This window comes from Paenibacillus sp. SRL342 (genome assembly GCF_984798905.1).
The window spans coordinates 5,015,732-5,131,074 of sequence record NZ_OZ481790.1 but is presented as its reverse complement, the minus strand read 5'-3'; the positions used below and the strand labels follow the sequence as shown (position 1 = coordinate 5,131,074).

At 44.8% G+C, this 115,343-nt stretch carries 101 protein-coding genes, 3 pseudogenes and 1 other annotated feature (1 of these 105 cut by a window edge); of the genes and pseudogenes, 88 read left to right on the top strand and 16 right to left on the bottom strand.

Annotation, left to right across the window (positions count from 1 at the left end; translation table 11 throughout):
• The 6 genes from AC4E8D_RS22630 to AC4E8D_RS22605 form a co-directional block, all read left to right on the top strand.
• Window positions 1-990: the 3' portion of a pentapeptide repeat-containing protein gene (locus AC4E8D_RS22630; protein ID WP_339305168.1), read on the top strand. Its footprint begins 117 nt before the window's first position; 990 of the gene's 1,107 nt are visible here — the last part of the coding sequence; its start codon lies beyond the left edge, outside the window; it ends in the stop codon at window positions 988-990.
• Window positions 990-1,505, top strand: coding sequence for a hypothetical protein (locus AC4E8D_RS22625; protein ID WP_339305166.1), 516 nt, complete (start codon window positions 990-992; stop codon window positions 1,503-1,505). Before AC4E8D_RS22630 ends, AC4E8D_RS22625 begins: the two co-directional genes overlap by 1 nt.
• A gap of 15 nt (window positions 1,506-1,520) precedes the next feature.
• On the top strand, window positions 1,521-1,955 hold the full coding sequence (locus AC4E8D_RS22620) for a DUF4280 domain-containing protein (protein ID WP_307543034.1): 435 nt from the start codon (window positions 1,521-1,523) through the stop codon (window positions 1,953-1,955).
• A gap of 2 nt (window positions 1,956-1,957) precedes the next feature.
• Window positions 1,958-5,188, top strand: a complete 3,231-nt coding sequence (locus tag AC4E8D_RS22615; protein ID WP_339305164.1) for a hypothetical protein — start codon at window positions 1,958-1,960, stop codon at window positions 5,186-5,188.
• Between the two features lie 16 nt (window positions 5,189-5,204).
• Window positions 5,205-5,906, top strand: coding sequence for an SMI1/KNR4 family protein (locus tag AC4E8D_RS22610; protein WP_339305162.1), 702 nt, complete (start codon window positions 5,205-5,207; stop codon window positions 5,904-5,906).
• 312 nt (window positions 5,907-6,218) lie between these two features.
• Window positions 6,219-6,428 carry a hypothetical protein gene (locus AC4E8D_RS22605; protein WP_490205230.1) on the top strand — a complete coding sequence of 70 codons (210 nt, stop codon included), beginning with the start codon at window positions 6,219-6,221 and terminating at the stop codon, window positions 6,426-6,428.
• A 317-nt stretch (window positions 6,429-6,745) separates the two neighbouring features.
• Here AC4E8D_RS22605 and AC4E8D_RS22600 read toward each other — a convergent pair whose 3' ends face one another.
• Complete coding sequence (locus AC4E8D_RS22600; protein WP_339308752.1) at window positions 6,746-6,994, bottom strand: IS3 family transposase; 249 nt, start codon at window positions 6,992-6,994, stop codon at window positions 6,746-6,748.
• Window positions 6,995-7,596: 602 nt separating this feature from the next.
• Here AC4E8D_RS22600 and AC4E8D_RS22595 point away from each other — a divergent pair.
• From AC4E8D_RS22595 to AC4E8D_RS22400, 40 genes and pseudogenes are all read left to right on the top strand, one after another.
• The gene (locus tag AC4E8D_RS22595; protein WP_340399001.1) at window positions 7,597-7,980 is read left to right on the top strand and encodes a hypothetical protein; all 384 of its coding nucleotides are present in this window, start codon (window positions 7,597-7,599) and stop codon (window positions 7,978-7,980) included.
• Between the two features lie 31 nt (window positions 7,981-8,011).
• Entirely contained in the window at window positions 8,012-8,785 is a 774-nt protein-coding gene (locus AC4E8D_RS22590) for a DNA and RNA helicase (RefSeq protein ID WP_490205229.1), read from the top strand.
• Between the two features lie 35 nt (window positions 8,786-8,820).
• On the top strand, window positions 8,821-9,459 hold the full coding sequence (locus tag AC4E8D_RS22585) for a hypothetical protein (protein ID WP_490205228.1): 639 nt from the start codon (window positions 8,821-8,823) through the stop codon (window positions 9,457-9,459).
• 15 nt (window positions 9,460-9,474) lie between these two features.
• A complete protein-coding gene (locus tag AC4E8D_RS22580; protein WP_221824340.1) occupies window positions 9,475-10,890 on the top strand; it encodes a hypothetical protein in 1,416 nt (471 codons plus the stop codon).
• A 20-nt stretch (window positions 10,891-10,910) separates the two neighbouring features.
• Window positions 10,911-12,017, top strand: coding sequence for a pentapeptide repeat-containing protein (locus AC4E8D_RS22575; protein WP_221824338.1), 1,107 nt, complete (start codon window positions 10,911-10,913; stop codon window positions 12,015-12,017).
• Window positions 11,999-12,529, top strand: a complete 531-nt coding sequence (locus tag AC4E8D_RS22570; RefSeq protein WP_221824336.1) for a hypothetical protein — start codon at window positions 11,999-12,001, stop codon at window positions 12,527-12,529. The genes AC4E8D_RS22575 and AC4E8D_RS22570 overlap by 19 nt, the downstream gene beginning before the upstream one ends.
• Before the next feature lie 16 nt (window positions 12,530-12,545).
• Window positions 12,546-12,928 (top strand): annotated as a pseudogene (locus AC4E8D_RS22565) (DUF4280 domain-containing protein).
• A gap of 1 nt (window position 12,929) precedes the next feature.
• Window positions 12,930-16,778, top strand: coding sequence for a contractile injection system protein, VgrG/Pvc8 family (locus tag AC4E8D_RS22560; protein ID WP_490205227.1), 3,849 nt, complete (start codon window positions 12,930-12,932; stop codon window positions 16,776-16,778).
• A 15-nt stretch (window positions 16,779-16,793) separates the two neighbouring features.
• Window positions 16,794-17,729: a WG repeat-containing protein gene (locus tag AC4E8D_RS22555; protein WP_221821879.1), complete on the top strand. Its 936-nt coding sequence runs from the start codon at window positions 16,794-16,796 to the stop codon at window positions 17,727-17,729.
• Between the two features lie 18 nt (window positions 17,730-17,747).
• Window positions 17,748-18,698 (top strand): suppressor of fused domain protein, encoded by a 951-nt coding sequence (locus AC4E8D_RS22550; protein WP_221821880.1) that lies wholly within the window; start codon window positions 17,748-17,750, stop codon window positions 18,696-18,698.
• A 212-nt stretch (window positions 18,699-18,910) separates the two neighbouring features.
• Window positions 18,911-20,623, top strand: a complete 1,713-nt coding sequence (locus tag AC4E8D_RS22545) for a DNA/RNA non-specific endonuclease (RefSeq protein WP_260632820.1) — start codon at window positions 18,911-18,913, stop codon at window positions 20,621-20,623.
• Between the two features lie 4 nt (window positions 20,624-20,627).
• The gene (locus tag AC4E8D_RS22540; protein WP_154897029.1) at window positions 20,628-21,107 is read left to right on the top strand and encodes an immunity protein YezG family protein; all 480 of its coding nucleotides are present in this window, start codon (window positions 20,628-20,630) and stop codon (window positions 21,105-21,107) included.
• A 193-nt stretch (window positions 21,108-21,300) separates the two neighbouring features.
• Complete coding sequence (locus tag AC4E8D_RS22535) at window positions 21,301-21,897, top strand: hypothetical protein (protein ID WP_221821881.1); 597 nt, start codon at window positions 21,301-21,303, stop codon at window positions 21,895-21,897.
• Between the two features lie 17 nt (window positions 21,898-21,914).
• The gene (locus tag AC4E8D_RS22530; protein ID WP_221821883.1) at window positions 21,915-22,880 is read left to right on the top strand and encodes a hypothetical protein; all 966 of its coding nucleotides are present in this window, start codon (window positions 21,915-21,917) and stop codon (window positions 22,878-22,880) included.
• A gap of 17 nt (window positions 22,881-22,897) precedes the next feature.
• Complete coding sequence (locus AC4E8D_RS22525) at window positions 22,898-23,353, top strand: DUF6630 family protein (protein WP_221821884.1); 456 nt, start codon at window positions 22,898-22,900, stop codon at window positions 23,351-23,353.
• A gap of 161 nt (window positions 23,354-23,514) precedes the next feature.
• Window positions 23,515-24,510, top strand: coding sequence for a hypothetical protein (locus tag AC4E8D_RS22520; protein ID WP_221821886.1), 996 nt, complete (start codon window positions 23,515-23,517; stop codon window positions 24,508-24,510).
• A 12-nt stretch (window positions 24,511-24,522) separates the two neighbouring features.
• Window positions 24,523-24,909: a hypothetical protein gene (locus AC4E8D_RS22515; protein WP_221821888.1), complete on the top strand. Its 387-nt coding sequence runs from the start codon at window positions 24,523-24,525 to the stop codon at window positions 24,907-24,909.
• Window positions 24,854-26,278, top strand: coding sequence for a hypothetical protein (locus AC4E8D_RS22510; protein ID WP_490205226.1), 1,425 nt, complete (start codon window positions 24,854-24,856; stop codon window positions 26,276-26,278). Before AC4E8D_RS22515 ends, AC4E8D_RS22510 begins: the two co-directional genes overlap by 56 nt.
• A complete protein-coding gene (locus AC4E8D_RS22505) occupies window positions 26,256-26,786 on the top strand; it encodes a hypothetical protein (protein WP_339305140.1) in 531 nt (176 codons plus the stop codon). The genes AC4E8D_RS22510 and AC4E8D_RS22505 overlap by 23 nt, the downstream gene beginning before the upstream one ends.
• Before the next feature lie 410 nt (window positions 26,787-27,196).
• The gene (locus tag AC4E8D_RS22500; protein ID WP_490206503.1) at window positions 27,197-27,313 is read left to right on the top strand and encodes a hypothetical protein; all 117 of its coding nucleotides are present in this window, start codon (window positions 27,197-27,199) and stop codon (window positions 27,311-27,313) included.
• Window positions 27,314-27,490: 177 nt separating this feature from the next.
• Window positions 27,491-27,778: pseudogene (locus AC4E8D_RS22495) on the top strand (Imm3 family immunity protein); the annotation flags it as partial.
• A complete protein-coding gene (locus AC4E8D_RS22490) occupies window positions 27,779-28,078 on the top strand; it encodes an Imm3 family immunity protein (protein ID WP_221821893.1) in 300 nt (99 codons plus the stop codon).
• A gap of 174 nt (window positions 28,079-28,252) precedes the next feature.
• Complete coding sequence (locus tag AC4E8D_RS22485) at window positions 28,253-28,777, top strand: hypothetical protein (protein WP_221821894.1); 525 nt, start codon at window positions 28,253-28,255, stop codon at window positions 28,775-28,777.
• A 463-nt stretch (window positions 28,778-29,240) separates the two neighbouring features.
• Window positions 29,241-29,366 (top strand): HNH endonuclease, encoded by a 126-nt coding sequence (locus tag AC4E8D_RS22480; protein WP_339283613.1) that lies wholly within the window; start codon window positions 29,241-29,243, stop codon window positions 29,364-29,366.
• A gap of 15 nt (window positions 29,367-29,381) precedes the next feature.
• Window positions 29,382-29,828, top strand: coding sequence for an SMI1/KNR4 family protein (locus AC4E8D_RS22475; protein ID WP_221821896.1), 447 nt, complete (start codon window positions 29,382-29,384; stop codon window positions 29,826-29,828).
• A 160-nt stretch (window positions 29,829-29,988) separates the two neighbouring features.
• On the top strand, window positions 29,989-30,528 hold the full coding sequence (locus AC4E8D_RS22470; protein ID WP_221821897.1) for a T6SS immunity protein Tdi1 domain-containing protein: 540 nt from the start codon (window positions 29,989-29,991) through the stop codon (window positions 30,526-30,528).
• A gap of 100 nt (window positions 30,529-30,628) precedes the next feature.
• Window positions 30,629-31,069, top strand: coding sequence for an SMI1/KNR4 family protein (locus tag AC4E8D_RS22465; protein WP_253502147.1), 441 nt, complete (start codon window positions 30,629-30,631; stop codon window positions 31,067-31,069).
• A gap of 26 nt (window positions 31,070-31,095) precedes the next feature.
• On the top strand, window positions 31,096-31,590 hold the full coding sequence (locus AC4E8D_RS22460; RefSeq protein WP_221821899.1) for an SMI1/KNR4 family protein: 495 nt from the start codon (window positions 31,096-31,098) through the stop codon (window positions 31,588-31,590).
• 447 nt (window positions 31,591-32,037) lie between these two features.
• Window positions 32,038-32,457, top strand: coding sequence for an HNH endonuclease (locus AC4E8D_RS22455; protein WP_339308748.1), 420 nt, complete (start codon window positions 32,038-32,040; stop codon window positions 32,455-32,457).
• Window positions 32,418-32,858, top strand: a complete 441-nt coding sequence (locus AC4E8D_RS22450) for an SMI1/KNR4 family protein (RefSeq protein ID WP_221821900.1) — start codon at window positions 32,418-32,420, stop codon at window positions 32,856-32,858. Before AC4E8D_RS22455 ends, AC4E8D_RS22450 begins: the two co-directional genes overlap by 40 nt.
• 77 nt (window positions 32,859-32,935) lie before the next feature.
• Window positions 32,936-33,316 (top strand): annotated as a pseudogene (locus AC4E8D_RS22445) (HNH endonuclease); the annotation flags it as partial.
• The gene (locus AC4E8D_RS22440) at window positions 33,313-33,780 is read left to right on the top strand and encodes a DUF6985 domain-containing protein (RefSeq protein ID WP_133385600.1); all 468 of its coding nucleotides are present in this window, start codon (window positions 33,313-33,315) and stop codon (window positions 33,778-33,780) included. The pseudogene AC4E8D_RS22445 and the gene AC4E8D_RS22440, both read left to right, overlap by 4 nt.
• 140 nt (window positions 33,781-33,920) lie before the next feature.
• Window positions 33,921-34,130 (top strand): hypothetical protein, encoded by a 210-nt coding sequence (locus AC4E8D_RS22435; RefSeq protein WP_221821901.1) that lies wholly within the window; start codon window positions 33,921-33,923, stop codon window positions 34,128-34,130.
• A 112-nt stretch (window positions 34,131-34,242) separates the two neighbouring features.
• On the top strand, window positions 34,243-34,341 hold the full coding sequence (locus AC4E8D_RS22430; protein WP_397376266.1) for an HNH endonuclease: 99 nt from the start codon (window positions 34,243-34,245) through the stop codon (window positions 34,339-34,341).
• Window positions 34,342-34,377: 36 nt separating this feature from the next.
• Window positions 34,378-34,845 carry an SMI1/KNR4 family protein gene (locus AC4E8D_RS22425; RefSeq protein WP_490205225.1) on the top strand — a complete coding sequence of 156 codons (468 nt, stop codon included), beginning with the start codon at window positions 34,378-34,380 and terminating at the stop codon, window positions 34,843-34,845.
• A 386-nt stretch (window positions 34,846-35,231) separates the two neighbouring features.
• Window positions 35,232-35,705, top strand: a complete 474-nt coding sequence (locus tag AC4E8D_RS22420) for an SMI1/KNR4 family protein (protein ID WP_100528557.1) — start codon at window positions 35,232-35,234, stop codon at window positions 35,703-35,705.
• A 203-nt stretch (window positions 35,706-35,908) separates the two neighbouring features.
• Window positions 35,909-36,490 carry a hypothetical protein gene (locus AC4E8D_RS22415; RefSeq protein WP_221821904.1) on the top strand — a complete coding sequence of 194 codons (582 nt, stop codon included), beginning with the start codon at window positions 35,909-35,911 and terminating at the stop codon, window positions 36,488-36,490.
• Window positions 36,491-36,527: 37 nt separating this feature from the next.
• On the top strand, window positions 36,528-37,424 hold the full coding sequence (locus AC4E8D_RS22410; protein WP_313771467.1) for a nucleotidyl transferase AbiEii/AbiGii toxin family protein: 897 nt from the start codon (window positions 36,528-36,530) through the stop codon (window positions 37,422-37,424).
• Window positions 37,425-37,603: 179 nt separating this feature from the next.
• Complete coding sequence (gene imm48 / locus AC4E8D_RS22405; RefSeq protein WP_221822061.1) at window positions 37,604-38,044, top strand: Imm48 family immunity protein; 441 nt, start codon at window positions 37,604-37,606, stop codon at window positions 38,042-38,044.
• A gap of 31 nt (window positions 38,045-38,075) precedes the next feature.
• Entirely contained in the window at window positions 38,076-38,615 is a 540-nt protein-coding gene (locus AC4E8D_RS22400) for an RNA 2'-phosphotransferase (protein WP_076214213.1), read from the top strand.
• Window positions 38,616-38,787: 172 nt separating this feature from the next.
• Here the strand turns inward: AC4E8D_RS22400 and AC4E8D_RS22395 are convergent, their stop codons facing one another.
• Together AC4E8D_RS22395 and AC4E8D_RS22390 are read right to left on the bottom strand one after the other, a co-directional pair.
• On the bottom strand, window positions 38,788-39,642 hold the full coding sequence (locus AC4E8D_RS22395) for an SDR family oxidoreductase (RefSeq protein ID WP_221821908.1): 855 nt from the start codon (window positions 39,640-39,642) through the stop codon (window positions 38,788-38,790).
• A 111-nt stretch (window positions 39,643-39,753) separates the two neighbouring features.
• Window positions 39,754-40,179 carry an Rrf2 family transcriptional regulator gene (locus tag AC4E8D_RS22390; protein WP_150364426.1) on the bottom strand — a complete coding sequence of 142 codons (426 nt, stop codon included), beginning with the start codon at window positions 40,177-40,179 and terminating at the stop codon, window positions 39,754-39,756.
• A 423-nt stretch (window positions 40,180-40,602) separates the two neighbouring features.
• On the opposite strand from AC4E8D_RS22390, the gene AC4E8D_RS22385 reads away from it, so the two are divergent.
• The 16 genes from AC4E8D_RS22385 (at window position 40,603) to AC4E8D_RS22310 (ending at window position 74,871) form a co-directional block, all read left to right on the top strand.
• A complete protein-coding gene (locus AC4E8D_RS22385) occupies window positions 40,603-41,079 on the top strand; it encodes a DUF6790 family protein (protein WP_026080959.1) in 477 nt (158 codons plus the stop codon).
• Between the two features lie 63 nt (window positions 41,080-41,142).
• Window positions 41,143-57,918: an amino acid adenylation domain-containing protein gene (locus AC4E8D_RS22380; RefSeq protein WP_490206502.1), complete on the top strand. Its 16,776-nt coding sequence runs from the start codon at window positions 41,143-41,145 to the stop codon at window positions 57,916-57,918.
• Window positions 57,908-62,107: a non-ribosomal peptide synthetase gene (locus tag AC4E8D_RS22375; RefSeq protein WP_490205224.1), complete on the top strand. Its 4,200-nt coding sequence runs from the start codon at window positions 57,908-57,910 to the stop codon at window positions 62,105-62,107. Before AC4E8D_RS22380 ends, AC4E8D_RS22375 begins: the two co-directional genes overlap by 11 nt.
• Window positions 62,104-62,361, top strand: a complete 258-nt coding sequence (locus AC4E8D_RS22370; protein ID WP_036668520.1) for an acyl carrier protein — start codon at window positions 62,104-62,106, stop codon at window positions 62,359-62,361. Before AC4E8D_RS22375 ends, AC4E8D_RS22370 begins: the two co-directional genes overlap by 4 nt.
• On the top strand, window positions 62,358-63,509 hold the full coding sequence (locus AC4E8D_RS22365; RefSeq protein ID WP_339305128.1) for an acyl-CoA dehydrogenase family protein: 1,152 nt from the start codon (window positions 62,358-62,360) through the stop codon (window positions 63,507-63,509). The genes AC4E8D_RS22370 and AC4E8D_RS22365 overlap by 4 nt, the downstream gene beginning before the upstream one ends.
• The gene (locus AC4E8D_RS22360) at window positions 63,506-64,486 is read left to right on the top strand and encodes an ACP S-malonyltransferase (protein WP_490205223.1); all 981 of its coding nucleotides are present in this window, start codon (window positions 63,506-63,508) and stop codon (window positions 64,484-64,486) included. Before AC4E8D_RS22365 ends, AC4E8D_RS22360 begins: the two co-directional genes overlap by 4 nt.
• Window positions 64,483-65,802: an aspartate aminotransferase family protein gene (locus AC4E8D_RS22355; protein ID WP_339305124.1), complete on the top strand. Its 1,320-nt coding sequence runs from the start codon at window positions 64,483-64,485 to the stop codon at window positions 65,800-65,802. Before AC4E8D_RS22360 ends, AC4E8D_RS22355 begins: the two co-directional genes overlap by 4 nt.
• Window positions 65,803-65,830: 28 nt before the next feature.
• A complete protein-coding gene (locus AC4E8D_RS22350; RefSeq protein WP_100526999.1) occupies window positions 65,831-66,682 on the top strand; it encodes a 3-hydroxyacyl-CoA dehydrogenase family protein in 852 nt (283 codons plus the stop codon).
• Window positions 66,683-66,701: 19 nt separating this feature from the next.
• The gene (locus tag AC4E8D_RS22345; RefSeq protein WP_237174322.1) at window positions 66,702-67,751 is read left to right on the top strand and encodes an HAD-IIIC family phosphatase; all 1,050 of its coding nucleotides are present in this window, start codon (window positions 66,702-66,704) and stop codon (window positions 67,749-67,751) included.
• 15 nt (window positions 67,752-67,766) lie between these two features.
• Window positions 67,767-68,030, top strand: a complete 264-nt coding sequence (locus AC4E8D_RS22340; protein ID WP_017687156.1) for an acyl carrier protein — start codon at window positions 67,767-67,769, stop codon at window positions 68,028-68,030.
• Window positions 68,027-68,911, top strand: a complete 885-nt coding sequence (locus tag AC4E8D_RS22335) for a hypothetical protein (RefSeq protein ID WP_339305121.1) — start codon at window positions 68,027-68,029, stop codon at window positions 68,909-68,911. Before AC4E8D_RS22340 ends, AC4E8D_RS22335 begins: the two co-directional genes overlap by 4 nt.
• Window positions 68,912-68,936: 25 nt before the next feature.
• Window positions 68,937-69,677 (top strand): thioesterase II family protein, encoded by a 741-nt coding sequence (locus AC4E8D_RS22330; protein ID WP_339305119.1) that lies wholly within the window; start codon window positions 68,937-68,939, stop codon window positions 69,675-69,677.
• 35 nt (window positions 69,678-69,712) lie between these two features.
• Window positions 69,713-72,046, top strand: a complete 2,334-nt coding sequence (locus AC4E8D_RS22325; protein WP_490205222.1) for an ABC transporter permease — start codon at window positions 69,713-69,715, stop codon at window positions 72,044-72,046.
• Between the two features lie 12 nt (window positions 72,047-72,058).
• Window positions 72,059-72,826, top strand: coding sequence for an ABC transporter ATP-binding protein (locus AC4E8D_RS22320; RefSeq protein ID WP_047843824.1), 768 nt, complete (start codon window positions 72,059-72,061; stop codon window positions 72,824-72,826).
• A gap of 60 nt (window positions 72,827-72,886) precedes the next feature.
• A complete protein-coding gene (locus AC4E8D_RS22315) occupies window positions 72,887-73,522 on the top strand; it encodes a TetR/AcrR family transcriptional regulator (protein WP_076214243.1) in 636 nt (211 codons plus the stop codon).
• Between the two features lie 20 nt (window positions 73,523-73,542).
• Entirely contained in the window at window positions 73,543-74,871 is a 1,329-nt protein-coding gene (locus tag AC4E8D_RS22310) for an MFS transporter (RefSeq protein ID WP_036668528.1), read from the top strand.
• Window positions 74,872-75,032: 161 nt separating this feature from the next.
• Here AC4E8D_RS22310 and AC4E8D_RS22305 read toward each other — a convergent pair whose 3' ends face one another.
• The 3 genes from AC4E8D_RS22305 to AC4E8D_RS22295 all read right to left on the bottom strand — a co-directional run bounded on the left by AC4E8D_RS22305 (window position 75,033) and on the right by AC4E8D_RS22295 (window position 78,136).
• Window positions 75,033-75,857 (bottom strand): carbohydrate ABC transporter permease, encoded by an 825-nt coding sequence (locus AC4E8D_RS22305; RefSeq protein ID WP_076214249.1) that lies wholly within the window; start codon window positions 75,855-75,857, stop codon window positions 75,033-75,035.
• A 1-nt stretch (window position 75,858) separates the two neighbouring features.
• Window positions 75,859-76,731 (bottom strand): carbohydrate ABC transporter permease, encoded by an 873-nt coding sequence (locus AC4E8D_RS22300; RefSeq protein ID WP_017687164.1) that lies wholly within the window; start codon window positions 76,729-76,731, stop codon window positions 75,859-75,861.
• A gap of 100 nt (window positions 76,732-76,831) precedes the next feature.
• Window positions 76,832-78,136, bottom strand: coding sequence for an ABC transporter substrate-binding protein (locus tag AC4E8D_RS22295; protein ID WP_339305114.1), 1,305 nt, complete (start codon window positions 78,134-78,136; stop codon window positions 76,832-76,834).
• A 93-nt stretch (window positions 78,137-78,229) separates the two neighbouring features.
• Here AC4E8D_RS22295 and AC4E8D_RS22290 point away from each other — a divergent pair, with 93 nt between their 5' ends.
• Together AC4E8D_RS22290 and AC4E8D_RS22285 are read left to right on the top strand one after the other, a co-directional pair.
• Window positions 78,230-80,191, top strand: a complete 1,962-nt coding sequence (locus tag AC4E8D_RS22290) for a cache domain-containing sensor histidine kinase (RefSeq protein ID WP_490205221.1) — start codon at window positions 78,230-78,232, stop codon at window positions 80,189-80,191.
• 4 nt (window positions 80,192-80,195) lie between these two features.
• Entirely contained in the window at window positions 80,196-81,005 is an 810-nt protein-coding gene (locus tag AC4E8D_RS22285; protein ID WP_036668535.1) for a response regulator transcription factor, read from the top strand.
• Here AC4E8D_RS22285 and AC4E8D_RS22280 read toward each other — a convergent pair whose 3' ends face one another.
• From AC4E8D_RS22280 to nirB, 4 genes are all read right to left on the bottom strand, one after another.
• The gene (locus AC4E8D_RS22280) at window positions 81,006-81,635 is read right to left on the bottom strand and encodes a YfbR-like 5'-deoxynucleotidase (RefSeq protein WP_221821926.1); all 630 of its coding nucleotides are present in this window, start codon (window positions 81,633-81,635) and stop codon (window positions 81,006-81,008) included.
• A 206-nt stretch (window positions 81,636-81,841) separates the two neighbouring features.
• Window positions 81,842-82,624, bottom strand: coding sequence for a formate/nitrite transporter family protein (locus AC4E8D_RS22275; RefSeq protein ID WP_339305110.1), 783 nt, complete (start codon window positions 82,622-82,624; stop codon window positions 81,842-81,844).
• Window positions 82,625-82,673: 49 nt separating this feature from the next.
• The gene (gene nirD / locus AC4E8D_RS22270; RefSeq protein WP_076214275.1) at window positions 82,674-83,000 is read right to left on the bottom strand and encodes a nitrite reductase small subunit NirD; all 327 of its coding nucleotides are present in this window, start codon (window positions 82,998-83,000) and stop codon (window positions 82,674-82,676) included.
• Between the two features lie 58 nt (window positions 83,001-83,058).
• Entirely contained in the window at window positions 83,059-85,488 is a 2,430-nt protein-coding gene (gene nirB / locus AC4E8D_RS22265) for a nitrite reductase large subunit NirB (RefSeq protein WP_490205220.1), read from the bottom strand.
• A gap of 275 nt (window positions 85,489-85,763) precedes the next feature.
• Between nirB and AC4E8D_RS22260 the strand changes: the two genes are divergently transcribed.
• Window positions 85,764-86,471, top strand: a complete 708-nt coding sequence (locus tag AC4E8D_RS22260) for a metal-dependent hydrolase (RefSeq protein WP_221821932.1) — start codon at window positions 85,764-85,766, stop codon at window positions 86,469-86,471.
• An 87-nt stretch (window positions 86,472-86,558) separates the two neighbouring features.
• On the opposite strand, the gene AC4E8D_RS22255 is transcribed toward AC4E8D_RS22260, so the two are convergent.
• The 3 genes from AC4E8D_RS22255 to AC4E8D_RS22245 all read right to left on the bottom strand — a co-directional run bounded on the left by AC4E8D_RS22255 (window position 86,559) and on the right by AC4E8D_RS22245 (window position 88,255).
• Entirely contained in the window at window positions 86,559-86,678 is a 120-nt protein-coding gene (locus AC4E8D_RS22255; RefSeq protein ID WP_483874440.1) for a twin-arginine translocase TatA/TatE family subunit, read from the bottom strand.
• 23 nt (window positions 86,679-86,701) lie between these two features.
• Window positions 86,702-87,022, bottom strand: coding sequence for a hypothetical protein (locus AC4E8D_RS22250; RefSeq protein ID WP_490205219.1), 321 nt, complete (start codon window positions 87,020-87,022; stop codon window positions 86,702-86,704).
• Window positions 87,023-87,181: 159 nt separating this feature from the next.
• Window positions 87,182-88,255 (bottom strand): M42 family metallopeptidase, encoded by a 1,074-nt coding sequence (locus AC4E8D_RS22245; protein WP_237174331.1) that lies wholly within the window; start codon window positions 88,253-88,255, stop codon window positions 87,182-87,184.
• 579 nt (window positions 88,256-88,834) lie between these two features.
• On the opposite strand from AC4E8D_RS22245, the gene spoVAC reads away from it, so the two are divergent.
• The 17 genes from spoVAC (at window position 88,835) to leuS (ending at window position 105,976) form a co-directional block, all read left to right on the top strand.
• Complete coding sequence (gene spoVAC, locus AC4E8D_RS22240; protein ID WP_036615164.1) at window positions 88,835-89,338, top strand: stage V sporulation protein AC; 504 nt, start codon at window positions 88,835-88,837, stop codon at window positions 89,336-89,338.
• Window positions 89,335-90,351, top strand: coding sequence for a stage V sporulation protein AD (spoVAD, locus tag AC4E8D_RS22235; protein WP_076214289.1), 1,017 nt, complete (start codon window positions 89,335-89,337; stop codon window positions 90,349-90,351). Before spoVAC ends, spoVAD begins: the two co-directional genes overlap by 4 nt.
• A 5-nt stretch (window positions 90,352-90,356) precedes the next feature.
• Entirely contained in the window at window positions 90,357-90,707 is a 351-nt protein-coding gene (gene spoVAE, locus AC4E8D_RS22230) for a stage V sporulation protein AE (RefSeq protein ID WP_339297529.1), read from the top strand.
• Window positions 90,708-90,916: 209 nt separating this feature from the next.
• Entirely contained in the window at window positions 90,917-91,873 is a 957-nt protein-coding gene (locus tag AC4E8D_RS22225; protein ID WP_221821935.1) for an AAA family ATPase, read from the top strand.
• A gap of 66 nt (window positions 91,874-91,939) precedes the next feature.
• Window positions 91,940-93,124 (top strand): DUF58 domain-containing protein, encoded by a 1,185-nt coding sequence (locus AC4E8D_RS22220; protein ID WP_237175703.1) that lies wholly within the window; start codon window positions 91,940-91,942, stop codon window positions 93,122-93,124.
• Entirely contained in the window at window positions 93,121-95,334 is a 2,214-nt protein-coding gene (locus AC4E8D_RS22215; RefSeq protein ID WP_490205218.1) for a DUF4129 domain-containing transglutaminase family protein, read from the top strand. The genes AC4E8D_RS22220 and AC4E8D_RS22215 overlap by 4 nt, the downstream gene beginning before the upstream one ends.
• Before the next feature lie 110 nt (window positions 95,335-95,444).
• Entirely contained in the window at window positions 95,445-95,972 is a 528-nt protein-coding gene (locus tag AC4E8D_RS22210; RefSeq protein ID WP_221822062.1) for a YqeG family HAD IIIA-type phosphatase, read from the top strand.
• A complete protein-coding gene (yqeH, locus tag AC4E8D_RS22205; protein WP_017687184.1) occupies window positions 95,969-97,096 on the top strand; it encodes a ribosome biogenesis GTPase YqeH in 1,128 nt (375 codons plus the stop codon). Before AC4E8D_RS22210 ends, yqeH begins: the two co-directional genes overlap by 4 nt.
• Window positions 97,097-97,141: 45 nt before the next feature.
• The gene (gene aroE, locus AC4E8D_RS22200) at window positions 97,142-98,011 is read left to right on the top strand and encodes a shikimate dehydrogenase (RefSeq protein ID WP_449003551.1); all 870 of its coding nucleotides are present in this window, start codon (window positions 97,142-97,144) and stop codon (window positions 98,009-98,011) included.
• An 81-nt stretch (window positions 98,012-98,092) separates the two neighbouring features.
• Window positions 98,093-98,386, top strand: a complete 294-nt coding sequence (gene yhbY / locus AC4E8D_RS22195) for a ribosome assembly RNA-binding protein YhbY (protein WP_017687186.1) — start codon at window positions 98,093-98,095, stop codon at window positions 98,384-98,386.
• 15 nt (window positions 98,387-98,401) lie between these two features.
• The gene (locus AC4E8D_RS22190; protein WP_490205217.1) at window positions 98,402-98,992 is read left to right on the top strand and encodes a nicotinate-nucleotide adenylyltransferase; all 591 of its coding nucleotides are present in this window, start codon (window positions 98,402-98,404) and stop codon (window positions 98,990-98,992) included.
• Window positions 98,976-99,542 (top strand): bis(5'-nucleosyl)-tetraphosphatase (symmetrical) YqeK, encoded by a 567-nt coding sequence (yqeK, locus tag AC4E8D_RS22185; protein WP_490205216.1) that lies wholly within the window; start codon window positions 98,976-98,978, stop codon window positions 99,540-99,542. The genes AC4E8D_RS22190 and yqeK overlap by 17 nt, the downstream gene beginning before the upstream one ends.
• A gap of 200 nt (window positions 99,543-99,742) precedes the next feature.
• Entirely contained in the window at window positions 99,743-100,090 is a 348-nt protein-coding gene (gene rsfS, locus AC4E8D_RS22180) for a ribosome silencing factor (RefSeq protein ID WP_221821945.1), read from the top strand.
• Window positions 100,087-100,992 (top strand): CvfB family protein, encoded by a 906-nt coding sequence (locus tag AC4E8D_RS22175; protein WP_221821946.1) that lies wholly within the window; start codon window positions 100,087-100,089, stop codon window positions 100,990-100,992. Before rsfS ends, AC4E8D_RS22175 begins: the two co-directional genes overlap by 4 nt.
• Window positions 100,993-101,121: 129 nt before the next feature.
• On the top strand, window positions 101,122-101,892 hold the full coding sequence (locus AC4E8D_RS22170; RefSeq protein WP_221821947.1) for a class I SAM-dependent DNA methyltransferase: 771 nt from the start codon (window positions 101,122-101,124) through the stop codon (window positions 101,890-101,892).
• Between the two features lie 223 nt (window positions 101,893-102,115).
• Window positions 102,116-103,072, top strand: coding sequence for a phosphotransferase family protein (locus tag AC4E8D_RS22165; RefSeq protein WP_221821948.1), 957 nt, complete (start codon window positions 102,116-102,118; stop codon window positions 103,070-103,072).
• A gap of 111 nt (window positions 103,073-103,183) precedes the next feature.
• Window positions 103,184-103,453 (top strand) — a binding site (T-box leader).
• A gap of 78 nt (window positions 103,454-103,531) precedes the next feature.
• Entirely contained in the window at window positions 103,532-105,976 is a 2,445-nt protein-coding gene (leuS, locus tag AC4E8D_RS22160) for a leucine--tRNA ligase (protein WP_221821949.1), read from the top strand.
• On the opposite strand, the gene comER is transcribed toward leuS, so the two are convergent.
• A complete protein-coding gene (comER, locus tag AC4E8D_RS22155; RefSeq protein WP_036615122.1) occupies window positions 105,957-106,802 on the bottom strand; it encodes a late competence protein ComER in 846 nt (281 codons plus the stop codon). The two genes, leuS and comER, sit on opposite strands and share 20 nt — an antisense overlap.
• A 185-nt stretch (window positions 106,803-106,987) precedes the next feature.
• Between comER and AC4E8D_RS22150 the strand changes: the two genes are divergently transcribed.
• From AC4E8D_RS22150 to AC4E8D_RS22140, 3 genes are all read left to right on the top strand, one after another.
• Window positions 106,988-107,620, top strand: a complete 633-nt coding sequence (locus tag AC4E8D_RS22150) for a ComEA family DNA-binding protein (protein WP_221821950.1) — start codon at window positions 106,988-106,990, stop codon at window positions 107,618-107,620.
• Between the two features lie 39 nt (window positions 107,621-107,659).
• Window positions 107,660-108,178: a deoxycytidylate deaminase gene (locus tag AC4E8D_RS22145; protein WP_221821951.1), complete on the top strand. Its 519-nt coding sequence runs from the start codon at window positions 107,660-107,662 to the stop codon at window positions 108,176-108,178.
• Between the two features lie 102 nt (window positions 108,179-108,280).
• Window positions 108,281-111,154, top strand: coding sequence for a ComEC/Rec2 family competence protein (locus AC4E8D_RS22140; RefSeq protein WP_221821952.1), 2,874 nt, complete (start codon window positions 108,281-108,283; stop codon window positions 111,152-111,154).
• Between the two features lie 15 nt (window positions 111,155-111,169).
• On the opposite strand, the gene AC4E8D_RS22135 is transcribed toward AC4E8D_RS22140, so the two are convergent.
• Window positions 111,170-111,622: a hypothetical protein gene (locus tag AC4E8D_RS22135; RefSeq protein ID WP_221821953.1), complete on the bottom strand. Its 453-nt coding sequence runs from the start codon at window positions 111,620-111,622 to the stop codon at window positions 111,170-111,172.
• Window positions 111,623-112,303: 681 nt separating this feature from the next.
• Between AC4E8D_RS22135 and AC4E8D_RS22130 the strand changes: the two genes are divergently transcribed.
• Window positions 112,304-112,693 carry a hypothetical protein gene (locus AC4E8D_RS22130; RefSeq protein ID WP_339178092.1) on the top strand — a complete coding sequence of 130 codons (390 nt, stop codon included), beginning with the start codon at window positions 112,304-112,306 and terminating at the stop codon, window positions 112,691-112,693.
• A gap of 136 nt (window positions 112,694-112,829) precedes the next feature.
• Here AC4E8D_RS22130 and AC4E8D_RS22125 read toward each other — a convergent pair whose 3' ends face one another.
• Window positions 112,830-113,132, bottom strand: a complete 303-nt coding sequence (locus AC4E8D_RS22125) for a hypothetical protein (RefSeq protein WP_221821956.1) — start codon at window positions 113,130-113,132, stop codon at window positions 112,830-112,832.
• A gap of 351 nt (window positions 113,133-113,483) precedes the next feature.
• Between AC4E8D_RS22125 and AC4E8D_RS22120 the strand changes: the two genes are divergently transcribed.
• Window positions 113,484-114,032, top strand: coding sequence for an RNA polymerase sigma factor (locus tag AC4E8D_RS22120; protein WP_017687205.1), 549 nt, complete (start codon window positions 113,484-113,486; stop codon window positions 114,030-114,032).
• The gene (locus AC4E8D_RS22115) at window positions 114,029-115,312 is read left to right on the top strand and encodes a zf-HC2 domain-containing protein (RefSeq protein ID WP_221821957.1); all 1,284 of its coding nucleotides are present in this window, start codon (window positions 114,029-114,031) and stop codon (window positions 115,310-115,312) included. Before AC4E8D_RS22120 ends, AC4E8D_RS22115 begins: the two co-directional genes overlap by 4 nt.
• The last annotated feature ends 31 nt before the right edge of the window (window positions 115,313-115,343 follow it).

The following is a 115,343-nucleotide window of genomic DNA, read 5'->3' as shown; positions in this document are numbered from 1 at the left end:
GAGCTCCAAAGTCATTTCAGGTTTATGGTTCAGGAAGTCAGCGACGCCCAAAAGCGTGGGGCGAAAGGGCCGATCGCTTACATTCAATATTCTATGTTGCGAACAGAACTTCTTGGAGGGGCGATGAATGTCCTGGTCGAAGCATACGATGCTTCATGGTTGCTGGATCGAACACCCATCCGTTCATTCTATTCTTCCCACTGGGCCTATGAGTGTCTTGAGCGGATGCTCAATGGATTAAGAGAAGAACTTCCTCACTATCAAGGAACCGTTACAGTGGTAGAACTGGAACGAATCATGTTACAGGAAGCGGCGTTGGTGAATCGGTATCTTGTACATTTTATACGCCGTAGCTGTAGCGCGCTGGAGGACTTCGAATGGAACTCCCTTATGGATCTGGAACAGATATTCGAAGTACGTGTAGGAGAATACTTGGATGCTAGTGAGTGCGTATTTCGTTTTGATCAAAGGACTAGGAGCATTGAGGAGATTGGTGAAGCATTGGAAGAAAGTGATGGTCTGGAGGTCATGTACGCGCATTTTCAGGGACTAGATATGAGCAAAATGGAGTGCAACGATCTGGATTTTCGTTACAGCCGTTTTGATCGTATCGATATGCATTCTACCGATTTTCAACGCTGTATCTTGATAGGGACACGTTGGCGCGATTGTAGTCTGGAGAACACCGATTTCACCGGAAGCATTCTATATGGGGCAGATTTCAGCGGGTGTTCTCTGGAAAGAGCTGTTTTCAGGGAGATAATAGGGGAGGTGGGACATCCGGAAGGACTCGCTCAGGGTCCAGAATACGATGCACTTAACTTCGAGAATTCAAACCTTTCAGGTGCTGACTTCCGGGGGGCACACCTTCGTGGAGCCATATTCCGTGGAGCCAATCTAACAGATACGTTATGGGAGGGTGCTGATGTGGAGGGTGCGATTTTTGACGATGCCCAGAGGAGGCGAGGGTTATCCGATACTTTCGTCTAATGGCCGATCCCAGATGGATACACCGCGTAGAGACTGAGCCTGTCGGTGAACTGCAACGCAGGACCTGGAATCAGGCTTTTCATGATTCGGGCAGTGAGCATACAGCCATTAACCTTTATGTGCGAAGCGGATTCCATGTCGATTATACGGATTATTTGGAACAGCCGGTTCCCTTGGTTTCAGATCAATTGCTTGAAACACTTATTTTGTATTGTCCTCAGCTCAAGCGAAGGGCTACCGTATTAACGGACAAGGAGCGAATGACCCAAGAGACGTATTGGGCCATTCATCCTCCTGCACTGGCAAACGTATTATCTCCTCATACCCGTCGGCGCATGGATGGAAGTCTGGAGCGGATCGTACTGAAGCGAGATTTCCCGGATGTACCCCTGTTCCAATTGATGGAGCTGCACGAAACCGTGATCATTGTCAATCTGGCGTTGTCGGAGAGCATTCTGCGGCGAGATGTGGCAGGAGTACAATTCATTCCGTTGGACTTGGAACAAACGAATTAGAAGGGAGAGGTTATGATGGTGCGAAGTCAAGATCATGATGCCCAGATTCATACGGCTGGAGAAGCCTCTAAAAGCTATGTCGTTGCAGGAGCAATACTTAAATGCAATTGCGGGACGCAGCGTACACGATTGAAGATACCATTCAGTCATGGCGTATATATCAAGGGGAAGGCGAAGATGACTGTCGAGGATTATGTTCCAGGTATTCATATTGGATCATTCGGTAACTGTTCCAATCCAGCTAATCCAGCAGTAGCGGCAAGCACGATGGTTGACATCTATGGGGTTAAGAAAGCGCCTTGCGTTCCCGTGCTGACCATGCCTTGGCTTCATGGAAAGGGAGATACCAAGGTGGAAGGGAAAGCTGCACTGCTCAGTCACTGTACGCACAAGTGTCTGTATGGCGGAGATATCGTCATAGAGAATGACGGACAGCAATTGGACTTTTGACGATGAGTGAAATTACGGAGAAAAAACTCGACCAGATCGGCTATGAGCAAATACGTCTATATTGGCCTTATCGTGCACAGTGGTTAGAAGGCGTGCAAATTACCCGCCAAGTGAACGAGCATGCGAAACTCTACGTCAGCGGTATAATTCCGGAAGAGGATGGGCCGGGCGTTCTTCAAGTTCAGGCTGAAGGGGAATCTATCGTACTCAGACAAGTCGATGAAAATGGTAGATCAGTGAGGAGACTCTTCCATGGCGTAATGACATCGCTCTCGGTTCATTTGTCGGGAGGGGTCTATCGATTCGAACTTGAAGCCTTGTCCAACTCCTATCAAATGGATATGCGAATTGAGGAACGAGCCTTTCAAAACAGAGGGTGGACGTTCAAAGAACTCATTCAATTCATTATGAATTCTTACCGCTATTCGGATGTCATGGATCAGGTTACCGAAAATACCTCATTGAGCGGACTTGTATTACAATATAAAGAGACCGATTGGATGTTCCTACGCAGGCTTGCCTCGCGATTCGGTACAGTGCTGGTCCCCGAAATCACAGCGGCATCACCAAAACTGTATATCGGTTTGCCCGCAGGTAAGTTGTGGAAATGGCCAGAAGACCAACCTTATCAGGTTCGTAAGGAGCTGGCTGGAATCGACTGGCACGGCTCCGGAACGGAAGATCGATATATCATTCAGGGCCCCAAGGGATCGCAAGGCGTATTGCAATATACGGTGGAAAGTGTCGAGACCTATGCGTTGGGAGACAAGGTCGAACTTCCAGATGGCAGAGAGCTGACCGTGGTGTATGCCCATTCGCGACTGGAATCCGGGTTACTCATGACGACATACCGCATGGTACTCGAAGACCACATTCGTGTACCTAGATGCAACCTATCGGACCTGATTGGGTTATCGCTGTACGGCGAGGTGGTCCGCGTGATTCATGATCACATTCAGATCAAATTACCCATGGATGAGGGCCCGATGACGCAAGGCTCCGCTTGCCCCTATCCGGTCGCGCCAGTTTATGCTGCGGAAGGGCATAGCGGGTTATACATGATGCCGGAGATCGGGGATCAGGTGGAATTATATTTTCCAAGTAGTCTGGAATCCGGAGCGTACATTCGTCATTCTATCTCTGAGGGGAAACGTTCCACTAACGGAGGGACAGAGCATAAAGTCTGGGGGCATCCTGCCGGAAGCTCTATCGGGATGTCGCCTGAGGAGGTTACACTGCAATCTGGATCCGGGTTGACGATTACCTTAAATGATCAGGGGATCGTATTGAATAGTCCAGGCAATCTGTCCATTCAAGGCAGCAATATCCTGCTTGCGGCCGGACAGATCGAAGCCACAGCACCAGAAGCGATTTGGCTGCTTGGCGGGGGTGGTAGCTTCATTTTGGACGGGGAGGCCAACGTACGAGCAGGTCTATTGCAACAGGAGGGCAGCAACAAAGCGCCTGTTCATGTGGCGGATCTGCCTCCGGAGCCGGAGCCACCGCTGATGCCGATTGAGGAGTACGAAGCAGCTCAGGCCGCAGCAGCCGCAGAGGCTGCTGCAGTGACGCAGGCATCAACGACGAACCCGAAAGATGGATCGTTGGCTGGAGCTGCATTGGCCATCACTGCTATGATTCCGATCCTGGGAGCTCTAGGGGGGATTGCTGCTCAGACAGCCATCGGCGTAGGTATTGCTGCCGTTGCCACGGGTCTGATCGCGAGCGTGCCGAAGATAGGCTCCTTCAAGCCTTCGGCTCTGAATTTGCTAGACCGATTTACGAACAGATTTACCGAGCTCCAACAGCAGGAGAACGAAGCGAAATGGACGATGCTTGGTAAAATGCTGACGGCCGCCAAAGAGCTGACTACATCGACTTCGGTGACCGATTTCTTTAAGAAGTTGGAACAACAGAACAAGGAGATTAGCCTTGCTTATGAGCAGATTCCGAGTTACTTCCGTGAGAAATGGGCGCGTGAAAAATTCCAACGTGACCTGCAGAAGTCGCTGGAATTTTTCAAGAGTGTGGAGAAAGACGATGTTCAACATCAAACCTTCTTTTCGCCCTACTACCAAGAAATTTCATGGGCATTAGACAGTGCTGGCATATATCATAATATTACCGTCGAGGAATTAAGAGATTATGATTTTTGGTTGCGTCAGGACCTGACATTGGAACAGATGAAATATCTGACACAGTTGATTTACAATCCGATTAGCCATGAGAAATTCGTAGAGATGATCTACGATTATGAAATGCATCGCGATTTAATAGAGAACGGAACGATGATTGGTGGTAATCTAAGGGTAAGGACGCCAGACATTGAAGGAAAGGTCATGCAAGTTGTTGGTAAAGGATTAAAAACAGCAACGACATTTGTAAAGAAGAAATGGACAGATAGCCAGAAAATGAGGATCGTTTCTGGGGGAGGAAGCGATTGGAGCGGGGATAAGTCGAAAAAAACGGGACAAGCAGGTTCTGGTGGTAAAACAGAAGCTGAAGTTGGACCTGAAACTAAACCTAACCAAGCGGATAGTGACCAGAAGCCACCAAAACAGAAACCAAAAGATACCGAAACTAAGACGAATCCAGAAAAAGATGCTACTCCAAATGACGTGAACTCATGGAAGAAATCTCTGCCAAATAAGGTTGAGGATAATTCTGAAGCGGATACTAAACCACCTAAATCAACCGAACCGGAGAATCCGAAAACAAACAAACCGAAGGATGATTCGGAAGGCACTGAGGGAGCGGGAGATGTTGGGACACCGCCTCGTTATGGAGATAGACAAATTACTGATAAAGAATATAAAATATTGAGAGATGAAACGCCAACACCAGAGTTAAGAGACAAGGTTAATGAGGGACACAACAAAAATGTGGAGACAAAGGACGAAGCAATACCCGGAAAAACTTTTATAGGTTCTTTAGAAGCAGACCATATCGTACCAATGAATAATATAACTAAAATGGACGGTTTCGGGAAATTAACAAAATCACAACAGCTTGAAGTTCTTAATAATCCAGATAACTTTATTGGATTAAGCAAGTCAGCCAATACTTCAAAACAGTCAAAAACCTTTGAAGAATGGACTCATTATAAAAAAGGAAAGAAAGGTGAAATTGAAATCGATTCTGAATTCAGACAAAGAATGATGATTATTGAAAGAGAAATAGAAAGGAAGCTACAAAAGCAAATAGATGATTTGAATAATTTGAATAACAAGTAGGGAGTTGAAAATTTCAATGGATGATAAATTGAAGTATTTAAGAAAATATAACCAAGAGATAAGATTGCTTACTCATAAAGACATCAGTAGTATTGCAACTAACCAACTTCCAGATGATTGGTATGATATTTTTAAAGAACAAGATAGCACAGTCAGAATAAAAAGAATTCTAGGAATTTGGAAAGAATATCTACGGATAGAATTACGCAACACAATATCTTATTTAAGCGAATTTCTTGTAGATGTTGAATTAATGCAATCAGGGGAGGATTTTTCGGTTCTATATACAATCAAAAATTCTAAGGGAAACATATTATATTACGAGGGACGTAATCCACAGGATCAATTTAACAATAAGGAATTACGTGAAGTTTGGGAGAAAATGCCCAACTTAATTCAAAAATTCTATGAAGAAGTTCACAATGGTTTTTATTACTATGCTAGTGAATCTATGGGGCTAGTCCCTATCAAGTCTGTAACGTTTCTAGGAGACGAGGATTTAGAATGGGGGATAATTGATGAATTAGAAGAACCCATCGGAATTAATTTAGAATCATCTTTTGGTTTTTTCACAAATGGTATGGGAACGTATATTGTAATAGACTATCAAAATTGTAATAATAATAATGCGACTTTTTGGTCAGCAAAAAGACAACCGAATTATAATATAAATTTTTGGAGCTATGTAGATGAATGGATTGTAATTGGTTTTGAATAGTTGTTTAATATATATGAGCAGTTACAAAAACTTATTTTTGAAGTTACTATTCTGATTTATAAATTGCCGCAATGGGAGTTAACTGCTCAAGTCTGTAAAATAGATTGTGTACACTCTTTAACAGATTCAAGCTTGGAGCAGCTACCAAGTGCGGAATGACTCCATCATACAACCAATAACACATATAACCCATGTAATACCCGTATAAAAGATTTCGCTATTTTGTTTGTACGCAAAGAAATGCTAAAGTTTTGTAACCTAAATAACGCTATTCCATTACACGAAGCAGGTTGATTATGGTCAGATAATACCATGATTGATCTGTTTTTTGTTCTCTTCGCTTTCTCAAAATTTTTTTGGATCAATCGCAACTGTAAAATACGCCACTACGATAGAAAAGATGATAAGGTAGTTTTAAATATTCAACAAGCAAAAATGGTCATACCCCTGTCAAGTAGACAGATGAAAAAAAGCCAAACTCAAACAACGCGCATCGATATTCAATTGGTGCGCGTTGTCTGAGTTTGGCTTGAAAACGTCGATAGTTGTAACTGTACATGTACTCTTCCACCGCTTGTCGAATCTCGCTTCTGAATTACACTGGTTCTTGTACAGCTTCTTTGTTTTGAGATGTGAAAAGAAAGATTCGATGCATGCATTATCTAGGCAGGTTGCTTTGCGAGAGTGGCTGTCTTTGACGCCGAATGCTTCTAATCGTGAGTTGTACGCCTGAGACGTATACTGGAAGCCTTAATCCGAATGGAGCACGGCTTCCGAAACGTCTCTTTTTTTGTGTCCATTGTTCCACCGTATCCAATACGAGCTGTACATCGTTCCGTTTAGATAACTGCCAAGCTACAATTTCGTTGTTGAACAAGTCTTGAATCACAGACCGGGTAGATAACGGATGGCGTATAGCTGGACTTCTTCCGCTTCCTGCGAATGACAGATTGTATGGATAGTTCCCGCATGATTCGCCACACTTTCTTGTGATTGACGTTCAGACCAGCCTCCCAGAGCGCCGTTGTCATACGCGGGTAACCAAACTCTCTGTTGTTCATATGAATGGTCATCATACATTCTTTGATCTCACGATCGCGGTCTTGTCTTGCGTCTCGCTGCGGCTGTGTTGCTCGCCATTTGTAGTAACTGGATCGAGGGATTCCTGCTATCGTTAATAGGCGTGTAATGCCATGTGAGCAGCGTAGTTCATCTAGGATAGCGCCAGTTCTCTCGCTGGCTCAACGCTTCTCCTTTACTAGATTTGGATACCGCTTTTTTAAATAATCCACCTGCGCTTGAAGGTAATCTCTTTCTTCCTCTGCGCAGCCAAAGCTTGTACGGGGGCGTCCCTTCAGTGGGTTCGGGACACTATTTTTTCGCATCATCGAACGCTTCCCCGTTTTTCCACTTTTTCACCACACCTTTAGTTGTGAACAGTTTCGAATTCCCTCGCGCTCAGTAACCACCTTGTAGCTCGAAGAACCTTCGACAACCGATTGAACTGCATTCAATTCGAATTCTTCGGTATTGGTCTGAAATGTTTGTCTTTTTTTTTATAAAATTCCCCCTCCAAGTGTCACTTGAACCCTCATGATAACATGAAGTTTTTTTTTAGTGTCTACTTAAAGGGATAATACCAGTAATTCCGTATACCGTAAGTGCCTACACGCATAATGGACGTGAAAAAATGCTGATCAGCAGTCTGGATCGGAGTGATGGCATTCCGGGTAGCATTTCCCGTCCATTCGAGACGGCAGAAGTGGAGTTATACCTTAGCGGAAGTGATGGCCAGTTGAGACAGAAGTTCGTATATGCCAACCGTCCGGATTTCTATAAAGAGGTGCTTTATGAAGACATTCGGGATCGATACGGAGATAAAATTCCGCAGGATGATACGGATTCCATCGTGAATGGAGAGACGAAGTTTTTTGTCTTTCCGGATGATCGTCATTGGGGCTTCCATGTGTTGCCTGTAGCTCGTAGAAATGAACGGCTGTATCTGGGATCGCAGAAGCTGCTTCCTTTTGAAACAGACTTGTCGGAACTGGACTTCTTTGACGGAATGAAGTGAGGATCACGAGCAGAAAGGGGGAACAACGCTCATGTTCACGTATTCGTATCCGCATTTTAACAAGGGAAGAATTCTGAAAATATCCATGTTGGAGGGACTACGCGATTTCCCCAGAGACTTCATCGAACTGTACTATCGCGGTTATGCAGATGGCATTCTTGCAGGTGCAGAGGTAGAAGTGTTCCCGGACAAGCTGGTTGTTGCTCCTGGGATGGTGCTGCATAAAGGAAGGCTTTATATGCTGACAGAGCCTATGGAACAGGCATACCAAGCTACGGGCCGGGTCAATGTGTTGAAGCTTCGGTTTACCGCGGAGGAGACCGTGAGTGACATGACGATAAGCCATTCGGAACTGCTCCTGGATGAAGAGACAACGTGCACATCGAGAGAGTTGGAGCTGGCTCGATTCAAGCTGAAGGAAGGGGCCCGGCTACGGCGGGACTACCAGACATTTGCCGACTTGGCAACGGAGTTCAACACGCTGCATGTCATTCATGTTCCTTATGCAGCCGAGGGGGCGAGCACCTTATCCCCTGTTGTCATAAAGGATTATGCCGAGAGGTTGCTTCGAACGGGGACCTCTGATCCCCAGGATCTGGTCTTCGCCATGATGTGTCTCAATGAAGGAACGGTTGCACGTAGCGTCATTTTGCATCACATAGCCAGTCGATTGGGACTGGAGTACAGAGAATACGATAATGCGCAGACTCATCGATATCTGGATCGCATACTGGCGAATGCAGGTCGGGGAACGGGACGTTCGGGTATGCCGGTGGGTGGACCACATCGTATGATTGTGGATTAAAAATTTTCAAGTGAATGGGAGGATGGAATTCGTTTATGGAACATATGGATCGCAAAATCATCCCGATGTTATATGGCAAAACATTGAACGGTGAACCTCATCAGGGAACAGAGACCAGAGATGTTGAAGCCTCTCCTGAATCAAGAGAAGTTAAACCATTCGAGCCAATAACCATGATACACCTTGAACAGGAAACGATACATCTGAGAAGAACGGAGCTATACGAGGGCAAGGTTACGGTGTCTCTTCCCCGCACATTTCGTTTGGTGACAGAAAGAGAAGCTCAGTTAAAATATCCGTCGTCCCATCGTCCTGAATGGATCTATACCAATGATTCGGGAACGATCAACTTTACGTTCAAGACATTGGATCATCGTCTTGCTCCGGAAGAGCTGAATTCCTTTACGGAATCGATGGCTGATGTGATTCGTGCAACTCAACCTGTACGAGAATGGAAAAAACACGGCGTTCGAGTGACGGGTGCCGGTCTTTCCACGGGTTACTGCCAATTCGCTGTTCAGGGGTTGAATGATCAAATTTATAACCATATGGTGTTCACCATTTTAGATCAGAAAGTCCTTGTTTATGGCTTTAACTGTACGGACGATGAGAAGAAAAATTGGATGGAACCCGGTGGTACACTTCTGGATACACTCATTGTCGAAATGAATTAGAGAGGAGCTGAGTCCATGAGCCTGACGTATGAAAACCTGATTATTGAACCTTATGAACTAGTACATCTGCAAGAATTGACAATCCGCAAAAAGATGAATGAGCATACCCGTCTTGTTTTCAAAGGCATGGTATCCGAGGAATGGAAAGATCGTTATGTAGATGTTACGGATAAGAATACCCCGATTGAAGTGTGGCAAAAGGACGAGGAGGGGAACAAAAGTCCGCTATTCAAAGGCATTCCTTTATCTGTAGAAGTGCAGGTTGTGAGGGGCGTATATACGCTCCAAGTTGAAGCAATCTCACATACGTACCTGATGGATGTCAAAAAGCGAACACGTACGTTTCAAAACATCCAGATGACGCTCCCTGAATTGTTAAAGGAGCTGGATCAGGATTATCCGGGACTAGACGTGATCGATGAGGGGACCGGGGGAGCCAAGATTGGCAAGGTTGCCGTGCAATATCAGGAAACAGACTGGGCATTTCTCAGAAGGCTGGCTTCTAGATTTCATACGAGTCTGATGCCTGCGGCTCAATTCGACAGCCCCAAATTTTATTTCGGCGTATATGAGCATGGTAACTCGATCGAGCTGGATAATACACGTTATACCGTCCACAAAAATATGACTCCGTTCATGTACTTCACAGAGAACGAGACTGTAAATGTGAATGAAAGTGACTTCATTGTATACGAAGTGGAGACAGATCAAGTTATGGAACTGGGACACCATATCTCATTCCGTGGCAGAAGTCTGTATCTTACGGAAGCCTATACGGAACTAGCCGGAGGTATTCTAAAGCATAAATATGTGCTGAGTCTTCACAAAGGATTGCGGCAAAAGACGTACTACAATCCGCTGATTGCTGGAAGCTCATTAATGGGGCGTGTTATCGGTGTACATGGTGGACAGGTTCAGGTGCATCTTGATTGTGATGATAAACAAGGGACGGAAGATGCACTGTGGCTGTTGTATCAATCTCCGTATATTGCAGAGGGAGAGACCGGCTGGTATGTCATGCCCGAAATTGGTGACCCGATAGCTGTATATTTCCCAACGATGTATGAAGAAGATGCTTACGCCACAGGTGCTCCACGACTGGATAACAAGTCGACATCCACCAACAAGCTGAACAATCCAGATCATAAAATTTTTCGCACTCCTCATGGGAAAGAGATACGTCTTACTCCAGACGCTGTAATCATTAGCGGCAAAGAAGGAGAGGTCTATATTCGACTTAGTGGAAATGAAGGTATTCATATTGCAGGTAGTCAGCAAGTAAGTATGTCAGCAGGAGGGAGCATTTCGCTAAAAGCAGGAAAGAAAATTACATTATCTGCTGGATCAGAACTTCTTCTTGAAGGAGGAGTAGGGAAAATAAGGCTGGATGGTCAGGCTCAAATGAGCGGGACAGAAGTGAAATCTAATTAACGTTGGAAGGAGGAAAGTCAGTGAGCCGGAAGGAATCACTACTGCACTTTTATACGAATCAAGTGGAGCCTGAACGAATCAGGCTGATGGCTGACCTTCAATATACATTAAATAGCCAATCCCCAATGTTGACTACGGAGTTCCTAAGTTATTTCGAAGAATTAACTAGTAAAGTAAGGCACAGTCAACAGATTGGTGCCAAAGGGAATGTTGCTTACATCCAATATTCTTTGTTGCGGACAGAAGTCGCTACGGGAGCGATGCATTATCTTGCCGAAGCCAGTGATATGTCATGGCTTCTCGACAGAGAGCCTATACAGGCAATATATGATGCCCAGTGGGCCTTTGATTGTTTGGAACGGATGCTTGATCGTTTGAAGAAGACACTTCCTGATTATCAGGGGATGATCTCGATGGTTGAACTGGATCGAATACGACTTCAAGAGGTAACTTTGGTTCACCGCTATGTTATTTATTTTATTCGTCAATGTTTCCATCAGCTCCTTGATTCCCAACTGATATCGGATATGCAGGTGGAGCCCGAATTTGAGGTTCGTGTAGGGGAGTATTTGGATACCAGTGAATGTGTGTATCGACTTGACCAACGAGAACGGAACCTGGAAGACATCGGCAGGGAGCTTGAAGAGGGTGATGGTTTGGGTGGGATGTATGCGGACTATCACGATCTGGACATGGAAGAGATGATATGCAGTGATCTAGACTTCCGGTATAGCAGGTTTAATGACATCAGATTAAAATCAACAGATTTTGAACGTTGTGTCTTGGTAGGCACACGTTGGCATAACTGTGATATGAGAGATACCAATTTTGCTGACAGTCTACTATACGGTGCTGACTTCAATGGATGTTCACTGGAGAGGGCTATCTTCAGGGGCATTTCTGGGGAAGAAGGGCATCCTGATGGTCGAATACAGGGTCCTGGGTACTCAGGTATCAACTTCGAGAATGCCAACTTAACCGGAGCAGATTTCAGGGGAGCGCGACTCCGTGGAGCTATATTTCGTAGAGCAAACCTAACCAACGTGTTATGGGATGGGGCAGATCTGGAAGATGCGATATTTGAGGAGTCGGTGAAGGAGGAATCGCCATGCGATACTTTAGGCTGATGCAGGATACCAGATGGACAAATCGTGTAGAGACAGAAGCGGTTGGTGAGGTACAGCGTCGAGAGTGGAATGCTTCTTTTCAGGAGGGGAGTGGTAATCACACCGCAATTAACCTTTCAATCAAAAGCAGACCTAATGTAGATTACACCGATTATTTGGAGCGCCCTGTACCTCTGGTATCGGATCGAATGCTGGAAGTATTTACGTTGTACCATCCCGGCTTAATTCGCAGGGCGGCAGTGTTGACGGACAAAGCACGTATGTCCCAGGAGACCTATTGGGCTATTTATCCAACGGTAATGGATGTGCTCTCTCCCCAAACGGAACGTCATCTGGATGGAAGTCTGAAACAGATTGTTCTGGATCGAGGTAAGGCTGAACTTCCTTTGTTTCAATTAAAGGAACCTCGTGAATCTGTCATCATCGTTAATCTAGCTTTGGCAGAGAGTCTGCTGCGTCGGGATTTTTCCGGGATTCAGCTGGTCCGTCTGGAGCAGGAACAGACAATATAGAGAGGAGAGAGGCGAAATGACACAAGGTAATCAAGAGAGTGAGATCAGTCTTCAACCTGCTACAGGAGATTCCAAGAGTTATGTGGTTGCCGGAGCGATTCTGCATTGCAGTTGTGGTACACAGCGTACCCGATTGAAGATTATGTACCTGGAGTCCATATTGGATCATTTGGAAATTGCTCCAATATGGAGAATCCGGCTGTATCCAACAGTATGATGGTGGATATCTATGGGGTGAAGAAAGCACCGTGTGTACCTGTATTGACTATGCCTTGGCTACATGGCAAAGGAGATGCCAAGGTGGAAGGGAAAGCTGCTCTACTTGGTCACTGTACGCATAAGTGTCTGTATGGTGGAGATATCGTCATCGAGGATGACGGACAGCAGCTGGATTTTTGAGATGAACGAATCCATGAAAAAGGTACAGGAACGCATCGGATACGAACAACTCCGTTTATATTGGCCGTATAAAGTGCAATGGCTGGAAGAAATCCGAATTACCCGACAGATTAATGAGCATGCGAAGTTATATATTAGCGGCGTTATACCGGAGGAAGATGGACCAGGCATCCTTCATGTCCAGGCTGAAGGAGAACCGATTGTACTAAGACAGCTAGATCAAATGGGGAAATCTGTAAGGCGTCTGTTTCATGGCGTGATGACTTCATTAACTGTACATTTGGTTGGTGGCATATACAGGTTCGAGCTAGAGGCCATATCGAATACATATCAGATGGACATTGAAATATCCGAGCGAGCATTCCAGAACAGGGCGATGTCCTATGGCGAATTAGTTAAATACGTGATGAAGGCGTATACCTACTCGGATGTAATTGATAATGTCACAGAGAATACCCAATTGGGAGAACTTGTTTTACAATATAGAGAAACCGACTGGATGTTTCTGAGACGTTTGGCTTCCCGGTTTGGTACCGTACTGGTGCCTGAAGTGACAGCGGCTTCACCGAAATTGTTCTTCGGGTTGCCCATGGGCAAGTTGTGGAAATGGCCTCTGGATCGTCCATATCATGTCAAGAAAGAAATGGGCCATCTGAATTGGCATGGGGATGAACAGCATCGGTATATGATGCAGGATCCCAAAGGTACACAGGGGGCGCTCATCTATACGATGGAGTGTTATGAAACCTATGCTTTGGGTGATAAAGTCGAACTGCCTGACGGGAAAGAATTAACGGTAACTCAAGCGGAATCCCGATTGGAATCCGGGTTGCTCATGACTACATATCGTATGATGTTGGAAGACCATATTCGGGTTCCACGATCCGATCTTCTGGATCTCATTGGCCTCTCCTTATACGGTGAAGTAATCCGCATTATTGGTGATCGTGTACAGATGGAACTGTATATCGAAGATGGTCCGATTAAAGCAGAATCTTCCTGTCCATATCCTTTATCGACATCTTACGTCGCCGAAGGTCACAGCGGACTCTACCTGATGCCAGAAATTGGTGACACGGTGGAACTGTACATTCCTGGAACTCGCGAGTCCAAGGCTTATATTCGTCATGCAGTGCCCGAAAGCAAGCGTTCGGTTTCCGGTGGAACGCAACACAAACTGTGGGGCCATCCTGACGGACCATCTATTGGTATGTCATCGGATGAGGTGACCGTACAGGCTGGAGCTGGATTAGTCATCACACTGAATGACCAAGGTGTAATGATGCAGAGTGCAGGTAACATCTCGATTCAGGGTGGCAGTCTATCACTTAAAGCAGGTCAGATTAAAGCAACCGCCCCTGAAGCAATTTGGCTTCTTGGCGGAGGAAGCAGCTTTATATTGGATGGACAAGCTGATGTTCGTGCTGGACTGCTTCAACAGGAAGGCAGCCATAAGGCACCGGTCGTGGTAGCTGATTTGCCGCCAGAGCCGGAGCCGCCCCTTATTCCGCTTGAACAATATGAGGCAGCTCAAGCAGCAGCTGCAGCCGAAGCAGCTGCTATGCAGCCTTCCGTGGTTAACATGAAGGAGGTCTCCCTGTTTGGTGCAGCGGTCGCCATGGCGGGCATGATTCCCGTTTTGGGTATGCTTGGAGGTGCACCAGCCATTGCGGCACAGGCCGTTGTCGTTGGCGCTGCAGCAATCGGCTTGATCGGGAACATCCCAAGTGCAGGATCCTTTAAGCCTTCGGCCCTACAACTTCTGAATCATCTGAATGGTGATTTCGTGGGCAAGATGCAGCAAGAAGAGGCTTATAAGCACCAATTATTTGGTAAAGTTGTCTCAGCAGCACGAGAGTTAAGCACAGCTACTTCCTTTATGGATTTTGTGAAGAAACTGCATCAGCAGGAAAAGGAAATTAGCCAGATGTATTATCAGATTCCAGGCAATACGAGGGAGCATTGGGCTCATCAACAGGTTGACCAAGAGTTGAAGGAAGCACTCGTGTATTATGGGGATGTGAAGCAGAATGACATTAAATATGAACTCTTTTTTGGCCCTTATCATAACGGCATTGCTCGAGATATCGGAAGAATAGACATCACCGCCGAGGAAATGGGTGACTATAATTACTGGCAGAAACAGAATCTGACGGTCGAACAGAAGAAGTATCTTGCCCGGCGAATTATGGCTCCCATGAGCGAAGAAGAATTATCTACCCTGATGGGTGAATTCGAGCAACACGAGATGACTATGAAAGGATTGGACGGGGAGTTCAATGGATTTACGGGCAGAGTAAGCACGAAAAAGGGTTCTTCAGGTGTACCCGAACCCTCAGACCATCCAGGAACAACAGGTTCTCCAAGTGCTGCTTCTAAAGGAACAACGACGACAGACAAACCGGCTACAAGTAAAACAAAGACATTTGTGAAAAAGTCAAAAGATGTGATGGTTAAAGCCGTCAGCGATTATTATAAAGCGAACCAGGTCATCCGGTTTCAGCCTTGGGGCAACTTGGGAAAAAACAAGCCCAAAGAGTCGGGGACTGCCGGGGAAGTGGGTTCTGGAGGGAAAACAAGCTCGAACGCTGGGAATAAGTCAAGCGACGGGGCAGGAACAAGTTCCTCCAGCAATGGCAAGAAACCGAATCAGACCCCGAGCAGCAGTAAGAAGTCTTCATCGTCAGGTGAAACGGATGCTACTGCATCGAGTCCAGGTACAGGGAAGAAGTCTGGCGACGGTGAAGGCACAAACTCACCAAGCAGTGGCAAGAAAACGGATCAGACACCGAATAGTAGTAAGAAGTTCAAATCATCGGGTGAAACGGATAGTACGGGTTCAAGTTCAGGTACAGGGAAGAAGCCTGGCGATGGTGAAGGAACAGGATCATCAAGTAGTGGAAAGATAGAGGATCCAACTCCGAATACCAGTAAGAAGACCCAAACATCCGGAGAACCGGACACTTCAGGATCAAATACAGGTACAGGGAAAAAGTCGAGCGAGGGTGAAGGAACAAGCTCATCTAGCGCTAACAAGAAAGATAATCAGATTCCCAACAGTCATAATCAGTGGAAACAAGATTCATCGAAGAAAAAAGGAAAAGGTAAAAAGGGTGAAGAGGCTGCAAATAAGTCTAAGGATCTATTAAAGCCACAAGAATCACAAAAAGATAAGGATACGAACGAATCTAAGAAGAAAGATAGCCAGAAACCGAATGAGTCTGACGAGAGAAATAGATCAAATGATACTATAAAAAACAAGTTAACAGATGCAGAATTTGAAGATCTGGTTGTCGCATTGAAATCTCAAAATTTATCGCGTGTTATGATAAAAGAATTAAGAGAAGGTATAACAAATAACAAATTCTCAGTCGAAAAGATTACAGATGGAAGAGCTGTGTATAAGATTAGTGTATTAGATTTGAATGGTAAAGAAACAACAACGGTTCTTTTGGATAAATTCGGAAATACAGTTAAGATGATTTGGACAGTTGGTACTAAAGGGAAGCGTGGTTCTGGGTATAGTCGAACGAAAGTTAGTCCAGGAACTGAAAGAGGACATATTAAATCCATAAATGAAGGGGCTCTTGATAATGCAGTTGAAGATAGTCCTCTAAATATTGTACCTCAGACGCGTCAAGTAAACGATCCCAAAATTAAAGCATTCGAAACATATAGAGTAAAAGAAGGTCAGGGAAAGTTAGTGATAACAGATATCCTTGATAATCCGATAGGTTACGTAAGAGTGAGAATGCCTGATAAAAAAATAGATGTTGTATATAATCCATTGTCAACAAATGCAAAAACTTGGCCCAAAGAATGGTATAAGCAGCCAGGGCCGTTCCATTAGGAGGACAGAATAAAAATGAAGGATAATAATCTTTATAAAATTAAAATAAATGAGAAGTATGGTTTTATTAATAAACAAGGTGACATTATAATTGAGCCTTCTTATAAGGCTGTAAACAATTTTTGTGAAGGTTTAGCATATGTTTGGACGTTCGATGATAAGGAAGGATATATAAATACTGAAAACGAATGGGTAATTGAATTGAGTGCCGACTTTCTAGGGGACTTCGAACATGGCTTAGCATTGGTTTATTATAAAGGAAAGTATGGATGTATTAATAAGCAAGGAGAGTTTGTAATAGAACCAATCTTTGATAGAATACATGGAATAAATCCGGGGTTTTCAGTTATAGCGGAGAAAAACAAGAAAGTAGGTATTTTTGGGGTATCTGGTGAAATTATTATAGATCCAATTTTTGATGTTATGGGTACATTTTCAAATGGATTGGCTTTAGTAAAGCAAGGGACAAAATTTGGTTTTATAAATGATAGAGGTGAGCTGAAAATTGATTATCAATTTAATTCAGTATCCAATTTTTCAGAGGGATTAGCTGAAGCCTCAGTGGACGGTGAATTCTATGGCTTTATTAATCAACAAGGGGAGTTTCTTATACAACCTGAGTATTATCAAGTTTCAAGTTTTTCCGAAGGATTAGGAGGATTCAAATTAAAAGCAAATGGAAAATGGGGATTTATAGATCACTTGGGGAGTAGGGTCATCAAAGATAAATTTCAAAGTGTAGGTGAATTTCAAAATAATTTAGCACCAGTTGAAAGTAAGGATATGTATGGATACATTAACAAAAATGGAAATTATATTATTAAAAATATATTTACAACAGCTGATTCTTTTTACAATAACCTTGGCTGTGTTACATTTAATGGAGAATGGGGCTATGTGGATGAAGGAGGAAAATGGGTATTCAAACCCAGCAATTTTAATCTTTGGTAAACGGAGGTTTTGTTCAAAGTGGAAAATAGAAAACAAGTACTAGAATTGGTGTTAGAACGATCCCCATATTTTGAATATTTATGTAGATGTCTTGAATCAATAGGTTTCTGCTTTCCGAGTGGATGTGAACTTGTATTATTTGCTGGAAAACAAAAATCTCCATTAGTAGACTTGCTAGGATTATCTAGTATAGGTATTGTGGATATTAATACTTTATATTCCCGTGATGAAGCAAATCCGGATGTGTGGATAGAATTAGATGAAGAGGAGTTATTAAATCTTGCTTCATCTGAAGTTCCCTTATCGAAAATGAAAATCACAATAAATAAGGGACATTTTATTTATCCTCAAGTTGAAAACATTCTAAAAAGAATTTTCATTCCACCTTTAGAATTCCCCTTGTCAGATCGAATTGAAATAATATATTGGTCGATGTTTGATTGCATAGAACCTAGGATCGTGTGGAGAAGTGAGCAGAGTGATTTGTTAATCCTTAAATATGAAAATGCTTTTGATGGACTGGATGTATACATCACATCGGGGCTAACTAATCCTGAGAATAGTACCCCATCCCTTATTGAGTTTGAAAATGGAAAAACATCTGGATATGGGTATGAATTGATGATAACAGCAAAGCCTAACGAAAGTGTTTTTAGAGATGAATTGGTTAGTTGGACTAAATATATTGAAGAAACAAAAAATCATATTTATCCTGGCCAATTTATAGAATATCGCGAAGGTAGGCTTCCAAATACAGACTTAAGTGGTTTTATAATTACTCCACCAATAGATTTACCTGAAATTATACCTGTTTCTTCTGGGTACGGTAGAATAAATTTATTACTAGGTGTAACGGCTGAGGAACTGGAGATAGCAAAAAAAGAAGATGACATATATATTATAGCTGATAAAATGTTTGAAAAAGGATATGTTAATTATAGTCCAACAAGAAGAAACTCTGTGATGTAACTGATTGCTGCTAAAAAGAGACAAATGATTTTGATTAGAGGATTCATTCCAATTTTTAGGTGGAATGAGTCCTTTTTTTGAATAAATGATAATAGAAATCAGGATTGAGGAGAGGTAGTTTCTTTGTGATTAACTTTTTTTAATCTGGAGTTTAAATTGCTTATCTCCTTTTATATTTTTTGAAGAATTAGCTTTTACAGGTCGACCAAGAGTTGAAGGAAGCACTCGTGTATTATGGGGATGTGAAGCAGAATGACATTAAATATGAAATGTTTTTTGGCCCTTATCATAACGGCATTGCTCGAGATATCGGAAGAATAGACATCACCGCCGAGGAAATGGGTGACTATAATTACTGGCAGAAACAGAATCTGACGGTGGAACAGAAGAAGTATCTTGCCCAGCGAATTATGGCTCCGATAAGCGAAGAAGAATTATCTACCCTGATGGGTGAATTCGAGCAACACGAGATGACTATGAAAGGGTTAGACGGGGAGTTCAATGGATTTACAGGCAGAGTAAGCACGAAAAAGGGTTCTTCAGGTGTACCCGAACCCTCAGACCACCCAGGTACAACGGGTTCTCCAAGTGCTGCTGCTAAAGGAACAACGACGACAGACAAACCGGCTACAAGCAAAACAAAGACATTTGTGAAAAAGTCAAAAGATGTGATTGTTAAAGCCTTCAGCGATTATTATAAAGAGAGCCAGGTCATCCGGTTTCAGCCTTGGGGCAACTTGGGAAAAAACAAGCCCAAAGAGTCGGGGAATGCCTCTGGAGGGAAAACAAGCTCGAACGCTGGGAATAAGTCAAGCGACGGGGCAGGAACAAGTTCCTCCAGCAATGGCAAGAAACCGAATCAGACCCCGAGCAGTAGTAAGAAGTCGCAATCGTCAGGTGAAACGGATGCTACTGCATCGAGTCCAGGTACAGGGAAGAAGTCTGGCGACGGTGAAGGCACAAACTCACCAAGCAGTGGCAAGAAAACGGGTCAGACACCGAGTACTAGTAAGAAGTCCAAATCATCGGGTGAAACGGATGCTACTGCATCGAGTCCAGGTACAGGGAAGAAGCCTGGCGATGGTGAAGGAACAGAATCATCAGGTAGTGGCAAGATAGAGGATCCAACTCCGAATACCAGTAAGAAGACCCAAACATCCGGAGAACCGGATACTGCAGGATCAAATACAGGTACAGGGAAAAAGTCGAGCGAGGGTGAAGGAACAAGCTCATCTAGCGCTAACAAGAAAGATAATCAGATTCCCAACAGTCATAATCAGTGGAAACAAGATTCATCGAAGAAAAAAGGAAAAGATGATAAAAAGAAAAAAGAGGAGGAAAAACGTAAAAGGGAAGAGGAAGAAAGACAAGAAAGTGAATCAGAGGCTGAGGGGACGGGACAAGCTGTTATACCGCCACCAATAGTCTATGAAACAGTTAAGTATGGAGATCATTTTACAAGAAAGAATAGAAAAAAAGTTTTAAAACCAAATATAGAATACACATCACCAGATGGTTATAATTATCGTACGGACAGTCAAGGGCGTATTATTGAATGTGAAGGAGCACTTGTACTTGGTAAAGGAGACCGTAGTGAATATGCCCAGAGGACGGTAGGAAAAGGGCAAGGTAGGTTACCTGATGACGATGGTGGACACTTGATAGGGGCACAGTTTAAAGGACCAAAGGATATCGATAACTTAGTGCCACAGAATAGCCAAATTAATCGAAGTGGCGGAAAATGGTATGAAATGGAAACTGAATGGGCGAATGCTCTGAATGAAGTACCACCTAAAAAAGTTACTGTGAAAATTGAACCAGTCTATTCAGGAAGTTCAATGAGACCACATTCATTCGAAGTAACTTACCAAATAGGGAAGAAAAAAGAAGTTACTATTACAATACAGAATCAACCGGGAGGTTAGTAGAATGGAACAGCAGATGAATGATTTATATAGAGAGATAGCAGAAACAATAAATGAATTGATACCTGAAGATTGGGAAAATTTTTATTTTAATGGCGAGGTAGAAAATGGAGAAGGGGGTGTTTTCTTTTTCTTCAAACCAATAAATAAACATGATTATGTTTATTGCCGAGATATTTTGAAGAATTACAATATTAATTCAGAAATATATAAAAAAACTATGAGAAAGTTGTTGAAAGTTACCAATGATCTAAAAAATATATTTATAGAAGATGGACAAGAGCCTTGGTTTTCAATAACCATGAAACTTACATCTGAAGGAAAATTAAATATAATATACGACTATACAAAATGGGGAGAATCCAATTTTGGCCCTTCAGACAGGTTAGAATATTGGGAAAGTAAATATCTGAATAATATTCCACAAGAAGAGAATGACAGAATAAAGATCGAAAAAATGAAGCAGTTTGAAGAAGCGAATTAAATGCCATTTTTCTTTGGTAGGACTACCCAGTGCCGATTACATCCATCATTCGACCAATAACACAACTAACCCATGTAATACCCGTATAAAGATTTCATCATTTCGGTTGTACGCAAATCAATTGCTTTAATTTTATAATTTAAATAACGCTATTCCTATACATCAAACAGGTTAATTATGGTCAGATACCACCATGATTGACCTCTTTTTTATTACCTTCGTTTTCTCACAACTTTTAAATAAGCTGATGATCAGTCAAGACAACGGAGTAAGGTATTCAATCAATCAACTGGATACTCCAGATGATATAAGTAGTAAATTTGATTTATCCAGTGTAGAAGGGTATGAGCGAAAAATCGATAATACAAAATATTATGATCATGATAAGGGTGATTTTGGCGAGGAAGTTGCGAAAAAAATCGCAATAAACAACAATCTGGGTAAGGATATTTCCGATCAATTTCAAGTTGGTAGGAACGGCATAGATGGAGCCTTTTTGTCCAAAGGTCCGCCTCCTAAATTAACCATGATTGAGGCTAAGACTTCCGAGTGGGGAAATTTCAATTATTCAACAGAGCAAAAACTGGGTGGTGCTAAATATTTTGAAGTGATGTCAAGCCGTAAAAATAAAAGTTTTGCGGATTTTAAAGCAAAGTACAAGAAACTTTTAAAAGATAACCCAGGGTTGGAGTTTGAGTATATCAGAGTAGAGGTTGATATTTCGAAAACTTCGGTTGGTTTTGGAGTAGATGTTGTAAAAGTAAAAGATTGGAGTAAGGAGATAAAATAAAACTTAAGGAGAACACAATGGTTAATTCAAAAAAAATGCATTTGGCCTACAAAAGGTATGTCAAAAACTTTTTTGGTAGTAATGCCGTAAATGAATACGAAGAAGGTAAAAATGAGATTGTTGAGGTCATCGATATTAATGATACAGAGAGAGATCACATTCTATTAATTGATATGGATAATATATCTTCCTTTTGGTTAGATGTGTGGAAAAATGACGTATTGATTAAAAACGGTCGAAATGTAAGTGCGCTAAAAAAAATCCAACAAATAAAATTTTATCAGTGCATGGGTAGGCATATTTATAGAGAGCGTTATCCGAGCCTGAAATTGATTGATTATTCTTTCGAGTATAGCATCATCGCATTAATACACTTCAATTTATACGGATGGGTAAAAGAGGAAAAGATATTTTTTGATTTTATAGTCAAATATCTTGGAGATAATTTAATGGAAGCGAATGATTGGAATCAACATATCTGGTTTTTACTAGAGTTATATCTCCAACATACCAAGCAAGAAATTGAGGGAACTAATGAATATGTTCACTTGGCTGTGAAATCCGCATTAACAAATCGGGAACAGCCATGTGGCTTGATTCCCGAAGAACTTGGAATCTACAGAGAAGTATTGGAACAATGGAATACACCTGATGTGGATGAAATTACGCATTTAATTGGAAGAATGTCCGAACATCATTCCACGCTTGCTTCAGAGTTAGGAAAATCGCTTGAGTTTGGAAATTATGATTACGCTTTTTATCCTTATGAAATTTTGTATTTGCTTCATGTGAGAAAAAAACAAGGTCTGCCCAACCCAAGTCATTTTGATGATTTCCTGATGAACTTACCGGAGGCTAAAATGAACATTCAAGATCCTGAACCGTATCCAGAATGGGATCCCGTTTTACGAATGATTGATGACTTCTATCGCAAAAACTATCCAGAGTATATCCCAAACCACCATGGAGTTCTGTTTGAATAGGAGAGGAGGAAGACTGCATGGCAGATGAAGATTTGGTGCCGTTAATTTTCGATGATACAGAGGATATCGACATAATTTTGAATGATCCGGATGAATCACTGGCGTATTATAGTATGCTGAATCATGGCTTAGCGACCAAACGGTTTTTATTTCTGGACTACAAAGGAGAAGTGGATCAGGAAATCGTCAATTACATCTTAGACTATGAGTATGCCTATGATATCGAATTGGGAACTGCAGATCAGCTAGAAGAGTTGGGAGAGTTTGACTACAAATATCTCCCTGAGAAAATTAGGGAGGTAAACAAGCTGATTTCTCGAAAAGGATATGGTTTATTCTCCTATCCGACAGCAGGAGACTTCTATGCATTGTTCATCGCCGAACTTAAGCATGAGGGTGCGCTAACCGAAGTGGATTTACTAGAAGATGAAGATATTCCTGAAAAAGAGCGTCATATCCAGTTGTATATTTAGTTCAGAGTTAAGTCAGACAGGCTCCAGTTATTTGACTGGGGCTTATTTGTTTTGAGGTTTTTTAGAAAGGGTTAATCTTGCGTAATAAAAGTCAAAACTTTGATCAACCATATGATACACAAGGTCTTAAGAATTATATTCAGTGATACGTAATAAGAAAAATGACTAAAGATTTGGATAAACAGAATGGAGTCCAGGTTGCACATCATTGCACATCGTATGATGCTAGAAGATCATCATATGCGAAAACCACGATCTATCTGCTCTTGATGCCAGAGCTTGGTGACACGGTAGAACTGTACATTCCCGGAAGTCGCGAGTCCAAGGCTTATATTCGTCATGCAGTACCCGAAAGCAAGCGTTCGGTTTCCGGTGGAACGCAACACAAAATGTGGGGCCACCCTGACGGACCATCTATTGGTATGTCATCGGATGAGGTGACCGTAGAGGCTGGAGCTGGATTGGTCATCACACTGAATGACCAGGGTGTAACGATGCAGAGTGCAGGTAATATCTCGATTCAGGGTGGCAGTCTATCGCTTAAAGTAGGTCAGATTAAAGCTACCGCCCCTGAAGCAATTTGGCTTCTTGGCGGAGGAAGCAGCTTTATATTGGATGGACAAGCTGATGTTTGTGCTGGACTACTTCAACAAGAAGGCAGCCATAAGGCACCGGTCGTGGTAGCTGATTTGCCGCCGGAGCCGCCCCTTATTCCGCTTGAACAATATGAGGCAGCTGCTATGCAGCCTTCCGTGGTTAACATGAAGGAGGTCTCCCTGTTTGGTGCAGCGGTCGCCATGGCGGGCATGATCCCCGTTTTGGGTATGCTTGGAGGTGCACCAGCCATTGCGGCACAGGCCGTTGTCGTTGGCGCTGCAGCAATCGGCTTGATCGGGAACATCCCAAGTGCAGGATCCTTTAAGCCTTCGGCCCTACAACTTCTGAATTATCTGAATGGTGATTTCGTGGGCAAGATGCAGCAAGAAGAGGCTTATAAGCACCAATTATTTGGTAAAGTTGTCTCAGTAGCACGAGAGTTAAGCACGGCTACTTCCTTTATGGATTTTGTGAAGAAACTGCATCAGCAGGAAAAGGAAATTAGCCAGATGTATTATCAGATTCCAGGCAATACGAGGGAGCATTGGGCTCATCAATAGGTTGACCAAGAGTTGAAGGAAGCACTCGTGTATTATGGGGATGTGAAGCAGAATGACATTAAATATGAACTCTTTTTTGGCCCTTATCATAACAGCATTGCTCGAGATATCGGAAGAATAGACATCACCGCCGAGGAAATGGGTGACTATAATTACTGGCAGAAACAGAATCTGACGGTCGAACAGAAGAAGTATCTTGCCCGGCGAATTATGGCTCCGATAAGCGAAGAAGAATTATCTACCCTGATGGGTGAATTCGAGCAACACGAGATGACTATGAAAGGGTTAGACGGGGAGTTCAATGGATTTACGGGCAGAGTAAGCACGAAAAAGGGTTCTTCAGGTGTACCCGAACCCTCAGACCAGCCAGGTACAACGGGTTCTCCAAGCTGCTTCTAAAGGAACAACGACGACAGACAAACCGGCTACAAGCAAAACAAAGACATTTGTGAAAAAGTCAAAAGATGTGATGGTTAAAGCCGTCAGCGATTATTATAAGGAGAGTCAGGTCGTCCGGTTTCAGCCTTGGAGCAACTTGGGAAAAAACAAGCCCAAAGAGTCGGGTAATGCCGGGGAAGTGGGTTCCGGAGGGAAAACTAGCTCGAACGCTGGGAATCAGTCAAGCGACGGGGCAGGAACAAGTTCCTCCAGCAATGGCAAGAAACCGAATCAGACCCCAAGCAGCAGTAAGAAGTCTCCATCGTCAGGTGAAACGGATGCTACTGCATCGAGTCCAGGTACAGGGAAGAAGTCTGGCGACGGTGAAGGCACAAACTCACCAAGCAGTGGCAAGAAAACGGGTCAGACACCGAGTACTAGTAAGAAGTCCAAATCATCGGGTGAAACGGATAGTACGGGTTCAAGTTCAGGTACAGGGAAGAAGCCTGGCGATGATGAAGAAACAGGATCATCAAGTGGTGGAAAGATAGAGGATCCAACTCCGAATACCAGTAAGAAGACCCAAACAACCGGAGAAGCGGATACTACAGGATCGAATACAGGTACAGGGAAAAAGTCGAGTGAAGGTGAAGGAACAAGCTCATCTAGCGCTAACAAAAAAGATAATCAGACTCCCAACAGTCATAATCAGTGGAAACAGGATTCATCTAAGAAAAAAGGAAAAGGTAAAGATGATAAAAAGAAAAAAGAGGAGGAGAAAAGTAAAAGGGAAGAGGAAGAAAGACAAAAAAGTGAATCAGAGGCTGAGGGGACGGGAAAAGATACGAAGAGGTATGGTGATCCTCCCGAGGAAGAATTTAAATTTAAGATTGAAATTGCTGCTGAAAAGAAAGCTGAAGAAATAAGAAGTACAGGATTGAAAGATATAGAGGATTTTGCTAAGAATACAGGTTTGGAGTTACAGGATGCAATTGATTTAAAATCACATCTGTTTCTTAATAAATATGATCTTCCAGCTTACGATGAGAAAGGTTTATACTTTTATAAAACTAGATTAACACCTGATCCCGAAGTAATATATGCTTATCACAAAGTTCTGGATGGAGAACTGACTCCTGATCAGAAAAAATGGTTTCAACAGTTAAAAGCACATGAATTAGATGAAAAAGCCCGAATGGATTCTGGGGAAGAATACTATAGGCATCCAGGTTCTTGGGATTTCGAGTCGAAAACCTGGAAATCAAAGCCTCCTGGTGCACATGATAATGCTGTACCACAACCTGAATTTGGAACATTTCCTGGATATAAGGAGGAAAGTTCGAGATTTTATAAAATCAAAAAAGGTGATGAATATGAGATTGTCTTTTAGTAGTGCGGTGAAAAAAATAAATGAAATAGACTGGAATACAGGAGAAAAGCCCAAAGAATCACATTCAGCTCTGTTAGCTGAATACTTGAGAAGAATTGCTGTCTTTACAAGTTCTTATACTTCTAATCAAAGCCCAATAGGAAGTCCAGTTAGAGTCCTAAATATTGAAAACAATGATTTGCTGCTAGAAATTGATAGGATTGTGGATGAAAGTTTGCCTGACATTAACAACCCTATACACTATAAAATATGTAGAAATTATTTAGAAACAGCATATGTTGTTGAAAAAGGCTTATCGGAAGTCTTAAAAGTAGCAAATATTTATGAACCAATTATTAAGTTTTTTGAAAGAGGTGGGAAACTAAGATTCGATAGCGACAGGGCTTTGAGTTGTGGTAGTGCTGCTTTTGTTCTTGAAAATTGGATTGATTTTCATAGCAGTAGGCTAGAAACCGATATAAGTGACTCTAATTTGGAGAGAATTGATCTTAATAATAAAGATGTTTAGTTAATCTCGATATCGTACCTCGAACGGGTCAATTATGGTCAGATATTACCATGATTGACCGTTTTTTTGATTTGTACCTCCAACATCCATGCGCACCATGCACGGCCAATTAAGGATCAGGAGATAACGAGTCAAGTATATTACCGCAACTGACTTTTTTCTTTCTTAGCTTTATTACGTTTCTTAAATTTACTCACTACTGTAGATGAACTGAATTTTGCATATTCAGAAGTGAATATCGAAGGTATAAACAAAAAGGAATTTTATGCACATAGTGGATCGAATCGTGATAACAAGGCAAAAGACTATGCTGATTATTCAATAAAGCTACCTAAACCTAAGTATGAGGCTACTCATGCGCCGGATAGAGGAGGAGGTGTAAGATTTGGAGATAATGATACAGATATAAGATCCTAAATGATTTAGCTGCTAGACTGGATAAATTAAATGATCCTTCACAAGCCCATGGGAAAATAAAATTATTTACTGAAATTAATACTTGTACAAGTAGTGAGCAGAGTTATTAAGAAATTCCACGAAGATTATCCAAATATTGATATTGAAGTAATCCACAATGGTGACAAATTAGTTGAGTTTTAATAAAGGAGATAAGCAGATGAAACGAAATTATGAAGCTTTATTTGGTGCTTTTTATGAAAGGTATTTTGATTATAAAAGCGAGAGAATGAGTAAATGCTGAAGCACTTGCTTGTACCACTGAGGCATACTTCGGTATACAAAAAAGAGGCGAAAGGGAGAAATCAGTAATATTAATTTCAGAAGGAAGAATTTATTTAACACATTCAAGTATATTCATAAAATCAAAACAGAGGATAGTTGAGGGATTAAATTCTTTAGATTTAAACAAGTTGCAACTTGAAACGACTCCGGATGAGTACCAGGACATATTAGAACGAAGAGATATGGTGCTTGATAGAATCGAAAGTATACATGCGGAATATATTCCATATTCAAGATTGTACTGCTATTAAATGGAGAATGAAGTTAAAAATTACTTTGGGAATATCATTAATGACATGAAAGATACGAGTGGGCTCGTTGAGCAAATAATGGAGCGATTCGATCGTGAATGTAGGAGTACACTTAGTGAGAAAATTGTTGTTAAAACAACACTTGCAGAACTACTTATCCGTGAATTTGTGAAAATAAAAAGCGAATTCGAGAAATTCGATATGAATGAAGTGGATGAACAATTAACAGAAGCTGAGCAATCAGATCTTTCTATACGAATCAAGGAAGTATTAACTAAGCTTCAAAATTATAAATCATGAGTACCATATCGTAAAATTGAATCATAAAATCTAATAGAAGGTATGATTGGAAAAACACCTAACGAGGGGCTCATGATCTTGCACCTCCTCCGCAAAAGTATTTCCCAGATTTTAATTCGGATGACACTATCTTATAATTTAACTAATATAATTAAATTTTAGGAGGGCAGCTAGTTGAATCAGATATTTGAAGATGCCAGAACCATTATAAGAAACATTAATTGGGAGAATGAAGAACCTAACAAACCTTCACATGGAATATTATTATATGAGTTTTTAAGGAGAGGTTCTCATTTTTATGATTTTATAGATCAAGAACCTAACAAGAGACTTGCAGTGTTTAGTGCAGCAGATATCTGTGATATAAAGTTGCCAATTGAAATATATGGATACTGTGATGAATTAAACGAAATTAAGGATGAGTGGTTAGTCAAATCAGTTTGTAAAAGCTATTTGGAATGGGCATATTTATCTGGTGAAAACGAGTCGATAGCACTTGAATTCCAAGGACTCTATACTCCAATTATAAAGTTGTTTAGTAGAGGCGGGAGGATAAGATACCATAATGGAGAGTTAACCTATGGAAGGGCTGCACGTTCTCGAATTGTTTTTGTAGAAATGAGCACGGTTGAACCAATGGATATTAGTGAAAATAGTCTGGATAAACTGGACAAAAATTGGGATGAGAAAATAAAGTAATCGTAAAGTGGTTTTAGAAGACTAATCAGTTCAAAAGTTATTATTTTTTGGAGTAGGTCCGGGATACGCGATAAGACAGTATATAAGTGGGATCGGAAAAAGAAATGTAAACAAAGTAGATATAGGCATAAATAAAACAGATCGATCCTGGTCAAAGAGCCAATGGTGTCGATCTGTTTTGTAATAGATTTTTATAAATTACGAAAAAGTGTACAGGGAGGTGCTGATTTAACAGGTAAACAAAGAAAACTGATTAGAAATAAAGCTGCGGAATTAAAGCTTATACCAAAAATTGAAGTGAAAGAAAGTAGAAGGTATTTGTTTCGGCTTTGCTGATTTCGAGGGGGCTGGTGTATTAGTGCACACAGATTACCTTCCAAAAGATTTGTGGAAAAAAGGTGACACAGAGCAGTTTCACTGGCTGAATAAAATTTACCGGAAGACATAATGAAATCGGTTAACGATGGACCTTATACATGGCATCACAGAAGTACCGGGGAAAATGCAATTAGTTCCCTTTGGTATACACAACATTACTACTCATAATGGTGGTAGATCAACCGGAATATGGGCAGATGCACCGAGATAAGGGAGGAAAAAAATTGTGGGAACGAGAGCAAAATCTATTATCTATCCATTACCAACTGATCAGGTATTGTCAAAAGAAGAAGGTTTTTGGAGGGTAGTATTGCCTTCAGACTATAAAGAATTTGTTAAGATAAACAACAGAGGCATTCCAGAAAGATGTTATTTTAGTTGTAATAGTCATAATTACTTAATTACTAGATTTTTGTGCATTCTTGAAGATCCAACCGACAATGGATTTGGAATATTTGATATTGATGCCACAAAATCTCAACTTGATGAGAGATTAATTGATGATGAGGACTTAATAGGAGTTTCCTTGTTACCAGTAGCTGTTCTATTTTCTGGTGACTTTATATGCTTAGATTTTCGTGAATCTAGAAATTCTCCTAATGTTTGTGTCTGGGATCACGCAAATTCTGGTGAATTCGATCCAGTGAGTTATTTTTTGGCGGAAAGTTTTTAAAGATTTTTTGGCATTGTTAACTTAATAAACAAAACAATATACTTAGGCCTGTTAATGTTACACAAATATTTACAACAGATCGTACAATACAACCAGCAGATAGAACACTAAACGATTCAAACAGGAAATGTTTTAAGAGCTAAAGGAGGTATAAAGAAGTATGCCATCTATTCCGAATTTCGTTTTTGAGAAAGAAATACCTATAAGCATTATCGAGAAATACAGATCGAGAATTCCTGTTGAACTAATTGAAGTATGGAAGGAATATGGACTGGGTAGTCTTTCCAATGGATATCTGAAAATTATTAATCCTGATCAGTATTTAGAATTATTACAAGATACCTACAGTCGAGCAAAATTAGCAATTCCTCTATTTACAACAGCAATGGGAGATATATTGATTTGGGAAGATGGATACTTAATGGCGCTTAACTTCAGAAAGCATGAAGTAAATGTTATAGGGAAAAATTTTAAGTACTTTTTTGGGGACATAAGTGATGAATATTTTTTGAATAAAGCTCTTGACTGGTCTCCCTATCTTGAAGCGTTTGAAAAATATGGAGAGCCTGCTGACGATGAATGTTTTGGCTATGTGCCTCTTTTAGGATTAGGTGGAGCAGAGAAAGTTGAGAATTTAAAAAAAGTTAAATTTATTGAGCATATATATATAATCAATCATTTTATGGGACCAATGGAATGAAAATAAAAAATGGAGACCGATATAAATGTTTAAAAGTATGGATTATTTTCTATAAGGGGCATCTATAGGAGGTATATAAAAGCTAATTGGAGAGTAAGCAATGGGAATAATTTGGGAACGTACGGTTGGAGATATTAGTGAAGATATAATTAATAAGGTTGAAAAAAAATATGGTATACAATTTCCTGATGACTATAGAGAATGTGTTAAAAACTATAATGGTGGGCATCCTGTACCAAATATATTTTCCTATGATGATGGAGGAGAGGGAGTTTTTGACCATTTACTAAGCTTTACAAGTGAGCCTAATATTGTTTTAGTTTATGAATTTATAAGTGATTTCATGCCAAAAGAGATATTTCCATTTGGAACAGATCCTTTTGGCAATCAGCTTTGCTTTGATTACCGAAAAAGTAAAAATTCACCTTCAGTTGTTTTTCTTAACAATGAAGAATTTGGTGAGGACTCCATTACTGAGGTATGTAACAGTTTTTCTGAGCTCTTAGAAACATTACATGAGGCCAGCGATGAATATTATTGACTTTCTTAATAGGTGGGTGGATAAGTATGAATATAGATGAAAATATTATTAAAAGTTCATATCCTCCTGTAAGTCTTCAGGAGATTGAGATAGTCGAGAAGAAGTATAATATGATTTTCCCTGATGATTATAAGAAATTTTTAATGTTAAAGAATGGTGGAAAAACTGGTACTAGAAGGAGATTTACTACAAATGATGACCAAAAAGAAGGTGAAATAGAGTCTTCTATTTTGATGTTTTTTCCTTTGTCTAATAATTTAAATAATAATTCAGAACAAAAGTATCGTCTGTACACAGAAGCAAATATTTTATCGAGAATTTATTATCCAATAGGTGAGACACCGAGGAATAATTTAGTTTGTATTGTAGTAGAAGGACCTAATAAAGGGAGTGTGTATCATTTCGATATGGATTATGACAATTATATTGAAAAGAAACTTCCTCTAGAGGAAGAACATATCAGACTGATCACAGAAAGTTTCACTGACCTTTTGGATAGTTTATTTGTTTCTCAGACGTAGGAATAATCGTGAATAATTTCAAAAATTAGAAGTTAAAATTATAAGGCCTATTTCATCAGTATTATTCAGGTGGAATGGGTCTTTTTGTGAGAAAAGATTTCTAAATAAAATGAATGAACCTAATGCACCGACAACGCCGAAAAATAGCACCAAATCGAATACGAAACCAGAAAAAAATGAAACGCCGAATGAAGTGAATACGTGGAAGCCATCTCCATCTAAAAAAAAGGCGAAGGTAAACGGCAAGTCGATGCGAAACCGTCTAAATCATCCGAACCGAAGAAACCAAAGGTAGAATAGGATACAAACAATCCGAAGGAAAATACGGAAGGCACTGAGGAGACGGGTAAAGGTAAGAAGTTAAAACTGTCGGATTTGACATAAGAAGTAATGGAAACGAAGCCAATAATTTCCTGTCCCTAAAAATTGTAGGATAAAGGTGGACATATTTCAATTGATGGGAATGGAACATGGACATATACTAACAAAAATGGAATATCGGTTAGTTATCCTAATGGGTGTCCTGACTTTTCAGCATTTTACCATCTAACTATTAAACCAGCTATTAAACCAGCAGTAACAATAGAAATTACTATTCCTAAAAACCCTCAGGCGGACTCCAAGAAGGCGAACTTAGAAGCAGGACTAAATAAGGATTCTGATCCACCAGTTACTGAACTAAATCAACCTCCAACTGGGTACACTTGGCATCATCATGAAGATGGAAAGACAATGGTTCTTGTTCAGAAGGATATCCATAGGGACTTTAGACATATAGGTGGTCAGTCTACAGTTAACGGAAAAAATGATTATAAAGGAGAATTACCATGGCAACGATTTATAACACAAATAAAAAAATTAAATTAAAAAATATTGAGGAATTTGAAGCAAAATATGCTTTCTTACTTCCGGTTCAATATCGCGATTTTTTGCTTGAGTATAACGGTGGTAATGTAAAGCCAAATGTTTTCGAAATTTCAGATGATGAAGGAGAGACTGCTCTCAACACACTTTATGGGCTAGATATCAATGAATCCTACGATGAGTTATCAAGTGTGTTTGACTCATTATATGGCGAAATCCCAAACGAATTTATATCTATAGGTGATGATTCTGGAGGAAATCAAATTTGTCTGGGAACTAGCGAAGAGTATGCGGGGAAAATATATATTTTCCTTCATGATATAGAACCTACTGAGAAGATGAGCAATATGTTTCTTATATCTGATTCTTTTGATAGCTTTTTAGATAGTTTATATGAAGTTTAATCTTTAGAAAATGACGGATGCAGAAATGCTAATTTCAACTTGAATTATAAGTCGAAATTGGCTTTTTTATTTGTCTGATCCCTGATCTTTCACCAGTAGCTAAAGCAGAAGTTCAAATTGAGTATATGTTAGGTGGAAAAGGCACATACGGAGGAGCAGCGAGAAGAGCTAATTTTGCTCAATCAGATCAAAGGTTAGCTGAACAACTTAATAATTCTCCTGAAATAGCACGCCAATTTGGTATGGAGTCTGGTAAAATTACTGCTAAAGATATAAAGATTTATCGAGATGGAAATAAACTAACATGGCACGAATTAAATGATGTTAAAACAATGCAGCTAGTACCTACAGAGATGAATAGTACTTTTGGGCATCTTGGAGGTGTGGGAGAAATGAATGCAGGAGCGTTTGAACCTGGGGGATTTCTAATAAACAATAAAGAGGGGAGTACACAATGATAAAGAATGATCCTGTTTTTGGAGTGCTCGAATATAACTATGGTTGGACTAGGAAGACTATGTTTCAATTATTCGGAGGAGAACTTGAAATTACATTGATGATTGATGGAGATGAAGATGGAAGATTTGATGAAAAACAATATTCGGCATATCAATCATTGATACAAGATTGGAAACAAGTGCAATTTAACTTATTACAACCTATTTTGGATTATTACATACAAAAAAGAAGTGAATTGGGTTATGATGTTGCGTTTAATGAGAATTATCCATTAGTTGAAACAACAACTCAACTGATGAAGATGATTACTTTAGAGGGGATTGTTGTTCCGTATGGAGACATTAATGAAGAACGTGACATTGGAGTTCTTTTTAGTTGTACATGGGATTCAGAGAATGGTTTAGGGTTGCGTTTATTAGATGAAGAAATAGCTGATGTAGGATACCAAGATGTTGCAATTTGATACCAGGCTAATTAAATCGTATAGCACAACCATATCCAACGAACCCAACATTAAATGATTCAAACATTTGATTAACATTCAAAAGCTCTTTCTTACTTAATTTATGAGTTAGAGAGCTTTTTGCGTGTCGAAAATAACTAATGGTTGCTTGGTGGGGTGGTAGCTTCATTTTGAACGGGGAGACCAACGTACGAGCAGGTCTATTGCAACAGAAGGGTAGCAACAAACCTGTTCATGTAGCGAATCTGCCACCAGAGCTAGAGCCACTGTTCATGGCGATTGAGGAGTACGAAGCGGTTTTCCCGACGGTTAAAGTGAAGAAATTAAAAGGTTTGAAATCTCCGATATGAAGTGTAGTATTGCATGAAGATATATTACCAAGGAACTTTTGAAGGCAACAGAGGTTGTACAATTCAAGTGGCTGAACGCTAGATTACCAAATAAAGTACAACCAGAAGAACAATTTGTCACCATAATGAGGAAAGCGGATTGATGCAACTTGTACCTTTTGGTATTCATAATATTGCAAAGCATAATGGAGGAAGAACAAAGGGACATTGAGCAGACGCCCCAAGACATTAATTTGAGAGGTGAAATATGTTAAAAATAAAAAATAACAGTATAATTTATCCGCTTCCAGGTAGTAATTTAATTAAGCGTGTAGAAGAGAATTTTGAAATCGAGTTTCCTAAAGATTTTATAGATTTTATATCGGAAAGCAATGGATCTATTCCAATAACTAGATTTTTTGAATTTAAATCGAATAGATATGTGGTTGATCGTTTTCTTTGTTTATTGGACAAGCCAAGCGAGCATGATAAAGGTATGTATGATATCAAGGTTGTTTTCAGTCAATTGGATGAAAGGATACTCTCTGATGGAGATATGACAGGTGCTGAATTAGTACCAATTGCAGCTCTATTTGCAGGAGATTTTGTTTGTCTAGACTATACTGAAAGTAAAGTCGATCCAGTTGTTTGTATATGGTATAATGAGGAGTCAGATGAGTATGACCCAGTTACAGAAAAAATTGCAGATAATGTTAATCGTTTCTTGATATGCTAGAAGAATAGGTTCTTCCTATAATGCAATCATATGAGAAAAATTAAAAGGCTTACTCCTACTCGAACAATGAGTCAGGAGTGAGTTTTTTATAGTTTGATGAAATGGCTATAGTTGTTACATCTGTTACCTAAAGGTGTGCTTGTTTGAGCTGGGAGTTCACCCCTATACAGGAGAGCCTGTTTCAGATTCCTATGCCAAAATGATGACGACAACACTCAAATGGAATCGAGTTATTTTGAGTTTCCAAATGGTAGAAAGAGCATCATATCCAGTTTTATACTAATGGTGTGTACGAAAGGAAGTTGTTGTTAGGGGATTCTGATCTTCCTGGTTAAAGTCCATGTGGTGGGGCATGTGTTAAAAGATGAGAATGGGAAGTGAAGCATATGAGAATGGATGTTAATACGATTGTTGTTCCATTACCAGGAGATGATTTATTAGATGCAGTTGAGCGAAGTTTCAGAGTTTCATTCCCTGAATCTTATAGGCACTTTATTAAGGAACATAACGGAGCTGTACCAATCACAAATATGTTTAGTATGAATCAGCAAGAATACATAATAGAAAAATTTCTATGTATATTGGATGACAGTGAGTCTGATCCTATTAATGGATGGTATGATATTGAAGTTACTATTACGCAAATAGGTGATAGATTAACTGATAATGAAGATTTAGTGGGAATGAATGTAGTTCCTATTGCAGCGCTTTTTTCAGGAGATTTTATTTGTTTGGATTTTAGAGAAACAGAAGAGCCTACTGTAGTTATTTGGTTTCATGAAGAGTCAGAGGAGTTTTCTCCTGTGACACAAAAAGTCGCGACCAATATATTAGAATTTTTTGAATTGCTGAGTAAATAAAGTTCTCCTAGTTCATGTTAACGAATGCCCCAATTGTCAGTATCTTGTAGAGAAATTAGGGGTGCGTTTTGAACGTGAATTGTAAAACTTAAAGAAGATCTGTGGAAATATTTGAGTTGAGCGATGTGAGTGGAGAATTAACAGAAGATAGAAGAGAGATCTGTCTAATGAGAGATGACAAAAATCAGTAAGGAAGTGACCTGATGGAATTTGAATATCATGTAACCATGCGTGATCTGAAGCAGAACGAGAAAGAGACCTTTATCAACATCTGTAATCAAGAGAACGTGAAGCCCGTGTTGATCGTCTTGGACAAAGGTGAATATATTAATCAGCCAATGATTACAGGCATTGTACATAGCACGAATTACGAAGAAGTGAAGAATGTTATTGAAGAAGTTGGGGCGAAGTTTCGGGATAACGGATTCACAGTTGTTCGGACGAAGGTGGAAATTCCGGCTAAGGAAGAAACGTATTTTGATCAGCCGATGCTGGCACAGTCCAAGCCTTATTTCGAATGGCACGGAAAGGTATATGTGGATGATGTGGCCGTATTGAAGCAACTGTGCGCGGATTCGGGCGGACATATCTCACGGAACTCACTTAATGCAGATGGCAAAGTGAGATTCGTAACGGTCCGTGAATATGAGAGTGCAGAACATTTTTATCGTAGAGTGGGAGAGATCCATACCATTTTGCATACGAACAAGATCGAACTGTTAAAACAGCAATATGAACTGTGCATCTATGACAGCCGGGAAGAACTGGATCGTGGATGGATCTAATTGGATGTTGAGTACGATGAATGGAGGAGGAGAACGAGTGTCAGAAAAAAACATAAAAATGCACCTCCTAAATGAGGATGAGAGATTCATTGTTGTGTTAGAAGCTCTATTAAAACGCGCTTCTCTAGTGAATAGTCCATTTGTATTAAAAGGAAGCTTATTAACAAGACAGTATTTGGAGAATCCCAATATTCGTTATGTGGATGACATCGACTTTCTGTATACAGGTCGAATTGAGAATGAGGATCAGGCCAATGCAGTATTTACAGACTGGATGATCCGGGTAACGGAGATGGACCTGAATGACGGTATCATATTCCGAAGCTTTCGGGAGAATGCCTTCTGGAGAAGAATAGACTACGCGATGGCGGATGATTTTCCTACGGTGAACACGGAGCTTGCCTTTTATATTGATAGTGAACCAAGGAATGAAAATGAGTATGAGGATGAACTGCATCTTGATATATCTTTTAACCTCGACTTGGATGAGAAGCCTGTTACTCTATCCTACCAACCCATGGTTGGTGAAGCTTTTGTCGTTCCTTACACTGTACCACTCTCCATCCAAATTGCATGGAAGCTGCATCAAACGATAGTGAGGCCCAGGTTTAAAGACTTGTATGATTTGCAGCATCTGTTGTCTAACCCGTTATACGATCAGCAGGCGCTCAAGGAGACAATGCAGACCCTGGCCAACGAGTGCAGCATGGACCCAGCTATTACGAGAGAGGATATGAAAAAGATACTGGTTGACGATCTGCATGATGTATTTTCGAGGTTAAATTACGATTATGACTTGCAGTATTATGCCGGAAGCCGTAGTCCTGAAGTGTATTTTATGGAATTTGTATCGGAGCTGCGCCAAACGATGAATCACGTTGGTATTAACAGTGACGCATATGAACATTTACCAAGTTGCCCCACGCATACATAAAGATCTTCATGCACTGAAGAAGCAGACCTAAAAGCTTTCTGTAAGAAAACTGCTTCGGGAGCATTCACTTCGCCTTTATTCGTAGATGAATTTGAAACGAACACCCCAACTCCGATACAATGTTCTCATAGAGTCTGAGAGAATGGATCAAATACGGTGCAGAAATGGAGAAAACCAATATGACTGATTTTATCAACGCTGACGATATTAATGACGTAATTCTGGCTGCGGCAGCAAACGAGCTGGAGCAGATGGTGGACAAAATGTGTGAGCTGATTGGCACGCCTTTGGAACAGACAACAGAACTGGAGCGTCAGGTCATGGCTGCTTTTGGTTTTGGCGCGGTGTATGGCATCACTCATCGGGATCAGCTAGCGGAGCCGCAGGCCCATGCCTTGAGCATTCGGATGCTCATTAAACCGTTTAATTACAGTGAACAGCAGGCGGTTGATTTTGCCGATGATCTGATTCGGGTGGCTTCCGATCGTGAGGTTCATCCGGTGATGAATACGATTATCCAACGTGGGATTGATGGACACCGCCAATTCAACCAGGAAAACGATGAAGGATTGGAACGTAACATTCAGGAGATTTTAACAGCGGTTCAATCGCAAAAATAGACGGTTTTAATAGATGTGGGAGATGATTGCATTGGATCTGATGAAATTAAGCAAGGAACTCTCATACGCTCTGCGACATGCACCATGGGAGTATGAACTGGAACTGGACGAAGAGGGTTGGGTGGAAATCTCGCAATTGCTGGTGGCTTTACATGAAAGTCCGCAGTGGAAGGAAGTCACGCAAGCCGATTTGGAGCAGATGATTCAAGCCTCGGAGAAAAAGAGACATGAAATCCGTTCAGGCCGCATCCGGGCATTGTATGGACATTCGACACCCCATAAGATATCAAAGATATCTGCTGAGCCACCGGAAACCCTGTACCATGGGACCCCGGCACGCGCAGTGCATTCTATTATGGAACATGGCTTACAGCCGCGGCAAAGGCAATATGTACATCTGTCCGCAGATATCGATACGGCCAATCAGGTGGGACGAAGACGGGATGATCAGCCTGTCATTTTGAAAATCAATGCTGCTCAAGCGGCCACAGACGGAATCCTTTTTTATCATGGAAACGAAAATATCTGGCTGGCCGATCATATTCCCGCACGTTATATTCTTGAGCAATGAGTGATGAACGGTTGTGGAAAGCATAAACACCTATCTTGAATTACAGCAGTCGCAATCAACGGGGAGTGTACAGTCATCCGTTCAACGTGTATATCATTGTATTGATCTTTAACTACACCAAAAAGGGACGCATCCAACATTTGTTGGTGTGTCCCTTTCTCATATCCAAAACTTACTTGCCTACAATTAATTTAATACCTTCGCTAAGTGGTTGAGCCGGACGGCCAAGCAATTTCTCTAAAGTATCACTTTCTACAGCCAATGCGCCTTCACGGATGGCACTTTGCATATCAACAAGCATCGATACGACAAAGTCCGGTAGACCTGCGCCTTTCATGATTTCAGCGTAAGCGGCATCGTCCACGTTCTGCACGTTGATTTCTTGTCCAAGCACTTCACCAACAATGGCAGCCAGTTCAGCTTGCGTGCGTAGCTTGCCGGACAATTCATACACAGTATTCTCATGTCCTTCTCCTGCGAGTACAGCTGCTGCAGCATGGGCGTAGTCACTGCGGGTAGCCCAGCCTACTTGGCTGTTGTTGGTGGCATGAACCCAAGGCGCACCTTGCGTAGCTGCTTGCACACTGCCTGCTTCATTTTCCAGGTACCAGTTGTTACGCAGGAAGGAATACGGAATGCCGGATTCACGAATAGCTTTTTCTGTAGCGCGGTGAACTTCCGCCAGGGAAAGGGTATTTTTCTCTGCATTCACAACGCTTGTATAAGCGATGAAACCCACGCCTGCTTTCTTGGCGGCGTCAATGGCAGCCTGATGTTGGCGAATTCGCGTTTCATTGTCACCATCAGTCGAGATGAGCAACAGACGGTCTACACCGGCAAAAGCTTTCTCTAACGTCTCCGGTTGATCGAAATCACCGTGACGCACGTCAACGCCTTGAGTGCGGAGTGCTTCCGCTTTCTCTGGATTACGTACACTTACTGCCACATCCTTGGCAGAATTTTTTAACAATGCCTCTACAACCAGTGAACCCAATTGACCTGTTGCGCCAGTAACCAAAATTTTCATTTTCTTTTCCTCCTATGATATGTGTTGTTGGTTGCATATGGATGTAATCAAATATGTTATAACAGGTGTGATTACAACGAAAGGGTTAAAAAAAGCTCATGATGAGCTTTTTTATTCAGAGACATGAATCTGATCCATCATCTGCTGTATGGTTACACGATTCAAGCGCTGTTCCATGGCTGTCTGAGCCTCAATGAGTTCGGCACGCAAGGTGTGTTCAATCATGTTGCCGACCGGACATTTCGGATTCGGATGTTTGTGAAAGTTAAACAATTCCCCATCCTCCACCACCTCAAGCGCTCGATATACATCAAGAAGGGTAATCTCAGCCGGATCTTTCAACAAGGAAGCACCGCCCACACCGGGTCTGACGTCAATCAGACCAGCCTGTTTCAGCTTGGACATAATCCGCCGAATAATCACGGGATTAGTATTCACACTCTGCGCGATCACATCTCCGGTACATTCATTGGGCATAACAGCGATCAGGGACAGGGTATGAACCGCAATGGAAAAGCGACTGCTGATTTGTCTCATGCGATAATCACCACCGTTGTAACTATAATAGTTACAAAGAGATCGAATGTCAATTCTTTTATATCATAGGTTAATTGATCGTTGCTGTTATCCTGTAATCGTAGATGATCAAACAGATGATAATTGAACTATCACCCATGTCAAATAAATGAGTTGTGGTTCTTTTGAAGCGTTAAAAAAGAAGTAGAATTCAAACCTTTTAATGTAATAATAGGGCTAAATTCCTATTATTTTCAAGTTAAATGGAACTATATGGTTTTCTTGTTTGCGTACAGTAGAAGAAAAATGACAAAAGCTTCGACAAAATAGAAAATTATGTATGAATTGACAAATGTAAAAGCGATTATATAATGTGTGTATCTACAAGATTGTACATTTAGTTACAAATGATTCCAAATAACAAACGGCGGGAGTGGGACAGGCATGTGGTTTTTGGTTCTATGGTTGTTAGGTCTAATTTCAGGGGGAGTACACCTATATGTGTTAGGTTTTCCCGGAGAAATGAGCGAGATTAGCAGAGTATTGCTGCTTCATCAGTTTGTGGTTACGTTTGGATTGGTTGGAGTGATTGGTTATGTTGTCAACATTGCCAGAGCGGATCAGACAGCCAAAATGTTAGGATGGCCTGGTGGACCATTTCAGGTTAAATACGGTTTTTCCCAGGTAGGGCTTGGAGTTATGGGGATTATGGCCATCTGGTTCCAGGGGAACTTTTGGGTTGGTGTATTGGTAACGATGTACATATACGGGTTAAGTGGTCTTTGGTCACATACTTATGTCATGATTAAAAATCGCAAGGCAGATGGAGACAGTATCGGGAATCTCATTATGGATGTGGTGTATCAAACGTTTATCACGGTTCTCTCCGTATTGGCCGGCGGAATCTGGGTAATGCACTAAGCTGTAACTGATTTTTTGCCTTACACAGCTTGAATCTCAATTAAACGATGAGGTGTGGTCGTGATGGTACAAAAAACCGTTGAACTTTCCGAAACACAAAAGGGAATCTATTTTGATTGTCAGGTGAATGATCCCACTTCGTATAACATCTCAGCTTCAATGCAATTTGATCATCTTCAAATGGAGATATTTCGCCGGGCCATCGAATTGCTTATGTATGAGCAAGTGGTGCTGCGTACTCGGATTGAGATTCAAAATGATGTACCCGTGTTATCCGTTCATGAAGATATGGATTATTCACTTACCTTGTGGGACCTAAGTAGCGAGAATCAGGAGAATCCAAAGGAACAACAGTTAGAAGCACTGGTGGATGAATGCATCGGGACACCTTTTGATCTGGAGAAAGGTCCTCTGTTCCGTATAATGATTGTTCAGATGGATAAAAGCCGATATATTCTGACCTTATGTATTCATCATTTAATATGTGATGGCTTGTCGCTTGAACTGATGAAAAACAAACTTATCCAGTCATATACGTGTCTTCTTGAAGATCAGCCTGTGGATGTCAAGCTGGATGAAGGATTCATCTCTTATGTTGAGGCAGAGAACAAGAAACTGCACGAAAACAAGTACTCCAAAGAGCGGGAATACTGGTTAAACAAAATGAAGGGAGCGGAACCTCTTTCTCTAAAGCACGACTTTCCAGCAGGTTCTGTGCAAGAAGGGATTGGTCATGAACTGCGATTTGATATTTCGGAATCGTTAATGGCTGATATTACACAGATGTCCAAAGATAATGAAGTAACCGTTTTTATGTTCTTTATGGGTGCCTTTGGCATTCTTATGAGTAAATATGTCGGTACAGACGATATCACCTTTGCTTCCCCATATTCTCATCGTCCCGGTATGGACTTGGAAGAAACGATTGGATGTTTTGTCCATATGTTGCCTATGCGATTCCATATTGACCTCGAATCAACTCTAAAACCTCTGCTGCAACAAGTAGCCACAACCTGGATGGATACGTACAGGAACATCGGATATCCCAATAACCTCATTGTCAGAGACAGCATGTTACAGGCTCAACCCGGATCACCATCGTTGTTTGATATCTCCTTTGTTTATGATTCCTATGAGGAAGATATCCTCGGAACTCGTATTCTGGATCATGATAAGGTTACGTTTCCAGGAGATCTAATGGTGGTGTTGAGTCGTTTACCGCAAGGTGCTCAGTTGAAGCTGCAATATAAACCGAGCTTGTTCCGTGAAGATTCAATGGAGCGAATGGGCCAACGATTTCTATACTTGCTGAATCAACTAGTAACCAATTCTGATCAAAAAATCAGTGAATTCAGCCTCCTGATGCAGGATGAGAAAGAAAACCTACTGTACCGATTCAATCAAACTTCTTATTTTCCCTACACTCCACAACATATTATGGATATATTTCACGATAAAGTAGCACGTTTCCCGGAGCGGGTAGCTCTAATGGAAGGCAAGCAGCATCAGACCTATGCGCAGGTCAACGCAAAAGCGAACCAATTGGCTAGGCAGATCGTTGAAAGTAAAAAAAGTGATAACGCGGCGGTTGGCGTGCAGATGCCACGTTCCTCGGATATGGTCATTGCCCTATTGGCTGTATTAAAAGCCGGATGTGCTTTTGTACCTGTAGACCCTTCCTATCCTTTGTCCAGAAAGGCCTATATTATATCGGATGCAGACATATCCATAGTGCTGGCTAAGCAGCCCGAAAAAGATGACGAGACTCTGGATGTCCAGTACATCTACGTTGAGGGCGATCAGGCCTATACGGGGGATGCCTCAAATCTCGAAGAGGCGCTGAATCCGCATAGCCTTGCCTATATCATGTACACATCCGGATCAACAGGCAAGCCCAAAGGAGTCATGATTGAAAATCATAGCGTAGTTAATACACTGCTTGATCTGGAGCGTCGTTTTCCAATGCAGGCGCAGGATGTTTACTTGCTGAAAACAGCATATACCTTTGATGTGTCGGCCACGGAACTTTTCGGCTGGTTCATGGGTGAAGGCGCACTAAGTATTCTTGAGCCTGGAGCAGAAAAAGACCCTGCTCGTATTGTGTCTACGGTGGCATCACATAAGGTTACGCACATCAACTTTGTTCCAACGTTATTCCGTCTTTTTCTGGAAACGATGGAGCTTCGCTCCGATCTGTCAGCATTGGAAACGTTGAAATGGATGTTTGTTGGCGGAGAGGCAGTCACGCCAGACATCATTGAGAAATTTAACAGGTTAGGCATTGGAGCAAGTCTTGAAAATGTTTATGGTCCAACCGAATGCACCATATGGGTTTCTCATTATCCGTTAAGCCATTACGAAGGCTTGGGCAATGTACCGATTGGCTACCCGCTCAATGAGTCCAGATGGTATGTCGTCGGAAATCATGATGAGCTTCAGCCGTTAGGTATTCCAGGGGAGCTTTGTCTTAGCGGTGTTGGGCTTGCACGTGGATATCTGAATCTGGAACAGATGACCCGAGAGAAGTTTGTCCCTAATCCTTTCTTCCAAGAAGGACAGGATGCAGAGCATTTCAGGTACATGTACCGCACAGGTGATCTGGTACGTTCACTCCCAAGCGGTACGATCGAATATCTGGGACGCATTGATTTTCAGGTTAAAATTCAAGGAGCCAGACTGGAGACAGGCGAAATTGAGAATACCCTGTCATCCTATCCGGGTGTCATCCAGACCGTGGTAGTTATGAAATCATTTGAAGGTAGGTCCGGCTTGCTGTATGCCTACTATCTGTCAGAGCAGGAGCTGCCTTCTGTCGAATTGAGAGAGCATCTGTCTCGTTTGTTACCGGCATATATGATACCATCCGTTTTTGTACATAAATCCGAATTTCCATTGAATAGCAGTGGGAAGATTGACCGGAAGGCACTCATGGCAGATATCACGCATGCTCACGCTTCCAGTACGTTCTATACCGCCCCGTCTTCTGAGCTTGAGAAGGTTATAGCCGAAGTGTGGGCCGAAGTGCTCGGTGTTGAGAGAGTAGGGCGCGATGACCATTTCTTTGAATTGGGCGGAAATTCATTTTCTGTCATTCAGGCTCACAATAAACTTAAGCATTATACCGATGTGGAGTTCCCTGTGCCTCGTTTTTTCGAATGCCCGACATTGCGTCAATTTGCCGCACTGGGTCCGAAAGATGAGGGAGTTCGGATACCGACTGAAAGGGAACAATTGTTTCAACGAAAAGATGGCATTATGCGTGAGGACATTGCAATTGTGGGCATAGCGGTGAATGTGCCGGGCGCTGAGGATATAAGGGAGTTCTGGAGTAACCTTGTTGAACGGCGGGAAAGCATTCACTTTTATAGTGATGATGAATTGAGGGAGCTTGGCGTGGAGGAAGCACTGCTACGTTCACCTCGTTATGTCAAGGCAAAAGGACGTGCCAACGGCATCGATGAGTTTGATGCAGGGTTCTTTGACTATACTCCCGGTGAAGCCAAAATGATGTCTCCCCAATTCAGACTTTTGTATCAGGGAATATGGGAAGCGCTGGAGGATGCAGGCTGCAGACCGGATGAAGCGGGTAAGGTGGGTGTGTTCCTTGGCGGGTCCGATGACTTCGAATGGTACCGTCAAGTGCTTTTTAACGATGCTAACTATAGCAGTAAATACGAAGCATTCACCCTCAGCACCAATCATTTTCTCGCTACCCGAATGGCTTATAAGCTGAACTTAAAAGGGCCAGCCTATACCGCTCTTACGGGATGTTCTACTTCATTGGTTACACCTCATCTGGCATGTCAATCTTTGATCGTTGGAGAATGTGATGTGGCCGTGGCTGGTGGGATCACCGTGGAGTTGCCCAATGAAGGGGGTTACATATTTGAGGATGGCATGATGTTCTCCACAGATGGACACTGTCGTCCATTTGATGCGGCAGCCAGTGGAACCGTCTTCTCCAATGGTATGGGAATTGTGGTGTTGAAGCGGGTAACCGATGCTCTGCGGGATGAAGATCATATCTACGGGGTCATCAAAGGCTCAGCAATTAACAATGACGGACAAGAGAAACTCAGTTTTCTTGCTCCAAGCGTAAGCGGACAGGCTGAAGTCATTCAGGATGCTTATAAGGTAGCCGGAGTAGACCCGGAAACGGTGAGTTATATCGAAGCACATGGTACGGGAACGTTGCTTGGTGATCCAATTGAAGTAAACTCGTTAACTCGGGCCTTTGCTTCCGACCAAAAGCAATTTTGTTATTTGGGTTCGGTCAAAGGCAATGTGGGACATATGGATACAGCCGCAGGTGTGGTTGGTTTAATCAAGGTAGCGCTCAGTCTTGGACAAGGATATATCCCTGGAACAGCGAATTATGAGCAACCTAATCCCAAAATTGATTTTTTGAATACGCCTTTTAAAGTTAATGCACAAGGGGTGGACTGGAAACAGGGCAAAGTTGGAGTCATGCGCGCAGGAATCAATTCATTTGGTGTGGGGGGCACGAATGCTCACATGGTATTGGAGGAGGCTCCCGAGATGGAGAAGTGCAGTCCTGATGATGACGTAAATATATTTCTTTTTTCCGCCAAAACAGAGTACTCGCTGAACCGCACCGCTGAACGGATTATGGAACATCTGACTCAGCAGCCGGATCAATCTGTGTCAAACGCAGCGTGGACCTTGCAATCAGGTAGATCTGTTTTTGCGTATCGTAAGGCACTCATTCTGGATAAGACATGGAAGGATAATCCGGACAAGCTGATACAGCAACTGGGGAAAGCACGCGTATACCATTCGGCTCAAGGCACTCGTCCCGTATACTTTATGTTCCCCGGACAGGGCAGTCAGTATCAGGGAATGGGTGCAGAACTATACAGATCTACAGAGCAAACAGGCCTGGCTCCAATCTTCAGAAGTTATATTCAGGAAATATTGGACCTTCTGCCTGCGGAAGAACGAGAAGATATGCTGTCTGTTGTATACGGGGATCAGCACCCTGAGCGAATAAACCAGACGGAGTACAGCCAATTCGCACTGTTCATGACAAGTTATGCGCTGGCCAAGTCGCTGCTGGATCTGGGCATCAAGCCAGATGGCATGATCGGACACAGCATTGGTGAATTGGCTGCTGCAGCGGTAGCGGGTGTGTTCGAACTCGGAGATGCTGTCAATTTAGTTCGACTTCGCGGACGTCTGATGCAACAACAACAACCCGGGGTTATGCTTGCCATTATGGCGGATGCACAGCAGGTGAAGTCACAACTGGAGGAAGATATGTGGCTTGCCCTGGTGAATACTACAGGTTCCAGTGTGATTGGTGGGACAGCTGAAGCCATTTCACGGATGGAAGCCAAGGCTGAAGGACTGGGCTGGAAGTGCATTCGTGTGAAGACTTCCCATGCATTCCATACGCCAATGATGAATCAGGCCGCGGAGGAATTTAGACGTTATCTAGCAGAGCATTCACTTCATACGCCACAGATCCCTTTACTGTCCAACACCAGTGGAACATGGGCGCTTGGAGATGAAATCACACAACCTGACTATTGGTCCCGTCATATTTTACAGCCGGTGTTGTTTGAATCAAACCTGGCTGAAGTGTTAAAGGATGAACGGGCTGTATTAATTGAAGTAGGTGCAGGACGAACGCTAAGCTCCTTTGCCAGACAGCACAGTCTATCAAGAGATTCCCAGACGGTACTGAATATGCTACGTCACGTAAGGGAGACGGAGCAGGACAGTATCTATGTGAACCGCAGACTTGCGGAGTTATGGTGCGAAGGCATTGAACCGGACTGGAAGGTGTTCAAAGGGCAGACGGTACGACGCAAATGCTCTCTGCCTACTTATGTTTTCAACAAACAATCCTATCCTGTCAGTGTTTCTCTTTCTGGCTCATCAGCGGCGGCAGGAATGGATACCGGGGATGATAGGCAGCATGCAGATCAGGGAAAGGGAAGTGGCTCTACTCTAATAAAAGGGACCGTTTATACTGGCGGTTCAGACCAACTGAAGCAGATTGTCCTTGATGCATATCGAACGATTTTTGGCATCGATGATCTAGATGAAGAGGTTAATTTCTTTGCGGTTGGAGGAGATTCTCTCAAAGCAGTCAGCTTGTCTGCATGGATCCGGTCTCATTTAGGAATTCAGCCTGAGGTAGCTGATGTTTTCAATCATTCAACGCCTATTCAACTGGCTGAGCATCTCTATGTCATGGCGAAACCAAAAGTGGACCAACAGATAATTCAATCTGCACCCACTATGGATGCTTATCCAATCTCTTCTGCACAGATGCGTATGTTCACACAAGCGATGCTTGATCCAGGCAATACGGCATACAACCTACCGTCTGCAACCATTATTGAAGGTGAATTGGACCGTATAAGAGTTGAGGCTGCTTTGCAGAAGTTGATGCAACATCATGAGGCGCTCAGAACATCGTTTGAGATACGGGGTAGTCAGATCGTTCAGATCATCCAACCTTCGGTTCGCTTAAGTATGGGCTATGCAGAGCAGCATGTGGCAGATGACCAAGAGTTGCCTGCGATAATCGAGACATTGATTCGTCCTTTTGATCTGGGGAGTGCTCCGCTTATGCGGGTTGAACTGATTAAAATAGGCGAGCGCAAGCATCTGTTATTCTTTGATATTCACCATATTATCGCGGATGGTACATCTGTCGAAATCATTACTCGTGACTTCAATGATTTATATTTTGGCAAAGAGCATGCAGTCCGATTGCAGTACAAAGATTACGCGGTATGGCAGCAGCAACGTCTCTCTTCACAGGAATACATTTCACATCAAACGTACTGGCTGGACCATCTTGGCCCTTCTTTACCTGTGCTGGAGCTTCCACTTGACCATGAGCGTCCATCACAGCGATCCATGCAAGGGGGACGTCTCCATTTCACGTTGAATCGTTCGTTGACACAACACTTGCATGAGCTGGCTTCCTCATCGGAAGCATCCATGTATATGGTAATGCTAAGTGTGTGGAATCTTCTTCTTGCACACCGCTCAGGTCAGCAGGACATTGTGGTAGGAACGCCTGTTGCAGGAAGGATGCAAGAGGAGTGGAAAGAGACGGTAGGCATGTTTGTCAATATGATTGCGATGCGGAATTTTCCAACGTTTGATCGTACGTACACTGATTTTTTACGCGAACTCAAACAACATACACTGGATGCTTTTGCATATCAGGAATATCCGTTTAATGAGCTTGTGGCACAACTGGGCGTGACACGTGAGCTGAACCGAAATCCGGTATTTGATGTTTGTTTTGATTATCAGAACATGGACTTGCATGGACTTGAACTTCATGGTTTGCAATTCAGTTCTTTTCCGGTGGAGACGGGTACGTCTACTTATGATCTGTTAATGACCTGTCAAGAAAACAGGGAGAAGCAGGTGATTGAAGGATATATCGAATACTCGCTGGATCTGTTCCGCCGGGACACAGTTGAAGGTATGATGCAGGAGTTTATCGGACTCTGCCAAGAGGTTGTACAACAGCCTAGTCTGTCTCTGAGCGAACTGTTTGAGAGAAACATTTCTTATGAGCACTCAGTCCATCGTCTTGCTGGTCCACGTCTGGATTACACTCCTGCGGTGGGTCTGCATCGGCTGTTCGAGCTGCAGGCAGAACACACACCAGACAAGAAAGCTCTCCTTGTATCATCTGGAGCTTCTTTTACCTACAGGGAGCTTAATGAAAAAGCTAATACGCTGGCTTGGAAGCTGATTGATCAAGGTGTGCGCCGGGATGAACCTATAGGCATATTATCCAGACGAGATGAATCGTTGATCATTATGCTATTGGCGGTGCTGAAAGCTGGGGCGGCTTATGTGCCTCTGGACCCTGCTTTTCCGCCGCAGCGCATCGTGAATATGATTGAAGACAGCCGAATGAACGTATTGCTGTGTACGCCTGATGAAGAAGGCACAGTGACTTTTAGCGGAGAGCGATTTGTGTATGATCCAACTGCCCAGGATGTGCGCTCATCCTTTAACCCGGACGTAAGCCTCCTGTCTTCGGATCTGTCCTGTGTGATTTTTACCTCAGGATCGACCGGTCGTCCCAAAGGGGTCATGATTACTCATGAAGCGATGGTCAATTTTGTTGAGGACATCAGGCACCGACATATTTTTGCGCATGAGACAGATCGCATCATCAGTGTAACGACCATATCTTTTGATATTTTCGGATTTGAAGTGTGGACACCATTATGCACCGGATATTCCCTGTATCTGGCCAATGAGCAGGAGCAGCTTGACCCGGCTCTTGCTTCACGTCGAATACATGAACATGGTGTTACACACATTCTTAGCACGGTCTCACGCATTAAGGCATTTGTCGAAAATCCGGAATTCGCTCAGGCGCTGGGCAATCTGCGGTGTGTTCTTACTGGAGGGGAAAACGTCCCTGTGGGACTCCTCACCGATCTGAAGCGGCTTACGCCCGCTCGAGTCTTTAACATGTATGGACCAACGGAAACTACGATCTGGTCAACGACCAAAGAATTGAATGACACAGCCGCGATTACCATTGGCAAGCCCATTACCAATACAGAGATTTATATTCTGAATGATGAAGGTGAAATACTGCCACCTGGAAGTTATGGAGAGCTGTGCATTGCAGGAAAAGGATTATCCCGCGGTTATCTGCACAACGCTGCTGAGACCGATGCCCGATTCATTGCAAACCCCAATGTTTTGGGAGGCCGTTTGTACCGAACTGGCGATCTGGCCCGTATACTGTCGGATGGGGATGTTGAGTTAATGGGACGGTTAGATCAGCAGGTGAAGATTCGTGGCTACCGGATTGAACTGAACGAGATTGAGCAGGCAGCGATGAATTATGAACGTGTAAGAGAAGCTGTCGTTAAGGTAGAAGGGGCCGAGTCACATTCATTGCAATTAATCCTTTTCTACAGTCTGAAGCCTGGGATTGGGCCTTCCGTTATGGGGGATGAAGACGTACAGCTTCGGACCTGGTTAAAGCAGCGGCTTCCACAGTACATGATGCCTTCTCGCTTGATTCGTCTGGAAAATCTGCCTGTGCTGCCTAATGGCAAACTGAATCGCAATGCCCTTCGTCTGGCTGATTTTGAAACGGCAGAGAGGGATAACCCGGCTCTGGTTTATGGCTCATCGATTCAAGGAATGGAGCGGGCAAAAGTTGACCTGGAGCAGATGCTCATTGCAACGTGGAAGGAAATATTGAATCTGGATACGGTTAATATCCATGATCACTTTTTTGACATCGGAGGCAACTCGCTGGGGCTTATTCTGATCAATAATCGGCTGAATGCCTATCTGGATAAAAGCGTTCCGCTGGTGCAATTGTTTGAGCATTCCTCCATTGCATCACTGGTTAATCATCTGGTGGCTGAGCAGATGCTGCGGACAGTTACACAACAGGTGCAAGAGGAGAGCGGGCATATCGCTTCGGTTGGATATCCTGTTACGAACCCGGACCCGACAACAGCTCCAAAAGAGTATGTGAGGAGCACAGTTGAACACAGCAAAGTGGAGCAGAGCAGACCGGAACAGAGTATCCCGTCTGCTTCAGAACACAGTAGCAGAATTTCTTCTTCGTCGGATATCGCAGTCATTGGCATGGCAGGGCATTTTCCCGGTTCAAGAAATATTGAGGAGTTCTGGGATAACCTAATGGCAGGTAAGGACGGTATCACCCGTCTGGATGAAGATGATCTAACCGCTGCGGGTGTACGACCGGAAGACTTCAAACATCCCGATTATGTACGGGCCAAAGGTGTACTGCAAGACACTGAGTATTTTGACTCCGGATTTTTCGAATATCCGCATCAGGAATCCAACATGATGGATCCGCAAATACGGCTGCTGCATCAGTGCTCATGGGAGGCGCTTGAGCATGCCGGATGTGATCCTTACAGTTATGAGGGAGCTATAGGATTGTTTGCCGGAAGTGGACTGAGCTTACCATGGATGGTGCAATTTCTAGGTCGTTCCGGTAATTTGCTACAGGCTTTTGAAGCCATGACTTTAAATGAAAAGGACTATATTACAACCCGAGTATCTCACAAATTAAATCTGAGAGGGCCAAGTATGGCCGTACAGACCGCATGTTCGACTTCTTTGGTCGCTATCCACCAAGCTGCTGAATCGCTGATTCGGGGGGAGTGTGATGTGGCACTTGCGGGAGGTGTCTCTATCTCCTATCCGCTCAAAGAAGGTTATCACTGGCATGAAGGCATGATTTATTCAAAGGATGGTCATTGCAGACCGTTCGATGAGCAGGCATCTGGTACTGTGTCTGGTAATGGATGCGGAATGGTTGTGCTCAAGTCACTCCGCGACGCGCAGAGAGATGGAGATCATATCTATGCAGTCATTAAAGGTTCAGCGATTAATAATGATGGCATGGACAAAATTGGATATACGGCACCGAGTGTGGCCGGGCAGGTCAAGGTTATTCAATCTGCCCTGCATCGTTCGGGAGTATCTCCAAAAGAGATCTCCTATCTGGAGGCGCATGGAACAGGAACCAAATTGGGTGACCCGATTGAAATCGAAGCGCTCAGGCAGTCATGGGGAACAGATCGTAGAAATTATTGTGCTCTAGGTTCTGTGAAAGCCAATATTGGACATCTTGATGCGGCAGCAGGTGTCGCCGGTTTTATTAAAACCGTACTGACGCTTTATCACCGGGTGGTTCCGCCACAGATTCACATGAATCGGACGAATCCGATGTTGGAGCTGGAGCATAGTCCCTTCTATATCAACAAGGAGCCACAGCCATTAGAAGAGGCGAAGGGTATCCTGCGAGCGGGTGTCAGTTCGTTTGGGATCGGGGGGACCAATGCTCACGTCATTCTGGAGCAACCACCCGTCCAAGAGAGCCAAGCCAATTATGAATCTTTGCTTCTGCTGCCCTTCTCGGCCAAGAGTGAATCTGCGCTGGAACGCACGTACGATTCGGTTCTACAGGCGATCCATGCATTGCCGGAGCAGTTGCCCAATGCTGCGTGGACTCTGCAAAAGGGAAGAAGCAGATTCATTCATCGTAAAGCACTGATCGTTGTGGACGGTTATATTCCGCCAAGTGAGCAGTCTATAGAGTTCGAGACACAGGCAAGTGTGATGAATGGGAAGCCTAAGGTCATGTTTTACCTTAGCGGGAATGCAAGTTGGGAAGCGCGCAAGATTCGGGAACTATATGCTTCTGTGTATCGCAGCCAGGTCTCAGAGATATTTAAACAGCACTTTGAAGAGATACTGAACCTCTTTGAGTCCAAGGAACAGTATGCCATTCGCCAAGGCATAGGGCGATCGTTAACCGATTCAAGGCTTGAGCGCATGCAGTGCTTTGTTGTGCAATATGCTCTTTATCAAACCGTGATGCAGCTTGGTATCAAGCCGGATGCTGTCTGTGGACAAGGCGTTGGCGAACTGGTGGGGTTGGTCATTAGTGATGCACTTGATCCAGTACATGCCGTGGGGCTTTTATACAATTGGGCGCATTGGTCACTAGAAGAAGGAGCATTGTCAGATGCTATGACAGGAAGGATGACAGATGCAACTGTAACAGACCTTGCGTCGAGCATTGCACCACTGTTATCTCCAAATTTCCTGTTTACGCTGCTAAATCGCAAGACGCTTTCTGAATCTGCTGGGCATACGCTGTGGATCGTTTCGAATCAGCAGCAGGATACAGACCAAATAGTCCCGGCTTCATTTTCAGAGCCAAACGTCATTGCTCTTACTGGAGATCATCAGAGTTTGCTTGAGGCAGACGTGTATTTAATGAAAGTACTTGCTTTTTACTGGTGCTCTGGCATGGAGTTGGATTGGGAACAGTTAAACGGAACGGGGCGCAAGCAAAAAATCTCCCTGCCGACGTATTCCTTTGATCCCATTGTTCATCAACATGATGTTGCGTTGTATCAGCTTGCAGGTATGTCACAGGTTGCAGCGGGTTCTATCACAGCATTAGACCAATCTCCAGCTGGGAAAGTCAGGGTTCAACGGACTGATGATGAGATAAGGCATATATTGTCGCAATTGTGGCAGGAGTTGCTTGGTAATGGAGCAGTCAGCCTTGAAGATGATTTCTTTGAACTTGGAGGTCATTCTTTAAAAGCGATTTCCTTGGCGTCGAGGATTAAAGAAATGTTTGGATTAAATTTGGGGCTGGAAGAGGTTTTTGATCATTCAGTGTTTGAACACATGGTTCAATGGATTGCTGAACATCAGGCTACAAGCGACTCTGATTCAGTGAACCCAATTTTGCCTGTTACTAAGAAAGAGAAATACAAGACCACTTCTGCACAGCGAAGAATGTATGTGGTGCATGAGTGGATGAAAGGTGAGAGTACGGCGTACAATCTCGCCAGCTCTTATATGGTAAGAGGAAAACTTGACCCTGCCCAATTCAGAGTAATAATGGATGCACTGGTAGAGAGACATGAAGCATTCCGTACCAGGTTCGAAATGATTGATGGTGAGCTTTTCCAGGTTGTTGAGGATCAGGTTCCAAGCGTTGTGGAGTTGCTGGAATTAGAAACGGCAGGGTTAGAGCAGATCATGGAATGGATCAAGCCTTTTGATCTGACCTGCGCACCATTGGTTCGTGTTAAGCTGATTCGCCTTTCTCAAGAGGAACACATCTTATTCATCGACATGCATCATATCATTTCGGATCAGAGTTCCATTGCTATTCTGATGCAGGATTTCGCTCGTATGTACAGAGGAGAAACATTGCAATCTCTTGATATTCAGTATAAGGATTATGCGGAATGGCGTGATGAAGCTGCGTCACATGGACAATCTGTTGAAGACGCCGAGTTTTGGATACGGGAATTCAAGGACATGCCTGCACCTGTTGAATTGCTTACAGACTTCCCAAGACATGGGGCGTCATCCTACAGAGGAGACAGACGTTCCATTGAACTTGGTGAGTCGTTAAGTACACAGGTCAATGATTTCTGTACTCAACAAGGGCTTACACCCTACATGTTGTTCATGGCAACTTTGAATCTATTAATCTGGAAGTATACGGGTCAAGACGATCTGGTCGTTGGTACAGCGGTTGCGGGGCGTGAGAAGCCAGAACTCAATAACGTTATGGGTATGTTCGTGAACATGCTTGCCATTCGCACCAGCATGGACAGAGAATGGTCCACAGAGGCGTATTTGAATAAGATGCGTGGCAAGCTGTTATCCTGTTATGAGCATCAGCATTATCCTTATGAAGCACTGGTAGAACAACTTGGTCTATTCGGTGATTTAAGCCGCAACCCCCTATTTGATGTGGTTCTAAATTACATTAATATGGGGACCGATGATCCTGAAGCCGGGGAACTGATGCTTGAACCATGGGTCGAAGGTAAGGTGGATGCCAAATTTGATCTGACTTGGACACTGGTCGAGCATAAGCAATGTTACACGGTTGAACTTGACTATCGCTCGGATTTGTTTAAAGCGGAGTCCATGGAACGGATGCTGGATAAATTCCGGTATATCCTGTCTCAGATCACAACAGGGGATAATGAACGAATTGGACAGATTAAGCTCACTACACCGGAGGAAGAGGACTGGCTGCTGTACGGAGTCAACGATAATGCCGCCCAGTATCCGCGAGATGCGACCATCTCCCAATTATTCGAGGAACAAGTTCATATGCATCCACAGAAGACAGCATTGGTCTGGGAAGACGATGAGTGGAGCTATGCAGATCTGTATGAACGTGTTCAGTGGCTGGCGTCCAGGTTGCTTGGACAAGGGGTAAAATCAGGCTCCAGTATTGCTCTCATTCTGGACCGTGGACCGATCCAGATGATCAGTATCCTTGCTACACTCAAAGTGGGGTGCAGTTATGTTCCGATTGACCCAGCTTCGCCGCCATCGAGAATTGAATTTATTTTGCAAGATTGCGATGCGGCTGTGTTATTGACTGAAACGGCGTATGTCTCCACATGGCAATCTGTAGTTCCTTGTATCGTGCCGGCAGATGAACTGGCAGCATTTGATTCGGGAAATATGCAGGAGCCCGTTGAAGATATGAACATGACCGCTCTTGACCCGGCTTATATCATTTATACATCAGGGTCAACAGGAACCCCAAAAGGGACTGTGATGAGTCATCGCAATGTGACCAAAGTCATGAAAAATAGCAATTTTGTCACCGTCGTGCCAGAGGATCGTATCCTGCAAATTTCTAACTATGCGTTTGACGGTTCCATTTTCGATATTTTTGCTTCATTAATAAACGGCGCTACTCTTGTATTAATCTCAAAAGAGACCATCTTGGATATGGCTCGTTTGGCGGATGTCATCCGACAGCAACGGATTTCAGTATTTTATATTCCGACATCCTTGTTTAATATGCTGGTGGATTGGGATGCTGATTGCTTGAGGAATGTGCGTAGAGTGATGTTTGGTGGTGAAGCTGCATCGGTGAGTCATGCCAACAAAGCGCTTGCATGCGTGGGGCCGGGCAGGCTGTTAAATGGATATGGGCCAACGGAAGCGACCTTTTTTGCCTCCTACCACTTATTACAGCAAACAGAGCCTTATACTAGCTCGCTGCCTATAGGTTATCCCCTGTCTAACACAGCTTTGTATGTTCTGGATGATGAGCTGAAGCCTGTGCCACCCAACGTTCCAGGTGAACTGTATATCAGTGGGGATGCGGTAGGTATTGGATATCTTAACCGTGAGGATCTTACCCGAAAACACTTTCTTGATGATCCCTTCCGCAAGGGAGAACGAATGTATCGGACAGGTGACATCGTCAAACGTCTGGCTGACGGCAGTCTGATTTTTATTGAACGTTCGGATTTCCAGGTCAAAATTAGAGGTTTCCGCATTGAGTTATCGGAGATAGGCAATTGTATGGAGCGTCTTTCGGGAGTTCGTGATGCCTTTGTCATGACAGCTACAGAACCATCAGGAAGTCTATACATTGCCGCTTTTTATACAACCGATACTGGAGCAGATGCTGAGTATATTCGAAGAGAACTTCACCAGCAGCTGCCAGAGTACATGGTGCCTGCACGAATTATTCGAATGGATCATCTTCCGATTAATGCCAATGGCAAAGTGGACCGAAGAGCATTGTCGGAGCATTTGGTTGAAGAGCAGCAGAGGTCTCTGGAGATGAGTTCACCTCGGACAAAAACAGAGCGTGTCATTCTTGCCGCCATGCGACAGATCCTGGGTAATCCAGGCATTGGTGTGGAAGATCACTTCTTTCAAAATGGGGGGCATTCGCTCAAAGCGATTGCATTCACTCAAATTTTGGCAAAAGAAGGAATTGCCATCAATGTGAACGAATTATTCCAATATCCGACAGTTAGAGGACTTGCCAAATTGGTAGACATTAATCCTCCGGCGTCAGTTTGGTCCGAAGATAGCCTGCATATTCAGTCCCCGATAGTCATACCACAGGACATAACACTTCATGAGAAACAACTGGATAGCCTGGTCCTGCATGTCTTAAACAGCTGCAATCAGGTTTCATCTTTTATGGCGGGCATGACCCCTATGGGTCAATTCCCACTATCTCCAATTCAACAAGCACATGCTTCTACGACTTCACGAGCAAGCGGATTTACAACAACGCTGGAAGGCGAATTGAATGAACAAGCTGTAAAACACCTGATTCTTGGGGTTATATCCCGACATCAGTTGCTGCACAGCATGATATATGAGGAAGAACAATTGTATTGGCATCCATGTGATATATCGTTAGCGGCAGACATGTTGCAACAGCTTATCCCCTATCTTGATATTCGTCATTATGCTTCGGCTACGATTGAGCAGTTGGAGTACAAACTGGTTCAGTCTCTGTTACACAAAACGTATACGTTGAAGGAACTACCTTGGCGTCTGTGTATTTTGCGTACAGGAGCCACAGAGCATAAGCTGATTTGGAGTTTTGATCACCTTGCGTTTGATGGTATGAGTGCCCAGATCATCAAGCAGCAACTTGAATCGAAGGCATTATATAGACCGCAAGGTATAGAGATCGAGAGTGATCTTCTGTACCAAGTACGAAATTATGAGGATTATGTAAATTTTCTGTCTCAAGGCCCCATAGGGGTATCAGAAGATGAAATGGAGAAACAATTTTCGCTTCAGGCATGGAATAGATGTAACACCATCGTCATGAACAAGTTGAAGGAAACAGAAACATTGTCGCCTTCAGCGATGACTGTTGAGTTGTCCCTTGCAGGGAAGGAGCCTGCAGATGTTTGGTGGACATGCTTTGAAAATTTTTCCAACATCATTGCGGCTTATCTGAACATAAGCCAATTGCCAATAGCCCTGGTGCATTACGGAAGGGAGTATGGCGAAGAATCCTACTATGATTATGTGGGAGAATTCCTTGATTTGATTCCAGTGCTGGTAGACAGTGAATTCACACAGGAAGATCTGTTGGAACGTCTGGAATTTACGAAGCGACACAGCATTAACTTTATGGCACTTACACATGATTCTTCCCTCTCGGCACAATATGATGGCATACAGGAACAATTGGGAACTGCCTACAGGCAAGCAGAACAGGAGACGCGTCAGATGATTCTGTTTAATTATCAAGGCTTCATCTCCAGTAGCGAAGCGATCCCAATGTCGTCTCAGTCGTCGGATGACCAAGATTCGAATTCGGGACTCGCCCAATTCGAATGGGTTATTCGCTACGACGAAGAGTGTCTGTACGTACATCTGGCCTGTCAGGCTGGTCTGGACATCAAACGTATGAAACAGCTGATTGATGACAAGCTTGGTAGCGATGTGAGAGTGGTAGTTCACAATGAGGCAATGGAGGTGCAACATGTCCAGTAAATCCATACAGCGAGGACCCGAGCTGATTGTGCCAGAACATTATTCAACAGTGGCTGAGATGCTAATCTACATTGCAGATACTCATCCAGAAAAGGGAATGACCTATATCAGCTCTTCAGGTGACGAACAGTTTGAATCATATCCTGAATTACTGATGCAGGCGCGCAAGTACCTGCAGTCTCTTCAGGAGCAAGGCATTCAACAAGGACAGGTTGTTATTTTGGAAATTGACCAGTCACAGGAATTTTACCGTACATTTTGGGCTTGTATGCTGGGGGGCATTATTGTCGCCCCGGTTAGTCCTCCGGCTGCCTGGGAACCAGGCTCAGCCGGTCTGGAGAAATTCACGAAAGTGTGGGAGGTACTCGGGCGTCCAGTCGTTATCGTCGAGGAAGCCTACATGCCCAAGTATAAACAGCTTGCGGAAAGTCCGGTATTCAAAGGTCTTATGTTGATTAGCGTGAACCAGCTTCAAGCAGGCCAGCAGATGGCTGATCTATGCCCAACCTCTCCTGATGACATTGTGTTCCTGCAATTCTCATCAGGAAGCACGGGAATTCCCAAAGGTGTGCAGTTAACAAATCACAATATTATCGCCAACAGTATTGCATGCAAGACTTTTCTTGGAGCTGAAGAAGGAGATAATGTGTTTACCTGGTTGCCGCATACGCATGATATGGGGATATTTGGACAGCATCTGACACCCGTCCTGAGTGGAGCCAACATCATGGTGATGTCACCTTATACCTTCGTACGGTCGCCTTATCTGTTCTTGCGCAAGATTACGGAGCATCAGGGAAAATGGTTTTGCTGTACCAATTTCGGTTTCGAATGGATGGTTCAGAAGATCCCGGATTCCAAGCTCTCAACGCTTGATCTGTCTTCACTGCGTATGACCTTGAATGGTGCAGAGCCTATATCAACGTCTGTTATCGAGCGATTTGTCAAAAAATTCAGCTCTTGTGGCTATCGTTCCAATATGATGTTTCCTGCGTATGGCATGGCAGAAGCGACAGTAGGTGTATGTACCTCCAGACTGGGGGAAGAGCCGCGAATTGAACGTATTTCGCGTTCGCGGCTGGTGCAGGAAGGACTGGCTGTGCCAGTACAGCTGCCTAGCAGTGATAGCCATACTTCGGATGTGATCGAATTTGTCCATGAAGGATATCCCATGACAGGGATTCAAATCCGGATTGCGGATGAACAGGGTGAAGTGCTGGATGAACGGGTCGTTGGCGAAATCCAGATCCGTGGGGAATCGGTAACCTCCGGATATTACAGTCTCCCAGAGATCAATCGTGAAATGTATGTGGATGGGTGGCTTCGCACTGGAGACTTGGGTTATATGGCTGATGGCTCCCTGGTTGTAAGCGGACGGATCAAGGACATTGTGTTTATCCGGGGACAGAACCATTATGCGCATGATCTTGAAGAAATTTTGTACCAGAATAGCAGCATTCCGAGAGGCAATCTGACGGTAGTCGGGCACTTTAACAGCCTCGAACAAGTAGAGGAGCTGCTTGTATTTGTTAAATACAAATCGGGAACTCCACAGTTTCTGGAGGTACGACAGGATCTGATCCAACGTATGAGGGCTGGATTGGGTATTGAGATCACCCATGTTCTCCCAATCAAGGTTATTCCCAAAACGACGAGTGGCAAGGTTCAGCGCTTCATGCTGAGAAACGAATATGAGCGTGGAGTATTTACCAAGGACATCGAGGCCATTGAAGAGCTGATTTGCGAAAACACACAACAGCAAGGACACGAGACGGTTTCCGCATCGTCTTTGGAATATACCGTACGTAAAGCCTGGGCCGAAATTCTTCAATTGCCCGCAGGAAAGATTGAGATGGATACTTCTTTTCTTGCACTTGGAGGCAATTCCATTCTCTCCTATCAATTACTTGACAAGCTGTCTGCACATATGGGACGTGAATTAGGACAAGAACTACTTGTTTTTTGCAGTACAGTACGTGAGATGGTGGAATATCTGCAGGAACTTCCAGCAGAAACGAAGGACTCTGAACAAGCTGAAACAACAGATAATCACCTGAATGTACATCGTGCTATTGCTATTACCGGACTGTCTCTGCGTCTGCCTGATGCCGACACCCAAGAGCAGTTCTGGAGCAATCTGGTTAACGGGTTAGATAGTGTTGACCGGGTTAGTTTAGAGCGTGCAACACGTTCCAAGCAACCCGGTTGGGATGACTGGATTGGGGAACTGAAGCAACCGGATACGTTTGATCATGAGTTCTTTGAAATCCCGTCTGAACAAGCTGCATTTATGGATCCGCAGCATCGCAAGCTGCTGGAAGTTGCTCATGAGGCGCTGGAGGATGCGGGTATGCTCGTGGACCATGAGGATAAGCGTGATGTGGGTGTGTATGTAGGGATTAACCCAAGCACATACTTCGATCTGGTTATTGATTATATGAACCGGAGTCTTGGAAAGGCTGTTCATTCTCACGCTATGGTAGGCAATATGTCCAATATAGCAGCGGCCTCCATTTCACACATGTACAATTTTACAGGGCCGGCACTGTCCATAGATACAGCATGTTCTTCTTTTCTGGTAGCACTGACACAAGCTGTGGCGGCCATTCAGGACAAGCGTATCTCTGGGGCAGTTGTAGGTGGAGCGAACATTTTGGCTACACCGCATGTTCATCAACTATCACGCAATGCTGGAATCTGTTCTTCCACTCAACATACGAAGGTATTTGATCGGGAAGCAGATGGTTCAGTCCTGGGGGAAGGTGCTGTTGTTGTATATCTGGAGCCGCTAACAGAGGCAGTTCGCAACAATAAGCATGTTTATGGTGTGATTCGCGGGACAGCGGTGAATAACGACGGATATTCACTTGGCATTATGGCACCCAACCCTCAGGGGCAATATGAGGTACTCCGTGCCGCTTATCGCGATGCCAATCTAAACCCGAGCGAGGTCTCTTATATTGAAGCACATGGATCGGGGACAAGGATTGGAGATCCAATTGAGGTGAATGCCTTGCTCCGACTGTTCCGGGAAAAGGGATATCCAAGCGACAATTCGATTGGATTAGGTTCAGTCAAAACCAATATTGGACATTTATTTGCAGCCTCCAGTGGAGCCAGTCTTGCCAAGGTTCTGCTCAGTATGCAGCATGGGGAACTGGCACCAAGTCTGCATATGGATAATCCGAATCCGGCCCTCCGACTGGAGCAATCGCCGTTCCATATCGTTAGCGAGCATAGATCGTGGGATGTACCTGTAGGGAAAACACGGAAGGCCGGCATCAGTTCATTTGGCCTGGGAGGTACGAATGCCCACATTGTGCTGGAGGAATGGAAAGCCCCTGTCCGTGCAGCTGCCCCGGCACGTGGCCAGTTGTTAACGTTCTCTGCGAAATCAGAGCAGGCTCTAAAAAAGTTGATTGATAACACGGAGCAGTATGTGAAGAAACATGCGGACCTGGCACCAGAGGATCTTTGTTTTACTCGGAACAGATATAGAAAACATTATCGGTATCGTGCGGCAGTAACTGTCAGCTCAACCGGAGAGTGGAACATCGAAGAGATGGAATTTGGCTTCAAGCCTAGAAACCGAGCTGCTCGTGTCAGTATTGTGGTTGGGGGGCATGAGATTGGCAGAGAAGATGAAGCTCATGCACGTCAAGTAATCAGGCCAGACGATTCTAATGAAGATACGGTATCAACCTTGAACTACTGGGTGACCTTGCTTGAGACACTTGTACGTCTGGTCCCTTCCATTCAGGAGATTCGAGGAATAGCTGCAGGAGAGAAGCTTGTATCCAGTTTACATCTGGATGGCGAGGAACATCACAGCGCTCATACAAGCCAATCCATTCCAGTGAACAACAGAGTGACGTTAGAGAGTCTGCAAGACACACCTGGCAAGATGGCAAACGCCGACATTGTACTTATGATTGCTGCAGATCAGACAGTGCAGCAGCTTGAATACAATGGCAAGGAGAGCTTCATCCGCCTGTCTGCCGAGCCGAAACTCACCATGGAGGATCAGCTTGCATTATTGTTGGGACAGCTTTATGTACGTGGTGCTGCGCTGGATTGGGAACAGTTACATCCGAATGGCTCTGGCCAGATTGTACATCTGCCAGCACATCCATTCGAGCCGTATGTACATTGGATAGATGTGAATCAGGGAACGGAGGTCATGATATGACAAAAGAAGAAATTGAGCTTTTTCTCAAAAGCGAGATTGCTGCAGCGTTGAATCAGGAGCCAGAGGACATCGATGAAGAGATGAATTTTTTGAAAATTGGTGTCTCCTCTGTGCAGGCGCTCAAGATCATTAACCGTGCGCGTAAGCATCTTCAAGTTGACATCAGTCCGGTTGCGTTGTTTGAATACAAAACAATTGCCGAGTTCGCTGCCTATCTCAATGAATCTCTTCTTCAAGAGGGGGTTGCCGAATGATTGAAGTGGATGTAGAGCAAGAGATTATTCATGAAGCTGAATTGTTTGCTGCCCGTGAGATTCGTCCTTATGCTCAACAGATTCAGGAGCAGCAAGCCATTCCCAGAACATTGATCCGTGCCATGGCTGAAAAAGGTTACTTGGCTGCCTCGATCCCGGCTGAATATGGCGGCATGGGTCTCGGTCCTAGGGCGTACGGGCTGTTGACTGAAGTATTTGGCAAGGCTCTTCCAGCCGTTCGCAGCTTGTTAACGGTACATACTTCACTTGTAAGTGAAACTTTGGTACGTTTCGGAACGCCTGAGCAAAAATCGTCCTGGCTGCCCAAGTTGGTGAAGGGAGAATGGATTGCTGCCTTTGGCCTGACTGAACCGGAAGTTGGTTCGGATGCCAAAAGTGTAAAGACCGCGTGGAGAGAAGAATCGGACTGTTATGTTTTGAATGGGAAAAAGAAGTGGATCACGTTTGGACATCTGGCAGATGTATTTATCATTATTGCCTCGAATCAGGGACGAAGCACTGCTTTTTGGGTCGAACGCCAGTTTGAGGGTGTACAGACCAAACCTATTGAAGGTGTCATGGTTGCGGGAGAGACAGGTATAGCTGAGATTGATCTCCATGAGGTGCGTGTACCAAAGAATCACATTATTGGACGTCTGAATGAAGGTTTTGAGTACATCGTAACCGGGGCGCTGGACCAAGGCAGATATAGCATTGCCTGGGCAGGACTGGCGATTGCGCAGGAAGCGCTGGATGCCATGGTGACTTACTCAAGGAAGCGGAAGCAATTTGACCAGAAGCTGAGTCATTTTCAGCTGATTCGCGGCATGATTGGAGATGCGGTGACAAAAGTCCATGCAGCACGAGCATTATGTTTACGGGCAGCCGAGCTGAGAGAAGCCAAGGACCCGCAGGCCGCCATGGAGACAACCATCGCCAAATATTTTACGTCCAAAGTTGCTGTTGAAGTTGCAAGTGATGCGCTACAGGTTCATGGTGCGAATGGAATTAGTAACCAATATCCTGTTGCCAGGCTGTATAAGGAAGCCAAAATTCTGGAGATTATTGAAGGTTCTTCTCAGATGCAGCAGGAGATGATCTCGCATTACGGATTAAAAGCCTATTACAAGCGTGGCGGTGGCGTATGACGTTCTGTGCACTATTTCCCGGCCAGGGAAGCCAGTATATCAGAATGTGCAGCGAGTTGTTGGACAGTGAGCCGGAGGCGAATCAGATCTTTGCGGAAGCGAGCGAGGTGATCGGATTTGATTTGAAGGCACTGGTTATGGAAGGGACCCTGGATCAATTGACGGTCTCTGAATATGCTCAACCTGCTGTGCTGACAGCAAGCTACGTTTTATTTGACTCATTTGTTCGCCGGACAGGAATGACTCCAGATTATGCAGTAGGTCACAGTTTGGGGGAGATTTCGGCTTTAGTAGCGGCGGGAGCATTGCGATTTGCTGATGGAATCCGTTTTACAGCTCAGCGTGGTGCGTTGATGCATCGCTCCATTCAGGAGCAAAAAGGAAGAGCGGGTATTGTTGTTGATATAACCCAAGAAGCGCTTGAAGAATTAGTCGGGAATATTCGTCAGAACGAGTATGTGACGATCTCCGGTTATAATTCACCGGGACAGTTTGTCGTCGCAGGTACTGCGAAGGGTCTTCAACTGCTGGATGATCAGGTGGATGGCTACGGTGGGGAATTCATTCCTTTTCGCATGATGCCAATGAAGGCAGATGCACCTTATCATAGCGAGTTGATGCAGTTCATTCAGCCTGAGCTTGAGGAGATGCTTGCAGCGATTTCCTTCTCTGCACCGGTGTTTCCCATATGCTCTACAGTACATGGTGAGTTCATTCGCGGAGCCGAGGACATTCCTAAGCTGCTGAGCAACCAGCTTTTGCAACCCATTCGCTGGAATCAGGCATTGGCACGCGTTCAAAATCTGGGAGCGACGGTATGGATCGATATCGGTCCAGGCCAGAGCGTAAGAAATATGCTGGCTGAGAATAAGACCTTGCCTGCAGCCTATTCGCTGGATGATCCGCAAGATCGGTCCAGGTTACTGGAGCGATATGAAGCAGTAAACCAGACAAGTGGGGGAGGCGATAAGGGATGATCACGGAGATGATGCAGTACAATCAGCGGGTGAAACAATGGCTGCCTGGTGGTGTGCACTATAATTTTCACCTTCCTTGGGAAGAGACGCCGCTCCATTTCAAGCATGCTTCCCGCAGCAGAGTGACGGACATGAACGGCAACGAGTATTTGGATCTATATGCCCGCTTTGGTGCCCTCATTGTTGGCCACGGCAACGAGGAGTATAACGAGTGTCTGAAGGATACCATTGACCGTGTTCTTTCCGTAAGTCATTGCGATCTGGATGCAGAGGCTCTGGAACTGATCCATCAATATGTTCCTTCAGCAGAGATGATTCGTTTTGGGTTATCAGGCACGGAGATTGTCCAGAATGCACTTCGTCTTGCCCGGGCGTGGACCGGTAAAAATCGCTTTGTACGTTTTGAAGGCCATTATCATGGCAATGCGGACAATATTATGGGTGGCAAGACTGCACGTACAGGTCCGCCTGTACCTTCAGACTATCCTGGTGACATGAAAGGAACAAAGGGGAGGGCAAAGGATGCCATGGAATCTCAATCCTACCTCCTGCCATGGAATGACGCAGCCCGTCTGGAGGAACTATTTCGCCAGCATGGAGACGACATTGCAGCAGTAATCATGGAGCCGGTTTGTGTAAATGGAGGCGGAGTCATGCCTGCTCCGGGTTATCTGCAAAAAGTCAGACAGTTATGTGACCATTACCAAGTCGTGCTCATTTTTGATGAGATTATAACAGGATTCCGTATGGGACTCGGTGGTGCCCAACAGTTATTCGGTGTAACGCCCGATCTGACTACACTTGGGAAGGCAATCGCGGGTGGCGGAGTTCCGGTGTCAGCCCTGGTTGGCCGAGCGGATATCATGAAGTTGCTTGTAGACAAAAAAGTAATTCATGCGGGTACGTTTAATGGCTATCCATTAGGTACAGCTGCTGTAAAAGCTACGCTGGAAATGTTGGGACGCGATGGAGGACAGGCGATGCACAGCATGAACCGCCACGCTGAGATGATGCATGACATACTCTGCCAGGAAGCAGTGAAGGTGGGTCTGCCTTTAATTGTTCAGGGGCCGTCTGGCTGTGCTTCTTATCACTGCTGCACGGAGCCGCTTACGGATACGGCTGATTATACGTTTGAATTAATGTCTTTTGATATTTTGTTAAATAGCAAGCTTGCTGAGCACGGTGTTCTGGTATCTACGCTCTCGCGGATGTATCCGAATATCCTGCTTGATATGCAGGATGTTGCCTTGTTCGGTGAGCGTGTCCCTGCAGCACTTGCAGAAATGAAAGAGATCTACGACGAGCTGATCTAATGGTAGCTCAATAAGGAGGTGATTAGGTGTGCATAATCGACTCATTGCAATCATTGGCGCAGGGGTGATGGGATGCGCCACAGCACTGGATGTCGCGAGGGCTGGTTATCGTGTAATTTTGCAGGATATTTCGGCGTCGGTCATCGAACATGCCCCTGATGTTATACGTCGTGAATATCGTTCAGCTTGCTTTCTGAAGCAAGGGTACGGTCAGGTGCCCCTGGATCAGATCATGGAACGAATCTCGTTCCAGACACAAGATGAAGGTGTGGAAGAGGCAAGTATCATTATTGAAAATGTAACCGAAAACCTGGAGTTGAAAAAGGAAGTTTACGCACGACTATCCCACAAGGTTCGTCCGGATGCTTTATTTGCGCTAAATACAAGCTGTATTTCCGTGACAAAGCTCGCTTCATTTTTGCCTGACCCAGGTCGAGTCATTGGAGTGCATCTGATGAATCCGGTTCCCGTTAAATCCATGGTGGAGGTGATCAAAGGACATCATACAACACAGGGTACGGAACATGAGATGGTAGCGTTTTTGGAAACTCTTGATAAAAGTCCAGTTGTCATAGAGGATCTGCCCGGGTTTGTTTCTAATCGCCTCTCGCACTTGTTAATGAATGAAGCGGCGTACATTGTACAGGATGGAATCGCTACACCCGAGCAGGTGGACGCCATTATGAAGAAGGGCTTCAATTATCAGATGGGGCCGCTGGAGACGGCGGATCTGATTGGTCTGGATACGGTCGTGCATTCATTGAAAGTATTGTACGACAGCTATCAGGACCCCAAATTCCGATGCTGTCCGATGTTGCAGAAAATGGTTGATGCAGGACAGTGGGGGCGGAAGACGGGTCAAGGATTCTATGCCTACTAAGATGAGGGGTGGCATGACCATGGAAAAGCTCAAGGATATCAAGTGTATCGTTTGGGATCTGGACCACACCATATGGGATGGGGTTTTGCTTGAATCTGCAGATGTGCATCTGAAGCCGGGCTTAAAGGAGGTGATTGAAAAACTGGACCAGCGAGGTATTTTGCATTCTGTTGCCAGTAAAAATGATGCAGAGCTGGCTTGGGCGAAACTGAACGAACTGGGCATCGCCGAATATTTTCTGTATCCCGAAATCCATTGGGATGCGAAGTCCGTCTCTGTTCAGCGGATTCAGCAGAACATTAATATCGGCATGGATGCCATTCTGTTTGTGGATGATCAACCTTTTGAACTGGAAGAAGTGCAAAGTGTACATGCTGACATTCAGGTACTTCATGCGGATCAATATGAAACCATGCTTGATGACCCCAGGCTGATGCCCCGATTCATTACAGCCGACTCTGCGTGCAGAAGGCAGATGTATCAGGCGGATACACTCCGTAAACAGGCTGAGGAACAGTATGCAGGACCTTCAGAACAATTTCTGGCTACGCTGGGCATGAAATTTTCCATCTACGAGGCTACTGAGGATGACCTTCAACGTGCAGAGGAACTTACCGTCCGCACCAATCAGCTAAATGCAACGGGAATTACCTACAGTTACGAGGAGCTGCATCAACTGATGACCTCGCAGGACCATATGTTATTGGTGTGTGAACTCGAAGACAAATACGGGACGTATGGCAAAATTGGGCTTGCACTTATTCACATGCAGCAGAAAGTATGGCGGCTAAACATGCTTCTGATGTCTTGTAGAGTGATGTCCAGGGGAGCAGGGAGTGTACTGCTAACGTATATCATGCGTGAAGCTCAGAAGCAGGGCAAACAGATGCTTGCGGACTTCAGGGATACCGGAAGGAACCGGATGATGAATATCAGCTACCGCTTTGCCGGTTTCAAGCAGCAATCTGCAGATCAGGAAGGAAGAGTACTGTTTCATCATGATTTACAGCAGGCTGTAGAGTTTCCAGATTACATTGAGGTTTTAGTGCCCGAGGGGCAACATCAATAACAAGGGGGAAGGGCAGTGGATTATCGTCAGGAAATTCGGGAGTTTATCGGGAACAACCTCACCATGGATCATGAGGACACTCAAATTAATGATAATGACAATTATTTTGAGCAGCGGTTCGTCAATTCGCTCTTTGCGATGCGTTTGGTGGACTTTGTAGAGCGTAGATTCCAGATTGAGATAGCAAATGAAGATCTGGATTTGGCTAATTTCTGCACGATTAACCGTTTGCATGATCTTATTGAGAGAAAGTTGACTGAGAAGGAGGCGGCACTATGATTACAGCTAATCAGGCATCCATTCGTCCAGTCACAAGTCCGGCAACCAGCCCGTCCAACAAATATATGTATTTGTTTTTGGGAATTTCCTTTGGCACATGTTATGGAATCGCAAGTTTGTTCTTGTTCTTTGCGGATTTTATTGTACCCATAACAGGTGAGTTAACCTTGATGCATCCACTTGCGATCGTTGCTCTGTATTCACCTTCCATTGCCGGATTAATTACATGTTATGTGATGGGCGGAACGGAAGCATTAAAAGGAATGTTTATGAAGCTGGTTCCGCGCAGACAGGACCTGTTCTGGATACCGCTCATTATTGGAATTTCCATCATCTTTGCATCAACAATGCACTTTGGTTCTTTGTTATTCGGCATACCGGTCCCTGAGTTGACATATAGTGTACCTGAAATGATCTGGTTGGGAATTGTGAATCTGATCAAGGAGACGGGGCTGATTGGTGGGCTGTTTGGCTGGATCGGATTTTTGCTTCCATTCTTGCAAGGGAAGTTAAAAAATAATATAACAAGTGGTCTGATTACCGGCCTGTTGTTCGGATTATGGGTGCTTCCGGGATACTTGATTTCCTCATTTGGCACCTCAACCACTTACATATACTATGTTGTTCAGCTTATGGCATTTATCGTGTTCCAAAGTTATATCTTCAATGCAACCAAAGGTACACTTCTGTTTTATCTGCTTGCATTCTGGCTTGTAGCCACAGGAAGTCAAATTGATTTGTACTACTTTAATCCGCAAGTTCAAATTATGCAATTCTTCTTTTTTGCAATATCGGCTATTGTCATACATGTCATCTTCAAGCGTAAAAATGTGGATAATTCACTTCAGACATTCCCTGCATATGTTCTGGAAAGAAAGTAAGCCTGGTTAAGGTGGTGGATAAGTGATGGAACCGATCTACTTGGAGCAGCTACAAAAGGGGGAGGGAAACAGACAAATGGTCTGTTTTCCTTATCTCGGTGGCAACTCCAACAGTTTTCAGCCCCTAGTGCCGTACCTTCCTGACACGGAAATTTGGGCGTTTACGCCCCCGGGTCATGGTCTGAACACCGAAACACCCCTGGAGCATATGCAGCAACTCGTAGAACTGTATACCAGCAAGCTGCTGGATGTTATACAGCCTGGCAGTCTGTTATTTGGACATAGTCTGGGAGGAATTACAGCCTACTTCGTTGCGCAGCGCTTATATCAGGAACGTCCAGATGTAGCTAAAACGCTGCGGCTTGTGTTATCAGCCTGCAACACGCCTGACGAATACGGGATGCAGAATTATGATCGGATGTCAGACGAAAATCTGATTGATCATCTGTTTTCCTATGAAGCTCTCCCGCAAGAACTGATACATGAAAAAGAATTATTGAATTATTTTCTGCCCGTCATCCGGGCGGATTTCAGGATGCTGGAATCTGCAGCAACGCTTGAATATGAGCCGCTCTCATTGCCGGTGTTGTATCTGTGGGGAGAACGGGATGGTACCGTTACCCTTCAATCCGCGTTGAGATGGGGCCGATATTTTGGCACATCCATGAAGCTTCAAACCATCAAAGAGGGTGCTCACATGTTCATGATGCATCAACCTTCAACGGTGGCGCATTGTCTGACAAGCTTTATGACTCCAGATAAATAGGAACAACTTGTAGATGAGAGGAGCCATGTTCGTTTATGCTGCTACGAATGCTGAGAAACGATATAACGAGAAAAAAAGGGATTACGGCTGCTTTATTTATTTTTGTACTGCTGGCCGCCTTGCTGGTATCTTCGGGGTCACGAATGATTATGGAACTGACGAGTTCCATCCAATATCTATTTTCTGAATCCAAAACACCACACTTTGTGCAAATGCATGCCGGAGAGATCGATCAGGCCAAAGTGAACACATGGGCTGAAGAAAATGCCATGGTCCAGCAACATCAGATTGTGGAAATGGTCAACATTGACGGCTCTAATCTGTTTCTCGGAGCAGAGTCCGAAAAGAACAGCGTTATGGACATTGACTTTGTTACACAGAATCAGGGTTTCGACTATTTGTTGAATCTAGATAGTGAGATTATTCAGGTTAACGATGGCGAGATCGCGGTTCCGGTATATTACATGCAGCAAAAAAAATTGAGCGTGGGCGACCAGGTTCGGATCGATAATGGTCAATTTAAGCGTTCTTACACCATCGTTGATTTTGTCCGTGATGCTCAGATGAATCCATCGGTTGTGCACTCCAAACGTTTTATTGTGAGTGATGGGAATTTACAGGAATTGAAGCAGGGCATCGGAGAGATGGAGTATCTCATCGAATTCCGGTTGACCGATCCCGGACTGACGAGTGAATTTACCCAGGCTTACCAAAATGCCGGACTTCCCAATGCGGGCCCAGTCGTAACCTATGGGCTATTCCAGGTACTGAATGCCATGACCGACGGAGTTATTGCAGCCGTTATTATTCTGGTCAGTCTTGTGCTGATTCTGATCGCGATGCTTTGCATCCGATTCACGATGCTTGCGACCATCGAAGAGGATTATCGTGAGATTAGTGTCATGAAAGCGATAGGGATCGCAGAGAAGGATATTAAGAGACTGTATCTGATGAAGTATATATTTATGGCCGGATTCGCATCCGTGCTTGGTTACATTGCATCACTTGGCGTTAACAGACTATTTGTTTCCAACATCATGTTGTATATGGGAAAAGCACCCGCAACCCTGTTGCATTTCGCGATTCCGTTATTAGCCGCTGGAATAATATTTGCCATGGTTGTTCTGTTCTGTCGAACGGTACTGCGGCGTTTTCGTTCCATCTCCGCGGTGGATGCTCTCCGTACCGGGAGCCTGGGAGATACACAGATCATTCGAAACCGGCTTAGTTTGTCCCGCAATCGCTGGTCTTCCGTACCTGTCTTTCTTGGTCTGAAGGAAGTGATACAGCGAATCAAGATGTTCCGATTATTGTTGTTCGTCTTTGTAGTCAGTTCATTTATTATGATTGTGCCGGTCAACTTCCTGAACACTTTGCAGGCGCCAAGTTTTATCTCTTATATGGGTGTTGGACAAAGTGATATTCGCATTGACTTGAGGCACACAGACGATGTGGAGCAGCGTTACGATAATCTGGTTGCCCAGATCCAAAATGATAAAGACATCAAAACGTATTCCCCATTGGTAACAAGCCAGTTCAAGATTAAAAATGCGGAAGGAAGTTACGACAATCTGAGTGTGGAAACTGGGGATTTCAGTATTTTCCCATTGTCTTATGTTAGCGGTAATGCGCCAACAACCGAGAATGAAATTGCGTTATCGGATGCCAACAGTAGCGAGCTGCGCCTGAAGACTGGTGAGCAACTTACTTTGCTGGTTAATGGCAAGGACCAGATGATGACGGTCAGCGGAATATACCAGGACGTTACAAATGGTGGGAAAACGGCGAAGGCCTTATTGCCCTACAACAAGGATAGTGTGTTGTGGTATGTGGTCAGTTTGGATCTGAATAATCGCGGGGACATGGCTACCAAAATTGCTGAATATGAGGCGGCTTTCTCGCCAGCCAAAGTAACCGATCTTCAAGGTTATTTGGATCAAACGTTAGGCGGAACCATCCAACAATTGAAATTGGTGACGATGCTGGCCTTGGTCATCGGTGTCTTCATATCTATTTTAATTACAGCACTGTTCCTTCAGATGTTAGTAGCCAAGGACAACAACGACATTGCTGTACTGAGAAGCCTTGGGTTTGCCTTGTCTAAAATCAAGTTCAAGTATGTCGTAATGTCACTTCTCATATTAATCTTAGGGGTTGTTACTGGAACGATATTGTCCAATACGTTGGGTCCGTTGCTGGTTAGTGCCATTATGTCGACGTTCGGAGCTTCCAATATTGTTTTTGTTGTTAACCCGTTACAGGCATATATTTTGTGTCCATTGTTACTTGCAGGCACGATTGTACTAACAGCATGGATTAGCATCCAATCGATCAAGGAAACAAGCATATCCAAAATGATTGTCGAATAGGGAGGATCAACGATGACAACTATACTTGAGGCTAAAGACGTGAATAAATCCGTAGCGATCGGCGAGAATGAAGAACATAACATCTTAAAAGATATCAACCTTCAATTAAAAAAGGGAGAATTTGTTTCCATCATGGGGCCATCTGGCTCAGGCAAGTCTACCTTACTGTACAACATAAGTGGTATGGATCAGATTAGTGCTGGAAGTGTCTATTTTAATGGCAAAAAAATATCGGCTTTTGAGGAGAGGGATCTGGCAAGTCTACGTTTGACCAAGATGGGATTCATCTTTCAAAATATTCATCTGCTCAAGAATCTGAATCTGTTAGACAATATCGTACTTTCCGCGTATCTGGCCAAGAATAGCAGCAGAGAAACGATTAATACACGGGCAATGTCATTAATGAAAAAAATGGGGATTGATGAGCTGGCTGGGCATAACATCACCCAAGCCTCAGGCGGACAGCTTCAACGGATTGCCATCTGCCGTGCGCTGATTAATAATCCAGATATTCTATTCGGCGATGAACCAACGGGGGCACTGAATTCCAAATCAACGTATGAGATCATGGATATTCTGGGCGATATTAATGCAACGGGTACAACCATTCTGCTGGTGACCCATGATGTGAAAGTCGCTGCCAGATCGGAACGTGTGCTGTTTATGATGGACGGTAAGCTGGTTGCAGACAGAAATATTGGGAAATATGCAAGAGAGCGTCAGGATCTAAAAACAAGGGAAAGCCATTTGGCGCAATGGTTGACTGAAATGGGGTTCTAAAAAAAGAACTTCATGACTACAATAGACCGACAGTCGGTCGAACGTATCGGAGGCCAGGATATGAGACTGATAAAAAACCCGGAAGAACGCAGGAATGAGATTTTGGATGCGGCCGAGATTCTGTTCGTAACAAAGGGATATACCAAAGCTACGGTCATGGATATCCTACAGGCGTGCAACATTGCCAAGGGTACATTTTATTATTATTTTCAGTCCAAGGAAGAGGTTATGAACGCCATCGTCATGCGTTTTATTCTGAGCGGGGAGGCATCGGCCAGGCACGTGGTGTCCGATCCCAAACTGAATGCCCATGACAAAATTTTTCGCATCATGATGGCGCAGAATCAGCCTGATGGCAGAAAACATGATCTCATCGAGCAATTGCACAGTGTTCATAATGTGGAGATGCACCAAAAGAGTCTTGTAGAGACGGTAATTCGATTAAGTCCCATCTTGGCCGAGGTGGTAGAGCAGGGCATTCAGGAGGGGGTATTTCATACACCTAACCCAAAGGAATCCATCGAATTCCTGCTCGTATCGTCACAATTTTTGCTGGATCGAGGCATCTTTCAATGGGAGGAGGAAGAACTCCAAAAAAAGGTTGAAGCATTCACACATATTATGGAACGTGTGCTGGGAGCAGAACAAGGAAGCTTCGCCTACGTCACTCGTCTTTATTTTCCGAATCAAGGTTAGCCGAGAAAGGAGTATCATCCATGGAACATACTGTTCAAAAATCATTTAAAAAGTTTCTGGTAGTATGGTTCGGTCAGCTCATCTCCATGATTGGAATTGGACTTACAGCCTTCTCCCTGGGGGTGTATGCCTTCGAAAAAACGAATACGGCAACAAGTGTTGCATTGATCACCTTATTCACGTTTCTGCCGAATATCCTGCTTCGACCTATTGGAGGGGTACTGGCAGACCGATTCGACCGTCGAACGATGATGATTATCGGCGACCTGGGGTCGGCAGCCGGTTTGATTTTCATTCTGTCCATTATGCTTACAGGAGATATCCAATTATGGCATATCTATGTGGGAGTAGCCTTTAGTTCCGTGTTTTCCGCGTTGCAGAGCCCGGCATATAAGGCCTCTGCTACGGACCTGCTGGATAAGGATCAGTTCTCGAAAGGAAGCGGTCTTGTACAACTGGCTGAATCCTCGAAGTTTCTGTTTTCACCCATCATTGCGGGCATTTTGCTTAGTATAACAACCATTGAAGTCATTCTGGTCATTAATATTCTGACATTCCTGGTTGCCATTCTGGCTGTGCTGGTTATTCGGAAGAGCATGAAGGTGGAGCGTGAGGATCGAGAAGGAAAAAACTGGATCACCGATATTCAAGAGGGCTGGAGAGAAGTTGTAACCAACAAGGGAGTATTGTTGCTGGTGGTGATTATTTCACTTGTCACCTTTTATCTGGGATTCCTGGAGACACTCATTGGTCCGATGCTTCTGTCATTCACGGATGCAAAGACACTTGGAACGTTTCAGTCTGTTAGCGCCATCGGCATGCTGATTAGCAGCTTGTGCATCGGCATATTTACAATAACAAAGAGATATGCAAGTGTGCTTGTGATGGGTCTAATTTTGTGCGGCTTATCTTTCTCGCTTCTGGGGATATCCACCAATATTTATTTTATTATCTTCGCAGGTTTCCTGTTCCTGTCATCGCTGCCGTTTGTCAATATGAGCGCAGATGTGCTGGTGCGAAACAATATCGCCAACGATAAGCAGGGCAGGGTATGGGGAATCATTGGTATTCTGTCACAACTCGGGTTTATTATCGCGTACAGTTTGGCTGGATTTCTGGCCGACCATGTGTTTAATCCGTTGCTGATGGAGGGGGGAGCACTGGCTTCGTCTGTTGGTCAAATTATTGGAACTGGGCCAGGCAGAGGTATTGCCTTTCTGTTTATCATCGCGGGTCTGTTTGTTATTCTGATCGCAATAATCACATCCCGTTTGAAAATGATCAAATCTCTGGAGCAGAGCCCAGATATAACAGCTCCATCCGATGTTGGCGGGTTGGCGCACGATTAATTCGAATCCAACTGCGTAAGCCCTTGTCCGCAGCAGCGTGTGATACTTCTTCTGTACGAAGAAGTTATTCACACGATGAGCAGACAAGGGCTTTTTGTGCTGAGGAGTCAGCAGATGTACTTAGACAAGATGCGTTTGTGTATTTGGATTGTCGGTGGAGCTTATCCTTTAACCGCCCCAGAAGTTAGTCCTCCTACAATATACTTTTGCCCAATGAGGAATACAATCAACACAGGCAATGACGTGAGCACGATATCGGCACTGACCAGATTCCACTGGGCACTGAATTGTCCAAAGAAGTTATATACAGCCAGCGTCATCGGCCACATCTCCACTGTATTCAGCATATAGAGCGGGGCAGTAAACTCATTCCAGACACTCAGGAAATTAAGAACAAATACCGTTACCAGCACCGAGGTTAACAAAGGTACAATGATTCTCAGGAACAGCTTGATCCCATTACATCCGTCCATGATCGCGGCTTCATCCAGCTCCTTCGGGATGTTAGACACAAACGCATACGTAATGAACAGCGAGATTGGAATCCCCATAGCCGTATAGAGCAGAATCATGCCGACATGTGAATTGATCATGCCCATCGACTTCATCACTTCCATCAGCGGAATGTAGTTGAGCGGCAGTGTGATACCAAGAATCAGGAAGAAGTACAGAAACTTGCTGAGCCTCGAATGGTTGCGGGATAACGTGAAGGCCGAGAAGGCCACAACAAACACTAACAGCAGAGAAGAGGCCCCGGAATGCAGCAGGCTGTTGAAAAAGGAACCGCCCAAATGTCCCTGTTCATAGACGATTTTGTAATTTTCGAAAATAAACTTCTCGGGCAACGTCAGTTTAAGCACTTTGGCCTCGGCGTCCGACTTGAATGAATTCAGTACAATGACGACAAAAGGAATCAGGACCACCAGGCTAAGCAGCCAGGCGAGTACATTTAACCCGATCGAAGCCAATCTTTTTCTTAATCGCATGTCAGTATTCCACCTTTCGGTTCATCAAACGAATGATGAAAAAGGAGATGATCGCCATGATGACAAACAGAATGGTAGATAGCGCACTTCCGAGTCCCCAATATCCTTTGGCAAAAGAGGAATAGACCGCTGTATTAATGACATCTGTTGCGTTACCGGGGCCACCGTTGGTTAACACGTATACGGCATCGAATACTCTCAGCCCGTACGTAATATTAAGCACCGTGGCGATGGTAATGGTAGGCATCAGCATCGGAATGGTGATTCGGAACAGCTTCTGCCCGAAGCCGGCGCCATCAATGGATGCTGCTTCGTAATAATCACGTGGAATGGCGAGTAGTCCGGCGATGAACAGCACCATGATGTACCCCATGCCTTTCCACGTATCCACTGCCATGATGGATGGCATGGCCCAGGTCAGGGAGCCCAGCCAGTTCTGGGCGAGAACGTCCAGTCCCATGGAACGTAGGGTTACGTTAACGAACCCGTTGTTGGGGTCGAGCAGACTTTTGAACACAAGTCCAACAATCAGGAACGACAGCACCTGCGGGGAGAAGATGATCATCCGATGCAGATTGGCGGCCTTTACACCGCTGACCAGCAGCAGGGCCAGAAACAAGCCGAGAACCGTCTTGGCGATGGATGTCACGAGGGTGAAGAGGACTGTGTTTTTGATAAAAAGAAGATAGGTCGGATCACCCGCCAATATGGTACGGAAATGCTCCAGACCGATAAAGTTCTTCTCCGAACTGTAACTGTTCCAGTCAGTGAAGGAATAATAGATGCCCAGCAGGGCGGGAGCAACGATGAACAGCAGATATAATACAATCGCTCCGGATGAGAAATACCAGGGATAGATTTTGTTTGCATTCATAACCGGTAACACCTTTCCTTCCTGCCAAAATACATGAGCGGGCAAACGCCCGCTACATGTAACGTTGTTGTGCGTTTGTGTTTATCTGAAATATGCGTGGTTACTGCCACTTCTCATCTTTCAGCACTTTGGCTTGTTCAGCACGGCGTTTATCAATATTTTGCAGAATCTGATCCGGTGTCATTGCGCCGGCGAACATGCCTGACAAGTCTTTGCCAATATCCATCCATTGTGGATCAATGTATTTCACAGCGGCCTGCATGACCGTACCTTTTTCATGATTTTTCTCATAATCAATATAGTCCTGTGTCAGCTTTGGTTCGATTTCCGGCCAACAGATCGTCAGATTGCCTTCACCTTCATCGAACACACGCTGCAGATGATCATGCTCGGTAATCCAGCGGAAGAATTTCAGCACTTCTTCGGGATGTTTACTGTTTTTGTTACCAAACATCGCAGCTGAACCGCCCGGATTCACACCAATCGTCTGATTATCTCCCCACGGCATGACGAAGAACCCCATATTGTCTTTCATTGCCGGATACGCTTCGGAGACTTCCTTTTCCGTCCCTGGAACCCGCAGTAACATCGCTGCCTTCTCCTGACCAAACGCTTCAATTCCCGCTTCTACCGTATTGGACAAGAAGTCTTTGCCGAAATAACCGAGATCCGCAAATTCCTTCAACTGTTCAATGACCGTCTTGAGTTGCGTCATATCCGCGACTTTCATCTCATTATTGTTTAATTTCTCGTAGGTTCCCGCTGTTGTTTGCTCATAGTTAGGTCCCGTTTCGAACAAAGGCAGAACCTGATACCACCCGCTGGCAGGTGCCTGATAGAATGGAATAATGTCTTTATCCTTAATTTTCTGGCTGATCGCCTTGAATTCGGCATAGGATGTAGGAGGCTCTATACCGAGCTCTTGGAAGATACGTTTGTTATAGTACACATACCAGATTTTCGTTGGCGCAAAAGAAACCCCGTACACCTTGTCATTGTGACTGACGGTTGGCAAAATCTCTTCAGACATCCGACCTGTGAATTCCTCATTGGTCAGGTCAATGGCATTTTCCTCCGGTCTTACGTTAGCCGGCATGCTCAGTGGGTCCACATCGACATTGAAAATATCAGGTGCTTCGCCAGAAGCGAGCTTCACCTTGATCAGGTCACGCCACTGTGCGTCAGGTACGACCTGGAAGTCAATTTTGACACCCGTCTCCTGCTCATATTCCTTGGCCATCGTCTGCATGATGCCTGTACGCGGAATACCGGATTGGCTTGTTCCAAACGTGAGTGTCACCTTACCCGAACCTTCCGTACTTTTACCTGAGTTGCACCCGGCAAGCAGCAGAGTGGAGAGCAGGAGCACACTTGCAAGCGAAAATAGAAATCGTTTTCTCATCATTGAACCTCCCGGAATATAAAGAAAATTGTCACTTGCCGAAACGCTTAATGTAAGCGTATTCTTATGTGGATAACTTTACTGTGAACAGCGGATGTGCTCAATAGACAAAAGCGTTCTGTTGGGTGGACATTTTCGAATGGTGTGACAGATATCATCATAGGACGAGGTGTGTGGGGATTGCGATATCGATTTGGAACGCTTCAGCAAAGTCTGTTTGCCTATTACTCTGCGGTATTTATTATCTTTTCGCTGATTGTGGCGGGGCTTCTGTATGTTTTTCTCGCAAGTGACATTCGTCATCGAAGTGAAGAACAGCAGAGACAACTGGGGGTATCCATCGTCAGTAACTTGGATCAGGAAGTGGTGAAAATGAACAACTTTTCCATGAATATCGTGTACTCCAATCTGGTCAAAGAACACTTCAGTCACTACTTGGCACCAGCAGAAGGCAGTGAGCAGACAATGACGAGTGATCCGGCATTGTACAAGGATACAACCACACTAATTGATGTCATTCTCGCGATCATCAGCAGCTCCAACACAGCCCAACAGGCCAATATCTATGATGTGAATGGCAAGATGCTGGGAGCGGGTGCATTCAACGGTCAACTGTCGGTAGACCTGACTCAGCGACCGTGGTACAAGGAAACCTGGGAGCGGAGTGGCTGGCGGGTGATCCAATTGTTAGAGGGCGGAGCTTTGCCCATGCCGACCGGCGAGGGAAAATCGGATCAACCTTACATTTCGCTTACCCGGGTATACAAAGATGGCAATTATGTCAGCCAGGGTGTCGTTGAGATTTTGCAGGATGCCGGAACCCTGTTCCAGCATTTGAATGAATTGCAGGCGAATAACAACGATCTTCGGATCTATGTAGTGGATGAACAAAATACACGGTTGTATCCACTTTCTTCGGATGCCGATGTTTCTCAAGCAGGCCATTTCGATGATGTGGACTTGATTCAAAATCTTTCATTTCCACCTGATACGATGCAGGAGATTACCGATCCTTTGAGTCAGTCCAAACAAATGATGACGTACATGACGTCACAGGAGACGGGATGGACCGTTATTGTCATGCAGTCCAAACAATCCCTTTTCGCGAGTCTCAATCGGATGGCTGTGATGTTTATCGGTGCCACGTTAGCTACTCTCATGCTGATTCTGGTTCTCTCGTATCTGATTTCCAAAAGGGTTACTTTGCCGCTGCATCGTTTGCAGCGCATTATTCAGAAAACGGGTGAGAATGATCTGGTATCGGGTCAGGATTCCGGTCAATTGTTCAAGCTGGAGCATCCCGGTTCTATTCGGGAGATGGATGAGCTGAATGATACGTTTATACGGCTGAATCAACAGCTTGTACAGTCTTTTCAGGACAGGCTGGCGATGAAATCTCAGGAGACAGAAGCGAGATTACTGGCGTTGCAATCCCAGATGAACCCGCATTTTCTCTACAACAACATCACTAATATTAGCATCATGGCGGAAGAAGGCATGAATGAGCAGATTGTCGCGTTCTGTGCCAATATTGCGTCTATGCTGCGTTATATTTCTACTCCGGGTAAGAACGGAGTTCCCCTGTCTCAAGAATTGGATTATTGTGAGCGATATCTGGAGTGTATGAAGATTAGGTTCGAGGATGATCTACACTATGAGTTTCATATTCCGGATGAGATGCAACATATTCAGGTTCCAATGTTAATGGTACAACCACTACTCGAAAATGCCATGAAATATGGACTGGGTGATACCCCTCCATGGAAACTGAATATTACTGGAGAGTTGGATCCGGTACAGCAGACCTGGCAGATCCACGTGGAAGACAACGGGCCTGGCATGGAACCCGAGGCACTTGCCAAGATCATGCATTATATCGAACAGTCACAGGAGTGGGAGCGTATGCCTGACCTCGAAATTAACGGCATGGGACTCAAGAATATATGGGTCCGATTGAAATTATGGTATGGCACAGCAGCCCACATGCAGATTACGAACAAGCCTTCCGGCGGTGTCCAGATTACTATAGGCGGTTCCATTCGAAAGGAGCATGACTGAACCCATGACAATCAAATATAGAACGATTATTGTGGAAGATGAAGCCTTGATTCGCCGGAATGTCTCGCGCAAATTCAGAGAGCTGGATACCCGGTTCGAGGTGATTGGTGAAGCGAGGAACGGTCAGGAAGCGTTACAGCTCATTGAACATTCCGTACCTGATCTGGTTGTAACTGATATACAGATGCCGGTAATGAATGGATTGGAACTCGCCAAACATCTGTATTTTGCCTATCCGCATGTGAAAATTGTCATTCTGAGTGGTTATCATGAATTCGAATATGCACGGCAGGCAATCAGTTACAAGGTGGAGGATTATCTGCTCAAACCATTATCGGAAGAACAGCTTCGGACACTGCTGGATGCGATGGAATTGAAGCTTGGGAGCGCTGTGGATTCGCTTGCCCATGTCAGTGCCGTGCTGGATGAGCAGGTGAAGCCGGAGGATATCGCAGAGGCTGTTAAGTTGTATTTGAAGCAGAATTACATGCATGAGATTACACTCCAGGACATGGCGGGACAGATGCATTTTAGTGTGGACTATCTGGGAAAGTGCTTCAAGAAGGTGACGGGGGAGACTCCCCTGAAATATATGACAGGTCTGCGGATTAATGAAGCGAAGCGCATGCTCGTCACTCACGAGAATATGGATATCAAGACCATTGGTGGAGCGGTAGGGTATAGTGATTCCCACTATTTCAGCCGGATCTTCAAAAACAAAACGGGCATGTACCCTAGCGAGTACCGACTGCAATTGCAGGAACGAAAAAAAGCCCTGTCCATGGATGATGAGCACCATGTTGACTTGAGCTGATTACTGGGCCAGAGCTTCTTCGGTTATTTTGCGAATATCAAACGGGGAGCGAATACCTTCTTCGATCATGTCGGGGAGAATCTGTTCCAGGAAATACTGTACACAGTGGAGGTCGATATTTTTGATTTTGACCAAGGCATAACGGTACATAACGATAAATTCTTTCTCCGTATTGCCACGTTGGAGCTCAGCAAAGGCTTCATATACCTGATCCATCTTGTCTGCGACTTCGAGAATCAGTCCTTCAACCGATTGGTCTTTGCCCTCACGCAGCTGTCTGCGGAAAATAGGCTGGAACTCTTCAGGAATATTTTCATTAATGAAATGTTCAACCATGCCTTCTTCCACCTTTTGCAGCATCGAACGCAGCTCCAGTGAATAATGTTTGACTGGTGTTTTGATATCACCGATGAAGATTTCGCCATAATCATGACTGCTGGTAATCTCGTATAACTTTTTCCAATCAATGCTTACGCCTTGCTGTTCTTCAATATCGGCCAACGTTTTGGCGTACTGAACCACTTTCCAGGAATGGGCGGATACACAATGTTCTTCGAATTTGAATTTGCCAGGGGTCCGAATAATGCGTTCAAGATCATTCAGTGATCTGAAGTACGTATGAATTCCCATAAGAAGAGATCATCCTTTACAAGTTAGGTGGGCGTATACACTGACTATACTTCAGTTATATTAACCACGGATTAACGATGTATACATTGAATGTAAAATGAAGCCAAAAAGCCACGATGGGTGACTGAACGTGAGTTCGTCATCCATCGTGGCTTCATCTGCAAATATTATGCTACCTAACGTAGATAAGTGCAATAAGTCAACTATTATGCCTTTTTTCGTACCGGTGAAGTGTACCAGTACGCCATGCCGACAAAGAGGGCACCACCGATGATATTACCAAGTGTCACCGGAATCATGTTGTGGAACCAGCCTGCCATCGTGATTGTATCCGGGTGGTTTGGCAGCAACCAGGATAAAGACAGCAAAGTCATATTGGCAACACTGTGCTCATAACCACTTGCGATAAATGCGTACAGACACCACCAGATAAGAACAAGTTTGGCGATATCTTCTTTGGAGCGAGCGGCCATCCAGATCGCCAGACAGACGAGCCAGTTACAGAGAATGCCTCGGAAGAATAACTCGGATACGGGCGCTGCCATCTTTTTGGCAGAGACGGCAAACAGCAGATGTTCCGGTGTGGCCGTTTTAAACAGGCCGCTACCGACTATAAGTAGACTTAATAGAATTGCGCCGAGCAGGTTACCAACAAAGACGAGCCCCCAGTTCTTCAACGTTTCGTTCACTGTGGTTCGGCCAGCCAGTGTACTCATGGTAAAGAACATATTGTTACCTGTAAAAAGTTCCGATCCGGCAAAAATGACCAGCGTGAGCGCGAGTCCGAAGGACATGCCCATCAACATGGTTTGCAGTGGTGACTGAGCTGCAAGGAGCGGAGCACCAATACTGAAGATCAGAACGATGCCAAGTCCTACATAGGCACCAGCCATCAAGGCAGCAACCATATAACGTGGCAGGCTTGCGTTCATTTGATCCCGTTTTTTAACCGCAGCTTCAATAATTCCCTCAACACTTGGTGTATACATTACGGTTTCCCCCATTATTTTGCATCAATCTTTGAACGTTTCAATGGAGCTATATTTCAATCCAGACCTGGCCGTTCTCTACCTTCACCGGATACATCTGTACTTGACCGTTGTCCGGTGCTTGCACAAGACCGGTGGTCAGGTCGATTTTCCAATCATACAGCGGATCGTACAGATAATGCCCGGACACGATGCCTTCAGCCAGCGGCCCACCCTTAGGGTGGGGATTGTGATTATCCGCAGCGAAGATGGTTCCATCCGATGCACGAAAGACAGCAAGCTGTTGATCCTTAATTTCAACTACTCTTCCGATTCGTGGCAGGAATTCTTCAACTACTCCGGCAGGGAAGTAGGTGCCTGATTGTTTGGTCGTCATCTTAAACCACTCCTTATCTATATTTAACATTCCGGCAATATTAAACTTGCGAACTTACTTATGGACGAGCCGATACTTCGATACCATGGAACATTTTGCTTTGGCCTTCTTCATTGCGAATCGCTTTTTGCCAAGGTTCTTCAACATGCTCAAGTGCAAATTCAATCCGCTGCATCAACGCTTTACGTTGCTCAAGGTTATCCACAACCACCGAACGAATATGCTCCAGACCCATGCGTTCCACCCACTCGGAAGTCCGTTCCAGATAGTTACCTGTCTCACGGTAATATTGCATGATGGCGCCGCACAGTTCAATCAACTCTTCATCCGTTTTCACTTTGCACAGGGAATCAGCAAGTCTTGCTTTAATACCGCCGTTACCGCCGATGAAGATTTCCCAGCCGCCGTCGTTACCAACGATACCGATATCTTTGGTACATGCTTCTGCACAGTTCCGCGGACAACCGTTGACAGCATATTTAAACTTGGCTGGCAGATCCAGACGTTCGAATTTACGTTCGATGCGAGCGCCCATGGCCATGGAATCCTGTGTACCGAATCGGCAGAATTGGGAGCCGACACATGTTTTGACCGTACGCAGCGATTTGGCGTAAGCATAACCTGAAGGCATATCCAGTTCAGCCCAGACTTTGGTCAGATCTTCTTTTTTAACACCAATCAAGTCGAGACGCTGACCGCCAGTCACTTTGACTGCTTTCACATCATATTTGACTGATACATCAGCGATTCGTTTGAGGTCCGCTGGTGTAGTCACCCCGCCATACATCCGAGGTACAACCGTATACGTTCCATCCTTTTGAATATTCGCGTTCATACGTTCGTTAACAAAACGGGATTCTTTCTCATCTTCGTGTGTATCTGGTGCAATCATGCCAAGGTAGTAGTTGATCGCCGGACGACATTTGGAACAACCTTCAGGTTGACTCCAACCCAGTACATTCATGACCTCTTTGGTTGTTTGTAATCCCTTTGCACGAATCTCGGCTACAATCTCATCCCGTCCCATGGAAGTACATCCGCATATTCCCTGTTTGGCTCCACTGCTGAAACTGTCTCCAAGTACATATTGCAGAATCTGTTCCACAACCGGTTTACATCCACCGCAAGAGCGGGTTGCACCGGTACAGGCTTTGATTTCATCTACAGTAGTAAGGCCCTGGTTTGTAATGACATCAACAATGGTTCCTTTGGTTACCCCGTTACATCCACAGACGATCTCGTCCTCGGGCATCGTTTCAACAGAGGTTGCTTTCTTATGACCACCGCAGCCTGTACCCATGAGTGAACCATACAATTCTTCGGTCATTTCGGTCTGTTGTTTAATCAGCTTCTGCAATTCGGCAGAATCCGTAATGTCACCGAAGAGCACGGCGCCGACCATTTTATTATCACGAAGCAGAATTTTTTTGTAAGTCCGTTTCCAGTCATCTTTGTGCGAAATGACGATGTGCTCCGGACTGTCGATGAATTCACCGGTTGAAAAGACGTCTACACCCGAAATTTTCAATTTCGTGGATACAACTGAACCTTCATAAGGAGCGGTCTCCACACCGCAGATATGTTTCGCCAGAATCATACCTTGCTCGAACAATGGGGCAACGAGGCCGTAACATACCCCGCGGTGCTCTGTACATTCCCCGACCGAGTACACATTCTCAAGTGAAGTCTGCATATAGTCATTCACGACAATACCCCGGTTGACTTCCATACCGCTTTCGCGGGCTACAGCCGTATTTGGTTTAATGCCTACAGCCATGACCACAAAATCAACATTCAGAACCGTATCATCTGCAAAACGTATCCCTTCAACGCGTTCGCCGCCCAGCAGTTCGGAAGTCTGCGCACCCATCTTGAACCGGATACCCTGACGTTCCAATTCAGCTTTCAACATGGCTGAAGCTTGCGGATCAAGCTGACGCTCCATCAGATCCTGCATCAAGTGCACTACGGTAACTTCCATGCCAAGTTGTACCAACCCTTTGGCAGCTTCAAGGCCTAGCAGTCCGCCTCCGATAACGGCCGCTCTTTTATACTGTTTGGCAGCTTCCAGCATGACATTACAATCGGCGATATCGCGGAAACCGACAACACCTTCTTTGTCATGTCCAGGTACGGGGAGAATAAAGGAGTTGGAGCCTGTTGCAATGATAATTTTGTCATAAGGAACGCGAGTTCCATCTTCAGTCACAACTTCGTGTGTCTCGGCATCGATGCGTGTAACCGTTGTGCCTGTGTGCAGCGTAATGCCGTAATCTTCATACCAGTGAAGGTCGTTCAGCACGATATCGTCCAGTGTTTTGCTTCCTTCCAGTACATAAGACAACATAATGCGGTTGTAGTTAGGATAGGGCTCTGTGCCAAAAACAGTAATATCAAATCGCGTAGTTAATTTCAAAATTTGCTCAACGGTACTGATTCCTGCCATACCGTTACCAATGATAATGAGGTTCTCTTTTTTTCCGTTCATGTGTGTATGCCTCCTTGAATAGACGCTGTACATTACTCAAAATTTTAGTGGTTTATATTTGAAATTATACAAGTAGTTGACGACAGTTTATGTGATTTAATTCACTAATAAAGATAAAAGAGTCATAAATATAATAATGTGAGCCCCATCACAGAAAGTTATATTTATTTTCATACAAATAAGAAATGCGAACTATTGTTCTTATTTTGTTTTCGTTGTAAAATCGGAAATGGGCCGTATTGTTCCCGATTTCTTCGAAAGGACGTTTTTGCATCATGATGGGAAGATCCCACCTTATTATCGGGACAGGCGTGTCGCTTTCTGTTCTGCAGTTGGCCGGTATGCCGGTGACAGCGCCGGCAGTTACGGTTGCTCTGATTGGTTCGTTATTGCCTGACATTGATGAGCCGAATTCGCTGCTGGTATCCAAAGCCTTGCCTAACAGTCTGATCAGGCTGTTACAGACGATTCTGTTGCCCACAGCTGTATTTGTGTACTTCTATGTTCATGCCAAACCATGGAACCTGTTGCTTGCGATCCTCATTGCGCTCGTGTCATTCCTGCCTTCGCGTTCGCTTCGCAAAGTGTTGATGTTTGCGATTGGACTCGGGCTGGTCTTTTATGGTCACGCGTTCGCACCGTGGAACTTGATTGCAGGCAGTTTGTTAATGCTCTGCACCACACTGACTCATAGGGGACTGACACATACCCTGTACGGAACCGCAATATGGGCGGGCTTGTTGTACAGCACGACCCAGCAGCAGGGACCGGAGATCTGGGTAGCGGGAGGCACGGCATATGCGATGCATCTGTTGGCCGATTCACTCACCAATCGGGGTATTCGTCCGTTACCACCGCTCAAGTGGCGCATACGGGTGAATCTGATGAGTACAGGGACCAAGCGTGGGGCCGTTGTAGAGAATGTCTGCATTGTGCTTACTCTTATTTTGGCCTGGATTGCATTCTCACCGCTATTTCTATAGCCATCCAAAAACGCCAGCCCGCATATTGTGGGCTGGCGTTTACAGGTATGCATTTCATAATGAATGGATCGTAATAACCTAGCTAATTCAGGATTGAGAAGGAGAATCAGTCAGGTCGTCAATATCGGAAGAACCAAATACAAATAAAACAACAAGAATCACAATAATCAATAGCTCAGCGAACCCAGTTCCGTCAAAGTCAGACATCACTTCAACCTCATTTCTTGGCGTTAAGAATTGATTCTTTGTTGGAAAGCCCGTATAACATCATTCAACGTCATGTCCCCACCAATCTCATTCAGGAATTGCACCAGTTTGTCTTGATTCGATGGTGTGATATTTTGTAACGTTTTATATTGTCCGACCAGTTCAACGACCAGTGTAGCTTCTCGAAACAACGTGACCGCATCCACTCTTAACTTCCCACTGACCAGTAATGCTGCAACGATAAGTTCCAGATTTCTTCCTTTAAGGTTGCCATTGAGAAGGGTGTTTGCGGCATTTGTTTTTTTGGAGCCTTTATTCGATTTTCCATTCCTTCTCACTGCCATAACAGGTCCCCCGCTGCTTGGTGTTTAATTCATCTTCCGTTATTGTATCTTATGTTTAATTCCCTATAATGTTCGGCCTATTAATCTACGTATCTAACTGATATCGTTGTGAATATAAAAAAGAGACCTCCCGATTGTTAGGAGGTCTCTTGACAGCTATTACGCGTTATTAATTATGGTATTCATCGTTGTCCGATCAAGACCTTTGACCAGCTTCACGATCAGTTCTTTGGCTGCATCGTAGTCATCCGTATGAATGATGGAAGATGAGGTATGGATATAACGTGCGCAGATACCAATCACTGTTGATGGTACACCAATGCCACTCAGGTGAACTTGACCTGCATCGGTACCACCTGGTGAGATGAAATACTGCATTTTGATCTGATTGGATGAAGCCGTATCTTGAACATATTCCACCATTCCGCGATGGGTGAACATACCCGGGTCAAAAATACGAAGCAATGCGCCTTCTCCGATATGTCCAAAGGACTGTTTGTCACCTGTCATATCATTCGCCGCGCTACAGTCAAGTGCAAAGAAGATATCAGGCTGAATCAGATTGGCCGCCGTACGTGCACCGCGAAGCCCCAGTTCTTCCTGAACCGTTGCACCAGCATAGAGTGTGTTAGGCAGTTTTTCCTTGTGAAGCGCTTCAACCAGTTCAAGTGCAAGTCCTACGCCGTAACGATTATCCCACGCTTTAGCCATAATCTTCTTAGGATTGGCCATAGGTGTGAATTCACAGATCGGCACAATCTGCATACCTGGGTGGATGCCCCAAGATTCTGCTTCCGTACGGTTGTCCGCCCCAATGTCGAGATACATGGTGTTCAGATCCACAGGTTTGTTCCGCTGTGACTCATCCAGCAAGTGTGTAGGTGTAGAACCTACCACTCCGGTAATCCGACGATCAGGTGTGATAATTTCCAATCGTTGAGACAGTACAGCCTGACTCCACCATCCACCCAGTGGGCGGAATTTGATCATGCCTGTTTCTGTAATGCCCGTAGTCATGAAACCTACTTCGTCAAAGTGTCCGGCTACCATAACTTTGGGACCGGATTCCTCTCCGCGTAATACTCCAAATAGACTCCCCAGGCGATCCTGGACGAACTCATCGGTATAAGCGGAAAGCTTATCTTTCATCCAGCCGCGAAGCTCACGTTCAAAACCGGATGCGGAAGGAAATTCCGTCAACGTACGAAACATATCCATCGTTTTTTCATTCATGTGTCAACAACTCCTCTGTTGGTATGTATTTCAGGTCACAGTAGAACGGCTACCCGCCTGTTGTTATTTAACCACTGGTCACATTACAGTATGAACCTTGCGCAAGTGATTGTCCATGTTTATGTCACGTATTTAAGGCATGTTTTGGGCGCTTACCGTGTCCAAGTTTCATGACTTTATCCGCTTTAGTCTTAGTCCTGATGACACTTCAATGAATATGAATATATGGAGGAGATGTCATCATTTTGTGATGTTCTTTATGTTCGATATTTGTTTGTCTGTTTCAGGAAGGAGCTAAATATCCAATGAAGCCTCCAGAAGAGGGCACGGAAAAAGTACTGTTTATCGTTCTTTTTATCTTGCTCGTGATTGTTCTTCTTTATTTATAGAACGTATCTAAAAGTCCTTAGAACCGGCGTATTCGCATCCTGCTTCCACAACATGATCTTGTTGGAAACATATGCTGTCTGTCGCCGGATACATAACCTTCCGATTATTAACAAACAATGAATATAGGATTACACACACTGGCATTGAGCCGTAGCTTTGAACCATTTCACATAGAGGAGGTCTTGTATCTTGCCAGCTCAATCTGCATCGGGAAGCGAAAAAAAGTCGTCGTCCCTGTCCATGGATGAAAAGGAGTACAAAAAAGTCGCAAAAAAACATGAGCCGCCTCGTCCAATCCTGAAAAATTGCCTCAAGGCATTTCTGGTTGGGGGTACTGTCTGTTTGATTGGACAGGCCATTCAAGAGGCTTTTATGGCCGGTTTCGACATGACATCGAAGGAAGCTTCCAGTCCTACAGTGGCGGTCATGATTCTCATATCGGTTATTCTAACGTGTCTCGGCGTTTACGATAAAATGGCTCAATGGGCAGGAGCAGGAACTGCTGTGCCGGTTACCGGCTTTGCCAATTCCATGTGTTCTGCTGCACTGGAACATCGTGCTGAAGGACTGGTGCTCGGTGTAGGGGCCAACATGTTTAAACTTGCTGGTTCCGTTATCGTGTTTGGTGTCGTGGCAGCATTTGTCGTAGGGATTGTTTACGCCTTTTTGGGATTTGGAGGTGGGCACCTGTGAAACGATTGGGTCGCCAGACATGGCAGTTTGAGAATCGTCCGCGGATCATCGGTAAAGCCGCAGTTGTAGGACCAGAAGAAGGCGAGGGTCCACTGTCATCTGATTTCGATTATGTCTATGACAATCTCGAGATCGGCGAGAAAACGTGGGAAAAGGGAGAACGCAAACTGCTCGAACAGGCCTCTCAGCTGGCTTTGGTTAATGCAAATATCACCAAGGAAGAGCTTCAATTTTTTGTGGGTGGAGATCTGATGAATCAGATTATCAGTAGTTCCTTTTCAGCGCGAAAACTGGGTGTGCCTTACCTGGGTGTCTTTGGAGCCTGTTCTACTTCCATGGAAACGTTAGCGTTAGCGTCCATGATAGTTGACTCCGGGGCTGGAGATTATGTCCTTGCAGGAACGGTGAGCCACAACTGTACGGTGGAAAAACAATTTCGGTATCCGACGGAGTATGGTTCCCAAAAGCCGCCTTATGCGCAATATACCGTCACAGGATCAGGGTGTGGTGTGGTCTCCCGTACTGGTGATGGTCCCGTTGTTACCAAAGCCACGATTGGACGCATTATGGATTTGGGCATCAAAGATCCCTTTAACATGGGTTCAGCCATGGCGCCAGCAGCAGCCGACACCATAATCTCTCATTTCAGGGATACGGGATTGGAACCCGGCTATTATGATCTCATTGTGACCGGGGATCTGGCTTCCGTTGGTCTGCCAATTACGAAAGAGCTTTTGCAAAAAGAAGGCATTCCCATGGAACAGACGGTTTTTAATGACTGCGGCCTGATGATCTATGATCGGGAGAAACAGCCTTATGTTGTTGCCGGTGGAAGTGGCTGCGGATGTTCTGCCACCGTCACCTATGGTCACATTTTGAACCGGATGCAGAAGGGGGATCTTAAACGGGTGCTCGTCGTTGCTACGGGTGCGCTGTTATCTCCGATTTCGTACCAACAGGGTGAAAGTATTCCTTGTATTGCACATGCCGTAGCCATAGAAAAGGAGGGATAAAGGTAATGCAGTTCTTGTGGGCATTTATTGTTGGCGGTTTAATCTGTGTTATCGGACAGCTTCTAATGGATGGGGTTAAACTGACGCCAGCTCATACCATGAGTACACTTGTTGTGACAGGTGCGCTTGCGGATGCATTTGGCGTGTATGACCCCCTGGTTAAATTTGCAGGTGCGGGTGCAACCATTCCCATCACAAGTTTCGGTAATTCCTTGGTGCACGGGGCATTGACGGAGCTGGAAAAAGAGGGTTGGCTGGGTGTGATTACAGGGATTTTCGATCTGACTGCGGCGGGAATATCGTCAGCGATCATCTTTTCTTTTCTCGCGGCATTGGTGGTTAAACCAAAAGGCTAAACATAGAATGAGAAATCTACTTGAACATATTGCAACTCAACAGAGGCTCCGGATAACTTTTATCCGGGCCTTTTTTGTCGTATTCATGCGTGAACTGCGGTGAATCTGACGGGCTGGAAACAAATTGTGAGTTCCTTCGAGTGTACTCGTGACTCTGGATCATGTACAATAAAAGGAAATCTGTATGCTTTTTTAGGAGGTTAGACCACATGCCTGTGCGCAAAGAGTCGATCCAAATCATATCCGCAGTTCGTTCAAATCTGGAATCCTGTATTATGGGGAAATCCTTTGAAATTCAACTTTTACTTACAGCTTTGCTTGCAGGCGGGCACGTTCTGATTGAAGACGTACCGGGAACTGGCAAAACGCAATTAATCAAGGCATTATCGAAATCCATGCGTGGTGAGTACCGACGCATTCAATGTAATCCTGATATTCTACCAAGTGATATTACGGGCGTATCTGTGTTTCATCCGAAGGATGAGCGTTTTTATTTCCGGCCAGGTCCTGTGATGACCAACATTTTGCTAGCTGATGAGATTAACCGGGCCACAACAAAAACTCAATCAGCTCTGCTTGAGGTTATGGAGGAGCGCAGTGTAACCGTTGATGGTGATACGTATGATCTGCCACATCCATTCATGCTCTGTGCAACTCAGAATCCGATTGATTTTGAAGGTACGTACACTTTGCCGGAAGCACAACTCGACCGGTTTATGTTGAAAATAAGTCTAGGTTATCCCGATAAAGAAATTGAGAAAATCCTATTGAAACAGCATCAGCTCGGTCAGCCTGTAGATCGCCTTGAATCCGTGACTCATATGGACCAGATATCGGCAATCCAGCAGGAGATTAAAGAGGTCTTTATCGGTGATCCGGTTATGGACTATTTGTTGGATGTTGTTCGTCAAACCCGCTCCCACCCATCTGTATTGCTGGGTGCCAGCCCACGGGCAGCCATATCGTTCATGATGGCCGTAAAAGCCTTTGCTTTCTTGCAGGAACGTGATTATGTACTTCCGGATGATGTGAAAACGATGGCCCCTTATGTGATCTCTCATCGTATTGTGCTTCGTCCCGAATCGAGACTGGACAGTATGAGTTCCGAGGCCGTTTTGAAAGCCGTACTCCAGCAAGTACGCGTGCCCGTCTCCATGGGGCAATAGTTCATGAAGCCGCTTTTTAGAACAGTCAATAGAGGGTTACGCCACCCACGCGTATGGAGCATCGCAATGGTGTGGATGTGCTGTCTGGCTTATGTTTTGTTTCAGGGCGGGAAGACATCCCTTATGTTGCTGTCGATGGTGACCCTGCTCTGTGTGTATCTCGCCATTGCTGGATTTAGCGGGGTAAGACGTGCTCAAGGAGTTCGTAGGTTATCTTCTGGTCCAGACCACGAAGAATTGCTGCATGCGGGTGACCAGGTTCAAGTACAGCTGAGTCTGACGATTCCGGGATTCCTCCCGCTTCCCTATGTTGTTGTACGTGAAATGCTGCATCGACATAACGGAGAATCGTGGTCATTCAAGGAAAGTTTGATTCCCAATATGCGAGGTAATGGCGAGTTGTCTTTTCAGACACCGCCACTTGAGCGGGGAAAGTATGTTTTTTCAGAAACGGAATGTGCCAGCGAGGACATATTTGGACTGATTGAACATCGAGGAAAGTTTAAGGCCAAAGGTGAGTTTCGCGTACTGCCAAGAACGGTATTTATTCCATATTGGCAGCTCTACGACCGCAAATCACGGTTATCCGGTCCTCAGACGGCGTTAACCCGTTCACGGAGAGAGACCACTCAGATCAATGGTGTACGTGACTACGTATACGGAGATCGACTTTCCCGCATTCACTGGAATGCCACGGCAAAGACAGGGAACTGGAAGTCCAAGGAGTTTGAACATGAGTCTGTGCCCAAAACCATTCTGGTTCTGGATGCGCTGGCATCAAGTTATGAACATGGGGATGCTTTCGAAATTGCCGTTTCCACGGCTGCCTCTCTGCTGGAGTATGGTGTCAGGGAACGAATGGGGATGGGTTTGTTGACATTGTCAGAACAGACATCCTTCATGGCCCCCAGTGAAAGTCTGATGGAACGACAGAAGATGATGCATCATCTGGTGGATATTCAATATAACGGTCAGGATACCCATCTGTTGCCCGGCGTGGAAAGAATCGCACGTCAACTGCCTCAGGGAGCCTACTTTGTCGTGATTTCTCCCCAGAAGGATGAAAAAATAATGGAACTGTTGCGCTGGGCCGATACGCGGGGCATGACTCCATGTCATATTCTGATCGATACCAGTGAATCCCGCCGGAGTGCCGAGTGGAATGCCATGTTGCGTGGAAGAGGCACGAGGTCATTCACTGTTTCTCACTTGCAGGAGCTTCCAACGGTGATGGGGGGAGGTTCTGTATGAGTACAAAAGGAAATGAAAGTGTTGCAGGCAAACGATCCTGGTATCATGCAGCGTCGTTGCTCTGGATTTTCCTGATTGGAATGCAGTGGATTTCATTTACGCAGGAATCGTGGTACACGGAGACAACTTCTCTGGTGTTATGGACACTTGCAGCGGTCAGTGTGCTGGAGGTCATTCTGCCCTTCAAAACGATGTATCGGGCGATCATCAAGGCGGTCGTTGTTGGTTACATTTTGCATAAAACGCTAATTGATTATACGGTGTACATCCCTTATGGCTCTTTAACGGACCGAGCGGAACAATTCATATTACACATGACGCCGTACATCTGGTTCTCCCTGTGTGCATGGGTGATGCTTGAAGCTGCGCTTCGACTCGTGACCACAACACGTCGCATTCTTGTTTTTCTGGGTGTTAACATCATTTCGATGGGGATTCTCGATTCTTTCACTCAGATCCCACTCTGGATTGAAATCGCGTGGGTGATGTTTGCGGGGATGGGATGGCTCGTATGTCAGCATTTCCGTAACTATCAGCTACAGTATCCACAAGGTTGGAAACGAATCATCCGTTATCCTTATAAGGTCCTGGCCAATATTGCCATTATCTTTTCTTTGATTATTGTAGCCAGCGTTAATATGCCGGAGATTCCACCCACCTTGACGGATCCATACACAGCTTGGCGTAACTATACCGGAACTTCTACCAATCAGGCTGGTAATGGAAACCTTGATATTCCGACGGCTACCGAATCGGGATACAGCAGGGAAGACAATCAGCTTGGTGGAGGATTCAACTTCGACTATACCCCTGTCATGTCTGTCACCACCAATGAGCGCAGTTATTGGCGCGGTGAGACACGTGCAGAGTATACAGGCACAGGCTGGGATGACCGTGGACGGGGTTCAACAGAGAATGTTGAAGCCGGACAGCCTCTGGAGAACCAGGAATCCGGTAATGTGAATACCAAACAAGTGACTCAGAATGTAACGATGCTGAATGATAATGTCTATCCGATTCTCTTCGGTGCTTATTCGATCGCTGAAGTTAGCTCGATTAATGGTGAAGACAGAACGGAACGGATGTTGTGGAATGCCGAACAGGCTGAACTTCATGTGGTGACAGACCGTCAGCAACCGCAGTATCCCAAGACGTATACTGTCGTATCGGAAGCCCCTGTGATTGTGGAAGATGAGCTTCGTACGAAGTCATTTGAAGATCTGTATAACAGTAATCCGGCAGATGATATGTACTTGCAGTTACCATCCCGTTTCCCTGACCGGGTGTCAGATCTAGCAGCCGAGATAACGGCATCTGCGAATACTCCGTATGAAAAAGTGGCATTACTGCAAAACTATTTACAAACTAATTTTGAATACACGAACAATCCGGATTTATCTCGAAAAGTAAGCAGCGACTTTGTGGAAGGTTTCCTGTTCGACATTATGGAAGGCTACTGTGATTACTTCTCCACTGCGCTGGTGATGATGGCGCGCTCGGAGGGCATTCCTGCAAGGTGGGTCAAAGGTTATGCGCCTGGACAACTGTCCCTGAACTCGGACATGCAGGCTCCACGTCAACCTGGCGCGGAGATTGAGACGACCTACACCGTTACTAATGCAGATGCACACTCCTGGGCAGAGGTCTATTTTGGTGAGTATGGATGGATTCCTGTTGAAGCAACGCCGGGCTTTGATATGCCGCTGCTGACGGAACAGCCTGATGTACAACCTGTAGATGAGCCTGAAGAAGAGCCAGAAGAGGAGCCGGTACAAGAGGAAGAGCAGACCCCTGCACCTGAGCAGACATCGTCAGCCATCCCGACTTTTGTTATCTGGGCTGCAGGAGCCATTATTGTATTGTGGGTAGCATATATGTTCTGGCGTAATCGTTTCTCCATGCGATTCTTCCTGCTTCGTCTACGGACAGGTGGACCGCTCACCCCTGAACAGAAGGTAGTGGCAGAGACCGAGCGTTGGATTCAGTATGTGAAACGCAAAGGGTTGACCCGGAGCGGAGACGAGACACTTCGTGAATCGGTAACCCGCTGGAGCCAGGCAAAACCTGCTGCAGAAGCAACATTGCATGAGCTTCTCACGAAGTTTGAACAGACTCGTTACAGTCCAGCGTCCGTAACTGCCGACGACTGGAAGGGCGTCTATCAGACCGCCTTGAAGCTGCGGAAGGAACTGAAAGCGGAACGGGCATAGTTGTTGCCCGTCCCGTTTTTCCTTTTTTCCTATGCCATCAGGCGCTGTATGCATTTTCAGGAAAGACGGATTTGTGATATAGTGTGTCGTATGAAACTGAGGTGACTTCTTTGTTTAAAATGTTAATGCCCAAGCTGCGTGTAGACACGGTTTTTGACATTAATCTGGAAGAGCTGTACGCTCAAGGCTACCGTGGAATTATAACTGATCTGGATAACACACTCGTTGGAGCCAAAGCCGCTGACGCTACGCCCGAACTGATTGAATGGTTTGCACGTGTTAAAGAGGCGGGTTTCAAGCTGATGATTGTGTCAAATAACAATTTGAATCGTGTATCCCTGTTTGCGACCCCGCTGGATATCCAGTTTGTGCATAGTGCACGCAAACCATCGAATGTACCGTTTCGTAGAGCAATGAAAATGATGGAGTTATCTCCTGAGAACACGATTGTAGTAGGTGATCAGATGCTTACGGACGTTTATGGAGGGAACCGAATGGGGTTATATACCGTTCTGGTACTGCCAATCTCCATTGGGGACGAAGGTTTTATGACCCGCTTCAATCGACGCGTGGAACGGATTGCTCTAACGAGTTTACGCAGGAAAGGCTTATGGCTTGAGGAGGAAAAGAAGAAATGACAGAACCGCATAACGGCAATCTTGCCGTAAGGTGCAGCGGATGCGGCGTGCATCTGCAAACAGAAAATTCGGAATTACCAGGGTTTATCCCCGAGAAGGCATTGGATCGTGAACCGGTTATATGCCAGCGCTGTTTCCGCATCAAAAACTACAATGAGTCATCATCCGTTACGGTGGATCAGGACGAATTCCTGGCGCTGCTTAGCAAAATCGGGGATAAGGATGCACTTGTCATCCATATCGTTGATTTGTTTGACTTTGATGGCAGCATTATCTCCGGTCTGCAACGTTTTGTAGGCAACAATCCGGTATTGCTTGCTGTGAACAAAACGGACTTGCTTCCGAAAGTAACCAACTGGAACAAGGTTCGCAACTGGGTACAGAAGCAAGCCAAAGAACAAGGTTTGCGTACCGTGGATGTAGTCTTGTGCAGTGCAAAGCAAAATCAGGGCTTCGACCGACTGCTTGAGCTTGTAGGAACGTATCGCGAAGATCGTGACGTATACGTGGTTGGTGGTACCAATGTGGGTAAATCCACACTGATTAACCGTCTGATTCGTGATTACAGCGATCTGGAGCAGGAGCTGACCACCTCCCGTTATCCGGGAACAACGCTGGATATGGTGAACATTCCGCTGGATGATGGAAAATATATTATTGATACGCCTGGAATTGTGTATCCATGGCGTTTCAGCGAGATTGTTTCACGTAAGGATCTCGCTGCCATCATGCCTGAAAAACCGCTTAAACCGGCTGTGTATCAGTTGAATTCCGGTCAGACGCTGTTCTTTGGCGGCATGGCTCGATTTGACTTTGTGGAAGGTGATCGCCAGTCGTTCACTTGTTTTATCAGCACTGCGCTTGATATTCATCGGACGAAGCTGGAGCGTGCAGATGATCTATACCGCGACCACCTGGGAGAATTGTTATCTCCGCCAACCCGTGAGGATGCAGCAGAGATGGCGGAATGGACCAGACATGAATTCCGCATCAAACGCGGCAGTCAATCGGATGTATTCATCTCGGGTCTGGGCTGGATTAAGGTTAATGGCGATATTGGAGCACTTGTTGCTGTGCATGCTCCAAAAGGCATTCGTGTACAGATCCGTCCATCCTTAATCTAATGTAATCTCAGAACCTGTACATCAGAGCGGATTGGAGGCGGACCTATGTCTGAGGATAAAAAGGGCAACCCTTCACTTCCCGTGTTGCTTGGCGTTATGGGTGATCCTATTGCTCATTCCAAATCACCGGCAATGCACAATGCGGCCCTGCAGGCTGCAGGAGTGAATGGAATGTATATGCCGTTGCATGTTCATCCGGATCAATTGGAAGCGGCAGTTCGGGGAATTGTGGCATTGGGCTATCGTGGTGTCAATGTCACGATCCCGCATAAAGAGCAGGTGATGCAGTACCTGGATGTGATCGATGAAAGTGCTCGCCTGATTGGTGCGGTGAATACCATCGTTAATGAAAGTGGAACACTGACAGGGTACAATACGGATGGTATTGGCTATGTCCGATCGTTGAAGGAAGAGGCTGTGCCTGAGCTTGCGGGTAAACGTATTGCTGTACTGGGAGCAGGTGGAGCGGCAAGAGGCGTTATATACGCACTTGCATTGGAGAAGCCTGAGCAGATTCACATTCTGAATCGTACAGCGGACAGGGCTGTTGCACTTGCTTCGGATTTACGGGGCCATGGCTTGGGAGAAATCTCAGGCAGTGGCATGGAAGACGCTGCGACGGTCTTGGCTACGGCTGATATTGTGATCAACACAACGGCTGCCGGAATGTATCCTCATGTTGATGACCTGCCGGTTGATCCCGCACTAATTCGTGAAGGCGCAGCTGTGAGTGATCTGATTTATAATCCGCTGGAGACCCGTCTGCTTCGGGAGTCGCGGTTACGTGGATGCACAGTGCACGGTGGTCTGGGGATGTTTGTATACCAGGGTGCAGTGGCCTTTGAACATTGGCTCGGCATTCCGGCTCCTGTGGCGACGATGAGACGAGCGGTGTTAAAAAGTTTTGAAGTGTGAAAATATAAATGAACGGTCAGGTCCGGACAGTCTTTGAACTGTCAATCAGGGCCTGCTCAACATAAGGAGTATGGAGTATTCATGTTAAACGGTAAACAAAAGCGCTTTTTGCGGTCACAGGCACATCACCTGACCCCTGTATTTCAGATTGGTAAAGGTGGAACCAACGAGCACCTGTTCCGTCACATCGAAGATGCGATTGAGAAGCGCGAATTGATGAAAGTGCAAGTATTGAACAACAATGACGAGGACAGAAAAGAGATGGCAGAAGAAGTTGCCCGTGAAACGGGAAGTGAGCTTGTACAACTCATCGGTAACACAATCATCCTGTACAAAGAATCTCGCGATAACAAACAAATCGAACTACCTAGATAAGGGAGCGTGACGCAGGTGAAGATCGGCATCATGGGTGGTACGTTTGATCCGATCCACATGGGACACCTCCTGGCAGCTGAAGCGGCAAGGGACTCGCATGCACTGGATGAGATCTGGTTCATGCCTTCCCATGTTCCACCTCACAAACGCGGAGCCGGAGCTTCGGGACAGCAACGTCTCGATATGACGGAAGCGGCTGTGAAGGGTGTGCAGCAATATGAGGTGCTGGGTATCGAGATGGAATTGGGCGGCGTGTCTTATACCATTGATACGATGAAGGAACTGTGGCGTCGCCATCCTGAACATGAATTCTATTTCATTATCGGGGCGGATATGGTGAACTATCTTCCCAAATGGGAGCAGATTGAAGTGCTTGCAGAACGCTTAACCTTTATCGGAGTTGGTCGGCCGGGCTTCCAGTTACATCTGGATGATTTACCAGACGAGTTACAGGATCGGGTCCTGCTGGCCGAGATGCCCTTGGTCGATATTTCATCGACAGCCGTGCGCAGACGTCTCGCCAAAGGACATTCGGTACGCTTCATGATTCCTGATGAAGTGCACCAATACATTGTAAGGAGCGGTTTATATGGCACTAAGCCGTGATGAACTGATTCAAGCCGTATCCGGACAAATGCCGGAAAAACGCTGGAAGCATACACTGGGTGTAATGGAATCGTCAGTGATGTTGGCTGAAAAATACGGTGCTGATCCTGTGAAAGCAGATCTGGCAGCGATATTGCATGATGTGGCGAAGTACTGGCCCGTAGCGGAGATGGAAGCGGTCATCCGTGATAACGAATTGAACCAGGAACTTCTGCAGCATGACAAGCAGCTCTGGCATTCCGAAGTCGGTGCTTTTGTAGCCAAGCGTGATTACGGTGTAACGGATTCCGAAGTTATTAATGCCATCCGGTGGCATACCTCGGGTCGGGTAGGCATGAGCTTGCTGGACAAAGTGGTATGTCTTGCCGATTACATTGAACCGGGCCGAGATTTCCCGGGAGTGGAACACATACGCGAACAGGCTGAACGTAGTCTGGAGGAAGGTTTAATTGCCGGATTTGATTCGACGATCAGCTTGCTGATCTCGCAACGACGTGTCATTTATCCTTTGACCATGCTGTCGCGGAATGACTTAATTGCACAATTATAGAGGTTGTTCAAAAAGTCCACTTTTGATTACGAAGGATGCCTAGCGGCATCATCAGCATCGAATATGAAATTCAGCCGAAATGTCCGTTGCTCACGTAGTTATCCTACGCTCCGCTACTCCATTTCTAGCTTTATTCCATCTTCTCGGTACTGAAAACTGATCTTTTTGAACACACAATTATAGATTATGGAGGTTGGTTCATGACAGTATCATCGAAAGAACTTATGAATATGGCGGTTACTGCCGCTGACGACAAAAAGGCATCCAATATTGTAGCGTTGGATCTGATTAATGTTTCTCTGGTGGCAGATTATTTTGTTATTTGTCACGGAAATTCCGATACACAGGTACAAGCCATTGCCACTGAAATTCGCAAACAGGCTCATGCAGCCGGAGCGACGATTAAAGGTATCGAAGGTATGGATTCCGCACGTTGGGTATTGATGGACATGGGCGATGTTGTTGTTCATATCTTCCACCGCGACGAGCGTGAATACTACAACATTGAACGACTATGGTCTGATGCCAAAGTGGTGGAAACTGTATGAGTTTGATTGCTGGAACAGTCGTCTCTTTGCCGGTTTCACGTGAAGTGTCTCCGTTTGGCTTCTTTTTGACGACAGGATCGGAAGATGTACTTCTTCACTATACCGAGTTAACGCGGGATATTAAGATTGGTGAGACGCTTGAGGTATTTGTATTCTTTGATACGGAAGATCGTCTGGCCGTAACGATGAAAAAGCCTTATCTCATGCTCGGCGAAATGGCACGACTGGTTGTGGCTGATGTTCACCCACGACTAGGCTGTTTCCTGGAAATGGGACTTGGACGGCAATTGTTGCTTCCTATTCGTGAACTGCCTGAACTGGAAGAACTGCGTCCTCAAGTGGGGGATGAAGTTTTTGTAATCATGGAACATGACAAGCAAGGTCGTCTGCGTGCCAAATTGGCCGGGGAACGTGAACTTTCACCATTGTCTTTCCATGCTCCAACTTCATGGTTAAACGAGTGGGTTGAAGCGACGGTATACAAGCCACTGCAGATGGGTACTTTTGTACTTGTAGAGGGCGGTGTACTGGGCTTTGGCGCAATTGGCATGATTCATTCATCCGAACGTAGTCATATGCTGCGTCTTGGTGAAAAAGTGAAATGTCGGGTGACACTGGTACGTGAAGACGGACGTGTGAATCTGGCCATGACTCAACTCAAACAAGTTGGACGTAACGAAGATGCAGACAAGCTGCTCGCCTTTATGAAAGAGCGTCCAATGGGCGGCATGCCTTACTCGGATGCAACTCCGCCGGATATCATCAAGCAGCGCTTTGGCATCAGTAAATCTGCGTTCAAGCGTGCATTGGGCAAATTGATGAAGGATGGACTGGTGGTTCAAAAGGAAAGCTGGACGTATCTGGCCGAATCTGCTCCTGCAGATCAAAGTGAAGACAAGTAATCTTCCTGATTAAATAGTTGTAATATGGAACTCGGATAAGGCAGGGATAGGCTGGGTAAATACCGGATGCCCCTGCTTTTTCTTTTGTTAACAGGATTGGAAAATGAAATTGAAAGTGCGGTGCCTGACATGTCTTACCGGAAATTTGCCTATGTGTATGATGAATTAATGGAAGATATGCCTTATCCGGACTGGATAAGGTTTGCAAGAACAGCATGGGAAAAGCATGGAATGCCCAAAAGTGTCGCTGAGCTTGGCTGTGGAACGGGCTCCATTACGATCCCGCTCGTGAACTCCGGTTTTGAAGTTACAGGCATTGACCTCTCAGCAGATATGCTGTCGGTTGCGCGCAGCAAGATGGAGGCAACACCTCAGGGTCATCGTTTGTATCGCGAGGGCAGCGTACGTTGGGTGCAGCAGGATATGCGGGAATGGCGAGTTCCAGACCCTGTGGATTCGGTGATATCTTTCTGTGATTGTGTCAATTATTTGCTTGAACAAGAAGATGTCATTCGAACATTCCAGCGGACATATGAGATGCTGAAGCCTGATGGAACGTTCCTGTTTGATGTGCATCATCCCAATACCCTTATTCGTTATGATGAGGAGCAGCCTTTTGTACTGGATGAGCGCTCTGTGTCGTATATCTGGACTTGTGATCTGGACCAGGATCGCTGTGAGATCGAACATCATCTCAGTATTTTTTCGCGTGTGGATAATGGTAACAAGGATATGTATCAGCGGTTTGAAGAAGTTCATGTCCAGCGTGCATATAATCCGGACTGGATGAAGCTGGAGTTATCCAAGGCAGGTTTTAGAGACGTGAAGGTATATGCGGATTTTGAATGGAAAGAAGCTGGAGACAGCGCACAGCGCTTGTTCTACGTGGCTGTGAAGTAAGAAGGAAAGATGACAACTGTCCTTATGTATCGTGCATAAGGACAGTTTTTTTTGATTTTCCATGGAGAATGAATAGCAATAGTCTTAAATAGGATAAAGGAATGCTAGGAAAGACATAACGAGGTGACAAAAAGTATTGCCAGTTAAAGTAAAGGAGGCGATAATAGTCGGATAGAAAGCGTTTTCTGAGGAAATAAATCAAATGTCAATGTGAGGTGTAGAAATGGAAAGTACATATAAAACAAGACTTACGTCAGAACAGTTGAATGCCATAATAGAGCAGCATTTCTCTGCAAGTATAGAGGACTACAAGGAAATGGTGGATGGCTGGGCCAATCATGCATATCTCATCACACTGAGTGACGCACAGCGAGTGGTACTGAAAATTGCACCGTCGGCTTCGACAAATCTGATGCGCTGTGAACAGGATCTCATGATTGCCGAAGTTGAGGCACTGCGCCTCATCACGGAGCTACAGGATGTTCCTGTACCGCAAGTGTTGGCCTATGATGATTCGTTAACTATGGCTTCAGCGCATTATTTTATCATGGAGTACATGTCTGGAACACCCTATAATCAGGTCAAGGATCAATATTCTGCGGAAGAGCAGGAGGCCATTGAACACCAGCTCGGTTGGTACAATCGTCGGATTAATGAGATCAGAGGCGAGAAGTTTGGATATTTCTCGGAGGAAAAACAGCGTTATTCCACATGGAAAGAAGCATTTATGAATCTGATGGATGATATTCTTACCGACGGGGAAGAAGCTGGAATCACATTTTCGATCGATTACCCTGAATTGAGACGTTTGATTGAAGAAAAATCGGATGTGCTGGACGATGTCAAAGAACCTGTGCTTGTCAGTTGGGATCTGTGGGATGGCAATGTTCTGGTAGACAAAAGTCGCATCACAGCGATTATTGATTTTGAACGTTCTCTGTGGGCAGATCCTCTGATGGAGCATTACTTTAGTCATTTTAACTATACTCCCGGATTCGTGAAGGGATATGGGCATGCGATTACGACTGAAAGTGAATTGAAAAGAAGAAGTCTCTATGACTTGTACTTTGATCTGGTGCTGCGCACGGAGTGCGCTTATCGTCAATATGATAATCAGGAACATGTGAATTGGACCATTCATAATCTGGAGGAAGGCATTGAGCGTTTTCGGATATCCTGAACAGCAACGAGTGTTATGAACGGTACGAACCATAAACTTCAAGATGGCGATTATAACGTTTAATATTGACTTTGGGCTTGCTTTTTTGTATAATGGTCCCGATATTGTATACATATTTCGATGATAAGGATCAGTAGTAATTCCTGTACATAACAGAGAGCCGGCGGTTGGTGCAAGCCGGTTGACAGTGATTTGCGAACTCGCCTTGGAGAAATGCGGTGATTACACCATTCTGTTTAACCTGCTTGTATAAAACTTGGGTTCAGGAATGGAAATCCGCATCGGTTAACCGCCGTTACAGGTCCAAAGGGAGTGGATGACGAAGCACGTTCGTCCGCTAACTAGGGTGGTACCACGGGAATTCAACCTCTCGTCCCTAGCGCTGCAAACGCTACGGGATGCTGAGGTTTTTTTGTTGCAATTAAAGCTAACGCGAATAACCTGAAGGAGGAACAATAGATGAGTGAAAATAACCAGCCGAAACACGGCTATCAGCCACAAGTCATGGAAAAAAGTTGGCAGCAATACTGGGATGCAAATAAAACGTTTAAAACGGGTGAGGACCCTGCTAAACCGAAATTTTATGCGCTGGATATGTTCCCTTATCCATCCGGTTCAGGTCTGCACGTAGGTCACCCGGAAGGATATACGGCAACGGATATCGTTTCCCGCTACAAACGTATGCGCGGTTACAATGTATTGCACCCAATGGGTTGGGATGCTTTCGGTCTGCCTGCTGAGCAGCATGCACTGGATACAGGTGAACATCCACGAGATATTACATTCCGTAATATTGACAATTTCCGTCGCCAGATCAAATCGCTTGGTTTCTCCTATGACTGGGATCGTGAGATCAGCACAACGGACCCTGGATACTATAAATGGACACAATGGATCTTTATCCAACTGTATAATAAAGGCCTCGCTTATGTGGATGAAGTAGCAGTTAACTGGTGTGAAGCACTTGGAACGGTACTGGCTAATGAAGAGGTTATTGATGGCAAGAGTGAACGTGGTGGACATCCGGTTGTACGTAAACCGATGCGTCAGTGGGTCCTGAGAATTACCGAGTATGCAGAGCGTCTGTTGGAAGACCTGGAAGAGCTGGACTGGTCTGAAAGCATCAAGGATATGCAGCGTAACTGGATCGGTAAATCGACAGGTGCAGAAGTTGTATTTGCCATTGAGGGTCGCGAGGAAGTCATCAAGGTGTTCACTACCCGTGCGGACACATTGTTCGGTGCGAGCTTTGCAGTACTTGCTCCGGAACATGAATTGGTAGAAGCAATTACAACCGATGACCAACGTGAAGCTATTCAGGCTTATCAGGAGCAGGCTTCTCGTAAAAGTGATCTGGAACGTACAGATTTGGCCAAAGACAAAACAGGTGTATTCACTGGCGCTTATGCAATCAACCCTGTTAATGGTGCAAAACTGCCGATCTGGATTGCTGATTACGTTCTTGCAGGTTACGGTACAGGTGCGGTTATGGCTGTTCCGGGTCATGATGCGCGTGACTGGGAATTTGCGAAGCAGTTCGGTCTGGATATCATCGAGGTTATTCAAGGTGGAGACGTTACACAAGAGGCGTATTCGGGTGATGGCGCGCATGTGAATTCCGATTTCCTGAACGGACTGAACAATGAAGAAGCGGTTGCCAAGATGATTGCTTGGTTGGAAGAGAACGGTAAAGGACAAGGGAAAGTGACCTATCGTCTACGCGATTGGCTGTTCAGTCGTCAGCGTTACTGGGGTGAGCCAATCCCAATTCTGCATCTGGAAGACGGAACAATGAAGACAGTACCTGAGGATCAACTTCCACTGCTGCTGCCTGATATCGACCAGATCAAACCTTCGGGTACAGGAGAATCACCACTGGCGAATGTTTCGGAGTGGGTGAATACGGTAGATCCGGAAACGGGAATGAAGGCACGTCGTGAAACTAACACCATGCCACAATGGGCGGGTAGCTGCTGGTACTACCTGCGCTTTATCGATCCGCACAATGACAAGGAACTGATCTCCAGGGAGAAGCAGCAGCAGTGGCTGCCAGTTGATCTGTACATTGGCGGAGCAGAGCACGCCGTACTTCACTTGCTGTACGCTCGTTTCTGGCACAAAGTGCTGTATGATCTGGGTGTTGTGGAGACCAAAGAGCCTTTCCACAAACTGGTCAACCAAGGTATGATCCTGGGTACCAATAATGAGAAAATGAGTAAATCCCGTGGTAATGTCATTAACCCGGATGAAATCGTGAATGAATTCGGTGCAGATACATTGCGTCTGTACGAGATGTTCATGGGACCATTGGAAGCGACAAAACCGTGGAATGCAAACGGGGTTGAAGGCATGCACCGCTTCCTGTCACGTGTATGGCGTCTCTTCATTAACGAAGACACAGGAGCCATCAATGACAAAATTACAGTGGACGGTGGAACGGATGAGTTCAAACGGACTGCTCACAAAACGATCAAAAAAGTTACGGAAGATCTGGAACATCTGCGCTTCAACACATCCATCAGCCAGCTGATGATTTTCATCAACGATGCATACAAAGCGGACACACTGCCTCGTGAAGCGATGGAGAAATTTGTACAGCTGTTGTCACCACTGGCACCGCATATGGCAGAGGAACTGTGGAGCCGTTTGGGTCATGAAGGTGGAATCTCTTACGTGGCTTGGCCTGAATATGATGAGTCCATGACAGTGGATGCGGAAGTAGAAATCGTTGTTCAGGTAAATGGTAAAATTGTAACTCGTGCTACAATCGCGAAGGATCTGGATGCACAAGGTATGCAGGACTTTACGATGGAGCTGGCACCTGTTAAGCAGGCGCTGGAAGGCAAGACCATTCGCAAGGTCATTGCCGTTCCAGGCAAACTCGTTAATATTGTTGCCGGTTAATCTCACCGGCTCGGAATAGTTCATCCAGCTTTAACAAATCTTCATCATATTTGTCATGTGTCGTGTGGATCAGGCTGTCGAAAACGCCGTCAAGACTAACCTTCAGCAGTGCAAGTGCCTGAGCGGTAATACCGCCAGGTACAGCGACACGAGCCTGAAGCTCTTGCGGGGTGTATCCTCCTTCGGTGAGCAGCTTGCCTGTTCCCAGGAGCATTTCGCCAGCCAGAGCGCAGGCATCTGCCCTTTTGATGCCGGTCAGCTTCACTGCACTTTCGATCCACTGTTCCAAAAAGAACGATATGAATGCAGGTCCGCAGCTGGAGAAGTCGGATGTGATTCGTGTACAGGCTTCATCCACTTGGTACGGCCTGCCTATATGACTGAGCAGACTTTCCAACACAGCGCGGTCTTCACTGGTCATTCGTTCGCCATGTATGCAGAGGGATGCTCCACTGCCGACTTGGTGTGTGACGCTGGGAATTACCTTGGAGACTTTGCAAGGAAGTGAAGATTCCAGATGTCGCAGCTGCACGGGACTGGTGATCGAGACAATTATATGATTGGGATTCACGACAGGCAGGATGTCGTCAATAACATGTTTGAATTCAAGCGGCTTCACGCACAGGAAGATGATATTACTTCGGATCACCGTTTCCCGATTGCTCTGGGATTCATGCAGACCGGGGTAACGGAGGGATAACTGACGTACTTTGGACGGGGTTCGATTGCTGGCCGCGATCTGCCGGGGCTCAAGTGCACCCGATTGGATCAGGGCATAGATTAGCAGGCTGCCCATGCTGCCGGTTCCGATAAATCCAACCTTCATTGTTTCAGGCCTCCTTTCATGCTTTACGGTACTGGCGCAGTTCATTCCCTCTATTCTATGCGTGAGGACCTGTTTCACATGACATGAAAAATGAACAACTTGTTTCATCAGGAAAGTTCAACGGTTCGGAAGCACCGCCCGTGTTTGAAATGAATGATTTTGAATTCAGGGAGAGGTGTGGAAGAATGAGATGGAACAAAGGGATGACCATTGCTGCTGCGGTGGTTGGAAGTATACTTATATTATGGTCGGGCAAAAGTGAACAACCACCTAGTGGCTGGGAATCCTTGCAGCTCGGCACCGAGAAGCCGACGATAGAGCAGGAACTCCCTGCTGTACTGTCGGCTACTTCGGTTCAGGGAAATACAGGAGCATCTTCGGGAACGGATTCAAGTGGGATGCAGACTGGGAACGATGCAAGGGCAGGAGAGTCTAAAGAGCTTGCGAGCGTTGGGGTTGAAGGTGATTCAGTTGTTCAAACTACAAGTCAGACGAATGATAATCCACCGGACACCTCAAATTCGAATGAACCAGTTACGCAGGGTACGAATTCTGATCCTTCGGTTACCTCCGAGACGGGCTCGAACAGTAACCCACCTGTAGTTGAGGAAGCTAGCGACAATGGTAAGATTGATGTGAATACTGCACCTGTCTCCAAGCTTACGGATCTTCCCGGAATTGGAGAGAAGAAAGCTCAGGCTATTGTCGACTATCGGAATGCACATGGTCCTTTTGCAAAAGTCAGTGATCTGACAAAGGTCAAAGGAATCGGTATGAAGATGCTGGAGAAGATGGCGCCGTATGTGCAGATCCGTTAATATTAAAATATAAATTGTGTTAAGCGGGAGGAAAGCAGCATGAGTACAGAGGTACGCAAGGACTGGGATACGTATTTTATGGACATCGCGTATATGGTTTCCACCCGTTCCCGCTGTTCGCGTCGTCATGTGGGTGCCGTTCTTGTTCAGGGAAAGAAACTGCTGGGAACAGCCTATAATGGTGCACCCACCGGCGTCCCGGATTGTTCTGAAGCAGGTTGCATGATATCGGAGGAGTATGAGTTGGTCGTGACCGATGGGCAAGAAGAAATGGTGAAAAAGCAACGATGCATTCGCACAATCCATGCGGAGCAAAATTTGCTTTTATTCACAGATCGAATCGACCGCGAAGGCTCGTCCGTGTACGTGACCGACGAACCGTGCTGGACATGTGCCAATATGCTGGCGAATAGCGGGATTACAGAAATCGTGTTTCATCGTTCTTATCCTAAAGATACCGGCAAGGTTACCAATATGATGCACCAGAAGGGCATAACGTTCCGCAGACTGGAGAATTACCAGCCCCCGCGGGAAACGATGATGACTGTGAGCAATTAATGTGAATATGGTCGAATACGTGAGGGAGAACCTCCGGCAAGCCTGAATTGGCTTTCCGGGGGTTTTTCTGCGTTCAACGGGTGAAATGAGGGAGGGGTAGAAATGAAAGGCAGACCGTTATTAAGTTTTACGATTTGTTGGTTGTGCGGGAGCGGGATAGCATGCGCGTTAACAGGCTGGTCGTTAATCTGGGGGCTAATTGGAGCTCTGGCATGTCTGCCACTTTTACTTCATTTTATTAATGTGCGTGGATGGTCTGTTTTATTTTTACTTGTTGCCTTTATTGGAGGCGCTGCACATTGGGAATGGAATGATGCACGCAATCATAGCAGTCTGTCCAAGACTACTCACATCTCTGCTAAAGAGTTGGACGGTTTGGCAGCCGAAATTCAGGGTGAGCTGGTGTCAGATGTACGTATTGATGGAGACCGGGCTGACTTTAAGATACAGATGTCTTTAATATTACCCATATCGGATTCGTCAGCAGATACAGATCTGGCAACAGTATCATCTGCATTCAACATAGATGAACAATTGATGGTACAAGTCAGACTGTTGGAGGAAGAAGAACAACAGGTAGCAGCGGGCTGGAAGAGGGGCGATTTGATTACGCTTAATGGTTCTTTTGTCCTTCCTGGTGAAGCCAGGAACTTTGGCGGGTTTGATTATCGCAGTTATTTGCGAACCCTGCATATCCACTGGTTGTTCAAAGTGAAGGGAGCCAGTTCGATAACAGCAGTTGCTCCTGAGGGACTTGGACAATATAACATACTAAGGTGGACGGATTGGACTAGGCATAAGTTGGGCTCGGCGGTTGAGCAGTTATTTCCAGAGCCTCATGCAGGATATATGAAGGGGCTTATTATCGGGATGTCTACTGATATCGATCCGGGTACCTATGGTCAGTTTTCACAACTGGGTCTAACGCATATCCTGGCAATATCCGGGACCCATGTCGCTGTATATGTAGCTTCTCTTCTTCTTATTTTATCCTGGCTAAGGCTTACCAGAGAGACGGCACTCACGATTGTTCTGATTCTGGTGCCAGCTTATGTACTGTTATCCGGAGGTTCACCTTCTGTGATTCGGGCAGGAATGATGTCCATGATTGGGTTGTACATGGCACGTCTTGGTCTCGCCAGAGACGGCCTTCAGATGATTAGTGCAGCAGCGTTGCTGATGATGTGGTGGGACCCGTACTTTTTGCTGAGTGTGAGTTTCCAGTTATCCTTTCTTGTAACCGCAGGTTTGATGATCTATATGCCACTGATAAACCGGTTGTTCAGCAGTTGGCCGAAATCTCTGGCTGCAACAGCATCCGTTACCGTAACCGCTCAGCTGATTTCGTTCCCAGTAACCATTCTCTACTTCAATCAGTTCTCATTACTCTCATTTGTGGCTAACTTTCTGCTTGTTTCTTTGATCAGCGCCATTGTATTACCTCTGGGGACGGTCGCCATGTTATTGTCGTTTATATGGGTTCCCTTGGCGAAACCCCTCGCATGGATCGCGATGCAACTGAATCAACTGACATTTGTAAGCGTGGAGTGGATGAACAGCCTGCCAGGTTTTGTATTGATCTGGGCAACACCGCCCTTGTTATGGATAGCTGCATATTATGCCGTGTTGTATGCCTTACTCTACTTGTTGCATCGTGGCAACGGTGAGCAGCGAGAAACAACGTTTGTTGAGGAAGAGACGGCTCCGCTTGTGAGGCGACAACCTTCATTTTCAATGGGGAATATGGGTATTCGCTCTTCGATGTCTACCATGGCACAGGATCAAGGTAAGAACCGTGTAGATGGAAAAGAAACTTCATTAACGACATTAGGAGCCAGTATTGCCTGGCCGGAGTATACAAGTGCATTTACCGCGCGAGGTGCAGGATATTATTCAAATGTACGAATGAGTAAAGCTCAGCAATGGTTGTGCGGGTTGCTGGCGCTCAGCTTTATTGCTGGATTATGGTGGGCATATCAGACTCCCAAGCCTGCTGGAACCGGCATCGTGCAGTTTTTGGATATTGGACAAGGGGACAGCACTTTGATTACAACCCCGGAAGGCAAACACATTCTGGTAGATGGCGGAGGAACGGTTAGTTTTGGGAACACCGAACAATCTTGGAAAACAAGGCGTGATCCGTATGAGGTGGGAGCCAAGGTCGTTGTTCCTCTATTGAAAAAGAGAGGTATCCATCAACTGGACGCTGTCATTGTAACGCATGCCGATCAGGATCATGCCGGAGGACTACAGGCTGTGCTGGAACAGATTCCGGTTAAACGTTTCATGTTTAATGGCACGACCAGCGGTAAAGAAAACTTTGATAAATTACTGGACACAGCCATGGAACGGAAAATTCCTCTGTACGCCATTCAACAGGGCATGTCCTATAAGGCTGATAAGCAGACGAGTTTACATTTTATAGCTCCGGATCTGGCACATATGGATGTAAATGCATCAGGCAATTTGCCTGTATCTGAACACCAGAATCATGATTCCGTTGTCTTTTTGCTGGAAATGGCGGGGGCTTCCATGTTGTTCACCGGAGATATGGATGCAGCAGCCGAGCAGGACCTGCTCTATATGATTCAGGATGGCTCATTGGCTGCCCAATTTGAACAGAAAGGTGCAGATCTTGGAGTTACAGAGGGAGTTGTACAAAGGGTACTTACACGTCCGTTGCAGGTTGATTCAAATGATGCTTCAGCGGCATCTGTCTCCATTGACGTTCTAAAGGTCGCTCATCATGGTAGTAAAACGTCGTCAACCAAAGCCTGGCTCCAATACTGGAATGCCAAAACCGCTTTGATATCTGCAGGAGTTAACAATACATATGGGCATCCCAATCCGGGAGTGATGGAACGTCTGGAGGCTACCGGGTCAGAGATTTATCGGACAGATCAGATGGGTGAGGTCCAGATGAGGGTGAAAGATGGGAAGATTGATATTCGGTACAGGTTGTTTGGAGTTGAGTGACGGCACGCGATCTATTTATCGGTGTGAAGATGAGTGAAGAAAACGCCGATTTAATACCAACTGGAAGGTTAAAAAGACAAGAGAACATACCACAATGTGGATAGTTTGAGCAGAAAAAGTATTGAAGTTACGTGTAAATATCGAGTAGGTGACCCCACCTATGCAGCCTAATAGAACATATGCGGCAATAGCAAAGAGCAATTTCATATACGTATTATCTTTTTTTCTGTATAAAAGTAATCCATCCACCAATATGGAAAGTGGCGTAATTAAGAAAAGTAAAATAGCGAGGTTAATCAATAATCCAACCGCAAATTTAAACCCGAATGAATAATAGTAAGTATTCTCTAATCTTTCATCTATAGGGACATAGTGATATATCCCCATTGCAAGTGAAATGAGGACTGCAGTTAATACAGCTGCAACTATTTTTCCGAGCGGCCTATTGATTCTATGGGTGCTTGTCATTCGAAAATTGACCTCCATCTTGAATAACTATATTCAACAACTGATAGACTTAGGGAGTTACTATATTTTAACATACACATGTTGAAAAAGAATGATGAGGGACATGGAGAAAGTAGTACTTGGTTAACCCATAACAGAAAAAAAGTCGTTCCCCTGCGAACGACTTCATTTTGAATTTCATGATAATAACACATTCTAATCGTTATGCGTTATGAGGATAGTTAGGCTGTCAGTTAGTATAGTTGACTAGGAGGAACTACTCTCACTCTCTTGCTTTTGAGATACTAATCGGCAAGCTAATTATAGTTGCGCTGAATAAGTTGAGTATGTGATCAATTTGATCCCAACTTTTATGCCAAATTATCATATTAAATGCAATGAATAACACACTACTGAGTAGAAAGAATCCCAGGAAGTATTTGAAAAATATTTTTAGATTCATTTAGTCTCCCGCATATCCATTTAGAAGTTTGTTACGATTGCACGCCCTATTTCGTTTGTAATATGTTTTCTATTTTAGATTATTAAATGCAATCATTTGTTTTTGGTTTGTTGAAGTTATGTAAAAATATGGTTTGATTTGCGGTTTTATTATTGTTAGGTGATTTTTGTTGCAGGATTATGGTTGTTTTTACCGAATAATAGTTAGGCCCGCCTTGAGGAAGGGCTAGAGATACCAAAGTGACCATATCAGATATCAAAATTGAGAAGATTAAATACGGTGATCGAAGTTACTCTATTATCTTCCGTAATGCAAAAGGAAAAACCGTTTCTGCCTACGCAGGAGGTGCACCTTCCAGTGTGACGGAGATGCTTGCCGATTCCAACCAATTCTTCTCTTCTGATCCGTATAAGAAATACAATTGGTCCAAGTCCACTTGGAATAAAATCATTGCTGGAGAAGTAGCTTTAGGAATGAACATAACTCAGGTGCGCCTTGCATGGGGAGATCCATCGAGCATTACGTATGAAACGAGTTCAAAAGGCAAAATCGAGGTTTGGGTGTATGCCAGCTCCGCAGGCATAAGAGCATTAGGGTTTCTCAATGGCAAACTGATGGCGATTTACTGATGAATATACCAATTAATCACTTCATTTGATTGCAGGTTACAGCACAGCACAAAAAAAGCCCGCTTTCCGTTACACTCCACGAGGGAGAATATCGGAAAACGGGCCATTTTTTCAAAATGTAGAAGAAATATAAGAACTATTCTACGCCATCCTTAAAGTGTTTGTTCCAGTGTTTATCGCCCTTGTGCAACAGATCTTCTACCGTTTTCTCAAGAGTCATCAACAGTTGTGCTCTCACATCAAGTACGGTTTCTCTGTACAAGCGTTCTTCCGTTCCAACGATTTTATCGCCGTATAATGCCTGTGCAGCTACGTACTTCCGATGTTCCTCAACCAGAGTATCAATGGAGTCCAATGCATGTTCCACAAAGTGGGAAATACTTTGATATTCTTTGGGCATTTGTTCTTTTAAAGCTTGAATTTTCGCAAGAGCTGGCATGCTCATCACCTCGTGTTTATGAATGTAAATTTACAATACACTATTTTCATGAAAATTGCATTAAAAACAGCTTAAATTTGGACAAATTTCGACTTTTTTTATTTTAGGACCCAAAAAAGTGCTTATCTATAATGTATGCCATTGCATTTGAATTGAGTCGTGTAAGTAATGGAATCCCTTTTGGATACGTTTGGTGACTCGTTATGCAATTTCTGTTATTCTAAGAGAAGATTTCAGCGGCCCTAATACATACGCCGTTATTTTGTTATGGCAAATTAAAAAAATACTTAACTTTGCAACAATTTTATTGATGATCACGTCTGTAAGGTTGCAGGGAGAGGGGGATCCTTTGTGGTAGAGCCGGAACTCATCAGAGCCGCTCAATCGGGCGATCGCGACGCTCTAATTACCCTATTGCGGGAGATTGAACAACATGTCTATCGGACCGCATATTACATTCTAAATAATGAACAGGACGCTTTGGATGCTGCGCAGGAAGCGTTGATCCGAATTTACACCAAAATCAATTCATACGAAGAAAAGGCCCAATTCAAAACATGGGTACAACGCATCGTCACGAACATCTGTATTGATAAATTCAGAAGAACCAAGCCGTCTGTCTCCATTGACGAACATGACATGGTTTTTCAGGATAATCAGGATGTGGAGTACGAGGTCATGTCTACATATGTGGCCCAAGACATTCAGGATGCGATCAACAAACTTCCCGAGCATCATCGTACCGTTATTGTTCTAAGATATTTGCAGGACTTATCCTACAATGAAATTGCGGATTGTCTCGATCTTCCGTTGAATACGGTGAAATCTTATTTATTTAGAGCCAGACAGCAATTACAGAATCTACTACAGGAATATCAGAAAGGTGGTGTGACAGGATGAAATGCGAAGAGGTGGTGGAATGGATGCACCGCTATCTGGATCATGATCTGGGCGAGGCGGAAACCGCGCAGATGCTACAGCATGTGGCGAAGTGTCCGGAGTGCGCCGAGAATTTTAGTTTACTCAGAGCTCTTTCCAGAGAACTGGAAGAATTACCGCAAGTAAGCCCGAAATTTAGTCTGGTTGATGCGATTATGCCACAGCTTGATGCTATTGACGAAGCGCGGAAGGAACAAAGTAGCACCATACAGGAAATGAATCCTGTCCCCGCTGCATTTGAGAATCTACAACGTTCAAGTGAGCGGAAAACGAAGCAAAAATGGCTTAACTCGATGGCAGGACGTATGTCGGTGGGTGCAGCGGCTGCGGCAGTTGTATTGGGATTCGCCATCTGGGGATATCAGCCTGAACAGATTGAGAATGCCGATTCCATGTTGATGAGCTCTGGAGCTTCTCAAGAGAGCGGCAATGTGGATGAAAATCCATTAAGCAAGAATATTGAAAATTATGATCCTGCCACTTCGTCCCAACCAAGCAGCAACGATGTGTTTGTGGATCAATCGAATGTTTCACCAACTGAACCAGATAACCAAGGCGTAGAAACAATTCCTGAAGAGAACGGTGGAGATGAGGTGCAGGAGCCTGAAGTTCAGTCAGATCCGACACCTAAACAACCGGCTACCGAATCAACGCCTGCTCCGAATAAAGAACCGCAGGATAATTCGTCCAAAACTCCTTCGACCGATAATCAGAATAATCAGGTTCAGAACCAGGATTCTGAGCAGAGAATTCAGGAATCAGGAGATTCTCCTAAATCTTCTGCAGATGGGGAAGAGAATGGAGTAACAGAAACCGAAAATGGAGATGCGAAATCCTTCACTTCTCAGGATACAACACCTAATATGACTGAAGATGCTCCGGTTGAAGGTAACACTGTACCTGATTCCAGTACAGGTGCAGACGCTTCTGGCGGAAACAAAGGATTTGCAGCAGGACAGGATCAGGGAATGACTACAACGGCAGCACCAAAAGAATGGAAATCACCTGACGGCTCCTATGTAGTTATGCTTATTGGTGATCAAATCAGCATATACTCCAAACCTGTGAGCGAACCGGATGTTCTGAATCTGGTTGAACAACGCAGCATAGAGGGAACACTGAAGTCAGCGAGTTGGTCGAAGGATGGCACCCTATTTAATTACGAAACGGACAAGGACGGAACAACAGCCAAGAACTCGTTTAATGTACCTGCTGTTTCAGGTGGAGCTCCTGCGAAATAATTAAAAATGGGGAGTGCGCTCCTCTAAACGA

What these genes read in the sequence shown, in the direction of transcription:
- AC4E8D_RS22275 (WP_339305110.1), bottom strand. Translation starts at nt 82,624, where the DNA reads ATGTATACACCAAGTGTTGAGGGAATTATTGAAGCTGCGGTTAAAAAA.
- AC4E8D_RS22490 (WP_221821893.1), top strand. Translation starts at nt 27,779, where the DNA reads ATGGAGAATGAAGTTAAAAATTACTTTGGGAATATCATTAATGACATG.
- AC4E8D_RS22540 (WP_154897029.1), top strand. Translation starts at nt 20,628, where the DNA reads ATGGAACAGCAGATGAATGATTTATATAGAGAGATAGCAGAAACAATA.
- AC4E8D_RS22370 (WP_036668520.1), top strand. Translation starts at nt 62,104, where the DNA reads ATGACAAAAGAAGAAATTGAGCTTTTTCTCAAAAGCGAGATTGCTGCA.
- AC4E8D_RS22460 (WP_221821899.1), top strand. Translation starts at nt 31,096, where the DNA reads ATGAATATAGATGAAAATATTATTAAAAGTTCATATCCTCCTGTAAGT.
- AC4E8D_RS22145 (WP_221821951.1), top strand. Translation starts at nt 107,660, where the DNA reads ATGAGTACAGAGGTACGCAAGGACTGGGATACGTATTTTATGGACATC.
- AC4E8D_RS22580 (WP_221824340.1), top strand. Translation starts at nt 9,475, where the DNA reads ATGAGCCTGACGTATGAAAACCTGATTATTGAACCTTATGAACTAGTA.
- AC4E8D_RS22165 (WP_221821948.1), top strand. Translation starts at nt 102,116, where the DNA reads ATGGAAAGTACATATAAAACAAGACTTACGTCAGAACAGTTGAATGCC.
- yhbY (WP_017687186.1), top strand. Translation starts at nt 98,093, where the DNA reads ATGTTAAACGGTAAACAAAAGCGCTTTTTGCGGTCACAGGCACATCAC.
- AC4E8D_RS22380 (WP_490206502.1), top strand. Translation starts at nt 41,143, where the DNA reads ATGGTACAAAAAACCGTTGAACTTTCCGAAACACAAAAGGGAATCTAT.
- AC4E8D_RS22280 (WP_221821926.1), bottom strand. Translation starts at nt 81,635, where the DNA reads ATGGGAATTCATACGTACTTCAGATCACTGAATGATCTTGAACGCATT.
- comER (WP_036615122.1), bottom strand. Translation starts at nt 106,802, where the DNA reads ATGAAGGTTGGATTTATCGGAACCGGCAGCATGGGCAGCCTGCTAATC.
- AC4E8D_RS22610 (WP_339305162.1), top strand. Translation starts at nt 5,205, where the DNA reads ATGGATGATAAATTGAAGTATTTAAGAAAATATAACCAAGAGATAAGA.
- nirB (WP_490205220.1), bottom strand. Translation starts at nt 85,488, where the DNA reads ATGAACGGAAAAAAAGAGAACCTCATTATCATTGGTAACGGTATGGCA.
- AC4E8D_RS22260 (WP_221821932.1), top strand. Translation starts at nt 85,764, where the DNA reads ATGATGGGAAGATCCCACCTTATTATCGGGACAGGCGTGTCGCTTTCT.
- AC4E8D_RS22465 (WP_253502147.1), top strand. Translation starts at nt 30,629, where the DNA reads ATGGGAATAATTTGGGAACGTACGGTTGGAGATATTAGTGAAGATATA.
- AC4E8D_RS22315 (WP_076214243.1), top strand. Translation starts at nt 72,887, where the DNA reads ATGAGACTGATAAAAAACCCGGAAGAACGCAGGAATGAGATTTTGGAT.
- AC4E8D_RS22335 (WP_339305121.1), top strand. Translation starts at nt 68,027, where the DNA reads ATGATTACAGCTAATCAGGCATCCATTCGTCCAGTCACAAGTCCGGCA.
- AC4E8D_RS22135 (WP_221821953.1), bottom strand. Translation starts at nt 111,622, where the DNA reads ATGACAAGCACCCATAGAATCAATAGGCCGCTCGGAAAAATAGTTGCA.
- AC4E8D_RS22595 (WP_340399001.1), top strand. Translation starts at nt 7,597, where the DNA reads ATGCTGATCAGCAGTCTGGATCGGAGTGATGGCATTCCGGGTAGCATT.
- rsfS (WP_221821945.1), top strand. Translation starts at nt 99,743, where the DNA reads ATGACAGTATCATCGAAAGAACTTATGAATATGGCGGTTACTGCCGCT.
- AC4E8D_RS22395 (WP_221821908.1), bottom strand. Translation starts at nt 39,642, where the DNA reads ATGAAAATTTTGGTTACTGGCGCAACAGGTCAATTGGGTTCACTGGTT.
- AC4E8D_RS22525 (WP_221821884.1), top strand. Translation starts at nt 22,898, where the DNA reads ATGGCAGATGAAGATTTGGTGCCGTTAATTTTCGATGATACAGAGGAT.
- AC4E8D_RS22450 (WP_221821900.1), top strand. Translation starts at nt 32,418, where the DNA reads ATGGCAACGATTTATAACACAAATAAAAAAATTAAATTAAAAAATATT.
- AC4E8D_RS22560 (WP_490205227.1), top strand. Translation starts at nt 12,930, where the DNA reads ATGAACGAATCCATGAAAAAGGTACAGGAACGCATCGGATACGAACAA.
- AC4E8D_RS22125 (WP_221821956.1), bottom strand. Translation starts at nt 113,132, where the DNA reads ATGCCAGCTCTTGCGAAAATTCAAGCTTTAAAAGAACAAATGCCCAAA.
- AC4E8D_RS22585 (WP_490205228.1), top strand. Translation starts at nt 8,821, where the DNA reads ATGGAACATATGGATCGCAAAATCATCCCGATGTTATATGGCAAAACA.
- AC4E8D_RS22365 (WP_339305128.1), top strand. Translation starts at nt 62,358, where the DNA reads ATGATTGAAGTGGATGTAGAGCAAGAGATTATTCATGAAGCTGAATTG.
- AC4E8D_RS22390 (WP_150364426.1), bottom strand. Translation starts at nt 40,179, where the DNA reads ATGAGACAAATCAGCAGTCGCTTTTCCATTGCGGTTCATACCCTGTCC.
- AC4E8D_RS22615 (WP_339305164.1), top strand. Translation starts at nt 1,958, where the DNA reads ATGAGTGAAATTACGGAGAAAAAACTCGACCAGATCGGCTATGAGCAA.
- AC4E8D_RS22320 (WP_047843824.1), top strand. Translation starts at nt 72,059, where the DNA reads ATGACAACTATACTTGAGGCTAAAGACGTGAATAAATCCGTAGCGATC.
- AC4E8D_RS22285 (WP_036668535.1), top strand. Translation starts at nt 80,196, where the DNA reads ATGACAATCAAATATAGAACGATTATTGTGGAAGATGAAGCCTTGATT.
- AC4E8D_RS22480 (WP_339283613.1), top strand. Translation starts at nt 29,241, where the DNA reads ATGGACCTTATACATGGCATCACAGAAGTACCGGGGAAAATGCAATTA.
- AC4E8D_RS22325 (WP_490205222.1), top strand. Translation starts at nt 69,713, where the DNA reads ATGCTGCTACGAATGCTGAGAAACGATATAACGAGAAAAAAAGGGATT.
- AC4E8D_RS22250 (WP_490205219.1), bottom strand. Translation starts at nt 87,022, where the DNA reads ATGGCAGTGAGAAGGAATGGAAAATCGAATAAAGGCTCCAAAAAAACA.
- AC4E8D_RS22305 (WP_076214249.1), bottom strand. Translation starts at nt 75,857, where the DNA reads ATGCGATTAAGAAAAAGATTGGCTTCGATCGGGTTAAATGTACTCGCC.
- AC4E8D_RS22255 (WP_483874440.1), bottom strand. Translation starts at nt 86,678, where the DNA reads ATGTCTGACTTTGACGGAACTGGGTTCGCTGAGCTATTGATTATTGTG.
- AC4E8D_RS22570 (WP_221824336.1), top strand. Translation starts at nt 11,999, where the DNA reads ATGCGATACTTTAGGCTGATGCAGGATACCAGATGGACAAATCGTGTA.
- AC4E8D_RS22330 (WP_339305119.1), top strand. Translation starts at nt 68,937, where the DNA reads ATGGAACCGATCTACTTGGAGCAGCTACAAAAGGGGGAGGGAAACAGA.
- AC4E8D_RS22535 (WP_221821881.1), top strand. Translation starts at nt 21,301, where the DNA reads ATGATTGACCTCTTTTTTATTACCTTCGTTTTCTCACAACTTTTAAAT.
- nirD (WP_076214275.1), bottom strand. Translation starts at nt 83,000, where the DNA reads ATGACGACCAAACAATCAGGCACCTACTTCCCTGCCGGAGTAGTTGAA.
- AC4E8D_RS22625 (WP_339305166.1), top strand. Translation starts at nt 990, where the DNA reads ATGGCCGATCCCAGATGGATACACCGCGTAGAGACTGAGCCTGTCGGT.
- AC4E8D_RS22345 (WP_237174322.1), top strand. Translation starts at nt 66,702, where the DNA reads ATGGAAAAGCTCAAGGATATCAAGTGTATCGTTTGGGATCTGGACCAC.
- AC4E8D_RS22555 (WP_221821879.1), top strand. Translation starts at nt 16,794, where the DNA reads ATGAAGGATAATAATCTTTATAAAATTAAAATAAATGAGAAGTATGGT.
- AC4E8D_RS22360 (WP_490205223.1), top strand. Translation starts at nt 63,506, where the DNA reads ATGACGTTCTGTGCACTATTTCCCGGCCAGGGAAGCCAGTATATCAGA.
- AC4E8D_RS22415 (WP_221821904.1), top strand. Translation starts at nt 35,909, where the DNA reads ATGGAATTTGAATATCATGTAACCATGCGTGATCTGAAGCAGAACGAG.
- AC4E8D_RS22310 (WP_036668528.1), top strand. Translation starts at nt 73,543, where the DNA reads ATGGAACATACTGTTCAAAAATCATTTAAAAAGTTTCTGGTAGTATGG.
- aroE (WP_449003551.1), top strand. Translation starts at nt 97,142, where the DNA reads ATGTCTGAGGATAAAAAGGGCAACCCTTCACTTCCCGTGTTGCTTGGC.
- AC4E8D_RS22435 (WP_221821901.1), top strand. Translation starts at nt 33,921, where the DNA reads ATGGTTGCTTGGTGGGGTGGTAGCTTCATTTTGAACGGGGAGACCAAC.
- AC4E8D_RS22590 (WP_490205229.1), top strand. Translation starts at nt 8,012, where the DNA reads ATGTTCACGTATTCGTATCCGCATTTTAACAAGGGAAGAATTCTGAAA.
- AC4E8D_RS22170 (WP_221821947.1), top strand. Translation starts at nt 101,122, where the DNA reads ATGTCTTACCGGAAATTTGCCTATGTGTATGATGAATTAATGGAAGAT.
- AC4E8D_RS22150 (WP_221821950.1), top strand. Translation starts at nt 106,988, where the DNA reads ATGAGATGGAACAAAGGGATGACCATTGCTGCTGCGGTGGTTGGAAGT.
- AC4E8D_RS22620 (WP_307543034.1), top strand. Translation starts at nt 1,521, where the DNA reads ATGGTGCGAAGTCAAGATCATGATGCCCAGATTCATACGGCTGGAGAA.
- AC4E8D_RS22245 (WP_237174331.1), bottom strand. Translation starts at nt 88,255, where the DNA reads ATGAATGAAAAAACGATGGATATGTTTCGTACGTTGACGGAATTTCCT.
- AC4E8D_RS22355 (WP_339305124.1), top strand. Translation starts at nt 64,483, where the DNA reads ATGATCACGGAGATGATGCAGTACAATCAGCGGGTGAAACAATGGCTG.
- AC4E8D_RS22520 (WP_221821886.1), top strand. Translation starts at nt 23,515, where the DNA reads ATGACTAAAGATTTGGATAAACAGAATGGAGTCCAGGTTGCACATCAT.
- AC4E8D_RS22470 (WP_221821897.1), top strand. Translation starts at nt 29,989, where the DNA reads ATGCCATCTATTCCGAATTTCGTTTTTGAGAAAGAAATACCTATAAGC.
- AC4E8D_RS22420 (WP_100528557.1), top strand. Translation starts at nt 35,232, where the DNA reads ATGAGAATGGATGTTAATACGATTGTTGTTCCATTACCAGGAGATGAT.
- AC4E8D_RS22300 (WP_017687164.1), bottom strand. Translation starts at nt 76,731, where the DNA reads ATGAATGCAAACAAAATCTATCCCTGGTATTTCTCATCCGGAGCGATT.
- AC4E8D_RS22140 (WP_221821952.1), top strand. Translation starts at nt 108,281, where the DNA reads ATGAAAGGCAGACCGTTATTAAGTTTTACGATTTGTTGGTTGTGCGGG.
- AC4E8D_RS22295 (WP_339305114.1), bottom strand. Translation starts at nt 78,136, where the DNA reads ATGATGAGAAAACGATTTCTATTTTCGCTTGCAAGTGTGCTCCTGCTC.
- AC4E8D_RS22115 (WP_221821957.1), top strand. Translation starts at nt 114,029, where the DNA reads ATGAAATGCGAAGAGGTGGTGGAATGGATGCACCGCTATCTGGATCAT.
- AC4E8D_RS22425 (WP_490205225.1), top strand. Translation starts at nt 34,378, where the DNA reads ATGTTAAAAATAAAAAATAACAGTATAATTTATCCGCTTCCAGGTAGT.
- leuS (WP_221821949.1), top strand. Translation starts at nt 103,532, where the DNA reads ATGAGTGAAAATAACCAGCCGAAACACGGCTATCAGCCACAAGTCATG.
- AC4E8D_RS22385 (WP_026080959.1), top strand. Translation starts at nt 40,603, where the DNA reads ATGTGGTTTTTGGTTCTATGGTTGTTAGGTCTAATTTCAGGGGGAGTA.
- AC4E8D_RS22215 (WP_490205218.1), top strand. Translation starts at nt 93,121, where the DNA reads ATGAGTACAAAAGGAAATGAAAGTGTTGCAGGCAAACGATCCTGGTAT.
- yqeK (WP_490205216.1), top strand. Translation starts at nt 98,976, where the DNA reads ATGGCACTAAGCCGTGATGAACTGATTCAAGCCGTATCCGGACAAATG.
- AC4E8D_RS22440 (WP_133385600.1), top strand. Translation starts at nt 33,313, where the DNA reads ATGATAAAGAATGATCCTGTTTTTGGAGTGCTCGAATATAACTATGGT.
- spoVAE (WP_339297529.1), top strand. Translation starts at nt 90,357, where the DNA reads ATGCAGTTCTTGTGGGCATTTATTGTTGGCGGTTTAATCTGTGTTATC.
- AC4E8D_RS22175 (WP_221821946.1), top strand. Translation starts at nt 100,087, where the DNA reads ATGAGTTTGATTGCTGGAACAGTCGTCTCTTTGCCGGTTTCACGTGAA.
- AC4E8D_RS22530 (WP_221821883.1), top strand. Translation starts at nt 21,915, where the DNA reads ATGGTTAATTCAAAAAAAATGCATTTGGCCTACAAAAGGTATGTCAAA.
- AC4E8D_RS22505 (WP_339305140.1), top strand. Translation starts at nt 26,256, where the DNA reads ATGAATATGAGATTGTCTTTTAGTAGTGCGGTGAAAAAAATAAATGAA.
- AC4E8D_RS22225 (WP_221821935.1), top strand. Translation starts at nt 90,917, where the DNA reads ATGCCTGTGCGCAAAGAGTCGATCCAAATCATATCCGCAGTTCGTTCA.
- AC4E8D_RS22605 (WP_490205230.1), top strand. Translation starts at nt 6,219, where the DNA reads ATGATTGATCTGTTTTTTGTTCTCTTCGCTTTCTCAAAATTTTTTTGG.
- yqeH (WP_017687184.1), top strand. Translation starts at nt 95,969, where the DNA reads ATGACAGAACCGCATAACGGCAATCTTGCCGTAAGGTGCAGCGGATGC.
- AC4E8D_RS22375 (WP_490205224.1), top strand. Translation starts at nt 57,908, where the DNA reads ATGTCCAGTAAATCCATACAGCGAGGACCCGAGCTGATTGTGCCAGAA.
- AC4E8D_RS22220 (WP_237175703.1), top strand. Translation starts at nt 91,940, where the DNA reads ATGGTGTGGATGTGCTGTCTGGCTTATGTTTTGTTTCAGGGCGGGAAG.
- imm48 (WP_221822061.1), top strand. Translation starts at nt 37,604, where the DNA reads ATGACTGATTTTATCAACGCTGACGATATTAATGACGTAATTCTGGCT.